The sequence below is a fragment of the Rheinheimera pacifica genome, assembly GCF_024809855.1.
Classification (GTDB): Bacteria; Pseudomonadota; Gammaproteobacteria; order Enterobacterales; family Alteromonadaceae; genus Alishewanella; species Alishewanella pacifica_A.
In genome coordinates this window covers 57,672-173,014 of the sequence record NZ_JANUEM010000006.1, presented here as the reverse complement: position 1 = coordinate 173,014, position 115,343 = coordinate 57,672, and the positions used below count along the sequence as shown (strand labels likewise).

Below are 115,343 nucleotides of genomic sequence, written 5' to 3'. Positions count from 1 at the left end.
TCTGCCTGTTTTGTTTGTTGCATCTGCGTACTTTTCAGGTGATTGACCGGCGCGAGCTGTGGTCCAAAATTGCACCCTATCCGATACCGGAGGTTGAAGCGCATGCCGGTAAAACCGGTTTACAGCAAAATTTAAAATTATGCCAGGTGTGTACCGCTTTAGTCCCGCTGGCACAAAGCCACTGCAGCCGGTGCAATACCAAAGTGCGGATACGTCAGCAGGCCAGTGTACAAAACACCATGGCGTTGTTGATTGCAGCAACATTGCTATACATACCAGCCAATTTGTTGCCTATTATGCGTACAGTCTCTTTTGGTGAGGTAACCGACTCAACCATTATCAGTGGCCTGATATTAATGTGGCAGGATGGCGCCTACCCGGTAGCCATTATTATACTGATTGCCAGTGTGATAGTGCCGGTAGCTAAAATATTGATTATGTTCTGGTTATGTTATTTAACCCGTTTGCCCTTTTCACGACGCCAGCGCCACTCCGGTACAATATATCGTTTGGTAGACTGGGTTGGCCGCTGGTCTATGGTGGATGTACTGGTGGTTGCTATTATGGCGGCATTGGTACGGTTTGATTTGTTTATGAGTGTATATCCCGGTGTAGGGGCCTTGGTATTCGCGGCAGTGGTGATCCTGACCATGCTGGCAGCACTGAGTTTTGACCCAAGATTACTCTGGGACCCATTGGCCGAACAAGAGGACGCCAGTTTTGACGCAACAACATAGTGCACAGGTAAGCCGGATAAAGCAGTGGTCGCCGATCTGGGTGGTGCCGATAGCGGCTGTTTTGATAGGTATCTGGATGCTGTACAACCATTACCAGCAACAGGGGGCTTTACTCACCTTACTAACGGCTGACGCCGGCGGTATTATTGCTGGAAAAACCCAGATCAAAAGCCGCAGTGTGGATGTAGGCCAGGTGGTGTCGGTTGAGCTGAGTGATGATTTAAAGCAAGTGATCATTAAAGCACGGATGAAACCGAATATTACCCCTCTGCTAAACACCGGCTCACAGTTTTGGGTGGTAAAGCCACAGGTTGGCCGCGGTGGTATTACCGGGCTTAATACCCTGTTGTCGGGCGTTTATATAGAACTGCAGCCGGGCGATGCGGAAAAACAGCAACTGGAGTACCCGCTGCTGGACGCGCCTCCTATTGCCCCCGCCGACGCGCCGGGCATACGGGTGTTATTAAGTACAGCTGATAGCGGTGGGCTGGTGGTTGGCGATCCGGTATTGTATCGCGGTTATGAGGTCGGCACGGTAGAACAAAGTGAATTTGATTTGACACTACGCCGTACCCAATACCAGTTGTATATCCGCGCGCCGTTTGATGTGTTGGTATCAGAGAATGTACGCTTCTGGCTTAGCAGTGGTTTTTCAGTCGATTTGTCGGCAGAAGGGTTGCAGGTTGATGTAGGCTCTGCCACTACCTTACTCAGCGGTGGTGTCAGCTTCGATTTAATGCAGGGTTGGCCGGCAGGTGAAGCAGTAAAAAACGGTGCTGAATTTCAGTTGTTTCCGAATAAACAGAGTATTCAGGAAGGTTTATACAGTGAATTTGTTGAATATCTGCTGTTTTTTGAAGAGTCAGTACGCGGTTTAAAAGCCGGTGCACCGGTAGAATACCGCGGTGTCCGGGTTGGTACAGTTACCAGCGTACCGTTCTTTTTTTCTATCGATAAACCGTTTGAGGTGTCACTGCAACAGGGCATACCGGTGCTTATCCGTATTGAAGCCGGGCGTTTGTATGAAAACCTGAGTTTAGCGCAACTGCGTCAGGAGCTGGAGAAAGCTGCACATTTAGGCATGTATGCGGCATTAAAAACCGGCAACCTGTTAACCGGCGCACTTTATATTGATTTGGATATCAACCAGGATGCGGCGCCAGACGTTGAGCAACAGGCCATGCAGGCACAGCAACTGGCGCTAAGCCAGAGCGCAGGTTACCCGATGTTACCCACTGCCCGTAGCGGTCTGAGTAATATTGAACAAAAAGTGCTGATGGCACTGGATAAAATTAATAACCTGCCGGTTGAGCAGTTGCTGGTGCAAAGTGAACAAACTATGCAAAGTACCGAGGTTTTATTGCAAAACGCCAGCAAAATGGTCACTCAGCTGGATGCTTTGGTATCCAGCCCACAGGTGCAACAGTTACCGGCACAGTTACAACAAAGCCTGCAGGATCTGCAGCAGATGCTGGCTGGTTTAAGCCCTGGGTCAGTAGCTTACGACAGACTTAATGGTAACCTGCAAACGCTGGATCAGGTGCTACGGGAGTTGCAACCTGTACTCCATACGCTAAATCAGCAAAGTAATGCGCTGGTGTTTGAAGCTGATATTCCTAAAGATCCTGAACCGAAGAGGGCAAAGCAATGAGATATATTACAGCGGCGCTGCTTTTGCTGCTAACGGGTTGTGCCAGCCAGCCTGCCAGTAATTATTACCAGTTACCGGCAGCGCCGGTAACGCCGGGCAGCTCAGTCTCTGAAGCGGGGTCTGTTTATATTGAGCCGGTACAGGTAGCCAGCTATCTCAATGGCCGCGGGTTAGTAATGCAGTTATCTGATGTTGAATTGGTTACGGCTCGCCAGCACTTGTGGGCAGAGGCACTGGCTCAGCAATTACAACGGCAGTTACGTGACAGAGTGCTGGCACAAACGCCAGGCTATGCAGCAGTGTTACAGGCCCGGCCCGACACTGTGCGTATTTCTGTGCAGTTGGAGCAGTTTCACGGCCTGGCTGACGGCCATGCTATTGTCAGTGGCCGCTTTGCGCTGAGTTCGCAGCAAGGTTCACAACCTTTCAATATTCGTATTGCCTTAACCGACGATGGTTACCCTGCACTGGTACAGGCGCTGGGACAGGCAGTGCAGCAGCTTAGCCAGCAAATCGCCCGGCAACTGACTGACGCGGCATAACTTGCAGCTGCTTATTGCTCTAATGCGATAAGCAGCTACTATCATTTATTCAGATGGCTAGACATTTGAATGTCTTTACGTGTAGTGTAGGCATGTTATGCAAATTGTTAGCATAAATAGCAGCTATCACTGAGTTTTATTTAGCGTACTAACGTTAACTGCGCATAATGCAGGGTCGGCCGGATAAAATCAGGCCGGGCCGGCAGTGTTCAACTATTCTGACTATACCTGTGTGTTGTCAGTAAAGTGCAGCCAACTGAAGGAGGAAACGGCTATGGTTACAGAGTTACTATGGGAAGCCGCAAGCCTGATGTTAATTGGCATGGTTGCGGTGTTTGCATTCTTATTACTGCTGGTGTTTGTCGTACAAATACTCAGTGCTGTAATGCAGCGCTATTTTCCGGCAAAAACCGCAGATAAAACTACCAGAGTAGAAAGTGTCAGCAGTGGCCCCAGCCCGGCAGTCATTGCCGCTATTTCAGGCGCTATACATCAGTATCGCCAACAACAATAAGAGGACTCAGGCATGAGCAAGCCATTATTACTTACTGAACTTGTGCTGCGCGATGCGCATCAGTCATTACTGGCAACCCGGTTGCGGCTGGAAGATATGCTGCCTATTGCGGCCAAGCTGGATAAAGTGGGCTATTGGTCGATGGAGTCCTGGGGTGGGGCTACCTTTGATGCCTGTATCCGTTATCTTGGCGAAGACCCCTGGCACCGCATCCGCGAACTGAAAAAAGCCATGCCAAATACCAAACAGCAAATGCTGCTGCGCGGACAAAATTTATTAGGCTACCGCCACTATGCCGATGATGTAGTAACCGCCTTTGTTGAACGTGCACATGAAAACGGCGTTGATGTGTTTCGTATTTTCGACGCCATGAACGACATCCGCAACCTGCAAACTGCGGTTCAGGCTGCCATTAAAGTTGGCGCTCATGCGCAGGGTACTATTTCTTATACAGTTAGCCCGGTACACACCATTGATATGTGGGTAGATATGGCACGCCAACTGGAAGATATGGGGTGCCATTCGGTTTGCATTAAAGATATGGCCGGTTTGCTCAAACCCTACGAGTGTGAAGAGCTGGTTACCCGTATTAAAGAAGCCACTAAAATTCCGCTGGCGATGCAGTGCCATGCTACTACAGGCTTAAGCACTGCCACTTATCAAAAAGCCATCGACGCCGGTATTGATATGCTGGACACCGCTATATCGTCAATGAGTATGACCTATGGTCATAGCGCCACTGAAACTATGGTGGCAATTGTTGAAGGCACCGAGCGCGACACCGGGCTGAATTTAGAACTGCTGGCTGAGATTGCCGCTTATTTTCGCGATGTGCGGAAGAAATATGCGCAGTTTGAAGGTTCATTAAAAGGTGTCGATGCCCGTATTTTGCTGGCACAGGTGCCAGGTGGCATGCTAACCAATATGGAAAGCCAGTTAAAAGAGCAGGGCGCACTGGATAAACTGGACGCTGTGTTACAAGAAATCCCTCATGTGCGCGAAGATCTCGGCTTTTTACCGCTGGTTACCCCAACATCACAAATAGTGGGCACTCAGGCGGTATTAAATGTGCTTACCGGTGAGCGCTATAAAAGTATTACCAAAGAAACCGCCGGTGTATTAAAAGGCGAGTACGGCGCTACCCCGGCACCAATGAATGCCGCGTTGCAGGCGAGGGTATTGGCGGGGGCAACCGCAATTACCTGCCGACCTGCCGATTTATTGCAGCCAGAGCTGGACAAATTGCAGGAAGAGCTTGGCAGCCTGGCTAAAAGCGAAAATATCCGTCTGGCAGAGCAGCAGATTGATGATGTACTGACCTATGCTTTATTTCCGCAGGTGGGGTTAAAATTCCTGAAGAATCGTGATAACCCGGCGGCGTTTGAGCTGGCACCGGAGCCGGAAAGTACAGATAACAAGAAAGTGCCAGCCAAAGCCAACACCGTTCAGAGTGGCCCTGCCAGCTACAGCGTGCGGGTTGATGGCAAAGTGTATGAAGTAGAGGTTGCACCAACGGGCGAACTCAGTTCAGTTAAGCCTGTGGTGTCAGAAAATATTCCCGGCAGCGCTTCAGTTACCGGCAGTGCAACGTTAAATGCGCCGCTGGCAGGTAATATCTGGAAAATTGCCACTAAAGTTGGCGCTAACGTTAAGCGTGGTGATGTGGTGATTATTATGGAAGCGATGAAAATGGAAACCGAAGTACGGGCAGTGTCTGACGGTACTGTGGTCAATATTCATGTTGCTGCCGGTGATGCTGTTAGCACCGGCGATGTACTGATCAGCTTTGACTAGACTGAACTGAGGAATTTTCATGGACGCTGTTGCAACCTTAATTGCTTCAACCGGTTTGGTGCATTTTACCGCCGGCCAGGTAGTGATGATGCTGGTCGGATTTATTTTGCTTTATCTGGCTATTGCCCGTGGTTTTGAGCCGCTGTTATTACTGCCGATTGGTTTTGGCGCTATATTAACCAACATTCCGCTGGCTGGTATGGGCGATCCTGGCGGCTTGTTATATATGATTTACGATGTTGGCATCAGCACCGGTATTTTTCCGTTGCTGATTTTTATGGGGGTTGGCGCATTAACGGATTTTGGTGCCTTAATTGCCAACCCCAGAATGCTGTTATTAGGTGCCGCAGCGCAGTTTGGTATTTTTGCTACCTTATTAGGCGCTATTGCATTAAATGCAGTTCCGGGTTTAAGTTTTACGCTTAAAGAAGCCTCAGCCATTGCCATTATTGGCGGGGCAGACGGCCCTACCGCAATTTTTCTTGCCTCCCGGCTGGCGCCTGATTTACTCGGTGCTATTGCCGTAGCGGCATATTCTTACATGGCGCTGGTGCCTATTATCCAGCCGCCGATTATGCGCGCTTTAACCACTAAAGTTGAGCGTAATATTCAGATGGTGCAACTGCGTACTGTTAGTAAGAAAGAAAAGATTATTTTCCCGCTGGCGGTATTACTGCTCACTATTTTATTACTGCCAAGTGCCGCGCCGCTGATTGGTATGTTTTGTCTGGGTAACCTGATGCGTGAATCAGGAGTGGTGGAGCGCTTAAGTAAAACTGCGCAAAACGAGCTGATTAATATTGTCACCATTTTCCTGGGGCTCGCTGTTGGGTCCAGGCTTAGTGCGGATAAGTTTTTAACGATGCAAACCCTCGGCATTTTGGTGCTGGGTGCGGTCGCCTTTGCCATAGGTACGGCCTCCGGGGTTATTATGGCTAAGTTTATGGCTAAGTTCTCCAAGCAGCCTATTAACCCGTTAATTGGTGCGGCCGGAGTGTCAGCCGTGCCAATGTCAGCGCGGGTGGTAAACAAAGTAGGGCTGGAAGCTAACCCACATAACTTCTTACTGATGCATGCCATGGGGCCTAATGTTGCCGGTGTAATAGGTTCTGCCGTTGCTGCCGGTATTTTACTGGCACTGGTTGGTTAAGGTTAAACAGATAAAAAAAGCCCGGTTCATTTGACCGGGCTTTTTAATGAGCTGTAAGTTGCTTAAGGAGCAGCGGTTGCTGCTGTAGCGGTTTTTGCCAGCAACACCCGCTCTTTAGTCGCCAGTTGCGCAATAATTTGCTGTGCATGTTGGCTGAATAACTGCTTTTCCTGGCCTTGTAGCGGTGTAGCTTGCGGTAACTTAACAGTTCTCGGGTTACGGTGTACGCCGTCAATCACAAACTCATAGTGTAAGTGTGCGCCGGTAACCCGGCCTGTTGCACCTAAACGGCCAATAGCCTGGCCCTGACGCACTCTGTCACCTTGTTTAACATCACGGCGCGACAGATGCAGGTACTTTGTCACAATATTGTTGGCATGCTGAATAAACACATAGTGGCCATTCAGGTTGTTGTAGGTAGACGCAATAACACGGCCATCACCTGCAGCCATAATCGGCGTACCAACCGGCGCAACATAATCTACGCCGTTGTGTGCGCGCACTGTGCCCAGCACCGGATGCAGGCGGCGTGGGTTAAAGTTTGAGCTGACATACTGAAAGCTGACCGGCGCGCGCAAAAATGCCTGACGCATACTGGCACCATCAGGTTTGTAGTAGTTGCCATCGGTATGACGTACAGCCTGATACACATGCCCCTGGTTCTGGAACTGAGCGGCAACAATATTACCATTGCTGATAAACTCACCATCAACATATTGGGTTTCGTACAGTACGCTGAAGCTGTCGCCACTACGGATATCTAAACCAAAGTCGATATCCCAGCCGAAAATACCGGCCAGGCTCATAATTTGTGCTTCACTTAAACCGGCTTCTATACCGGCACTCCAGAAATTACTGCGAATTTCTGCGCTGGCAAACTGGCTACGCAGCTCAACTTCTTTTTTCAGTTCTTCGGCAACAAAGTTACCTTCAGTATTGCGGCTTACACGTAACGTGGTTAAGTGGTTCAGCGCATAGCGTAGTTCCTGTAACTCACCCGTTTCGTTTACGCCAAATTCAAGTTGCTCGCCCGGAAACAGTCTGGTTAGCGTTTTAACACTATTACCTAATGCCAACACTTCCAGCATAACTTGTTGGCTGATATTGGCCTTTTTGAACAGGGCTGACAATGCATCACCTCTTTGTACCTGCAATATCGACCAGTTTAACGACAAGTCTTCTTCTGGCAGGGCAGGTAATTCAGAAATGGCTTGCTCAAGAGCTAAATCTTCTGCGCTTTGTGGAATATCCAGGCTGTAGCGCTTGCCTATTTCCAGACTGTCGCTTTTACTGCCTTTAGAGGCAGAGGCTTGTTCTGATGGTAATAATAAAACAATAGATAAGAACACCGAAGTGGCGACAATTAAGACGCGGTGTTGTTTGGGAATTTTGGTTACTAATTGGCGCATAATGCTAGTCTTGGCTCGGGAAATGCACAAAAACCGAGCATATACCGTTTTTTTGCCTGACACCAGACTTTTGTGCGTTTCCCCGAGCCTGAACATGCTATAGAATGCGGATTCTTTGCGCAATCAGGTTAAAAATCAGGAGACTAAAATGGCGGACTGGGAGCTGGCTTTAGCTGAATTAAAACGCGGCTGCGAAGAAATTCTGCTGGAAGAAGAGCTAATTGCCAAGTTAAAAGAAGGCAAGCCTTTAAAAATAAAGGCGGGTTTTGACCCAACAGCACCAGATTTACACCTTGGTCATACTGTTTTGATCAACAAATTGCGGGCTTTTCAGCAATTAGGCCACGAGGTGATTTTTCTGATCGGTGATTTCACCGGCATGATTGGCGATCCAAGCGGTAAAAATGTTACCCGCAAGCCACTAAGCCGTGAAGACGTGCTGGCCAATGCCGAAACCTATAAAGAACAGGTGTTTAAAATACTTGATTCGGCGAAAACCCGGGTGGCATTTAACTCAGAGTGGATGGGCGAGCTGGGCGCTGCCGGTATGATTAAACTGGCATCACGTCAAACCGTGGCACGTATGCTGGAACGCGACGATTTTAAAAAGCGCTTTGCTAATAATCAGTCAATCGCTATTCACGAGTTTTTATACCCGCTGGTACAAGGCTGGGATTCTGTGGCGTTACAAGCTGATGTTGAAATGGGCGGCACTGATCAGCGCTTTAACCTGCTGATGGGCCGTGAGCTACAAAAAGATGAAGGCCAGCGCCCGCAAACCGTGATGATGGTACCGCTGCTGGAAGGCCTGGACGGCGTGCAGAAAATGTCGAAGTCTTTGGGCAACTATGTGGGTATTACCGATGCCCCGAACGATATGTTCGGCAAAATTATGTCTGTTTCAGACGAGCTGATGTGGCGCTACTACGATTTACTCAGCTTTAAGCCTGTTGAACAAATTACTGCGCTAAAGCAGCAGGTTGTTGATGGCGCTAACCCGCGCGATATTAAAATTATGCTGGCAAAAGAAATTATTGCCCGTTTTCACGATGAGGCCGCTGCAGAAGCGGCACACCAGGACTTTACCCAGCGCTTTAGTAAAAACGCGTTGCCGGAGGATATTCCCGACGTGACGGTAAACTGTGACGGCGGTTTTATGCCGGTTGCCAACCTGCTTAAAGAAGCCGGTTTGGTTGACAGCACCTCCGAGGCCATTCGTATGATTAAGCAGGGGGCGGTAAAACTAAACGGTGAAACCCGCATTGAAGATGCCAAACTGGAAGTAGCAAAAGGCAGCACAGAAATTTATCAGGTGGGAAAACGCAAGTTCGCCCGTATTACATTAATATAGCTAGAAAATAAGCTCCGCTGGCGCAAATGTCAGCGGAGCTTGCTGTTATGCCTTGGCCTGTTGCTTGATCATTAATACAAACCTTATTGATAATCGTTGCTATTTAAAATAAAATGCAACTTCCTCATGCAGTCAAAGGTTTGTTTCCATGTCTACTATTCAATTCCGCTTGTTGCCGGTTGCCACGGCGGTATCGCTGGCAATCGTGACCATGTCATCTGCTGCTGTTATTGCTGAAGAGCAAAGCAGTAAAGCAGTAGAAAGGCTTGAAGTTAAAGGCTCTTACACCGTAAATGAAGTTGTTGACACGGCAACCGGCCTTGGCCTGACACTGCGTGAAACACCTCAGTCGGTTAGTATCATTACTGAACAGCGGATGCGTGACCAAAATATGAATACCATTTTGGATACGGTAAAGCATTCTGTAGGCGTGTCTTCAACCGAACTTGATAACGTGCGCAGTTCTTTTAAGTCACGCGGTTTTGAAGTCAGTAACTATCAAATTGACGGTGTACCTATTGCCTGGAGTTTAGCGGGTGATGCTGGTGAAACCGTAGCAGATGTGGCTATTTACGAGCGGGTAGAGTTTGTACGCGGCGCTACGGGGTTATTAACGGGTGCTGGTGATCCATCTGCTTCTATCAATCTGGTAAGAAAACATGCCAACAGCACAGATTTGGCCGGTTATGTTAATGTCTCTGCTGGCAGCTGGAATAAAAAGCAGGTTACGGCTGATGTGAGCAATGGGTTAAATGCTTCAGGCAGTATTCGTGGCCGGGTTGTAGGTAAATATGTAAAAGGTGATTCGTACTGGGATCAGTATGAAGAAGATACCAGCGTACTATACGGGGTATTAGAAGCCGATTTAACCAATTCAACACTATTACGGGTTGGTGCAAGCTATCAGAACCGTGATCCTAAAGCCGCAACCTGGGGCGCGTTACCGGCAGTATTTACAGACGGTACTTTTGCCGATTGGGACGTATCGAAAACGACCGGTTCCGACTGGACCCGGTGGGAAACGACCAATACCAACTACTTTGTTAACCTGAACCACGTTTTTAGCAATGGCTGGCAGTTAGTCGCCAACTATAACCGCATGGAGTACGAGAAAGACTCTAAGTTATTGTACGTAAGCGGTGCCTTAGACAAAGATACTGGCCAGGGGCTTAGTGCTCAGCGTTACTATGCCTATGGTGAAACGCAGCAGGACAGCGTTGATATCCAGCTTAAAGGCGACTATCAGTTATTTAACCAGCAACATGAATTTGTAATCGGTGCTATTACCAGTAAGCAGAGTATTGAAACGGATTCTTACACTCCGGTTGGTGGTAATTCATGCTTCGGTTATGACTGCATACCGGTAAGTAATTTCTACAACTGGAACAATCTGGCCGAGTTAGCTGAGCCAGCATGGGACGAAACTCCAGTACGCGCCGAAGATGTGACTATTAACCAAAAAGGCTTTTACGCTGCAACCCGTATTGCTGCAACCGATAGCTTAAAGTTTATTGTTGGTGGCCGTATCTCTAACTGGGACCGTGCAGGTGTATGGTACAGCGCTAATGAAGATTTTGGTAACACAGGCGTATTTTTGCCTTACTTAGGTGCGTTGTATGATCTGACTGAGCAACACCGGCTCTATGCGAGCTACACAGAAATTTTTAAAGTGCAAAATGCTTATGATGCCAATGATCGTATCCTCGACCCGCTGGAAGGAAAAAGCTATGAGCTAGGCTTAAAAAGTACCTTCTTAGGCGATCGTTTACACACAACCGTAGCTATCTTCCAAATCAATCAGGATAACCTGGCTGAAGCAACAGGTGGTATGGGCCCTGGTAATCGCCCGGTTTCGATAGCCATTGACGGGACCGAAAGTAAAGGTTTTGAGTTAGAAGTTGTTGGTAAACCAGTTGATGGTTGGAATATCAGCGCTGGTTATTCACAGTTTCAAGCTGAAGATGCTTACGGCGCTAAAGTCAGTACCGATAGCCCGCGTAAACAGTTTAAGTTGTTTACTACTTATCAGTTTGTCGATTTACTGCCAGAGCTGACCATTGGTGGTGGTATTAACTGGCAAAGTGAAACCTTTGCCGCAGGTGGTGGTGTGCAGCTAACTCAGCCGGCTTACTCGTTAACAAACCTGATGGCGCGTTATGATCTTGCCGACAATATGAGCCTGCAGCTTAATATTGCCAACCTGTTTGATAAAAAGTACTACAACTATATGACGGCCTGGGGCGATGCCTATACACAGTATCGTTACGGTACGCCGCGTAACGTTGCGGTAAGCTTTAATTACTCGTTTTAAAAAACAGTATACGGATTGCCCGTTCGGGCAATCCGTTACGCTTATTTAATGGTGCTTTGCTGTTGTTGCTACATCTGCCGGTAAATATTGCCGGTATTAACCTTGTCTTATCCTACTGCTGCAATCTTATTATTTTCTATAGTGGAAAAACGCTCACTTCACTTCTAAAGTTGTAATACTTGTCAACAAATCACAATTTAGATTAGTAGTTTGTTTGATTGGATTTTAACAACAAGGTTACGCCGGGTATGGATACTTTTCAGCTTAGTCAGCTGCAGGATGCCATAGTGCATTGTGCCGTTGATGCCATTATTGTTATTGATCAGAAAGGCTTAATTTGTTTTTTCTCGCCCTCGGCAGAAAAACTGTTTGGTTATACTTCTGCCGAATGTGTTGGCCAGAATGTCCGTATGTTAATGCCAGAACCATTTCATAGTGAGCATGACAGCTATCTGGCAAATTACGTTACGCGGGGTATGAAGGCCAAAATCATTGGTTCTGGCCGCAATGTAAAGGGTAAACGTAAAGACAATAGCGTGTTTCCTATGCATCTTTCTGTTGGCGAAGCCAAAGCCGGCGCTAAACATTACTTTGTTGGTATTTGCCATGATTTAACGGCGTATGAGGCCAGTGTTAAAGCGCACCTGAGTTTACGCTCTATGCAGGATGCTCTGCTTGAAGCTGCGGTAGATGGCATTATTTCTATTGATGAATGGGGCATAGTGCAAAGCTTTAACCGTGGTGCCGAGCTGTTATTTGGCTATAAGAAACATGAAGTGATTGGCCGCAATGTCAGTATGCTGATGACATCAGCGCACAGCAGCCAGCATGATAGCTATCTGCAGAACTATAAAGGCGGCGGTAAGGCCAAAATTATTGGCATTGGCCGTGATGTACAGGCGCAGCGTAAAGATGGTTCAGTCTTTCCTATGCATTTATCTGTGGGCGAGTCGCATACTGAGTATGGTCGGCTGTTTGTTGGCGTATGCCATGATTTATCTGAATTCAAAGCTGTATTGCAGCGGCTGACGTCTGCAGAGCAGCGCTATCGCGACATAGTCGAGAATCAAAAAGAGTTTATCTGCCGTTTAAGCAAAAATTCGCGGCTTACCTTTGTTAATAATGCCTTTGGGCGTCAGCTTAACCAGCCGGTTTTTCAAATGCTGGGGATCTCTATCTTTGAGTTTATTCATGCTGACGAGCGCTGCAATGTTGAATCATTACTGGAACAAATGCGCCATGCCGGTGAGCCGCAAACAATATCATTACTGGTACGGATGCTAGATGCGGATAACGGCATACATTGGGTTGACTGGACATTTAGTACTTTAGCCAGTAAAGCTGATTCGGTTGACGAAATTCAGGGCGTAGGTATTGATATTACCGAGCAGATAAAAGCGAAAAACCATGCGAAGTTTCTGACCAATTTTGATGCGTTAACCGGCTTATTAAATCGGGATGGCTTGCTGGAGCAATTCAACCGGCGGCCTGATACAACGCAGGCTTATGCGGTACTGTTTATTGACTGTCACCGTTTTCGGCTTATCAATGAGAAATACGGCCATGATTTTGGCGATCTGATGCTAATAGAGGCAGCGCACCGGCTACAAAATATGCTGCCTGAAGGCGCTTTTGCCTGCCGCCCTGGTGCCGACGATTATATCTTGTTGCTTCCGGTTACAGACAGCAGCAGCTTATTGTCTTTTGCCCAGTATCTGGTTGAACAATGTGCAGAGCCATACTGGCTGGCAAACCAGAAAATTTCCCCTTCGGTATGCGTTGGGATCAGTACTTATCCGGATGACGAGACTGATTTAAACGTGCTGATCCGTCAGGCTGAATCGGCAATGTTTGCTGCTAAACAGCAGGCGTTACCGTTACGTTTATACCATGAAGATATTCATAACGCGCTGACCCGGCAACTGGAAATAGAGCAAGGCTTACGTTTAGCACTGGAACAGGATTTACTTAGCGTAGTACTGCAACCCAAGTACCATATGATAAGCAAAGAGCTGGTGGGTTACGAGGCGTTAGTGCGCTGGCACGATGCTGAGCTGGGTTTTGTCGCGCCGGACATTTTTGTAGCCGTGGCAGAGGCAGTAAACCTGGGTAAAAAGCTTGATTGCTGGGTAATTAAAAGGGTGTTACAGCAAATAAAGTTATGGCGGCAAGCTGGCTTACCACTTAAGCCGGTGGCGGTAAATATTACGGCCAAGCACTTTTCTGATCCGGCGTTAAACCAGCATGTGCTTAATAAGCTACAGCTGATGGAGCTACCGGCTGAGTGCCTGCAACTTGAAATTACCGAAGGTGTAGCAATGGATAATTCACCGGCTACTCTGGAAAACCTGACAGCGTTTCGCGGCGCGGGTATTAAAGTGGCAATTGATGATTTCGGTACCGGCTATTCTTCATTGTCGTATCTTACCTCTTTACCTATCGATTTTATTAAAATTGATAAAACCTTTGTGCAAGCACTGGAAAATGGCAATAACCTGAGTCTGGTTAAAGCAATGCTGGCGATGGCACAGGCAATCGATGTTGCTGTAATAGCAGAGGGTATTGAAACAGTAAAGCAGCAGGATTTACTGGCAGAGCTGGGTTGCGAGTTTGGCCAGGGCTACCTTTATGCCAGGCCTGCCAGCTTTAGTGATATTGAGCAACAGCTTCGTGCGGCACAACAGTGCGCGCCGCAGCATTAAATTGATAGCTGCGGCTGCATAGCGGGTGTCAGGCACGTTTTTTCAGTAATAGCGCAATATCATCACTGCTGCTGATAGGCTCTGCTTGTTGCCTGGTTTGGCGTGGCTGTATTTTTTCACCCAACACCAGCATACAAGGGGTTAAAAACAAGGTTAGCACGGTGGCAAAGGTTAAACCGCCGGCAATGGCACTGGATAATTGCGTCCACCACTGGGTAGATGGCGCGCCAAACCCCAGGCTGGGTTCCAGCATGTTAACATTAACCGCCAGTACCATTGGCATTAGCCCCAGCACTGTCGTAATGGATGTCAGCAACACCGGGCGTAAACGCAGGCAGCCTGTTTCCAGTGCAGCTTCTAATGCCGATAAACCGCTGTCACGCAGCTGATTGTAGGTATCAATGAGTACGATATTATTATTTACCACTATACCTGCCAGGCCAATAATACCCATTCCCACCATAACAATACCAAAGCTTTGGCCGTTAACCAGCAAGCCCAGCAGTACACCGGCGGTAGAAAAGATAATGGCGGATAAAATCAGCAGGCTTTGGTACCAGCTGTTAAATTGCACCAGCAAAATCATTAGCATCAAAAAGATGGCAGTAGCAAAAGCGCCCATTAAAAAGGTCATGGCTTCTTGCTGATCGGCACTTTCACCGGCCGTTTTAATATGTACGTTGTCGGGCAGCTTAATATCGCTTTTTAGCAGTGCCTGTAAGCGCTCGCTTACCTGATTGCCCGGTGCTAAATCACTTTTTATTGTTACAGCCCGGTTGCCGTCAATGCGCTTGATAATACTGGTTTTAGGTGCCGGTACCAGTTTAATAAAATTACTCAGTGGTACCTGACCACGTTGTGTTTGAATAGTTAACCGGCCAAGCTGATCTAAAGAACGCCAGTTTTCCGGAAAGCGTACCCGGATATCAACTTCGTCGCTGGCATATTCCGGACGAAACTTTGCCAGTAGTAAGCCATTACTAATCATTTGCACGGCATTACCAACTGTCAGTACATCGGCACCAAAACGGGCAGCGGCGGCGCGATCTACTTCTATACGCCACTCTATGCCAGGTAAGCTTCTATCATCTTCAATATCAACAAAACCACCCATTTGCTGCATCTGGCTGATAATTTGTGTTACCGCCTGTTCAGTCGCTTCAGCTTCCATTGCGCTTATCTGTAGCTCTATGGGTTTACCTGCGGCCGGGCCTTCCTGCTGTTGACGAAACTCCAGAATAATACCGGGAATATCTTTGGTAAGCTCACGCATTTCATTAAGTATATCTGCCGCCCGGCGCCGCTCGTACCAGTCAATAAACTGAAACTGCAGGGTACCTACCACGTCGGGGGCCAGCTCACCGCTGCTGGCTGCCAGCGAGCGGGCATAAAGTGCTTTTACTTCTGATAACCCCAGCAGGCGCTGCTCTACTTTTTGCAGCAAAATATCTTTTTCATAAATAGACATATCTCCACGGGCGCGTACCCAAACCTGGGCTGATTCAGGTTCTACCGACGGGAAAAACTCCAGGCCGTGATTATATTTGCCGTAAGCAAAAAAGATCAGCACCATAGCACCAAGCATACCGGCAAAGGTCAGGCCCGGGCGGCGTAACAAGCGTGCCAGCAAGCCGCGATAGGCTTTACCTGCCCGGCTTTGTTCTACGTTGTGTACCGGCGGTTGAGCCTTACTCAGCCCACCCATTACCGGTAAGAAAATCAGTGCCATAAATAGCGATGCCAGCAAACACAAAATAACAGTAGCAGGCAGGTACTTCATAAACTGGCCTACCACACCAGGCCAGAATAGCAGCGGCATAAATACCACTACTGTAGTAGCGGTGGAGGCAATAATAGGCCAGGCCATACGCCCGGCAGCATTGGCCCAGGCTTGTTTCGGTTTTTGCCCTTCAGCCAGGTTACGATCGGCCAGTTCACTAACGACAATAGCGCCATCTACTAACATACCGGCTACTAAAATCAGCGCGAACAGTACGATAATGTTCATGGTATAGCCCAGCGCGTAAATCAGCAGAATACCGGCAAAAAACGCGCCCGGAATGGTAATACCCACCAATACTGCCGAGCGTACACCCATAGTGGCGACAATCAGGATCAGCACCAGCACCACTGCGGCTAACACGTTGTTCAGCAAATCTGACAGCATGTTTTTTACTTCGGTCGACTGATCCATTATATAGTTAATCTGCATGCCTTCAGGAAAGGCTGCACTGGCTTGTTCAATCAGTAGCTTGGTTTGCTCTATGGTAGAAATGATATTGGCGCCGCTACGTTTTTTAACTTCCAGTACTACTGCCGGCTGGCCATTAATACGGGCAAAACCGAGCGGATCTTTAAAGCTGCGGCTAATGGTTGCCACATCGCCGAAAGTGATTACGGTATCGCCGTCCACTTTAATCGGCATTGACAATACATCGTCTAAGTTTTCAATAACGCCCGGTACTTTCATCGCCATCCGGCCGGCACCGGTGTCCAGGCTACCGGCAGCCACCAGGCGGTTATTGTTTGAAACCAGGGTAAACAGCTGCTGATAATCCAGGCCGTAGCCTTCGAGTACCTGTGGATCTACCACTATTTCCAGTAAATCTTCGCGGTCGCCGCCGATATCAACTTCCAGCACCTCTGGAATAGCTTCAATATTTTCCTGTAACTGGCGGGCAATAAATACCAGCTGGTTTTCTGATACCGGGCCGGATAAACCTACTGACAATACCGGAAACAAGCCAACGTTAATTTCATTTACTGTAGGTTCGTCTGCTTCGCTTGGCAGTTTAGCCCGGGCAGCATCTACTTTAACCCGCACATCGGCCAGTGCTTTATCAGCATTAAAACCGGCGTCAAATTCCAGCATCACTGAGGCATGGCCTTCACTGGAGGTGGAAGTCATTTTTTTAATGCCTTCCAATGAGCGCAGTTCATGCTCCATTGGCCGTACCAGCAGGCGTTCACCATCTTCCGGGCTGATGCCGTCAAGCGACATTGACACGTACATCATCGGGATAGCAATATCCGGGTTGGCTTCTTTGGGAATAGACTGATAAGCAGTAATACCGGCAATAAACAGAAACAGCAGCAACATTAAGCTGGCGCGGCTGCGCTGAATAGCCGCCTGAATAATGCTGTTCATGGCTTGGCTCCGGCAACCACAACTTTATCGCCAGCACGCACAAAGCCGGCGCCCTGGGTAATAATTTGTGCCCGCTGTGGCAAACCACTCACCCAGGCGCCGTCGTTATCGGCACTTAATATTGCTACCGGGTAAAACACCACCTGTTGCTGTTCGTCTACCACTGACACTCCAAGATGGCCGCTGGTATCCAGGCTCAGCAGTGCAGGGGAGATCCGGTGTGCCTGCACAGGCTCAAGTTGTATTTCAACTGTAGCGCTGCCACCGGCGATACGCAGCAGGTCGGGGTTGGCTACCGTTACTTCAATATAAAAACTGCGGGTGGCTGTATCGGCAGCGTAGCTAATAAAGCTAAGCTCGCCGTTTAGCTCACGGCCTTCAAGTAAACGTAAGGTAACCTTCTGGCCAGGCTTCAGTGCCGAAATATGTTGCTGCGGAATTTGCGCTGTTACTTTAAGCTGGTCAATTTGCACCAGTTGCATCAGCTCGGTGCCGGTTTGAACTAAATCGCCTACTTCAATATGGCGGCGATCTACCACACCATTAAACGGCGCTACCGGTTCTGTTTGTGTCACTGCAAGCCGGGCGGTTTGCAACTCGGCTTCCGCTTTAGCCATTTCGCTTTCCAGCCTTGTTAGCTCAGTTGCTGACAAAAACTTTGATTTTCCCAGTGTGCGGGCGCTTTCCAGCTCACTTTTGCGCAGCTTCAGGTTTGCCTGTGCCTGTGCCAGTAAGGCGGTACGGCCTTCGTCTGACAGGCGCAGCAGTTTGTCACCTTGTTTAACTGTGTCGCCTTGTTGCTTTAGCAACGCGTCAACTGTGCCAGCCCGTTGCGACTTAATGCTTACTGCGCGCCAGGGTAATACCTGCCCCTGGGCAATTTGTTTTGCCTGATAGGGTTGTGCATCTGACCAGCGTGCTTCTACCTGTGCCAACTCAATAGCTGGAATTTGCTGTTCAGCAGGTGCATCTGTTTTAGTGCTGTAATTGTCGCCGCTAAGCAGCCAGAAAATAAGCGCCAGGCTTAAGGTCACAGCAATAACAACAGGGGAGAAAGAAAGCTTTTTAAACATGAAAAATCCTTGGCAGCAGCAATAAACTCAGAGCAGTATAACGTTACAGGGCAATATACTGGCAGCTATAACTACCAGCAACTATGTAACTGTAAGCAAATATAGCCAGCTTAACGTTTTTACTGCTGGTTGCGGGCAAAACGCCCAAGTTGCTGCTGAGTACGGGCGGTGCCGGATAACAGATCTTTAGCTGCCTGATCAATAGAGGCCATCTGGTTATAGGCATCACTGGTTACCTGTTCAATAGCCGATAAATGCTGGTGGGTTTGCTGGTAGCGTTGCTCCAGTTCCAGTACGGTACTATTAATGTTTTGAATACCGCTTTTCGCGTGTTGCAGTTCTTGTTGTAACTGGCTGAATTCAGCACTGGTACTGTCAATTTGCTGCTGCGCTTGTTGTGCCTGCTGGTTAAGGCTTTGTGATTCAGTGCGGGTTTCTCCAACCAGCTGTTCCATTTCATTTAAAAAGCCGGAAATTTGCTTGGTGGCATCATTTACTTTAGCGGCCAGCGTACGCACTTCATCAGCTACCACGGCAAAACCACGGCCGGCATCACCGGCACGGGCAGCTTCAATTGCAGCATTAAGCGCCAGCAGGTTGGTTTGATCGGAAAAATTTTCTACCATTACCAAAATTTGCCGCACATTTTCTGAGTTTTTATGCAAACCATTAATAGTACTGCCAAAGCTGTTAAGTAGTTTAACAATACCTGATAGCTGGCCGGTAAGCTGCTGCATCTGGTTACTGGCTACTTTGGCTTTATCTACGGCCACACCAGATACCTGGCCTACCTGATCGCCATGTTGCACAATATCGGACAGATATTGCAGTACTTCATCACTTTCACGGCGAATCTGGCCGCTACGTTTTTCGGTATCCTGCAGATGGCTGCGGGTGCTTTTTACTGCCCCGGATACTTGCTCGTTAACTAAATGGGTTTCACCGGCCTGCTGGTGAATGTCACCCAGCAATACCCCCAACTGGCTGACAAACTGGTTATATTCTTCCGACAGGGTACGAAATTCATCATAAGTAAAAGCGGGCAGGCGGTGGTTAAGGTCGGTGCCTTTACGGTTGGTATCGTGCAGTGCCGATACCAGCGCTTTAACCGGCCGTACAATCAGGTAATGCATATAGCCGATAGTAAATCCAAAGGCTGTTACGCCAAGCACCAGCAGTAGCCACCAGCGGCTGTCAGCACCGGAAGCCGGGTATGCCAGGTACAGTGCCAGCAGGAAGAACAGCGCTAAAAAGCTGATATTACCAACAATTTTACGGCTTAATGTGCCAAAGAAAGTGCGTTCAATAAACAGGTAAACAGAGGTAAAACCAGCCATAAGGTCGCAAGTCCTGCCAGAATATATTAATAGAAATTAGCATAACATAGCCTTTTACCAGCTGCGACTATTGCTGTGCTTTTGCTGTTGATCTGGCGCAAACTCCTGTTATATAGCCAGTTTGCGGCTGATAAACCAGCCTGCAACCATAGCGGCAATAAAAGCCAGAGTGCCATGGCTGCCAGAGCTGACAGCTGCTAATGCCGGGCCCGGGCAATAACCTGCTAAACCCCAGCCTGCACCAAACAATAAAGCACCAATAAGCAACGGTTTGTCCAGCGCTTTTTTACCGGGCAAGTTAAAGCTTTCAGCAAACACGGGTTTGCCTTGGCGGATAAACAGCCAGTAACCGCTGCTGTACACCACCAGTGCTGCGGCCATTACCAATATTAAACTTGGGTCCCAGTTGGCATTCAGCGTTAAAAAGCCCAGTACTTTGTTTGGATCTATCATCTGTGAATAAGCAATACCGGCTGACATCAGCAACCCGGCAATAAAAGCGATAATAACGGGCATGATAGTTTCCTTAATGCAACAGCGTGGCAACCAGCATGCCGCTTAACATAAACAGCACGGTAGCTGTAACTGAACGTGGCGATAAACGGCTGATGCCACAAATACCATGGCCAGAGGTGCAGCCGCTGCCCCAGCCGGTGCCAATACCTACTAATAAGCCAGCAACAATAACCTGCCAGCTAAGCTGGGGTGTGCCGTAGCTAAAATCTGTTAATATTGCAGCCACTAATATTGGGCCGGCAGCAATACCCGCCAAAAATGCCAGCCGCCAGCTGCGGCCGTCGCGGCTAAATAAAGCTGAACCGGCAATACCTGAAATACCGGCGATACGGCCGTAAAATACAAATAAGATCAGCGCGCCAAGGCCTATCAGGGCACCGCCAATTAATGCCTCAACCGGGGTGAAGTTTTCCATCAGGCTCTCCTGTTATTGCTTAACTGCCAGGCCGGCATCAAGCCAGGCTTGCATACCTCCGGCAACAGAATAAATTTGGCTAAAGCCCATTCGCTGCAGTGCTTCTGCCGCCAGCGCAGAACGGCCACCGGAGCGGCAGATCAAATACAGCGGATATTGTGCCAGCTGTTGCAGTGCATTTTGGGGTTCGCAACCAGTGGCGGCTACTTTAGGGTGGTTATGGATGTTCATTTCCAGCACGCCGCGCGGATAATTTATTGCGCCGCTGATATGCTGTTGCGCGAATTCGGCCGGTTCGCGCACATCTATCAGTATGGTTTCGTTATCGGCTTTAAGCGCATTGCTAAGATCAGCAATGCTGACTTCGTTAATACCCGCTTTGGCTTCAGCTATTAATTGCTGTGACGTTTTCATCTGATGCTCCTGTTTGCTGAAATTAAATAACAGATTGATAGATTACTATTACCGCCATAATGACTAAAAACACTGCAAAGGCGCGTTGCAGCTGTTGTTTTGGCAAACGTTTGCCTACGGCGGCACCCACGTAGCTACCGGCAATACCGGCAATAATCATCAGGCCGATAATGTTCCAGTCAAATATGACGCCGTCTGCAGCCATCACCCAATAGTATTTAGCAAAACCGACAAAGGATTTCATGGCAATAATAACCAGGCTGGTAGCAACACCAACCGGCATGGCTAAACCGCCCAACAGCACCAGTGCCGGTACGATTAAAAAGCCACCACCTACGCCAACAAAGCCGGTTATTGCCCCCACAATTAAGCCATCAATAACAATTTTTACCGGCTTAAACACTTTGCCATTGCCGGATTCGCCAGTGTTTGTACGCCACATCATTACCGCAGCCACCAGCATTAAAAGCGCGAATACCAGTAGTTGCCAGCGGGCATCAACTAAAGTACCCAGCCAGGCCCCGCCGTAAGTACCGGCCATACCCGGAATACCGAACCACATAACATGGCGCCAGCTAATAAGCCGTTGCAAACCATTACGCACTGAGCCAAATAAGCTGATCCCCGCTACAATTAACAGCGACGATGCTATAGCCAGTTGAGGCGGCATATGCAGCAGGTAAAGCAATACCGGTACCGTCAGGATAGAGCCGCCGGAGCCAAATAGTCCCAGGCTTAAACCAATTACTATTGCACCAAGTAAGGCCAGCATAATGTATTTGTCCTATATAACATATTGGAATATGCTTATAACATGAATTGCATTCTAGAATGGTTTTCGCTACGCTGCAATTAAATTTAGAGCTTTCTAATTTACGAGGTGTGTATGGCTGCTAATAACGTGCATATTGAAATGTTTTTTGATAAAGACAGTTCAACCTTTAGCTATGTAGTTACAGATATCAGCACTAAGGCTGCAGCCATTATTGACCCGGTGCTGAACTACGATGCCGCCGCAGGTGCCGTCAGCACGACAGACGCTGATAATATACTAGCCTATGTCACTGCCAAAAACCTGAAAGTGGAGTGGATTTTAGAAACGCACGCTCATGCCGATCATCTGTCGGCAGCGCATTATTTGCAGGTTAAAACCGGCGCACCGGTCGCAATAGGTGAAGGCATTCGTAAAGTACAACAAACCTTTAAACTGGTATTTAACCTAAATGATGACGAACTGCTGGCCAAAGGGGACTATTTTGACAAATTATTTGCTGATAATGAGCAATTTAGTATTGGCGGGGTAACGGCGCAGGTTATTAGCACCCCAGGCCATACCAACGACAGTGTCAGTTATCTGATTGCCGGTAATTTATTTGTGGGTGATTCGTTGTTTATGCCGGATTCCGGCACTGCCCGCTGTGATTTTCCCGGCGGTGACGCGCATCTTTTATATCGCTCTATCCAGCGTATTTATCAGCTGCCGGACGATACCACTATTTTTATATGCCACGACTATCAGCCAAATGGCCGCGAACTAAAATACCAAACCAGTGTGGCAGAGCAAAAAGCGCAGAATATTCATGTTAAAGCCGATACGCCAGAGCAGGAGTTTGTGCAAAAGCGCGAAGCCCGCGATAAAACGCTGGCAGTGCCAAGGCTGATTTATCCTTCGGTACAGGTAAATATCCGTGGCGGCCAGCTACCTAAAGCGGAACCCAACGGTGTGAGCTATATCAAAATTCCATTAAAGCAGTGATAAAACAATAGCGGCCGGGGTTTGTACTTTACTTGCTCCGGCTTACTGCTTTAGCGTAACCTTGCGTCAGACAAAACACACAAGGTTACGGTATGAGAATAGCGTTGCTGGGGCTTGGCGATATCGCGCAAAAAGCCTACTTACCTTTAATAGCGGCTATGCCGGGCATTACACCGCTGCTGTGCACCCGGCAGGCGGCAGTGTTGCATCAGCTTATGCAGCAATACCGTATTAAAGAAGGCTACACAGAGCTTACGCAGTTAATTGTTGCCAAACCTGACGCTGTTATGATCCACAGCAGCACCGACAGCCATTTTAGCATTGCAACAACCCTGCTTAACGCCGGTATTGCGGTATTTATTGATAAACCGCTCAGTTACAACCTGGCTGAATGTGAGCAATTACTGGCGCTGGCCGAGCGGCGTAAGCTGTTATTGTTTGTTGGTTTTAACCGCCGTTATGTGCCCTTGTATCAGCCACCTTTGGCTGCCGTGCCTGTGCAGTTGCATTACCAGAAACACCGCTACAATTTACCGGCAGATGCACGTACTTTTGTTTATGATGACTTTATTCATCTGCTCGATTTTGCCCACTATGCCACGGTATTACATAACAAAGGTAATTTTACCCCTGTGGTGTACGGCCAGTTTGACAACCAACAGGCTGACAACAAACTGCTTGGTGCGGTGCAGGTAAATTGGCAGTTGGGTAAAACTACGGTATCGGTGTCAATGAACCGGCTGGCTGGCATTAATATGGAACGGCTGGAATACTACAGCCACAATCAGCACTGGCAAATTGACAACCTGGCGCAGGGGCACAGTGCTGGAGCTAATCAGTTACAGCAACTGGTGCAGCATGACTGGCACAACACTTTATATAAGCGCGGCTTTGTTAGTATGTTGGAGGCATTTATACAGCAACTGCAAAAAGGCGGCACTAACAGTACAGAGAACAGGCGGGTATTTAGCAGCCACCAGCTATGTGAATACGTTGTGCAGCAACTGGCTGACTAAGCATAAAAAAGACCAGCCGGAAGGTTGGGGGTTCTGGCCGGTCGAATACAACTAAAGGTACCACGCAACCGGCATACTATATAACTGCTGCGTTGCGTACTTTGATACAGCGCAAGAATAACCTTGTTAGCAAGGTCTGCCCAGCGACAAAATGTAAGTGTTTATAACCGGTGTAACAACTGCCTCGCCATTAGCCAAAGCATGTATAGCCAGTGCTAAAGCTGGTAAACTATGGCGTTATTTTTTTGCTAAGGGGGCACTAGTGCGTTACCAGTGGATTTTATTTGATGCCGATGAAACCCTGTTTCATTTTGATGCCTTCAAAGGGTTACAGTTAATGTTTTCCCGCCAGCAGTATCAGTTTAATGCAGACGAATACCAGTATTACCAATCCATTAACCTGCCGCTGTGGCAGCAATACCAGCAGGGCGAAATTAGCGCGCGTGAGCTGCAGATAAACCGTTTTACGCCCTGGGCTGAAAAGCTCGGCCAAACTGCCGGTGCATTAAACACTGCCTTTATGCAGGCGATGGCAGATATTTGCACCCCGCTACCCGGCGCTGCCGAGCTTATTACTTCGCTTAAAGGCCGGGTAAACATGGGTATTATTACCAATGGCTTTACTGAGCTACAGCAGGTAAGGCTTGAGCGCACCGGTTTTGCTGATGTGTTTTCACCGCTGGTGATCTCAGAGCAGGTTGGTGTAGCCAAACCCCATATTGATATTTTTAACCATGCTTTTGCTTTAATGGGCCACCCGCCGAAGCAGCATATTTTAATGGTAGGTGATAACCCGCATGCCGATATACAAGGCGGTATTAACGCCGGTATCGACACCTGCTGGTTAAACCGCCATAGCGCTGAGCGGCCCGAAGGTGTAACGCCGCATAAAGAAGTAAGCTCGCTGGCGCAGTTGCAGCAATGGCTGCTGGGCTAAAGCTGCTAACGGCAAACACAAAACCGTTGTTTATCCGCTAAGGCCGCAACGGCGCGGCCTGGCCGGTTTAGCTTATTTAATCAGTTGGTATTGCTGTGCAGCAGTGTCGGTTTGCAGAGCAAAATGGCCCAGCAGGTAGTTATAGCTGGCATTTTCACCCCAGATACTGCTGCTGTGAATGCCGTATATCAGGCAACTGCCGGTGGCACATACCACCTGATCACTGTAACTTTTGATCGAATACACTTTCTGGCCAAAACGTGTGCCGTACAAGCCGTCCAAAAACGGGCTCGACACCGACAAACCCGCACTGCCGCAGGTTGAGTTCCATACATTGTACGGGTAAACACCACAACTTAATAAGCCGCGAAACGCCCCGGCAATACCAACAAAACTGTTTACCTGTGACGCTATCGCCAGTTTATCTATTTGCTGTGCCGCCAGTGTAGCACCCATCGAATGGCCGATAACATCTATCTTGCCGGTGCAGGAGCTGACTAAAGCTTGTTGCAATGCATTACGTACCGGTGTTTCTTCACTGCCGCTGTGATCATTGCAGGCGGCGCAACTTTTTGAACCCCAGTCTGGCCGGTAAATATCGCTGCTGCTGTAGCCTTTAGTCAGCAAGTAGTTATAGGTGTTATCCCAGCTTGCCGGTGTGGCGGTATTGCCATGCACCAGCACTACGGCATCAACACAAGCCGCCTGCGGCATCAGGCTACAACTAGCAAAAACGGCAAAAAGGCTGGTGAGTAGATAATTTTTATAGTGATACATGGTATTAGCTCCTGTTGGGTTGCAACCTAAGCTAAGCAGTTGGCGAAAAATGCACCATAGCACTTTAGTGCTGGCAAACATTAATGTGGAATTCAATCGACTCATCAATGGGCAGTGATGACTTACCAAGGAACGTTTTCAATCGCTAGGGCCAACAATTGAAGCCTCTGAAGAAGGACTTGGGCTTCCTAGAGGCTGGTCAGGTGTATCTGGCCTGAGTGAAGACATTCGCTGGAAGTATTTGCGTAAAGAGACTGACGGTTGCAATGTGCCGCAAAGTTTCATGTTAGGCCAGATTTGACTGTCAGCCCCGATGCAATATGATAGCTCTATACTTTTCGAGGGGTAGGTAAATGCCAGTTATTAGTCGCTTTTACGGAATTTTGATTGCAATGTATTTTAACGATCATAATCCACCGCATTTTCATGCAAAATATTCTGGTTACGAAGCACTATTTGCATTTGATGGAACCATATTGGAAGGGGAGCTGCCCAAACGAGCAGCTTCCTTTGTTCAGGAATGGATAGGTATACATAAAACAGAATTGGAAGAAAACTGGCGTCGAGCCAGAGCCGGTGAGCCTCTCAATTACATTGCACCGCTGGAGTAAATTATGTTGCATATTAAATCTGTAAAATACGTAGCTGATTACAAAATCTGGGTAGCATTTGATGATGGTACTTTTGGTGAAATTGATCTAGATGGGGTGCTAAACGGGCCTGTATTTGAACCGCTGAAGGAAATCACTGTTTTCAGAAAGGTATCGGTTGATCCAGAGCTTGAGACTGTTGTTTGGCCAAACGGAGCAGATCTAGCTCCAGAGTTTCTTAAAGGTTTGCATAACAAGCAAAACCAGCCGACGCGTACCGCACAGTTGCTTTGAGCATTATATGGTATTAATCATCGGAGTCTGTTTGAACAATGCTTACCTTCAAAGGTAAAACACTTATTGCTGAGGATGCGTTTTGGGTTATCCTCAAAGTACATTACGATTTATCCGGTGGAGCATTTGATGTAAGTGACATTCTTACTGCATTGGAACTGATTGGAAAACACGTCCTATGGCCGCCCGACTCGCAACAAGTTGCTAGCCTGTGTGACGATAGTTATGCCCATAACAATTAAACCAAAAACCCTGAAACCGGTAGCAGCTCTCTCTGTGCTGGCTCTGGCATATTTTTATATTGGCTTTTATGTAGACTCAGAGTTTTTTGACGTTCATCTATTCATAAAACACCGCCCCTACGCACAATTGCTTTTTGTATCTCCACTGGGAGAGGCTGATCGAAGTTATACCCCAGGAACAGAGGGTTACTTAACCCCTGAAATGGAACGTCAGCAAGCTCTTTTCGAAGAGTTTGTATATAAAAACCGCGGATACGCGCGAAGCATGAAAGTGTTCTAACCACTAGAAGCCAAGCTTAACAATGCACCGAATTTATTTGTTACCCGTCGCTGAAAGTTTTTGAGCTGGGCGCTTCCTATGTCATAGGTGAGAGCTTTAGTGCAGTGCTTGTATAACTCGTTTGAGGCTTCTCTGAGTCAATAGATAACGCTGCTCTTCTGGCCGCCTTAGCGGTCAGTTTGTTGTTTTTGTTGTAACTGCCACATACGGGCATATTCGCCGTTGGCGGCCAGCAGTTCGCTGTGGCTGCCTTGCTCTGCCAGTCTGCCGTGTTTTAATACGATAATATTATCCGCATCAGTAATGGTAGATAACCGGTGTGCTATTACCACACTGGTATGATTACGTGCTACTTCGCGCATGGCTTGTAATATGGCTTGCTCGGATGTTGAATCCAGCGCGGAGGTGGCTTCATCAAACACCAGAATTGGCGATTTCTTTAAAATGGCCCGTGCTATGGCTATGCGCTGCTTTTCGCCACCGGATACTTTTAACCCGCGCTCACCTACCAAAGTTGCATCGCCGTACGGCAGGCTGTTAATAAAACCGCGCAGGTGTGCTAAGTCTATTGCTTGTTCAACCTCCTGCTCACTGGCATCGGGGCGGCCGTAGTGGATATTGTCGCGTATGCTGCTGTTAAACAGCACAGTATCTTGCGGCACTATGGCAATAGCGCGGCGCAGGCTGTCCAGGGTAACGGTGCTGATATCCTGGCCGTCAATGCTGATCCTGCCGCCTGTGATACGGTAAAAGCGGTATAGCAGCCGGGCGATAGTGCTTTTACCGGCGCCACTGGCGCCAACAATGGCAACCTTGCTGCCGGGCGGTACTGTAAAACTTAACTGCTGCAAAATAGGCCGCCCGCACTGGTAGGCAAAATCGACCTGCTGAAAATGGATTTCACCGCTAGCAAGTTGCAGGGGGCTGGCATTTTCTGCATCGGTAATGTCGGCTTTGCGCTTAAGTAAGCCGAGCATATTTTCTAAATCTGTTAACGCCCGGCGGATTTCGCGGTAAACAAAACCTAAAAAGTTAAGCGGCAAAAACAACTGGATCATATAGGCATTAACCATAACCAGGTCGCCCAGCGTAAGTTTTTGGCTGACAACTTCGTCTGCTGCCAGCCACATTAATGCAGTAATTGCCGCGGCAATAATCAGTGCCTGGCCCGAGTTTAATGCCAGCAGGCTTAAGCGGTTTTTTAACCGGGCTTGTTCCCACCTGGCCAGAAAGCTGTCGTAGGTTTTTGCCTCGTACTGCTCGTTATTAAAATACTTTACCGTTTCATAGTTCAGCAGGCTGTCAACGGCGCGGCTGTTAGTGGTGTTGTCGGCCTGGTTGGCTTCGCGGGTGTATTTGTTGCGCCACTCGGTAATAACCACAGTAAAAAAGATATATACCGCAACCGCCAGCACGGTAACAACCGAGTAAAACGGCGAGAACAGCGTAGCGAATATCAGTGCTACGGCCAGAATTTCAAATAAGGTTGGCGCGATATTAAACATTAAAAAGCGCATTAAGAAACTCAGGCCGTTGGTACCGCGCTCAATATCACGGCTGATACCGCCGGTTTGCCGGTCGAGGTGAAACGCCAGCTCTAAACTATGCAGATGCTGAAACACCCGTAGCCCCAGCTTACGCATAGCATGCTCGGTTACCCGGCCAAACAGGGCGTCGCGTACTTCACCAAAAAACACACTGGCAAAGCGCAGGCCACCATACAGCAATAACATAGCCACGGGCACCACCAGCAAATTGTGCCGGCCCTGATCCAGCGCATCGACAATGTACTTTAATGCCAGCGGCATTAACAATGTGGCGGCTTTAGCCGCAACTAACGCCAGCAATGCCAGCAATACACGGTATTTAAATTGCCACAGATAAGGCCATAACATGGCCACTGTCTGTTTCAGGCTGGTTGCTTCAGGTCTTTTGGCGGGTTCAGGTTGTTTAGCTGCAGAGCGCATACCGCGCATGGTGGTTCCTTGTTTTGTTACCTGGGTTTATAACATCAGGCGTATGTGCAAAGGTACGCGGTATCTACAGCTACCTGCAACTGAAATTTACTATCCGCCGGTACCGAAAAATGCTGGCCCCGGCTAAAGGTTTGCCAGCCACTTGCTCCGGGCAGTAAAACGGTCAGTGCACCGCTTATTACTGTCATAACTTCATGCTGGCTGGTACCAAACTCATATTCACCCGGCGCCATAACGCCTACCGTTGCCGGTAACTGCTCGCCTTTAAAGGCGATAGAGGCAACTTTGCCATCAAAATACTGATTTACTTTAAACATATTAGGCTCCGTTATTGGTGGTCTGGCACAGTAAACCTGATCCTGAAGCCAGATGGAAGTACCGCTTTAAAATTAGATGGCTTTACGTCTATTTAATTTAGATGCTGAAGCAAAACAGCCGGTTAGCAAGGTGTAAATTATACTGACAGAAAAATGTAAGAAAATAAGCGAAATTCAACGAACAAAGTTAATGAATCTGCCATAAAAGCGCTTTATATTCAGATGTCCTTAATAACACCTCAAGGGAGAACACATGAAAATCAGGACGCTATCAGCAACTATCGCCATGTTACTGGCACCGGCAGTGAGTGCCGAGTTATTTATTTCTGAATATGTAGAAGGCACCGGTAATAACAAAGCACTTGAGCTTTACAATCCTACCGGTAATGACATTGTACTGTCAGGTTACACAATACAGGTATTTGCCAATGGTGCGGCAACAGCAACCAATACCACTACGCTTAACGGCACTGTGCCGGCAGGTGGTACTTTTGTCTATGCGCATACCAGTGCGGTAGCCGAGCTAAGAGCCCTGGCAAATCAGGTGTCAGGTAATGCGTCCTGGAATGGTAACGATGCCATAACCTTGCGTAAAGATGGTGTTGTTATTGATTCATTCGGCCAGGTTGGTTTTAACCCCGGTACGGCCTGGGGCAGTGGCGATACAGCGACCATTGACCGGACGTTACGCCGTAAAGCAGTAATGTACGACACCAATCAGTTCGACGTTTTTGAACCTGCTGATGAATGGAACGGATTTCCGGTTAACGATTTTTCTGATCTCGGTTTGTTTAATGGCGAAGGTGGCGGGCCTGAACCAGAGCCTGAACCGGAACCCGAGCCGGTTTTAAGCTGTGGTGAGCCAGCGACAGCAATTTCTGCAATACAAGGCAGTGGTATGGCAAGCCCGCTGGTTGGGCAGGTTGTGCAGGTAGAAGCTGTTGTCACTCAAACTTTACCGGGGCTGCAGGGTTATACCATTCAAGCCGTTGGGACAGAGCAGGATAATGATCCGGCAACATCGGAAGGGCTGTTTGTTTATGTCAATACCAGCAACCTTAGTGTTAATGTTGGCCAGCGTGTGCGTTTGCAGGGTACAGTGAATGAGTATTTTACCCAGACCCAGCTTAGCAGCATTACTGCAACACTTGATTGTGGCAGCAGTGCGTTACCACAACCGGTTGAGATGACTCTGCCTGTACTGAATTTAAGTGAGCTAGAAGCGGTAGAGGGCATGCTGGTGCGGTTTAGCCAGCCACTAACAGTAAATGATACTTACACCCTGGGCCGCTATGGTGAATTAACGCTGGCGAATGGCCGCCGTTATACGCCAACTCAGGTTGTCGCACCGGGGGCTGACGCCATTGCGCTGGCAGCACAGCATGCGCTGAATAAAATTGTGCTTGATGATGCCAGTACAGTACAAAACCCGGCCATAGTGCCATATCCTACAGGCGGTTTATCGGCTGCTAACACTGTGCGTAGCGGTGATACTGTGATCAATTTAACCGGTACCATGCATTACTCTTTTAATGAGTACCGCATCATGCCAACGACAAGTGTTAATTTTGTACATAGCAACCCCAGAACTGCTGCGCCGGAACTCTCTGACGATGGCAATGTTAAAGTAGCCAGTTTCAACGTGCTGAATTACTTTAACGGTAATGGTACCGGTGGTGGTTTCCCAACCGCACGGGGTGCTAATACGGCTGCAGAGTTTGAACGTCAGCGGGCGAAGATCCTGTCTGCTATGGTTGCGATGGATGTCAGCGTGATTGGCCTGATGGAAATTGAAAACGATGGCTATAGCAGTACCTCTGCTATTGCTGATCTGGTGCAGGGGTTGCGTGCGGCGTCAGGTAACAGCAGCTGGCAATATATCAGTGCAGCCGGCCCGGTTGGCACGGATGAAATAGCGGTTGGGTTAATTTACCGTGCTGATCAGGTAGTGCCGGCAGGCGAGCTGTTGATCCTTAATTCAGCAAACTCAGCTACAGACGGTCAGGGCGCAGCATTGTTTAACGACAGCAGTAACCGGCCTATGATGGCACAGCGTTTTAGCCTGACAGAAAACAACGCTGAATTTGCCGTGATGGTTAATCACTTAAAATCTAAAGGTTCTGCTTGCGGTGCTACAGATCCGGATACCGGCGATGGCCAGGGCAACTGTAACCTGACACGTACCCGCGCAGCCCAGGCAATTGGCATTTTTGCCGCAGAGCATTTTGCTGATATTCCGGCAGTGGTAATGGGTGACTTAAACGCTTATGCCAAAGAAGATCCTATTACTACACTGGCACAGGCCGGTTATATCAATGTGTTTGATGCGCTGGGTAAATCGGGGCATGGCTATGTGTTCTCTGGTTTATCGGGGTCATTGGATCATGCCTTGCTAAATGATGTGGCGCTGCAGTACCTGGCCGATGCCACTAAATGGAATATTAACGCCGACGAGCCAATAGCGCTGGATTATAACGTTGAGTTTAAATCCCCACAGCAGCAGCTTGATTTTTATGCGCCGGATGCATACCGCTCGTCAGATCATGATCCGGTAATTGTATCGTTTAATCTGGCAGGGGCTTTACCACCACTGGACGTAAGCCTGGAGCTGGTGCGTACGGTGCGAGCCCGTTTTGGTATGAGCCTGGTGCAACTGGACTGGAGTGGTGAGGCAACAGGGTTAACCTTGTACCGTGACAACGAAGCCGTGCGCGACTTAACAGCACCGGGGCGTATTAGCGACAACTTCCGCTCTGAAGCGCCAACGGTAACTTACAAAATTTGTCAGCAGGCAACAGCCAGTTGTTCAGCCGATTTAGTGGTGAACTTTAACTAAGGTTATTGTGCAAATAAAAACGCCGGTGTGAAAACCGGCGTTTTTTATCAGCTAAAAATGATTTATGCCGCCTGATCTTTTTCTACTGCACCGGCACCTTGCTGGCGCAGGGTTTTATCTGCTGCCAGGTATTCCGGGTCAAAATCATCAACATTAATGGCAAATAAACGGCCACGTTCAGCCACCCGTAGCTGCTCGGCTTCAGCTTCGCTGATGGCTTTTAGCTGTAAACCTAATTCCGCAACTTCATTCAGGCGGTAGAACGGCAGGCGTTTACCGGCAGCATGGGTAACCTTGTCAAACACCGGTTCAGCGGCCAGAACATCCAGTAATGCCTGCTCCAGCAAACCTAACTGGTTTAACGGTTCGTTTTTCAGGTATAAATGGTGGCCCAGACGTGAGCGCGCTTCGCCGGGTGTTTGCATAACGCGGGCAACTTTGTGTTCAGTAACATCTGACGCTTTACGTAAGGTGCGGCCCCACGGAAATACCACCCGTTTTAATACTACACCCACTACACGGTTCGGGAAATTATCAAACAGTTCGTTTAAGGCTAGTTGCGCTTTGGCAAGGTTGTCTTCACAGGCCCACTGCACCAGCGGTAAATCGTCAATTTTACGGCCTTCATCGTTGTAGCGCTTTAACACTGCTGATGTCAGGTACAACATACTTAAAATATCACCCAGACGGGCAGATATACGTTCGCGGCGTTTTAAATCACCGCCTAAGGTACCCATGGCAACATCAGACATCAGCGCTAACGCTGCACTGAAACGGTTCATTTGCTTATAGTATTTTGCCGTTGCATCGCCATAAGGCGCGCTGCTAAAAGCACCACCGGTTAATGATAACCAGAAGGTACGGAAGAAATTACTGATAGCAAAACCGATATGGCCGAACAGTGCTTTATCAAAGGCGGTTACTGCCGCGCCCTGATCATCTAACTGGGCCGCCTGCAATTCGGCCAGTACATACGGATGGCAGCGAATAGCGCCCTGACCGTAGATAATCATATTGCGGGTTAAAATATTGGCACCTTCTACCGTAATAGCCACCGGTGCGCCCTGATACCCGCGGGCAAGGTAGTTATTGGGGCCCATACAAATGCCCTTACCACCGTGAATATCCATTGCATCAATAATGGCCTGGCGCATCCGCTCGGTCATATGGTATTTGGTAATAGCTGAAATGACAGACGGTTTCTCGCCCAGGTCTATTGAGCCAACAGACATAGTGGTAGACGCATCCGCCATATAGGCATAACCACCAATACGTGCCATCGCTTCTTCCACGCCTTCCATTTTACCAATTGGCAATTTGAACTGACGGCGGATACGGGCATAAGCACCGGTTGCCATAGCAACAGCTTTAATGCCACCGGTACTGTTAGATGGCAGTGTAATAGCACGGCCAACAGACAAACACTCTACCAGCATGCGCCAGCCCTGGCCTGCCATTTTCGCGCCACCGATAATGTAGTCCAGTGGTACAAATATATCTTTACCCTGGGTAGGGCCATTTTGAAACGGCACATTTAGCGGAAAGTGACGGCGGCCAATTTTTACGCCCGGCGTACTAACAGGAATAAGTGCACAGGTAATGCCCAGCTCTTCTTTATCACCCAGCAGTTTTTCCGGGTCGTATAGTTTAAATGCTAAACCCAGCACCGTCGCAATAGGTGCCAGAGTGATATAGCGTTTATCCCAGGTCAGGCGCATACCAATAACTTCTTCGCCTTCCCACTGGCCTTTACAAATTATGCCGGTATCGGGAATAGCGCCTGCGTCTGAACCGGCCTCAGGGCTGGTTAGCGCAAAACAGGGTACTTCCAGGCCTTTGGCCAGGCGGGGTAAATAATGTTTTTTCTGCTCGTCAGTACCGTAGTGTTGCAGCAGTTCGCCCGGGCCTAACGAATTAGGTACACCGACGATGCTGGATAACACCATGCTCTTGCTGGTGAGCTTTTGCAGCACACAAGATTGCGCGTAAGCCGAGAACTCCAGGCCACCGTATTCTTTTTTGATGATCATGGCGAAGAAACCTTTGTCTTTTAAATACTGGTAGACTTCAGGTGTTAAATCGGCACGTTCGTGTGTGGTGTGCCAGTCATCCATTATTGCCAGCACGTCTTCTACCGGGCCGTCGAGAAATGCCTGCTCTTCGGCACTTAAGCGCGGTACCGGAAAGTTATGCATTTTGTGCCAGTCCGGGTTACCACGGAATAAGTCAGCTTCCCACCAGGTAGTGCCGGCATCAATGGCTTCCTTTTCTGTGCTGGACATTTCCGGCATAATTTTGCGGTACACTTTAAGCAGCGGTTTAGTCAGGTATTGCTGACGTACTGCGGCAATATTCAGCGGCAGTGCAAATAGTAAAAATATTATCCAGCTTATGGTGCCAACCACCTCTAATGCCGTGCCAACTGCCAGTATTACCGCAATAACAGCGGTAAACATTGTTAAGCTGGCGCGGTTGTACGCCAATATGCCAATTGCGGCGATAATTACTGCAAAAAAAACTAACCCTTCCATTATTTTCTCCCAATGAGAGGTCTGACCACTATGCGGTTAAGAGTAAAACGCTTTAACTAAAGTTGCAAGCCTAAAAGCGGCTGTTGCATAAAGTCATTGTCAACTTCAGCCACAACTCTTACGCTACTACGTTTAAGCATAGCCTTTTGGCTTGGTTTCGCTGCAGCACTTTTTCAGCTAAGGACGCATATGTGTGAATTACTGGGCATGTCGGCCAATGTGCCAACTGATATTTGCTTTAGCTTTAAAGGCTTAAAAGAGCGGGGGGGGCGTACCGGCCCGCATAAAGATGGCTGGGGTGTGGCCTTTTATGAAAATAAAGGGGTGTGTACTTTTAAAGATGCCTTGCCAAGTTATCAGTCAGAAATTGCCCGGCTGGTGTCGGATTATCCGATCAAGAGCAAGGCGGTTATTGCGCATGTACGCCAGGCAAACCGTGGCCGGGTGGCGCTGGAAAATACCCATCCGTTTACGCGCGAGTTATGGGGCCGCTATTGGACTTATGCCCACAATGGCCAGCTAAGTGGCTACCAGCAATTGCCGGTAGCACGCTTTGTGCCGGTGGGAACCACAGACAGCGAGCGGGCGTTTTGTTATTTACTCAGCGAACTGGACAAAAAATATCCGCAGAAGCCGCCAGGCCGTAAAGCGGCATTTAAGTTTATCCAGCGTAAATGTAAAGAGCTGCAAAAGCTGGGCGTATTTAATATGTTGCTGACCGATGGTGAGTACTTATTAACCTATTGCACCACCAAACTGCACTGGATCACCCGGCGGGCGCCTTTTGGCATTGCCCGGTTGTCGGATGTTGATGTGGATATTGATTTTAGCCGTGAAACCACACCGGATGATGTGGTAACGATTATTGCCACTGAACCGCTAACTAATAATGAACAATGGCATAAGATGGCTGCAGGGGAGAGCCAGCTGTTTCGCTATGGTGAACCGCTGGCCTGAACAGAGGGCGTCAGGTCAAGTTTGTGCAACTGCACGTCGAATTGCTCGACGTTGTCTTCACCACGCCATAAACGCACCAGCATGTAATCAAGCTCTGGTGCTACCCAGGCGTAGATCTGTTTATCGCTGTTTTCTTCAATCCGGGCGATACGTAAGGTTTTAATATTACCGTAAGGCAGCGGCAGCATTTCTTCAGCTACCACTTTATAGTGATAAGGCTTGCTGTCACCATGGCGGTTTAACACATTGTAAGTAAATTCAGTTTTACCGGCACGCAAGTCCAGCACCAGCTGTAGCTGATAGCTTATCTGATCCAGCCAGTCGTTTTGCCACTCAGTGGCTTTAGGTTTACGCGCTTTGCCTTCGCTTAGTACTTTGGTAGCAGGATCGAGGTTTAGCTCGTAGTAGCGGTTGGGTCCGGTGCCAGAGCGTGTCATCACATAACGCAGCGGCTGAATAGCACCATCGGTTACGGTAAAGTCAGATATTTCCTGGCGTTTATCAGAGAATATCATCCAACTGATATCACTGCTGTAACCCAGCTGATAGCCTTGTTCTGTGGTTTTTAAATAGCGGTTGGCTTCGCCATGTTTTTTACCCGCCCGATAGACAATGTAGTCGGCGTTAAAACTGCTTAACGGTACGGTTTCAGCGCTCGCTGCGCTGCAAAAGAGTGTAGCTATTACAACAAAAGGCGCCCATAAGCGCCAGTTAGTCTTCGTCTTCATCATTGGCATAACCGTTGGCTGCTAATACATTGCCATCTAACCATGCCTGATCTGAATGCTGTTGTAAACGGTTTTGGCAAAACCAGCGAACCACCAGCGGATAAATACGGTGTTCCTGTTCATGTACCCGCTCTGCGAGGCTTTGGGCGTCGTCATCGGCAAATACCGGCACTTTAGCTTGTAAAATAACCGGGCCGCCATCAAGCTGTTCGGTAACAAAATGCACGCTGCAACCATGCTCGCTATCTCCGGCATCAATAGCACGCTGGTGTGTTGTCAGCCCCTGATATTTAGGTAACAGCGAAGGGTGGATATTAAGTAACCGGCCACTGAAATGTTGTACAAAAGCCGGTGTAAGAATGCGCATAAAGCCGGCTAATATGACCAAATCGGGTTTATGCTGATCTATCGCATCAGCTAACGCCAGATCGTACTTGTCGCGGCTGGCATAACTTTTGTGGCTAAGTACCTGCGTACTGATGCCAGCTTCGCCCGCCCGCACCAGTCCGTAGGCATTAGCTTTATTTGATATCACAGCACTGACTTTACCAGGGATAAAACCACTGCTGCAGGCGTCAATAATGGCCTGCAGGTTTGACCCGCTGCCGGAAATCAGTACTACGATAGATTTCATCGGTTGCCTTATTCGTTAATAATAACCAGCTCATCGCCTGCCGTAGCAGACTGAATTTCACCCAGATGCCATACTGTTTCACCGGCATCACGCAGTATGCTGATGGCCTGTTGCAGTTTGTCCTGTGGCACAACCACCAACATACCTACACCACAGTTAAAGGTGCGGTACATTTCATGGCGGCTGATATTGCCCTGCTGTTGCAGCCAGTTGAAAATGGCTGGCCACTGCCAGCTTTTGCCATCGATAACGGCTTTGGTATTTTCCGGTAATACCCGTGGAATATTTTCCCAGAAGCCACCACCGGTAATATGACACAGCGCATGTACCGGTACCTGTTTAAACAGGTTAAGCAGGTTTTTCACATAAATACGGGTGGGCTCCAGCAGATGATCGGCAAGGGATTTTCCTTCAAGCGGGGTGTCCGGGCTTTGGCCGCTAACTTCCAGCACTTTACGGATTAACGAAAAACCATTGGAGTGTGGGCCGGAAGATGCCATGGCAATTAACTGATCGCCCGGTTTTACTTTACTGCCGTCGATAATGTCTGCTTTTTCCACCACACCAACACAGAAACCGGCAATATCATAATCTTCGCCGTGATACATGCCCGGCATTTCGGCGGTTTCGCCACCAACCAGTGAACAACCCGACTGATAACAACCCTCAGCAATACCGTTTACTACAGCCGATGCGGTGTCGACATCCAGTTTGCCGGTGGCGTAATAATCGAGGAAAAACAGCGGTTCAGCACCTTGTACTACCAGATCGTTAACACACATGGCGACTAAATCAATACCCACGCCGTCATGACGTTTTAAGTCCATGGCCAGCCGCAGTTTGGTGCCTACACCGTCAGTACCGGATACCAGTACCGGTTCTTTATAACCGGCCGGAATTTGGCACAGTGCGCCAAAACCACCTAAACCACCCATAACTTCAGGGCGACGTGTGCGTTTGACTGCGCCTTTAATCCGCTCAACTAACGCATTACCTGCGTCAATATCAACTCCGGCGTCTTTGTAGCTTAACGATGTTTTCTGCTCGCTCACGGCAATCCTCGAATGACTGAAAGTGGAAAGGCTAAAAATTGGCGGCATTTTACCTGCTTAACGCCGCCGACAAAAGCCTTACTGCATAGCATTTGCCATAGCTTGCTTTACATAATCATATAAACTGATGCTGTTATCGCGGGTGATTTTGTGATAACACACTGACGCAAATGGAAATTCTTTGTCATTCAGCCGTATATAAACAAAAGGGGCGTCACTATCGGTCTGATCATGCTGCCAGTGCCCTCCAACATTGGCGATAAATAACTCACCAATATAAGCACCGATTATATTACATAATGTAAACACCAGTTCCGCTGAATGACGTTGCTTTTGCTCCCGGCTGTTTAATTCGCTTAGCAATATATCAATGTGCTGCAGGCTGTCTATGCTGTGATCCAGCGCCAGATTGTGTTCTTCTCTGGCATAGTTTACCGCGTCTGCGGCCGCGCCCTGCATTAAGTTATTCAGTTCTTGTTGTTGCATAAAATTGCCTCAGGATTTTTGATGGGCAGCCAGAATTAACTGGCGTAATTGTTTACTGCCGGGGCCCAGGGTTTCTTCTTTGGGGGCTACCAGCGATATGGTTGCCATACGCTCGCTGCTTTGGTTCAGGCTAAGTTGCACCAGAGTGCCACGGGTAATGTAGTCTGTCACCATAAAATCCGGCAGCCAGCAAAAGCCTAAGCCCAGTTGCAAAATTTCTATTGCTTCAAAAAAGTTATCTACCGTCCAGCGTTGTTCTGCCCGCAGCCAACCGATATTTTCCTGCGGTTTTTGTGCGGTATCACGGATCACCAGTTGCAAATGCTGGCTCAGTTCGTTCTGGTCGATCTGGTTTGCTGTGGCCAGCGGATTATGGCTGCCGGTGACCGGAATAAAGCGGATATGACATAAATGCTCACCTAAATAGCCTTTGGGAATAACGGCCGAGGCTGCTATGACCAGATCGGCCCGCTTTTGCAGGATCATTTCTGCGGTACCGGTAATAACGCAATCGATAAGCTGAATACGGCTACCACGGCTAAGCGGATAAAAAGCAGCGAGGGCTTCATTTAAAAAACGGCGCGGGTAGGCCAGTTCTACCGCAATACGGATTTCCGGCTCCCAGCCCTGGTCGATATTGGCGGCCAGCAATTCTAAATCTTCTACTTGCTGTGTCAGTAACCTTGAGCGGCGCAGCATCACTTCACCGGCTTCTGTCAGATAAGCTTTGCGGCCGCGAACTTCCAGTAGCTCAACACCAAGTTGGTTTTGCAATTTCGCGACGGCATGGTTGAGTGATGACTGGCTTTTATTTAACAGTTCAGCGGCCTGAGCGTAGCCGCCGGCATCGACCACTGCCTGCAGTATACGCCATTGCTCCAGAGTTGAACGTGGACGGTAGGGCATGACGGGCGTGTGCTCCTGTGGCGTTAAACGTTGGCGACAATCACTGCCCTTAGCGGTGCCGGATAGCCTTCTATGGTTTTACTATGATCAGTTGCATCAAGAAAATCAATTAAACTTTCGTTTTCCATCCAGTCGGTTTTGCGCTGCTCGTCCAGCGTAGTGCGGTTTAAATCGGCCAGCCTTACATTGTCAAAACCCAGCCGTTGCAGCCAGTGCGTTAGGGCAGCTACGCTGGGAATAAACCAGACATTGCGCATTTTGGCATACCGCTCACCAGGTACCAGTACCGTATGTTCATCGCCTTCTACTACCAGGGTCTCCAACACTAACTCGCCACCAGGGCGCAGCTGGTTTTTCAGCTGTTGCAGAAAATCCAGCGGTGAACGGCGGTGGTACAATACCCCCATTGAGAAGACGGTATCAAACTGCTTAAGTGCCGGCATCTCGTCTATCCCGATCGGGATAAGATTGACCGCAGGGTCGGCGTTAAAATGTTTAATTGCCTGAAACTGGGCATAAAACAGCTGCGACGGGTCAATGCCCACAACAAATTTTGCGCCTTCGCCGCGCATACGCCACAGGTGATAACCACTGCCACAGCCCACATCCAGCACAGTGCGTTTTGCCAGCGGTGCAATATGCGGCAGCACCCGGTCCCATTTAAAATCAGAGCGCCACTCGGTATCAATATCAATACCATGAATACTAAACGGGCCTTTACGCCAGGGTTTTAACTGCTGCAGCAAGTAACGGATTTGCTGCGCTTCACCGCTGCTAATATCGTCTGCGTTGCCAAACTGCACCGAAGTTTTTAGCTCAATCGTGCCGGGTGTGGTGGTTGGCAGATTGCTGATTACCTTTTGCCACTGCTTAAAATCGCCATGGAGGGCGTCTTTACTCCAGCTTGCCAGCTGCGCCGGTAACGTCTGCAGCCAGCTGTGCAGTTTATTGGTTGCCAATTGGGCATAAAAGGGCGTGAAATCGAGCATAGCTAACCTTATATAAGAGTAACGATTATTTAATCGCAACCATTGAGCAGAAATTAAAACACTGAAACCATAGTGTCTGGCTGGTAAAACCGGCTTGTTGCAAGCGTTGCTGGTGCTCCGCCAGAGTGTCGGGTTTCATTACGTTTTCCAGCGCACTGCGTTTTTGGCTGATTTCCAGCTCGCTGTAGCCGTTAGCGCGTTTAAAGTCGTGATGTAGCTCTACCAGCAAGTCGTTTGTAACGGGCTCGTGGTTGATAAACTTTTCCGACAAAATCAGTAAACCGCCGGGTTTTAAACCCTGATAAACGCGGTTAATCAGAGTATTACGATCTTCTTTTGGTAAAAACTGCAGGGTAAAGTTAATTACCACTATGGCGGCTTGTTCAATGGGTTGCTGGCGGATATCTGCCAGTTTTACCTCAACTGGTATATCAGAGCGAAACGCCTGCAAATGTCGCTCGCAGCGCTCTACCATGGCGCTGCTGTTATCTACCGCAATAATACGGCTGTTAGCTGCAGTGATATTACGCCGCATGGCCAGAGTTGCAGCGCCTAAAGAACAACCGAGATCATAGTAATTGCTGTCAGCCTGTTGAAAACGGCCGCTTAGTTTGCCAATGGTTTGGATAATAGTTTGATAGCCGGGCACAGAGCGCTGGATCATGTCGGGGAATACATCAGCAACCTGATCGTCAAAACGAAAATCCTGAATATGAGCCAGTGGCTCGGCGAAAATGGCATCTTTTTGCATAAAAACGTGTCGGTAGGAAGCAGTATAAGTGGCGCTATTTTACCTTAAATACTGCAAAACTACAGCAAGCTGAATTGTTGCTCGCCGGGCCAGGGTTCCAGACAGCTGTGAGGATAAGCTAAATCCTGTGCAAACTGGCGACACAGTTGCGGCGCTAAATGGTTATCCGGCGTATGGAAAAAGCAAAACGGGCTTTTGCCTTCATCGAGCCATTGCTGCACTTTAGTAAGCCATGGCTGATAAAACTGCCGGTTTACGGCCATATCATCGGTGCCGATAAACCTTAGCACCGGCGTTTGGCTGAAACTTATCGCATGTACCGGCACCCGTGGTTTTTTGGCCTGTGCATCAATTAATGCCTGATTGGTTGCCGGCACTGAAAATAAGGCTCTGCTGTCAATTACTACGCGCTCGGCTTGATAGTGCTGCAACATTTTGTGCAGTTGAATTTCATATTGGCCTTTGTCAAAAAAGGCCGGATGCCGTACTTCCAGTGCACAGCGACACTGTTGGCCAATCTGTTCAACCAGTGTACTGATATGAGCAAAATCGGCCGGGCCTGTACGGGCAGGCAGTTGCAAATGCACCAGTGCCAGCTTCTGACCAAGTATTGCCATACGTTTAAGCCAGTCAGCCAACTGCAGCAGGCTGTCTGCAGCACCGTGATGGCTGATGCGCTGCGGCACTTTCAGGACAAAACGGTAGTGTTCTGGCGTGTCTTGCTGCCAGCGTTTTAAGGTATCATCTGATGGATCAGCATAAAAGGTGGTGTTGCCTTCGGCACTGTTAAAATAACGGGCATATTGCGGCAAAAAGTCGGTTGCTTTGGCGTCCACAGTGTAGATAGTATTTTTCCATTTTGGGTTAGCCCATACCGGGCAGCCGAGATATAACATAGCTAACTTGACCTTATTACCGTGGCGGCGTACAACTAACAGACTAAGGCTGGGAAGCATAACATAATGATTGGTAAATCTATCTTTGCTTTGTTACTGATGTTTGCGCTGGCACAGACTTATGCGTCTGAAACCGGCTTGCCGGCAAGGTTGCAGGTGGCATTAAGTGCAGACACTTATCCTTATATGTTTACCAATGCTGAAGGTGAGGTGGCCGGGCTGGCAGTTGATTACTGGCGCGAAGTAGGGCGCCGGGAAAACATTCAGATAGACTTTATTGCTGCTGATTGGCCTGACACATTAAAACTGTTACGACAAGGCGATGTACAGTTACACGGGGCTATGGCCAGTACGCCGGAACGTAAAGCGATGTTTAAGCTAACAGAGCTTAATGTAGATGCATTTAGCAATATCTATGTAATGCGTGATTTAACCGGTGTTAATTCCTTAACAGATCTGCAGCCCTTTGTGATCGGTGTGGTAGAAAATACCGGCCATCTGGCGGCGTTAAAACAACAGTTGCCGCAGGGTAACTTTATGTATTTTCCCAATATTACGGCGTTGTATCAGGCTGCTCTGGATGGAAAAGTTGCTGCTTTCACCAGCCTGGACAGGCTTCCTACTTATGATCCCCGCTATGAAGAACTTAATCGTAAGTTTCCTTTGTTCCGCCGTATTGCTTTGCGCAAGATGGAGCTGGTATATGCTGTGATGCCAGCCAATCAACAACTGGCGCAGCAATTGGCTGCTGCTACTGCGCGGCTTAACCGTAGCTTTATTGATGAGTTGGAAAGACGCTGGCTGGGCACGCCTGCTGAGCAGGATACCTTATTGCTTGGTGTGTCTATTGATAACCAGCCGTATATGCATGTCTCGCTGCAGGGCGAGGCGCAAGGGCTGTTTGTTGATATGTGGCAACAGTGGTCTGAACAAACCGGTACAAAAATCGCTTTTGTACCAGACACTTCATTCAATAATCTGAGTAACCTGCAAAAAGGCCGCATTGACGTAGTAGTCGCTTTTCCTGATAACAAAGGGCTACCCGACAATCTGCTGGATGCGCATCAGTTGTATAGTTTTAATTCAGAACTTTTCAGCCCGGCAAAATTGCAGCTAAAACAGTTAGATGATACCAGCATAGGTAAAGTGGGGGTGTTTGAAAATGCGCCTTATGTGGCGGAATTACAACTGCGCTACCCGCAACTGGAATTTGCCAGATATCGCACCCTGAACGAGATGCTGGATGCCTCCTTAAACGGAGAGTTACTGGGTTTTTTTGGTGCCTCAGCTACTATGCCAATGCGCTTGCAGCAATTAAATGTTTGGGACAGCTTTAACCGGCTGGAATCAAGCAGCGTTAATTCGCCGTTGTATAGCCTGGTCAGAGCGGATAAACCTGAATTGGCAGAGCATATCCGTCAGGGGTTTGCTGCATTGAAGCTGGATACGCTGATACAGGCAGAACAACGCTGGATCAGGGATCGGGCACAATATTATTTTGCGGCTTTTCGCGACAAAGTACCGCTATCGCTTAAAGAAGCCGACTGGCTGAGTAAGCATAATAAGCTACGTGTTGGTATGCTAAGTGACTGGGCTCCAATGGAATTTATAGACACAGATGGCAATCCGGCCGGTGTTACTGTTGATATGTTTAATTTGCTCAGCCAGCGGATGAACATTGATTTTGATATCAGTATGTATAGCCAGTTCGACGTTATGCTGGCTGATTTACAGCAGAAAAAACTCGATCTTATTGCTAACGTTTCACAGCTGGAAGACCGTAAAAGTTATGCGGTCTTCAGCGACGAGTTCTGGTCAATACAATGGGTGGCTATCAGCCGGGGAGATGTTGCAACAGTGCTCAGTACCTCTGATCTGAATGGCAAGCGGGTGGCAATATATAAAGACTATCAATTAGCTAAACATCTTAATGACGTTTATCCACAAATTGATGTAAAGCCAGTGGTTGATCTGCGTCGGGCACTGGATCTTTTACTGCAACATGAAGTTGATTTTGTTATCGATTCTGTTGAGGCCGCCAGCGAAATGTTGCGCCAAACAGGTTATATGTATCTGCGCGTGCAGGTGCTGGATGATCTGCCGTCTTACCCGTCGTTAATTGCCGTACGCAATGACTACCAGCCATTAATAGAGATCCTCAACAAGGGGCTGCGCAGCATTGGCCAGGCAGAGCGGCAGCATTTGTATCAAAAGTGGTTTAGCTTTCAGATAACGCAGGGTATTAACAAAGCGCAATTTAACCGCATGATGTGGCAAATTGGTGGTGTGGCATTGGCGTTGCTGACATTTTTTGTGATTTGGAATTTGTCGTTGCGCAAAGAAGTGCGGTTGCGCCGGCAAGCTGAACAAAAAATGCGTTTTATGGCCACACATGATGATTTAACGCAGCTTCCTAATCGCGGGCTGATTAAAGAGCGGATAGAGCAGGCATTGTTACAACATGCCCGGCACAATGAAATTCTGGCATTGTTATTTATCGATCTGGATGGTTTTAAAGAAGTAAACGATCTGTATGGCCATGATGTCGGCGATGAACTGCTGCTGAAACTTGCTTTGGTGCTCAAAGATGCAGTCAGAAAAAGCGATACGGTTGCCCGTTTTGGCGGCGATGAGTTTGTGGTGTTACTGACCGGCCTGCTTAGCCGTGAAGACGCCGCCATAGTGGCAGAAAAAATGCTGCATCGGCTAAGCCAGCCGGTAACCCTTTCGGTAGGTGAAGTTAGAGTTGGCGCCAGCATTGGTATTGCCATTTATCCCGATGATGGTACCGATAGTGCCAAATTGCTGAAAGTAGCCGACAGCCTGATGTACCGGGTTAAGCAGCAGGGTAAAAACCAGTACTGTTTTTCCAGAGCGGTGTTTTCGTAAGCGGGCAGTGACATTAGGCGTCATTTCTATATAATTAGCCGTCATTTTAGTACCGCTGATTAGTAAGGTAGAAGGAAGGTTTAATGCGTAGCCATTATTGCGGTTTATTAACCGCACAACATGTTGGGCAACAAGTGTCTTTATGCGGCTGGGTTAACCGGCGCCGCGATCTGGGTGGTTTGATTTTCTTAGACCTGCGCGACCGTGAAGGCATGGTGCAGGTTGTTTGCGACCCGGATTTAAAAGACCTGTTTGACGTTGCCTACACACTGCGCAATGAATTCTGTATTCAGATTAAAGGCCAGGTACGGGCCCGGCCTGATTCGCAAATTAACAAAGATATGGCCACCGGCGAAGTGGAAGTGTATGCCAGTGAGTTGGTTATTCTTAATAAAGCTGCACCATTACCGCTGGACTCCAACCAGAACAACAGTGAAGAGCAGCGCTTAAAGTACCGTTACCTTGACCTGCGCCGGCCGCTGATGAGCGATCGGTTAAAGTTTCGCGCTAAAGTCACCAGCTTTGTGCGTAACTTTATGGACAGCAACGGTTTTATGGATGTTGAAACCCCTATTTTAACCAAAGCCACGCCGGAAGGCGCACGCGACTATTTAGTGCCCAGCCGCACACACAAAGGCCAGTTTTTTGCGTTGCCACAATCACCGCAGTTGTTTAAACAATTACTGATGATGTCAGGCTTGGATCGTTACTACCAGATCGTAAAATGTTTCCGCGATGAAGATTTACGTGCTGATCGCCAGCCGGAATTTACGCAGATCGATATTGAAACCTCGTTTATGAGCGCCGAGCAGGTCATGGAAGTGACTGAGCAGATGGTGCAACAGATGTTTAACCAGTTGCTGGGCATTGATTTAGGCAAGATGCCACGTATGCCATACTGGGAAGCCATGCGTCTGTATGGTTCAGACAAGCCGGATCTGCGTAACCCAATGCAGTTTGTCGATGTGGCCGACTTGCTCAAAGATGTTGAATTTAAAGTGTTCTCCGGCCCGGCCAACGACGCCAAAGGTCGTGTAGTGGCGCTAAAAGTGCCGGGCGCTGCCGAAAAAGTATCGCGTAAAGATATTGATAACTACACCAGTTTTGTTGGTATTTATGGTGCCAAAGGCTTAGCCTGGATGAAGGTTAATGATGTCACCGCAGGCGCGGAGGGCGTGCAATCACCGGTGGCCAAGTTTTTAACGCCAGATATTATCAGCACTATTATTGCGCGTACTGGTGCCAGCAACGGCGATTTAATTTTCTTCGGTGCCGACAGCTACAAAGTGGTCTGTGAAGCCATGGGCGCGCTGCGCTTAAAACTGGGTGAAGATTTAGGCATTACCCAGCCTGGCTGGAAGCCTCTGTGGGTAGTGGACTTCCCGATGTTTGAAGAAAACGACGATGGCAGCTTCTCTGCTGTGCATCACCCCTTTACGTCACCGCTGGACACGGCGGCGTTTTTAGATACCGCCAATAGTGAACTTGAGCTGGGTAAGTTGTTATCTAATGCCTACGACATGGTATTAAACGGTACCGAGCTGGGTGGCGGTTCGGTGCGTATTCATACTGCTGAAGTACAGGCGAAAGTGTTCACCTTGTTGGGGATCAGCGATGAAGAAGCGGCAGAGAAATTCGGCTTCCTGCTTGAAGCATTAAAATACGGTGCACCACCGCATGCCGGTTTGGCTTTTGGCCTGGACCGCCTGGTGATGTTAATGACTGGCGCTACGTCAATTCGTGATGTAATGGCATTCCCTAAAACCGCCACTGCGGCATGCCCGTTAACCGACGCCCCCGGCGCCGCTAACCCGGCGCAACTGGCAGAGCTGGGCATAGCTGTGGTTGCGAAAGCACAATAAGTTTTACCATTTTACCTGCAATACCGTGGCAGCAATTTTGCTGCCACAACTAAGGAGTAACTGATGGCCGGCCATAGTAAATGGGCGAACATGAAGCATCGCAAAGCCCGTCAGGATGCGAAAAAGAATAAAATTTTCACCAAAATTATCCGCGAGCTAACCGTAGCTGCCCGCTTAAACCCTGATATCAGCGCTAACCCGCGGCTACGTTTGGCGGTAGATAAAGCCCTGTCAGAAAATATGACCCGCGATACCATAGATCGCGCTATAAAGCGCGGTGCCGGTGCCAGCGAGGGTGAAAACTACGAAGAGTTAGTTTACGAAGGCTATGGCCCGAACGGCGTGGCGGTAATTGTTGAAACCATGACTGACAACCATAAACGTACCGTAGCTGATGTACGCCATGCGTTTACTAAAGCTGGCGGCAGCCTGGGCACCAGCGGCTCAGTAGCCTATTTATTCAGCCGCCGTGGCGTGCTGGTGTTTGCTCCCGGCATGGATGAAGACAGCTTGATGGAAGCGGCACTGAATGCTGGTGCCGAAGATATCCTAAGCCATGAAGATGGCAGCTTTGAAGTGCTGACAGCTGCTGAGCAGTTTAATGATGTGAAAGACGCGCTGGTAGCTGGCGGTTTTATGCCTGATAGCAGCGAAGTGACCTTAATACCTGCCACCCGCGCTGAGGTAGATGCTGATCATGTGGCGGCGTTTTTTAAACTGCTTGATCAGTTGGAAGACTCAGACGACGTGCAAAATGTGTATCACAATGCCGATATCAGTGACGAACTGATGGCCGAGCACGGTTAAGCGTGGCGCAATAGTGAATATTATTCTGGGTATTGACCCTGGCAGCCGCTTAACCGGTTATGGTGTAGTGCGCCAGGTAGGCATGAAATTCGAGTATGTCGCCAGCGGTTGTATCCGGCTTACCACTACTGATTTACTACCTGAGCGCTTGCTGGATATTTTCAATGGTGTCAGCGAAATTATCAGCCAAACCCGGCCAACTATTTTTGCTATTGAACAGGTGTTTATGGCGCGTAATGCCGACTCCGCGTTAAAACTGGGGCAGGCACGCGGTGCTGCCATTGTTGCTGCCAAACATGCCGGGCTTGAGGTGTACGAATACTCAGCGCGTCAGGTTAAGCAATCAGTGGTTGGCACCGGCGCTGCTGACAAAGCCCAGGTGCAGCATATGGTACGTACCTTACTCAAATTACCGGCTAACCCGCAGGCCGACGCCGCCGATGCGCTTGCAGTAGCCCTGTGTCATGGGCATACTCAGCAGAGTTTAATCAGTTTGGCTGGGCAGGCGCGTAAAACCGTGCGTGGCCGGTTACGCTAAGCAGATTTATCACCTTATTCTATAAGCAGACCTTATGATTGGACGTTTACGCGGTATTTTGCTGGAAAAGCAGGCGCCGGACTTATTAATAGAAGTGGCCGGTGTCGGCTATGAAGTACAGCTACCGCTGACCAGCTTTTATCAGCTACCGGCTATAGGTGTTGAAGCTACTATTTATACCCATTTTGTTGTACGTGAAGATGCGCAGTTGCTATACGGCTTTATTAATCAGGCTGAGCGCGCACTGTTTCGTCAACTTATTAAAGCCAACGGCGTCGGCCCCAAATTAGCGCTGACGATATTATCCGGTATGACCGCGCAGCAATTTGTGCGCTGTGTCCAACTTGACGATGTCAGCACCCTGGTGAAGTTACCGGGAGTGGGCAAAAAAACGGCAGAGCGTTTAGTGGTAGAAATGCGTGACCGGTTAAAAGACTGGGGCATAGCGCCCAACACGCCGGTTACCGATGGCTTAGTGTTGCAAGATGATGAAGCGGTTTTCAGCCCTGAGCAAAGTGCAGAGCAAGATGCAGCCAGCGCCTTGGTGTCGCTGGGTTACAGCCAGTTGCAAGCTGATAAAGCTGTACAAAAGACTAAACAAAGCGGAATGAGCAGTGAACAGCTTATTAAAGCAGCGCTGCGGAGCATGATGTAAGCCATGATAGAAGCTGATCGTTTAATTCAAACCAGTGCCACCCGCGAAGACGAGGTAATTGACCGCGCGATAAGGCCCAAAACCCTGGCCGACTACACCGGGCAAGAGCATGTTTGTCAGCAGATGGCCATTTTTATTGAGGCAGCCCGTGGCCGGGGGGACCCGTTGGACCACCTGCTGATATTTGGCCCGCCGGGTTTGGGTAAAACGACACTGGCAATGATTGTAGCCAATGAGATGGGTGTAAATATTAAAACTACTTCCGGCCCGGTATTGGAAAAAGCCGGTGATCTGGCGGCACTGCTAACCAACCTTGAGCCCAATGATGTGCTGTTTATTGATGAGATCCATCGTTTAAGCCCAGCAGTGGAAGAAATTCTTTATCCGGCAATGGAAGATTATCAGCTGGATATTATGATAGGCGAGGGCCCGGCGGCTCGCTCTATTAAGCTGGACTTACCGCCTTTTACCCTGGTTGGTGCCACTACTCGGGCGGGTGCGTTAACCTCACCGCTGCGTGACCGTTTTGGCATAGTGCAGCGGCTGGAGTTTTATAAAGTAGCAGAGTTAACTCAAATTATTCTGCGGTCAGCACATTTTCTCAACTTAGTGTTAGACGAAGCCGGTGCGACAGAAATTGCCCGGCGCTCGCGTGGTACGCCCCGTATCGCTAACCGTTTGCTACGCCGTGTGCGCGATTATGCTCAGGTTAAAGCCAATGGTGAGGTAACGGTAGACATAGCGGCACAGGCGCTGTTAATGGTAGATGTTGATTCTGAAGGCTTCGACTATATGGACCGTAAGCTTATGCTGGCGATTATTGAAAAGTTTATGGGTGGCCCGGTTGGCCTAGATAACTTAGCTGCCGCTATTGGCGAAGAAAAAGATACTATTGAAGATGTAATAGAGCCATTTTTAATACAGCAGGGCTTTATTCAGCGTACCCCGCGCGGCCGTATTGTCTCACTACGGGCGTATCAGCACTTTGGCTTTGACTTACCGCAAACAGATTAGTAAATAGACATTCCCTAACCAGTTTAAGCTGCAGTTAGGCAGCAAATGAGCGAGCTGGAACGCCAGCGCGACCCCATGAACATAGTTTCCTGTGTGATTGGAATGATCGAATGCAGCCAACAACACTGCGGGTTAAAATGGGGCGGGAATAAAAAAAAGCCCGCTCAGGGAGCGGGCAATACAACAAGTTGAAGGAGTGCTTCAAAAAATCCAGGGAACATGCTTAAGCAGCAACAAAATTTGGTAATAACACAAATCTCGCTGCCAAATGATCTTCACTAAAGTGCGGTAACTTCTTGCCTCACTTTTGCGCTAGCTCAGAACACAGGTGTAATAATAAGGATTTCGAGTAATTACTTCAAACGAGAAAATTTAGCGTCGCGACATTAAAAAAACTAATGCGTTGATGTGGTGGGCTCGCGTTAAATTTAGCCAATATGTGGGCTAGTCTCCTCGCAAGGGTGCTGTTCATCTAGGGTTAATCTTTAGCATGGAAGATACGGCACATTACTTTTTATCGGGTTTCCATAAGTAGGTGTTGGGCTAAGTGTGTCTGGCATATAAGATTAAATGAGGCATAAAAAATGTATTTTTTACGGAACCTCACAAAGTGATATGGGTCAACAGAAACAAATGAAAATTACAAGTAGCCGATGAAGAAAAATATAGTTGCCGTTCTGCTTGTCAGGCAATTGAGTTAGTGCTCCGGCTTACTTATCATATGCAGCAATTAAAGTGAATGCTCATGTCAGAAACAGTCTTTACATTCCCTGTGCGTGTGTACTATGAAGATACCGATGCAGGGGGGATAGTATATTATGCTAATTATTTAAAATTTTTTGAACGAGCGCGCACCGAATGGTTGCGCGCCCTGGGTATTGAACAGGATTTATTATTGTCAAATAATGTCGCTTTTGTTGTTACGCAAGTTTTAATGGATAACAAAAAGCCAGCGAGGTTTAATGAATTATTGACGGTGTATAGCCAAATCAGTACCTTAAAGCAAGCTAGTATGGTTTTTGAGCAAAATATTCATAATGGTGCTGCAGAGTTAATTTGTTCAGCACGTATTAAAGTAGCCTGTATTTCACTACAGGAGATGAAGGCAAGGGCTTTTCCGGCCGAAGTGTCAGAGGTGTTAGCGCGTGGCAGGTGAAATTTCTATTTTAAGTTTGTTGATCGAGGCCAGTTTTGTTGTGCAACTGGTTATGTTGATTTTACTGGCAATGTCAGTAATGTCATGGACTATGATTTTCCGCCGCCGTAAAGCCTTAAGTGAAGCTGTGGTTGAGGCAAAGAAGTTTGAAGATAAATTTTGGTCGGGTGTTGATTTAGCTAAGTTATACAACGAAGTCAGTGCCAGAGCATCCAACAATGGTTTAGAAGCCCTGTTTAAAGCCGGTTTTAAAGAGTTTGCCCGCCTGCATAAAACCAACAGCCGGCAACCTGCCGCTGTAATGGAAGGTACGCAACGTGCAATGCGGGTTGGCTTATCGCGCGAGGTAGAGCGGCTGGAAATGCATTTACCGTTTTTAGCGACGGTTGGTTCTATCAGCCCCTATATCGGCCTGTTTGGCACAGTATGGGGTATTATGAACTCATTTATTGCTTTAGGTGCCGTAGAACAAGCTACGCTTGCAATGGTAGCACCGGGTATTGCCGAAGCACTTATTGCCACGGCAATTGGTTTATTTGCTGCAATTCCTGCGGTAATTGCTTACAACAAATTTTCACATCAGGTAGAAGTGCTGGAAAGCAGCTATGCCAACTTTGTTGAAGAGTTTGCCAATATTCTGCACCGGCAGGCTGTATCTAACGGCGGAGAAGCTGCCTGATGTATGTACGTAAAAAACGTCGTTTAAAGGCTGAAATAAACGTAGTGCCCTATATCGATGTTATGTTAGTGCTGTTGGTTATTTTTATGGTAACCACGCCGCTGATTACTCAGGGCGTGAAGGTAGAATTACCTAAATCAGCAGCAGAGCCTATAAAGCAAATGCAAGACGGTAAAACACCGCTTGTCGCCACAGTAGATCAGGACGGTTTGTACTATTTTGAGAAAGATGGCAAACAGCAGGGGCCATTTACTGCGGCTGAGTTAACGGTGGAAGTAGCCAGCTGGCTGAAAATAGAGCCGGGTACGCAAGTGATAGTAAAGGGTGATCGTAAGGTTAGTTATGATGCTGTTATCCGCCTGATCAATGTGCTTAAAGGTGCCGGTGCACCTTCTGTAGGCCTGATGACAGATAACGTGGATTCAAATTAAAATGGCTGTTGCAATAGATCCACAACTGGCAAAATCGCTTGGTCTGCATTTGGCTATAGTGATAGTGCTGGTTTTTGGTGCAGATTTTTCCAGTACGCCTGAAATGGTGAGTGTTAGCCAGGAATCTGAAGGCAAAGCACCAATTGAAGCCGTAGCGGTAGATCAGCAGCAGTTAAACAGCCGGGTACAGCAAATGCAGCAGGAGCGTGACAACGCCCGTGCTGCTGAAGAAAAGCGTATTCGTGATTTAGAACGCCGGGCGCAGCAGGCAGAAAGAAATCGTGCCGAAGAAGAAGCACGTTTGAAGCGGGTAGCTGCTGAGAAACGCCAGGCAGATGAAGAAGCGCAGCGTGCCAGAGCTGCTGCAGCAGATGCGAAAAAGCAGCAGGAGCAGGAAGCGGCTAAAGCGCGTGAAGCAGAGCAAGCCAGAATAGCAAAAGAACAAGAGCGGAAAAAAGCGGAAGACGCAGCCAAAGCAGCAGAGCAAAAACGTAAAGCTGAGCAGGAAGCAGCAGAAAAAGCGGCTGCGGAGCGCGCCCGTCAGGCTGCAGAAGCGAAAGAGCGTGCTGAGCAGGAAAGAGCTATGCAAGAGCAGATGGCTAAAGAAGCTCAGGCCCGTTCAGCTGCCAGAGCAAGGCAGGCTGCAACCGAAGTGCAGCGTTATACAGCGCTGATACGCGATGCAGTGCAGCGAAATTTGTTGGTTGATGAAAGTATGCGTGGCCGGTCGTGCCGGATAAATATTCGCCTAGCGAGTAATGGTTTTGTTACTAATGTTGGTGTTATCAGCGGTGACAAAACAGTATGTGACGCCGCTGTACGGGCTGTAAACCGCGCAGGTACTTTGCCTGTGTCGCCAGACCCGGATGTGTATAACCAGTTGAAAGACATTAACTTAACGGTGAGTCCAGAATTTTGATTATGTTTAAATTGTTCAGAAATGCAGTTGTTATTATATTGCTGATGTTAAGTTCAGTTGCTCAGGCATCTTTAGAAATTGTGATTACCGAGGGTATCGACTCTGCCCGGCCAATCGCAATACTACCATTTACTTTTAAAGGCGCTAATTTACCTAAAGAGCGTATAGATGAAGTGATTGCGGCGGATCTGATGCGCAGCGGCAAATTTAGCCCGCTGGCCAGTATAAAAATGCCACAGCGGCCACCAACGTCAGCACAAATTGATTACGCAGCCTGGGCACGTGAAGGTGTTGAGGCTATTGTTATTGGCCAGATAACAGAAATCGGTATTGATCGTTATACTGTTAGCTTTGAATTAATTGATGTTTTAAAGGGTAGTAACAGCGCAGACAGGCAATCATTAAATGCTGGCCGTTTAACCGGCAGTAATGCTCATATTCTTGATAGCCGGGAAACCATCATTAATGGCAGCCAATTCCGTCAGTATGCCCACCGTATCAGCGATATAGTATATGAAAAGCTGACCGGTGAGCGCGGAGCATTTTTAACCAAAATTGCCTATGTTTTGGTAAATCGTAATCAACAGTTCCCTTATCAATTGGTTGTTGCTGATTATGATGGTGCAAATGAGCAAGTGTTATTGCGCTCGAGAGAGCCATTAATGTCGCCAAGCTGGTCGCCTGATGGCACCAAATTGGCTTATGTAACATTTGAGAAACGCCAGTCACAGATTTATATTCAGGATATTTATAGCGGACGTCGTACTATGTTAAGCAGTTCACCGGGTATTAACGGTGCGCCAGCATGGTCGCCGGACGGGAAGCGTTTAGCCATGGTGCTGTCGAAAGACGGAAATGCAGAAATCTATGTGATGGAAGTTGCTACCAAGGCATTGACGCGGATAACAAATCATCGCGCTATCGACACTGAACCGTCGTGGTCGCCTGATGGTAAGGAGCTGCTATTTAGTTCGGAGCGAGGTGGCAATCCGCAACTTTATAGCGTAAATTTGTTAACGGGTGCGACCAGACGTTTAACCTTTGAAGGTGAAATGAATCTGGCGGGCTCTTACACTCCGGATGGACATTCGGTTGTAATGGTGAATCGCACCAGAGGTCAGTATCACATTGCAAAAATGGATCGTCAGACCCGTTTTATGCAAGTGTTAACAAAAACAAATCTGGACGAGTCACCCAGCGTGGCGCCAAATGGTTCTATGATTATTTATAGTACCACTCATGGTTCTTCGCAGGTGTTAGCACTGGTTTCTATGGACGGTCGTTTTAAAGCGCGTCTGCCGGCGGTAGAAGGGCAAGTTAAATCTCCGTCGTGGTCGCCGTTTTTATAAAAGAAAAGCGTTATTACATTTAAATACTAAGGACAACATCATGAAATTAAATAAAGTGTTAAAAGGTTTATTGATTGCATTACCAGTGCTGACCATGGCTGCTTGTAGCTCAACTTCTTCAACTGACGCATCTGATGCTGATACCTCTGGTGTTGGCCGCGAGACTGTGCAAGTGGATACCGCCAGCCAAACGGTAAGCCCAGCTGAGCAGTTACGCCAGAAGCTGGAAGCTCTGCGTCAGGAAAATACAGTTTACTTCGATTTTGACAAAGCGACTGTACGTCCTGAGTTTATTGAAGTACTGCAAGCTCACGGTGCGTTTTTAACTGCTAACCCAAGTGTTCGCGTTACTATTGAAGGCCACACTGACGAGCGCGGCACACCAGAGTACAACATCGCTCTGGGCGAGCGTCGTGCTATTTCTGTAGTACAGTATCTGCAAAACCTGGGTGTTTCTGCTGGCCAAATCTCAACTGTAAGCTACGGTGAAGAAAAGCCAGCTGATACATCACGTGGCGAAGCAGGCTTTGCTAAAAACCGTCGTGCAGTGTTAGTCTACTAATCCAGACTCATTACTATATTGATACGCATGACAGTGAAATATACTCTGCTTACAGCGATAACACTGGCTCACGCCAGTGCTATCGCAAATCCGGCACCGGTTACTGATATTAACCGCAACCGAACGGCTATTAGCACTACTCAACAGGCTCAGCCTGCGGGTTCTATAGAACAACGCTTAACTGCGCTTGAACGTATTGTTGAAGCAAGGTCAGAAGCACAGCTTCGTATGGCACAACAGCTACAATTGTTGCTGGATGAAGTTAGCGAGCTGCGCGGAGTAACTGAAACACATACGTATCAGCTTGACGAAATCCTGCAGCGTCAGCGCGATATTTATCAGGAAATAGACCGGCGTGTCAGTGCTATACAGACAACGCCGTCTGCCAATATACCGACCATACCTGTTAATACCCCGGCACCAGCTACGGGCACTGCAGTGTATTCATCTGATGTTTCAGAAAATGAAGCCTATGATAAAGCGGTAAATATGGTGCTGAAAGATCGCCGCTATGATGCAGCAATTCCTGAGTTCGAAAGCTTTATCAAGAGTTACCCTGATTCAGGCTATGCGCCTAACGCACACTATTGGCTGGGACAGTTGTTATTTAACAATAATGAACTGGCTAAAGCGAAGACGCATTTTGAGCGGGTAGTGAAGAACTTCCCGGATTCCGGTAAAGTGGCCGATGCCTTATTAAAATTAGGGCAGGTGGCAGAGCGCGAGAACGACAAAAATACAGCACTGCGATATTATCGCCAGCTGCTGGAAAAACAGCCCAACGCTACTTCAGCGAAGCTGGCGCAGGATAGAATCAACGCACTTAAATAATATGAACCCAGCTTAGGCTGGGTTTTTTCTGCAAGCTTTAACACCTCTAAACGCTGGCATTTTGAGCAGTCAGACCACATAGGCGTGGTTTTTAACACTTTTTGGTTGCACAAAAGCCGTAAATCAGTAAGATATGCGTCCGCGGTTAGGGTCATTAGCTCAGCTGGTAGAGCAGCGGACTTTTAATCCGTTGGTCGATGATTCGAATTCATCATGACCCACCAACCGCGCAAACTTTGATATCGAAATGGGTCATTAGCTCAGCTGGTAGAGCAGCGGACTTTTAATCCGTTGGTCGATGATTCGAATTCATCATGACCCACCACTTCGATATCCCTGTTTGGGTCATTAGCTCAGCTGGTAGAGCAGCGGACTTTTAATCCGTTGGTCGATGGTTCGAATCCATCATGACCCACCAATTTTCTTCGTTTTTCCTGCATGGGTCATTAGCTCAGCTGGTAGAGCAGCGGACTTTTAATCCGTTGGTCGATGGTTCGAATCCATCATGACCCACCATGCCACCATACTGTATTTTCTTAATTCGCAGCGCTATAATAGCCGCCCTTTAAAGTCAGCAGGTAAGCCCTATGGAACAGACGTTGTATTTCACAGAGCAAGACTTTGCCTTTCCGAAAAAGCCACTGCCTTTGAGCGGTGACGAAAAGCAAGCCTATAAAGACCGTATCAAAACCCTGTTACAGCAAAAAGACGCTGTACTGGTAGCCCACTATTATACTGATCCGGAAATACAGGCGTTGGCTGAAGAAACCGGCGGCTGCGTATCCGACTCATTGGAAATGGCCCGTTTTGGTAATGAATATCCGGCGAAAACGCTGATTGTCGCCGGCGTAAAGTTTATGGGCGAAACAGCAAAAATTCTTACGCCCAACAAAACGGTGTTAATGCCCACGCTGGATGCTACCTGTTCACTGGACTTAGGCTGCCCGGCAGAACCCTTCTCAGCCTTTTGCGATGCGCACCCTGATCGTGTCGTAGTAGTGTATGCCAATACCTCTGCTGCGGTAAAAGCCCGCGCCGACTGGGTGGTAACATCATCAATTGCTCTGGACGTAGTAGATTATTTAGACAGCCAGGGTAAAAAAATCCTCTGGGGGCCGGATAAGCACCTGGGTGCCTGGGTACAAAAGCAAACCGGCGCCGATATGTTGCTGTGGAATGCGGCCTGTATCGTCCACGACGAATTTAAAGCCAACGCGCTTATTGAACTGAAAAAGCAATACCCCGATGCCGCAGTATTAGTGCACCCGGAATCGCCTGACAGCGTAGTACAGTTAGCAGACGCTGTAGGTTCTACCAGCCAATTGATTCAAGCCAGCCAAACGCTGCCTAATGACACCTTTATTGTCGCCACTGATAAGGGCATCTTTTATAAGATGCAGCAGCAGATGCCCGGCAAGACCTTTATTGAGGCACCAACCGGCGGTAACGGCGCTACTTGCCGCAGCTGTGCTCATTGCCCCTGGATGGCAATGAACGGCTTAAAAGCGATTGAGGCGGCCCTGACAGACACTAACGGCCATGAAATCTTTGTTGATGCCGCACAGCGTGAAAAAGCCCTGATACCGTTAAACCGTATGCTGGGCTTTGCTGCTGATTTGAAAAAGCAGGTAAAAGGCAACGCCTGATAGACTTTTGGCCTGATATGTATAAAAAGCAGGCATAAACAAAGTACTACTGCATATAACAGTTGCAGCGCGCGGTGAATTTCCCTAGTATAGCCGCGCTTGCAACGCAAGTTCCGGAGAGATGGCTGAGTGGCTGAAGGCGCACGCCTGGAAAGTGTGTTTAGGTTAACCCCTAACGAGGGTTCGAATCCCTCTCTCTCCGCCAGATAAATGACAAAGGCCCACGCCAAAAGCGTGGGCCTTTGTCATCACTCAGACCAATACCAACTGGTGACGTTATAACGATATTGCTGTGTATTTTCGGTTGTCAGTGCTTTTACCCAGTGCTCAGAGCCAGGTGAGGCCGGGTTGAACAATACGCAGCGGTTATACAACGGCGCTATACTGACGGGGTTGGCATCTGCTCCCAGAAAAACCAGTTCACCACCGTTATTGTGTTGCCAGCCTTTATTTAAATACAACAACATACATACTTCTCTGCCGGGGGAGTCATCAGCGTGCTGATTAACAAAGTCAGTTGCACCTAAGCGAAAGCAATTGCTGTTAATAGCGGGATTAGCCACATTGATATCGGTTAAAGCCACTTTAAAGATACGCGATAACCAAGACATAAATTCATCACTACGTAAAAACGCTAAAAACTGCTCTGCAACATTATCTGGTGCGCCTACAGCACTAAGAGCTGGGCGTTGCCATAGATCCCGTTGTACAAAACGCTGCTTTTTCTGGGTTTTTTGCCACTTTGCGTTATCGACATATAAAGCCGAGTAGGTGTGTTTCTGTGTTTGCCAGCCACTCTCTTGCTGTAAAATACTGACAACCTCATCGAGTTTGTTGCTATCAAATAAATTATCTATAACGATATGCTGCGGAGTAGATTGCAGCAGCGTTTTTCTATAGGTGCGTATCGCAGCATCGAGCTTTTGCTCTTCATTCAGCCACATTTAAACGGCTCACTGGTTGGGGGCGGATAGGGGCAGAGGTTTGATGATACAGTATTTTGCACAGTGTTAACTAACGCAGTATTGCAGCAGTGCTGTATTCGGTTAAAATAGCTGCACTTCCAAAAGCCGCTATCCGGTGGCTTTATGCTTGCTTCCAGTTTCGGAGTTTCCATGCGTAATTTGATTGCGTTCTTGCTTGCTGCCTGGTTGCCTGGTGTGTCGGGGCAGGCCGCTGTGGTTTTTAGTGATGGCTTTGAAAGTGGCGATGCTGAGCGTTGGCGCCAACTTGGCGATTGCCGGGCCTTGCTTGGTGTGCCGCGTTCCGGTGAGTTGTCACTGCGTTGTAAGCCAGGCAATAGCGTGCTATTTAGCAAGGATGCTATTAGTGAAATGGGTGTGCTGGAGTTATGGGTTCGGCCTGATACCAATATCACCGCATATCGTATTCATGTGCTGGTGTCGGATATGCCATCGCTAAATGCGCTGTGGCAGCCGGTTGCCTTGATAGAGCATAGCGCTGGCGATGTCAGCTATAAAGCACACCGCGTTTCTATTGATGAGCCCGCCAGGCGTTACCTGCGGCTGGATATTGAAGTCGTAAATGGCGTTGTGGACGTTGACGATATACTGGTAGAGCGTATTTTACTGGCAACCGCTTTACAGAAGAATGAGCAGCGTATTGTCAGTGGTATTCTGGACAAATTGCGCCAGGATCAGAATATTGCCTTGCAGGCCGAATCTTTCCGCACTTTGGGCGTTAACTACGCTGCTCAACTGGATTTGCAGCGTCAGTATCTGGAATACGCCAACGCACTACATTCAGGTATTGCGCTGGCTCTGGCAAGTTCTGAGCGTAATAGAATGTCTAACCCGATGGCTTATGCCAGTTTTCGCAGTATTGTAAATGATGCTAAACGCGTAACAACACCGCTGCAGCAAGCCCGGCTGAACTCTATGTTAAAGCCATTTGGCGATCTGGCTACTGCCACATTGAATGTAGTAAGCGCGGGGGCTTATTCGGCTTTTGCTGAGCCGTTTAAATCTTTTCTGGCATCCAGTTTTGATAAATCGAACTATAGCGATGCAGGGTTAAGCCGCTCTGATCGTAAATTTGCCGAACAAAACGGTTTGAAAATTTATCAGGATGCTGAGCGTTTTCTGGCTGAACTGGAAAAAGAGTTACAACAGGTTGCAGCGCTGGAAGCCGAGTTACTGGGTATTCAAAAGACTATTGACAGCTTTCGGCGTAACTTAGACAAACAACTGCGCGACACGTTACAACATGCCAGCATGGTGCGCTCGCAGGAGACAATTAGCAGGGCACTTAGCAAAGATGAACTGGTGCGGCAGAAACTCATGGACGAAGTGGCGGGTAATATCACGCTAAAAGCAAAGAGTTATCTGGATGAGGGCAATAATACCGAGCTTATCCGTTTTGTGCTGAAAACCTCAGAGCAGTTGGATCATACCCAAAGCTACAAAGACCAGTTTAATCAGATCACGTCGGCCATGCTAACACATTATGACCGGTTTGAACGCTCAGTCAGCAGTAGCCAAAACCCGTTTACCGATGCCGCTGATAAACAAATCTGGGAAAATCATGCGCAAAAGGCGCGTAGTTATCTGCAGCAATCGAAAGAGTCATTTAATCGCGCGTATCTGTAGCAGATAAAGCTTACTGTTCAGCCTGTGCTCAGGCTAAGGCTTATAAAGTTAGTGAGTACTCTCTTTTTATACCCACTACAGGAGTCTGCTATGAGTGCAGTGAAACAAAGCCATGAGCAAGAGCCTCGTTTTTATTTTAATCAGCAAAAAACGGTGGATTTAACTCAGCAAGAACGTCAGGCACTGAGTTTAGTGTGGACTGACAACAGCGACACGGCAGAAGTTAAAAGCAACCGCCGTGATACTGACACTGCACATTGTGCAGTATTAGGTTACAACTGAGTTTTACAGTTAAGTATTAAATAGTTGCGGCTGAATAAACGGGATCATTGCCAAGATAATCGCCTGCTGATACACACTGGAGCGTGTCAGCAGATGGTTGGTTAACATGGCAATGGCTCCACCTTGTTGTTTAACATTATGTTGCTCAAACATCAGGTCCATTACATCGCCCAGCTCTTTGCCCTGTTGCAATGCCATGAGTGCAGCAGGTGGAATGGGTAAACTGGCCGAGCGGGTTTTACTGATACGCCCCTGGTGGGCAATAACAACCCAGGCAAAGCTGTAATCGCCGTCTAAACCTGCTTCAATGGCAACATAATAGTCTGCTCCCGGCGCGGCAGCTGCAACTGCCCGCAGCCGGTTGAGCGCCCCTTGTAAGGTTTCTTCACTGCTCATAGGCTGTGCTGGCACGCCAGAAGCAGTACTTTGCCCGCTACATAGCAGTGTTTTGCCGTTAAATACCTGTGTTAATGCATCCTTTACCGCACTGATTTTTGCCGGATTTGCCGAGGCAACGACTATTTTCATCTGTATTTCTTATTTTATCTGTAAATTCTTACTTTCACTTATACCTGCCAGCATAACCTGATTTTGCCCACGGCTAAAGCGGGCGCTTGCTCCGTTGCGCTTAGCTGATTAGAATCTGCGCCACATAAGCTTATGTTTTATCAGTGGGAGGCAGGCATGAATAAAAATGTAGTTACGAATGGGGTTGCCGCAGCAATTACGCTGGCAGGCTGGTATTTACAGCAACCACTTTTACTTAGTGTAGGCTTATTTGCGTTATCCGGTGCTCTGACAAACTGGCTGGCAGTGCATATGCTGTTTGAGAAAGTACCACTGTTGTATGGCTCTGGCGTCATTCCGGCCCGGTTTGAGCAGTTTAAAGCGGGAATTTACCAACTGGTGATGACACAGTTTTTCAGCGGCAACAATATTGAGCGTTTTTTGGCAGACCACCAGCAAAGCCATAGTAAAGCATTTGATTTTGAGCCGGTTATAGCACAGACCGATTTGTCGCCAGCGTTTGACTCATTGTTAAAAGTAGTCGAGCAGTCATCATTTGGCGGTATGCTGGGTATGTTTGGCGGTAGTGCTGCCTTATTACCGTTAAAAGAACCGTTTATCAGCAAGCTGAAAAGCGCATTGGCAGAGATATCGCAAACCGATGAATTTAACCAACTGCTGTTGGCACAGCTGGACCAGCCCGAACAGCTGGAAAGTATGCGGGTTAAGGTAGACACTATAGTGCAGCAGCGCTTAAACGAGCTGACCCCTGAATTGGTAAAAGACATTATTCAGCAGATGATCCGCCAGCATTTAGGTTGGCTGGTAGTATGGGGAGGCGTATTTGGTGGGGCTATCGGCTTGCTTGCAGGCCTTATTTAGTGATGTGCCTGCCATAAACGGGTTTAAGGCAGGCAGGTAAAGCGCGGCTTGTACCGCGCATTACCAGTATTTATCAGGCTTGTTGTTGCGCGGCGTATTGCTCTACTTCGCGCCAGACACGCAGAAAATTACCCGACAGAATTTTTTCGATATCAGCCGTGCTATAGCCACGCTGCAGCAGGCCGTTGATTAAATTCGGATAGCTGGCTACATCCTTTAGCCCTACCGGTAGTGAATCACCTACGCCGTCGTAGTCAGAACCAATGCCAACATAATCAATACCTACCAGCTTTACCACATGATCAATATGGTCCAGTACTGTATCTAAGGTTGCAAACGGGTAGGGGTGTTTTTTGCGAAACTCCAGCTCAAAAGCGTCATCGTCGGCTACGCCTGCCTGTTTTGCTGCGGCTTTACGCAGAGCGCCGTATTGGTTAGCCATCATGGTCACAAAAGACGAACCAAAGTTAATTTGCACTACACCGCCGTTTTTCGCCAGCGCTTTAATCATGTTGTCATCCATGTTGCGTTCAAACCCCGGGGTGTAACTGCGCAGTGACGAGTGTGAGGCGATAACCGGCACTTTGCTGATCTCAACGGCCTGGTAAAAGGCGTCATCTGATACATGCGAAATATCAATCATCATGCCGATATTGTTCATCGCCACCACCAACTCTTTACCAAACGGGCTTAAGCCATTCCAGCGGCGGCGCAAATCATAGCTGGAGTCAGCAATATGATTACTCTCAGAATGCGATAGCGTAATATAACGGATGCCGCGTTGATAAAAATGCTGCAGGTTTTCCAGCTTGCCGTTTATCGGCGTGCCATTTTCCATGCCAAGTGCCAGTGATACTTTGCCACTGCCAAACTGTTCAAGTACGTCTGTTGTGTTGTATGCCATGGCGAATTTATCCGGCGCACGGCCTGCCAGCGCTTCCATGCTATCTATCAGTTGGTTTGCCAACTGATAACCGCCGCCACTACGCTCGTAAGACGCCGGGATGTAAATAGACATAAAGGGCGCATTCAAGCCACCTGCCTGCGCTCGCGGGTAATCAAATTCACCGCGTTGGGTGGCTACAGTAACGTCTTCCCAGTCTTTATGTAGCCGGTAAGGCACGTCGATGTGGGTGTCAATAATAATGTACTGCTGTGCCAGTTGCTGCGCAGTGCTAGCCTGCGAAACCGTGTTGTTAGTGGCAGTGGCTGCACAACCGCTTAACAGGGCAACACCAAAAAACATGGCTAAAGGGGGGAGAGCTTGCTTCATTATTGTTATCTCTTATTTATTTCAGGTAATCGTTGTTATCTCAGCAGGTTTAACAGCTAACGACAAGCACTGTCAGGCAAAGCGGGTTATTTTTGCGCCTGGCACGCGTTTTGCGCGCTCTCTACAGCGGACCGGTACCATATGCCTGCCTGGCACTTTACGTTACAATAGCCGCCTTATTGTTTTTTGAGATATTGTGATGCGCGTTTTGTGTTTTAGCTTGTTTTGGTTGTTTTACTCTGTGCCGGCTATCGCGTCAGTTGATCTGGAAAAAACCATGAAAAATATGGCTTTTCAGTATAAACAGGCTTATGACGCACAAAGCGCTAGCCAGCTATTACTGCCGCTGGATGAGTTGATCAGCCTGACACAGCAGTCAGCCCTGGCGGATTTTGAAGCGGAAAAAGCAGAACAGTTTAAACATGGGTTACAACTGGTGCTGACAGAGCTTCAGTTAGCCCGACAAGCAGCTACAGAGGATGATATTACCCAGGCAAAGTTGCATTTGCAGAAGGTAGACGCCCTGCGCAAAGAATACCATCAGCAGCGCAAAGTCAGTATCTGGCGTTTATTGTTTGGTTAAGCCGGTAGTAAAAACAATACAGCCACCTGACAGGATGGCTGTGTTAGTGCGCAGATAATACAGAAAGATTAGCCGGCTAAGCCAACATAAACGTTTTGTACGTCATCATCAGCATCAATAGCATCTAAAAAGGCTTCTACTTCAGCGCGCTGCGCATCGTCTAAGGTTACCGGGTTATTCGCGCGGTATACCAGTTTAGCGGTCAGTACATTAAAGCCAAACTCCGGCAGAGCCTTGGCTACCAGATCTAAATCGGTGGCTTCCGTTAAAAATACCACTTCGTTATCGTCACCGGCTTCAAAATCCTGCGCACCGGCTTCTATCGCAGCCAGTTCAGCATCGGCATCTGCACTGACAGGCTCCGCTTCAATCTGGCCTAAATGCTTAAAATCCCAGGATATTGCGCCGGAAGTTGCCAGTTGGCCTTTGCGGAACAACTGCCGGATACTCATCGCGCTGCGGTTTTTATTGTCAGTTAAACACTCAACAATAACCGGCACCTGATGCGGCGCAAAGCCTTCGTAAACTACAGTTTCATAGTTTGCCGGACCATCAAGCAGGCCTGCGCCCTTTTTGATTGCACGTTCCAGTGTATCTTTTGGCATTGATGCTTTTTTTGCAGCTTCAATGGCAGAACGTAATTTGGCGTTCATATCCGGATCGGCACCATTACGTGCAGCAACAGCAATCTCTTTTGCCAGTTTGGTAAAAATGCGGCCTTTGGCGTTGGCTGCATCCATTTTATGTTTGGCTTTCCATTGTGCGCCCATTATTGCGCTCCTGTATTCAATGCTATCAAAACGAACAGGGCGCTAGTCTAGCCAATAGCAGGCTTTTAACGCAACTAATGCCGGGATAAATCTGCTGCAATAACGTCGGAGCCCGCTGTGTCAGAGCGTTATTGCTCAGGTTTCAAGCGACAGTTGCTTTATATGTTGCTGCAATTGCGGATAAAACCTTAAAAAGCCTTGTTCCAGCACCGCATATTGCGGCTGAATTTCATCAATTATGCCAGCAAATTGATGTGTAAACTTTATCCGGCTGGCAATACGGTCTAAAGCCTTACCTAACTGTGGCAATTGCTGGTAGCTACTGAACCAGTCATGTGTGCGGACACTGCGCATAGTGTTTGCCATAGCTACCGGCATCAGAGGTTCTGCTGTAGCTAAGTCTGCATATAGCTGCTGTTTGTAATCAGCAAAACTGGTGCTGTAAAACTGCTGCCAGTGTTTGATAAGAAAGTGATCAAATAATACATCCAGTGCTATACCGGCAAACCGGCGGCGGCTGGCGGAGAATAATGCTTTTAGCTGCCTGACTTCGGTGTGCTGATCTGTATAGCTGTCTGTCGCCCGATGATTAAGTAAACCTGCCAGAATATCGGGGGGCAAAGTGTTCAATGGAATACCTTTACAAAAATCGCCAAGCAAATTGCCGGTAAGTGAATAAATATTGGGTTTTGCTAATGCAGCATGGGCAAGGTAATTCACTTTTATCCTTATATAAGCCGGATAGTTACTCAAGGTTACATCTTTGGCGTAAATATCACTTTTTTGTCAAATAAATGGCTGTAAATTTGCTGGAGTTATTTTGCTATGAACCTTAGTATGGGGTTGAGATAGAACTCAATACAAGAGGTAAGCATGTCAGTAAATAATATCAGCAATAATAACACCGCCCAATTGCAGTTATATACTCAGGAAAAAGCAGCTGCAGCTGCGTTAAAACAACAAAATACTCAGGCCGCAGCGTCTCCGGCTGTAAAAACAACCGATTCAGTACAAATCAGTGAGCAAGCAAAAGCATTGCTGGCAAAAGATTCAGCAACAACATTGGGTAATGGAGCAGGTATTGAGCCGCCTAAGACGACATCAGCAATTCCAGGTAACGGTGCCGGTATTGAGCCACCCAAAACGACAGTAATCGACAGCAGCTATTCGGCTTTGGGCAACGGCGCTGGAATTGAACCGCCAAAACTTTAGCAGCAAGGGGCTTGCATGAGTTGGTCTTACATTGACAGTTTATTGTTTTCTTTGGATAAAGTGATTTTTGTCTCGTACTTCTTTGTTTTAGTTTTAGCAATGGCAGTTGAGCGGAAGGTTTCATCTTTTGTTATTACTTTAATTGTACTTACCGTTGCTAACGGTGCCATGACTTCTTTGTCTCCGATGTTATACCAATACGCGAGCCAGCCGGATTTAAGTGCCAAGTTTGCTTGGTATGCAAGCTTTGCTTTGATTGATATGTTAGCTGTTTTTTTGCTATTTAAGTTCCACAAGCTGCTTGCGCAAAACGTAGGCTTTATAGCTAAGCTGGTAGGTATGTTGTTTGTTGTATTTGCTACTTTGCAAACAGGCCGCTTTATTGATCGATTCGTGTTTAATACAGAGTTTCTTCAGTACATTTATCAGTATGCAATTCCTTTGCTTAATATTGCACTAGTGCCTGTTATTATCACAGCTTGGTTAGCTGAGCTTAAATTACAGCGGCGAAACACGAGATATGAGGCGGTTTTATGACTGTAATTTACGCCGCCATAATAATTATTATTAACTTGTTGGCTTTATTTGCGTATCGAAAACTTGGGCTGCTGCGCTCAATCAGCCAGATCCAGGCTGAGGTTGAACTGGAAATGCATAGCCGGGCACATAAGCTGCTGGTGCAACGTGATCAGCTTGAAGTGGGTTTGGTTAAAGACGCAGTAGATGAAGCGGATGAAAAATGGAAAGGCGATTTAGCTGAGTATATGGAAGAGTTTGAGCAGGAAGCTTTGCTACGTTCAAAGAAACGGCTAAACCGGGTTTAGTACTGTAGGTTAAATAGCAACTCTGCCAGCTCTGGCTGCCATATATCTTTCTTGTTTACCCGATTTTGTTTGATCAGCACACCCTCTGCCAGCAAATGCTGGCGTTGCTCCTCAGCGGTTGCTGAGCCTTGCGGAAAAGCCAGGCTGCGATCACTACGCAGTACTCTGTACCAGGGTACTGCGAGTTCGGCAGGGGCATATCCCAGAGCTTTGCCTACTAACCTGGCGCGGCCGGGCAGGCCTGCCAGATCGGCTATCTGACCATAGCTGGCTACTTTTCCGGCTGGAATTTGCTTTACCGTTTGCCAGATACGCTGATAATGCTGCTTTGTCATAAGTTATGCCCATTTGTTGCTGCAGGTACCAGCGTTTAGCATCAGATAGCGTGGCGTGCTACCACCGTTTTACCAATAGGCGCCAACGACAACATTGCCAGTTTAAGATGCTGCAAGCCAAAAGGTATACCGATAATACTGATAAAGCATACCAGTGCGTGACCAAGATGGCCAATAGCCAGCCAGATACCAAAAAACAAAAACCAGATAATATTGCCCAGCGTGCCCATGGCTCCGGTGCCGATATCGTCATAACGGTTAATATAGCGCCGGTTTACGGCATCCTGCCCAAAGGGCCAGAAGGCCATTTCGCCAATAACAAAGCAACTGCGGCCAAAGGGTATACCAATAATACTGATAAAACACAGTAAGCCTGCCAGCCACCATAATAGCCCCATGACAAAACCACCCAGTACAAACCACAGTATATTAAACAGCAATCTCAGAATACTCATTTTTTCTTCCTTATAATGTAGTGATATGATAATTCAGGCAGAAAGCATGCCAGATTTAATTTGTTTAAAAACAAATAGATAAATTTATTTTCTGCTAATTTAAATACGAATTTCACTAACTTTTGACCAAAATGACTAATAAAGGGTAAGGAACTTTGACGTGCAGCTACAGCATATAAAAGCAGTGGTGTTTGACCTTGACGGCACACTTGTCGATTCTGCGTTAGATTTTGCCGCTATGTGTGACGATATCGGCTGGCCGCATGGTACACCTTTGCTGGAAACTCTGGCCGGGGTGACAGACTTGGCTGAACGCGCCAGAATCGAGCAGATTATTTGCCAGCATGAATTACACGGTGCCAGGCAAGCTTGCTGGATGCCGGGAGCTGAAGAGTGCTTACAGGCTCTGCTCAAGGCTGATATACCGCTGGCACTGCTGACACGTAATATGCGTGCAGCAACACAATTAACAATAGAGCGGTTGCAGATCCCTATTCAACGCGTGCTCACACGGGAAGACTGTGCAGCAAAACCGGATCCGGCCGGGTTATTGCAGTTTGCTGCACAGCTGCAGCTGCCTGTACATCAAATGATTTATGTTGGCGATTATATTTTCGATATTCAAACTGCCGCTAATGCTGGTATGGCTTCTTGCTTGTATCTGAATCAACATAACCAGCATTTTGCCATTCAGGCTAACTGGAGTTTTAATCACTTTAATCAGTTAAGCGCAGCACTGCTTAGCCAGCCCAATAGTAGTCCCGTTATGTGATTTTGCTTTCTGGTTAGTGAATAAGCTACGATGCTTCTATATTAATAAGAAATAATTTAGCTCGGGCGGGGATACAAGCGGTGTTGGAGCGTTTAAAAAACGATTTTTATCTGGCTATGTTAACGCTGGTCGGGGCTATGATAGTGCTATGTGTCACCCCTTATGGCCTGTATCGTTTGTATACCGGTAATATTGTTGTCGGTATTGCAGATTTAATCATGGTTAGCTGCTCTATTATTGCCACCCGCATGGCCTGGCGCAGCGGTGATACGGTAAAGCCAGGTCTGTTTATGGCAGTGGTATTTTGTATTGGTGCTGTGCTGGTATGTATTAATTTAGGCGTAGATGGTCTGTTTTGGGTATATCCGTTTTTAGTGTTTATCTTCTTTCTTGTGTCTCCGCGTAAGGCCTTTGTGTTATTGGTTACTATGTTACTGGTACTGCTGGGTTATGCTTTTTGGCGGCCGGGCAGTGTTTTTGACAGCCAGTTTCAGATGACATCTTTTATGGTAACAACAACTATTTCCAGTGTGTTTGCTTTTATTTTTGCTTATCGGGCCCAGGTACAGCGCCAGGAATTAAAGCGGCTGGCAACAACAGACAGTTTAACGGGGGCGTCAAACCGGCGTACGTTAAATGATCAATTGGCGGTTGCCATTTATGAATTTACTAAAGGTGCCCGGCAGTACGGGCTTATATTGCTCGACTTAGATCATTTCAAACAAATTAATGATAACCACGGCCATAAAGTAGGCGATCAAAAGCTGATTGAACTGATCCCTGTATTGAAGTCGATGTTGCGTTCACATGATCAGGTATTCCGGTTCGGTGGTGAAGAATTTGTTGTACTGGTGGCTGATACCAGGCCGGCAGATCTGAATAAATTAGCCGAGAAACTGCGGGCAGGTGTTGAGCAGCGCATGATGCTGCCAGATGGCTCGCATCTGACGACGTCTATAGGTGTGGCCCAGTTACAACCGGGCGAAGATTGGGAAGCCTGGTTACACCGTGCAGATATGGCGCTGTACCAGGCTAAACATCTTGGCCGTAATCAGGTTGTTACCGGCTAATTGCACCAGCCACCTTCTGTCAGATAAGGCACCAGTACAGGTGCCATGCTGTTCATTACCTGTAGAGGTAGGGCTGAAGTAAAGCGAAACTGTTCAGCGTCAGCATCAGGCACATAAGCAGTTAATACACCAAAATGCTGATATCCCAGATAAAACGCAAAAGTGGCAGTGCGGTTTAACGCTTTTGAGCTGACATGCTGACCTCTGGCATTTAGCTGTACCAGCCGGTTATCACCGGTGCCGGTTTTCCCGCCTATTGCCAGCTGAGAACCGGCATAAGCAGGTTGCAAGCGCCGGGCGGTGCCATCGGTTGCAACTTGTTGCAATACGGTTCTTACGGCTGCAGCAACTTCTGGCTCCATTACTTGCTGGGCCTGGGGCAGTGGGCGCTCGAAATGAGTTTGATACGGCGTGTCGGTGGCAAATGCCAGCTTGTCTATCCGGATAGTGGGTACCCGTTTGCCGTTGTTAATAATAATACCTATAAGTTCCGCCAGTGCCGCTGGCCTGTCACCGGAACTGCCCAGCGCTGTTGCCAGTGACGGCACCAGATAGTCAAACGGGTAACCCAAGCGTTGCCAGCGCTGATGTAAATCCCAAAAGGCTTCAATTTCCAGCATATTACGGATGCGATTATCCCGGGCACTGCGAAAACGGGTTTTAAACAGCCACTGATAAACTTCCTGGCGTTTGGTGCTGCTGTCAGCGATGGCACTTTGCAAACTGGCGTCGGGTGTCTGTTGCAGATAAGCCAGCAGCCATAACTCCAGCGGGTGGCTTCTGGATAAATATGCCCGGTCCGGTAAATTAAAGGCATCAGGCTGATATTTGTCATACAGTTTTGGCCAACTGTCTTTGCCACTGGCGCCAAATTGCTGCTGCATTAACTCGTTAAACTGTGCCTGCGTGCTGTTCGGGTTAATATATAAGTAAGCCACTGCCAGCCGTTCCGGAGTTTGCCTGCTACTGGCAATATATAGCTGTAAACGTTGTTCGGCATTAGTGTCTTTATATTTTTGCCAGAACCGGCGCAAAAATGTGGTGCCTTCACGGTCGGCAAACCGGCGCAGATACTGCTCACGGCGCGGATTATCATCGTCGGCCAGTAACTGGTAACTACTGTTTTCGCCATGATAAATACTGTAGTTCACCATATCTTGCAGCAGACGCACAAAAGGCAGGTTAATTGATTGCTGCAGCGATTCTGCGATAGTAGGAGTTAACCGGTCTTCTTCTTTACGAAAATTACTAAAAGTATGCAGGCCACCACCGGTATAAAAACTTTCTTTCGGGTTAGCGCTGTATTGGCGTTGCAAAGCTGCCTGCAACATTGTATCCAGGCTGACACCGGGATATTCACTTAAATAATTTACTGCCCAACTGGTGAGGTTGTCTTGCGGCGCTAACTCAAGAAAGCGCAATGTTTCGGCGCTTTCTTCGGCATAAAGCCGGTGCAGTTCTGCCACGATCTGTAAATAGCTTACCAGTACACGAAGTTTGGCGGTGGACCCCAGCTCAAGTTTACTCGAGTCATTCATATCAAAGGGTTGGTCGGTGTTGTCGGTTTGCACCCGCACTTTATTACCGTTATCAGTGCTTTGGTACAGCGTAAAGCTGTAACGTACTTTGCTTTGCTGTCCGGGCGATAGCAGGCGGTCTGCAAACAATCCTGCCTGTTCGGCGCCGCTGTAGTTATTCAGCTTATGCAGATGTTGGCTGATATCACGCTGTAACTGATTATGGATCGTGGTTTGGCTGCTTAAGTCCAGCCGGTCGAGTTGATACAGGCTTTGATTTAATAACTGGCTCAGGCGGCTGCGAACCATAGTGGTGGCTTTAAAATCTGTGCCGGGTAGTGCAGCCGGTGCGGCCTTGCCATTAAAGCTTAGTTTTTGCTGTATGGCTTTGGCGGCAAGCTCAGTCGGTACTATGTCCTGTTGTTGCATCAAGTTAAGGTAGCGGCTGCTAAGCTGCTCTAAATCGGCACGACCTTGTAATAAATAGTAAGACGGCCGCCGCTGGGCAATAATTAACGCCATAACCTGTTTAAGTGCCAAGCCTTGCGCATCAGTATAAGGACCGCCCTGGCGCAGCAGTTGGTTCACCTGAACCGGATTAGCACCAAACCAGGCATAGAGCCCTTCGCCCATACCGTGAGCTTCGCCATAGCCAGCGGTTGCTGCCAGCGGTACGGTATTGATGTAGTCGAGCACTATACGTTGCCGTGCCTGTTGGGTATCGACCCCGGCCTGATAAGCTCTGATACTGCCGGACACCAGCTGACGGAATTTATCGGCAACATCAGAGGTTAAACCGTGCGGGCTATGGCGGTATTTTTCCAGTTGGGTCGCAAGTGTACTACCACCGGCTGCGGCGGCGGGAATACCGGCAGCACGTTGCAACTGCGACCATACTGCAGCACCCAGCCTGGGTAAATTCAGTACCGGGTTAGCGCGTGAGTGTTCCGGTGTAAGCAGGGTTCTGTCTTCAACAAACAATAAACTTTTTACCAGTATTGGCGCCATTTCCTGCAAAGTAGCAAACTGCATGGCAGGTGCCTGAGCCTGATACATCAGTTCCTGTTTACAGCCATTAATAGTAAGCCCGGCCTGGCTTTTCTCGTTATAGGGCGGATAGAAACCATAGTCGGTGTAGCGTAGCAGGCTGTCAGAAAACTGGCTTTGCTGGCTGATATGAAAGCCGGTATTTTGCAGCCTTTCGATCCATTCCGGCAATTTACTGTAGCCAAAGCGCTGATCAAATGGCCCTGCCTGAGCATAGCGGACTTGTTCTGTCGGGCCGGGGACCACCTCATAGCTCAGGTGGCCAGCCAGCCAGTGCCATAATGCAGACTGATAAAAATGATTACGGCTTTCCTGATAAATAGCTACGCCAAGCAGTATAACGGCCAGTAGTAATAACCACGGAGTTAAACGCAACGGGGGCTGCTGCGGCGAGACGTAGGGAGCTTCCCGAACATTGTCGAACTTTATTCTGTTTAGCAGCGGTGGTGCATTTAATGTTGGCTCAGTCCGCGTTTTATTACCGTTGCTGGTGCTCATACAAGCTGTTTAGTCTCCGTGTTTTTCTAAGTTAAGGGTAGCTGCACGTATTGCACGCTGTGGCTCTGAGTTAACCTGCCAGCCTTGCAGGTTGTCTTTAATCAACTGACACAGCGCATTAATATGTTGCGGATCGGCATTTAGCGCTGAGATATATTCATAACGCTCGCCACCGGCATGTAAAAAGTACTCTTTGTTTTCTTCGCCAATTTCTTCAATGGTTTCCAGACAATCAGCTGAAAAGCCCGGGCAAAAAATTTGTACACTTTTTACGCCCTGGGCTGGCAGGGCTTTTAATGTTTCGTCGGTGTAAGGTTTTAGCCATTCTTCACGGCCAAAGCGTGACTGAAAGGTGGTGAGATACTGATCTTTGTTAAGGCCGAGCTGTTCAGCAATTAAGCGCGACGTTTTATAACACTCACAGTGATAGGGATCGCCGTTCACTAAGTAACGCTTGGGAATGCCATGATAAGACAAAATCAGTTTATCGGCCTGACCATGTTGTTGCCAGTGGTGGCGGATTTTATCTGCCGCAGCAGCAATAAAAGGCGAATAGTCTGGATAATGTGACACAAAGCGCAAATCCGGCAGCCAGCGGCGGCGCATAAAGTTGCGAGCCAGCTCATCAAAGCTGGAGGCAGAGGTAGAGGCTGAGTATTGCGGATACAGCGGTAGCACGATGAGTTTGCGCACGCCCTGGGCAAACATTTTATCTAATACCGAATCAAAACCCGGGTTGCCATAACGCATGGCAAACTCAACGACGACATCATTCAGGCCATCTTGTTTAAGTTGAGCTGCAACCGCATCGCGTTGGGCTTGTGTATGAAATAACAATGGCGAGCCTTGTTCGGTAAACACTGTGGCATAAGATTTGGCCGAGCGGCGTGGCCGGAATTGTAAGATCACGCCATTTAATATCAGCCACCACAGCAAACGCGGTACTTCTACCACCCGTGGATCAGATAAAAACTGCTTAAGATAGCGTTTCAGCGCTTTTGGCGTGGGTTCATCCGGGGTGCCAAGGTTGGTTAACAGAATACCTATTTTATCACTTTGCTGATGGTCGAAATTGGGAGTATTGATATAACGCATAACAGGATAGCTGCTCTTTTGGCTGAAGGAACTGACATTACGCCAATTCGATGTTAACAGTTTACCTGATTAAAGGCATAAGCCGATTTTAGCAGTTTCTGTGCCTGATAAGTAAGCGGCAGGTAAAATTAATCTTGTTACATTGGTGTTGACAAGGTAGCCTGAAACTGTTCTTAAAAAGGGGGAATATAATGATATCTGTGCACTGGTTTCTGCTGTGGTATCTGTTATTGGCAGTGTTGCTAACGACAGTACTGGCTTGTATTACCCAAAGTGGTTTTAATCTGGCCGCAATAGCAGCGTTAACCGGCGGTGTGGCAGCTGGCGATATTGCCGCCACTGTCTGGTTTGATTTAACCCATTTTAGTTTAACTTATGCACCTATAGCCTTGGTTAACCTGCTGGTTGCCGCTGTCTTGCTGCACTATTTGCCGTTACTGCGGCAGTTCTGGCTGGCCGCCGTGCTTGGCGCAGTGGTGTTGTACCTTATGCTACTGATCATTAACACCATAGCACCTATGCCTACACTAATTGCCGCTACCCGCAGTAACGGGGGCATTATCAGTATGTTGTTATGTAGCAGTGCTGGTATGCTGGGCTATATATGGCTATTAAAACGGAGGAAGTACTATGCCTAGGTTTGCTATTTTACTGGCATTACTTTTTGCCGTACCTGCAGTCAATGCCGCTGCATCTTATCAGTTAAAAGTTCTGGCAGATAACCTGAGTTATCCCTGGGCGCTTGAGTTTTTGCCGGATGGCGATATGTTACTTACCGAGCGCGGCGGTATCTTAAAACGCCTGGCAGCGGATGGCAGTGAGCGCTTTAGTATTCAACCGGCCTTACCTGATCTGCTGCAGGCTGCACAGGCCGGTTTGCAAGATGTAATACTGACGCCGGGTTTTACCGATAATAATCAAATCTTGCTCAGCTACGCCTGTGGCACACTAAAAGCCAATAATACCTGTCTTGCCAGTGCCGAGCTAACTGCCAGTGGCCTTGGCAATATCAAACGTATTTTTCAGGCCCAACCACTAAAAAGTGGCGCCGCCCACTTTGGAGGCCGTATTGCTTTTTTGCCTGATAACAGCCTGGTGCTAACACTGGGAGATGGTTTTGACTACCGTGAGCAGGCACAAAACCCGGCTAATCATTTGGGTAAAATAGTACGGTTAAATGTTGATGGTTCGGTACCACCAGACAACCCTTTTGCTGACAGGCCGGGTTATGCCGCTGAGATATACAGCCTGGGGCATCGTAATGTACAGGGTATTTTTTATGACGCTGCCACTCAAACGCTGTATAGCCACGAACATGGCCCGCGTGGTGGCGATGAGTTAAATATTATTAATGACGGTGCAAATTATGGCTGGCCGGTAGCCACTAAAGGTATAGATTACACGGGTGCCAGGGTATCCCCTTATATTCATTTTACCGGTATGCAGGCACCTGTCTGGGGCTGGACACCATCTATTGCCCCGGCGGGAATGACGCTATACCGTGGTGAGTTATTCCCACAGTGGCAGGGTAATATTTTTGTGGCTGCACTGGCAGCAAAAAGTGTGTACCGGCTGGATATAGAAAATCACCAGGTGGTGCATGAGCAGGTGCTGTTTAGTGAGCTGAAGCAGCGTATCCGTGATGTGCGCAGCGGGCCGGATGGAGCTTTGTATTTACTGACCGACAGTGACAAAGGCCAGCTGATTAAGGTGACACCGGCAAACTAAGCGATAAAAGCTTAGCTGCCGGTGTAGCAGTGTAATGCTTTAGTGATGGTGATGGCCGCCTTCACCGTGGGCATGGCCATGGGCAATTTCTTCACCGGTGGCTTCGCGTACTGCCACTATCTCCACAGCGAATTTCAGCGTTTTGCCGGCCAGAGGGTGGTTGGTGTCTACCTCGGCTTTAAACATACCTACTTTAACAATAGTAACCTGGCGCTGGCCATGTTCGGTTTGCACTACAGCCGTCATACCCGGTTGCCATTTTTTCGCGCCCAGCAGGTGTTTTACCTGAATGCTTTGAATGGCGCTTTCGTCGCGTTCACCATAGGCTTCGCCTGGTGTTAAGGTAATATCCAGTTTGTCACCGGCGGTTTTGCCGCTTAATGCCTGTTCCAGTGCCGGCAGCATTTGCTCATGGCCGTGCAGGTACAGCAGCGGATGGCTGCCGTTTGATGTCTCCAGTTCAACACTTGCGCCGTTGCTAACGTCTGTCAGAGTGTAATGAAACTGTACTACGCTGTTGTCGCTGATTTGCATAAATATGGGTCCGTTTGGCGTAAAGCCGCTATTATCCTGCGTGACGGCAGAAAAATCGACAGCTTTGAGAAAAAACACGCCACAGCAAGCTGTAGCGTGAGTTGTGTTGCTTATGTCAGGTGGCGGCTTTCATATTGCTGACAAACTGCTTTAACTGCGCCAGTAAGATTGCCGGTTCGCTTTGATGTTGCTCTATCAGCTTAACAATAGCCGAACCACTGATAGCACCGGCAGCACCGCTGTGAATAGCGTCTTTCACATGCGCCGGGGTTGAGATGCCAAAACCCAGCAGCGGCGGGGCCGGGTTATAGCTGCGAATACGGGCAATAAGTTCGCTGGTGGGCATAGCAGCCACGGTTTCAGCACCGGTAACCCCGGCACGGCTAAGCAAATAAGTATAGCCACGGCCATAGGAAGCAATTTCGCGCAGGTCATCATCCTCCACATTAGGCGGCACTATAAAAATAGGGGCTATATCATGCTTAACGGCGCTTTGGCGAAACAGCTTGCTTTCATGCAGTGGCACATCGGCAATTAACACAGAATCGACCCCGGCCGCTGCGGCTTTAGCATAAAAATCATCAATGCCGCGTGCCATTACCAGGTTGGAATACAGCAACAAACCAATCGGGATAGTGGCGTGGTACTGGCGGATTTTCGCAATGATGTCAAAACTGATAGCCGGGGTGGCACCTGCGGCCAGGGCGCGGATATTGGCGCCCTGAATCGTTGGGCCATCGGCTATCGGGTCTGAAAACGCTATACCCAGCTCCAGTGCATCGGCACCGGCGTCAATCAGGGTTTTGATAATTTCAAACGACAGCGCCGGAGTTGGGTCGCCAATGGTAACAAAGGGTACAAAAGCGCCACGGCCTTCGCTGTTTAAGCGGTTAAACATTTGCTGATAGCGCTTCATAGCGTGCCTCCTGCTAATACGCTGTGCACATGGGCTAAGTCTTTATCGCCACGGCCGGATAAGTTAACTAACAATACTGTTGGTACAGTTGCCTGCGTTGCCAGTTTTAACGCATAGGCCAGCGCGTGCGAGCTTTCCAGCGCAGGTATAATACCTTCACTCTTGGCCAGTTGCTGAAATGCTGCTAAGGCTTCATCGTCGTTTATTGCCACGTATTCAGCGCGGCCGGTTTGTTGTAAATAGGTATGCTGTGGGCCCACGGCCGGGTAGTCGAGGCCGGCAGAAATAGAATACGATTCTTCTATCTGGCCATCGCTGGTTTGCATAATAGCCGTGTAAGCTCCGTGCAAAATGCCGTAGCTGCCGGTAGACAGCGCTGCACCGTGCTGATGGGTATCAATGCCTTTACCGCCGGGCTCCACGCCAATCAGTTTTACGCCTTCTTCGGTAATAAAATCGGCGAACATGCCAATGGCATTAGAGCCACCGCCAACACAGGCGATCACCGCATCGGGCAGTTTGCCTTCGGCTGTTAAGATCTGCTGTTTGGCTTCTTCGCCAATCATCTTCTGAAAATCGCGCACTATGGTAGGAAACGGGTGCGGGCCTGCTGCAGTGCCCAGCATATAGTGGGTGTTGTCATAAGTAGCCGACCAGTCGCGCATCGCTTCGTTAACCGCATCTTTTAAAGTGCCGCTGCCGCTGGTTACCGGTATTACCGTAGCGCCCATCAGCTTCATACGAAACACATTAGGTTGCTGGCGCTCAATATCTTTAGCGCCCATATAAATGCGGCATTTTAAGCCCAGTAAGGCACAGGCTAAGGCCGTGGCGACACCATGCTGGCCTGCACCTGTTTCTGCGATCACTTCTTTTTTACCCATGCGCTTGGTCAGCAGCGCCTGGCCCAGTACCTGGTTAGTTTTATGTGCGCCGCCGTGCAGTAAGTCTTCACGTTTTAAGTAAATTTTCACTAACGGGTTGGGTGAAATATTGCGACACAGCGTTAATGGTGTTGGCCGGCCAGCATATTCAGTTAACAGCTGCTGGAACTCGGTATGAAAAGCAGGATCTTCTAACGCATCTACATAAGCCTGTTCCAGCTGTTTTAAGGCCGGTACCAGCAGTTGCGGCACAAACATGCCGCCGTACTGGCCAAAATAAGGATTAAGTTTTAGTTCACTCATGGTGAAACTCCCGTAATTGTGTGAAGGCTGAGCGGATCCTGGCTGCATCTTTGATGCCCGGCGCAGTTTCCAGCCCTGAATTAAAATCGAGCCCGGCCACCGGTAATCCGGCGGCGGCAAAGCAGTTATCACTGTTTAAGCCACCGGCCAGCATAACGGGCTGGTTGGCTGTTTGTTCTGTTAGCAAGGCCCAGTTAAAGCTGATGCTGCTGCCGCCATGTTGAGTGGGATGATAGGCATCCAGCAAAATGCGATCGGCAAGTGGTGTAAATGCCGGTAATGCATCTTTTACCCGGTAAGCTTTCCAGATCTGACATCGTGGCGGTAGCAGCGGTTTTAGCGTGTTGATATAGCTATCATCTTCTTCACCATGCAACTGCACGGCGCTAAGCGTTAAGCTATATGCTAACGCCGCCACTTGAGCAGGTTCTGCATTAACAAAGACACCAACATACTGTAGTGGCGCACCTTGTTGTACTAAAGCGGCTTGCTCTGGCGTAACGGCCCGCGGGGAGGGCGGATAAAAAATTAAGCCGCCATAGCAGGCACCAGCAGCATAAACGGCGGCAGCATCTTCCGGCCGTGTAAGGCCACAGACTTTATGCTCGCCCAGCACCAGCGTGCGCGTGGCTGCGGCTAAATCCGCTTGCGCCATTAACGAGCTGCCCACCAAAAACGCATCTGCTACCTTTGCTAAATGCCGCACTTGCTGGTTAGTGTAAATGCCGGACTCAGATACTATTGTTCTGCCAGCGGGGATCAGTTTCGCCAGCGTAAAGCTGGTATCCAGATTAGTACTTAAATCACGTAAGTCTCGGTTATTAATACCAATAAGCCCGGCGTTCAGTGCCACAGCACGTAGGGTTTCGGTTTCGTTGCTGACTTCGGTCAGCACGGTCATATTTAATTCTTTGGCAGTGGCGGCAAGCGCCCGATACTCTTCGTCACTTAGCACTGACAGCATCAACAGCACCGCATCGGCACCGCAGTGGCGGCCTAAGTAAATCTGGTAGCTGTCAATAATAAAGTCTTTATGCAGCAGCGGTTTATCTACCAGGCCACGCATGGTGCGTAAATACTCATACTTACCCTGAAAGAATTTCTCATCGGTAAGTACCGAAATGCAGTCGGCGTACTGGCCATATACCTGTGCTAATTCGGTCAGGTTAAAATCACTGCGGATCAGCCCTTTTGATGGTGAGGCTTTTTTACACTCCAGAATAAAGCGCGGGCCGGGTTGTTTCAGCGCGGCAAGAAAATTACGCCCGGTGGGTGTTACAGCGCTGATAAAAGCCGACAGCGGTTGCTGCTGTTTCAGCTGTGCCACTTCGTTGCGCTTATGCGCCACAATGTTTGCCAGTACGTTTGGCATTTGCTCAGCCATGTGCCGGCTCCTTGATTTGACTAAGTTGTTTAAACTGCGACAGGGTTGCAAACGCTTTGTTGCTGCTTAGCAGCTCCAGCACGGCACGGGTATTTAGTTTTAAATCATCGCCCATACCGGCAATTTTCAGCATGGCGGCCACATTTATCGCTACCGCCGCTTTATGCGCGCTTTGGCCTTCGCCCTGTAAAATCGCCAGTGTGGCAGCAGCGTTATCGGCCGGTTCGCCGCCTGCTAACGCCGAAAGTGGGGTCAGATCCACACCAAAGTCGTCCGGTGTCAGGCTAAACTCGGTCAGTTCACCGTCTTTAAGCTCGCAGACATAGGTGGTGCCATGTAGTGCTACTTCATCACAGCCACTGCCATGTACTACCCAGGCGCGTTTTACGCCCAGTTGTTGCAGTGCCTGCGCCATAACGCGGCACAGTTTCGGGTCGTACACGCCAAGCAACTGATAATCCGGCGCGGCCGGGTTTACCAGCGGGCCTAACAGGTTAAACAGGGTACGGCTTTTCAGTGCATTGCGCACCGGCATCGCGTGCTTAATACCGGCATGGTACAGCGGGGCGAATAAAAAGCTGCAGTTAGTGTGTGCCAGGGTATCAGCTGCCTGCTTTGGTGCTATGTGAATATTTACGCCGAGTTGCTCTAATAAATCAGCAGAGCCGGAGCGTGATGACACGCTGCGGTTGCCGTGTTTTACTACCTTTAAACCCATGGCAGCGCCAACAATAGCTGCGGTGGTAGAAATATTAATGGTATTGCTGCCATCGCCACCCGTACCGCAACAGTCGATACTGCCGGCAGTGCGTTGTGGAAATTCTGTAGCGGCAGCACGCAAGGCGCTGGCGGCGCCGGCTATTTCATCGGCAGTTTCGCCGCGCATTTTCAGCGCCACTAACAGCGCTGTAAGATGCACGGGCTCTACTTCGCCTTTTACTACGGCAGTAAAAAACTGTTCAGCCTGGGCAAAGCTCAGTGGCTGGCCGCTGAGGCTGTGTTGTACTGTTGAAAGTACTGTCGCTAATATTGGATCTGTCATCTTCAGCCTCGTAATAAATAATCAATGCTGTTTTTCAGCAGCGGTTTACCTAAGGTGGTTAAGATAGACTCCGGGTGAAACTGATAACCCAGCATGCGTTTATCCTCGTTAATCACTGCCATCGGAATATGCCTGTCGTTAGCCAGCAAGGTAAGGGCGTTGGGCATTTCAGTAGCCATTAACGAGTGATAACGCGCTACTAAAAACGGGTTAGGTAAACCGGCAAATAGTGGATGATTCTGCAGTGTTATTGAGGCTGTTTTGCCATGTACGGTTTCACCGGCGCGGCCAACCACACCGCCAAAGTGTTCCACTATGGCCTGATGGCCGAGGCATATGCCCAGTACTGCAAATTGCGCTTCACACAGTTTCAGCAGTGCCGGCATTGAACCGGCATCTGCCGGGCTGCCGGGGCCGGGGGATAATACCAGTAGCACTGGCGCGGTTTCGGCCCGCATTTGCTGGTAGATATAATCTGCCGGTACGGTATTGCGATACAACTTTATTTCGTAACCCAGCTGGGCAAACTCATCGACCAGGTTGTAAGTAAAAGAGTCGATATTGTCGAGTAAATAGATAACGGCCATCAGTTATTCCTCGCTGTGCTGGCATGGGCTGCATCATGCGCAGAGATAATGGCGCTGATAACCGCTTGGGCTTTACTGCGGGTTTCATCGGCTTCGGCCTGAGCGACAGAGTCGAACACCACCCCTGCACCGGCCTGAATATAGGCAGTGTTATTGGCGACATAGGCCGAGCGGATCACAATGCAGCTATCAAAGTCACCATTGCCGGACAGATAACCGACAGCACCACCGTAGCTGCCACGGCGTTTGCCTTCTACGCCACGGATAAGCTCGGCCGCTTTTACTTTGGGCGCGCCCACTAAAGTGCCCATATTCATACAGGCCTGGTAGGCGTGTAGTGCATCCAGCTGAGGCTTAAGCGTACCGACCACGCGGGAGACCAGATGCATAACATAAGAGTAGCGGTCTACCTTTAGCAGCTCTTTGACATAACGGCTGCCCGGTACACTAATGCGCGCCACGTCGTTACGGGCTAAATCAACCAGCATTAAGTGTTCGGCTTTTTCTTTTTCATCCTGGCGCAGTTCCAGCTCAATGCGGCTGTCCAGGTCGCGGTCTATACTGCCATCGCTTTTAAAGCCGCGACGGCGGGTACCGGCTATCGGGTAAATTTCTACCTGACGGCTTTTCGCATCAAACTTTAGTGCTGATTCCGGCGAGGCGCCAAACAGGGTAAAAGCGGTATCCTGCAAATAAAACATATAAGGGCTGGGGTTTTGCTGCTTTAACCGGGCGTAGGCGGCCAGTGGCTCAGGGCAGGGCAGGCGGAAACAGCGTGAGGGTACTACCTGAAAAATATCCCCGGCGACAATATGTTGTTTTAGTTTCTCTACCTGTGTCATAAAGTCGGTATCGCTGATATCGACCTGCACTTCAGCTTGTATTGCTGTTGTTGCAGTAGTAGTAACCGCGGGTGCTTGCAGCAACTGCTTTAATTGCTCCAGCCGTTTACCAATAACAAAACAGTTGGCCGCTGCCTGCTCACCACAAAATACATTACCTACCAGCCGGCTGTGGCCGCTTTGGTGGTCCAGCACTAGCAGCGTTTCGGCCAGATAAAATACATAGTCCGGGCATTGGTTTTCGGCTGTGGCTACGTTTGGCAACTGCTCAACTGTGGCTACCATGTCATAACCAATTACGCCGCCTAAAAATACCGCGAAGGGCTCATCACTCTGGCACTTAAGTTCACGCTGCAAGGTGCGCAGTACACTAAACGGGTTGGCGCTAAGCAACCGCTCGCTTTCTTCGAGCAATAACGCCGGACGCTGATAGGTAAGGCGCAGTTGGTTTGTAGTTTGCTCAACCGTTGTATTAGCACTAAGTTTATCTGCCAGATACGGTAATAAAACCGCGCCATTGCTGCTAACGGCGTTAATTACCACGGTTTGGTCGTTGCATTCTATCCGCAGCGCCGCATCAATCAACAGCAGGCTTTTTAAGTTATCTTTGCTGTCTATTTCGGCCGATTCTAACAGCAGCGAATACGGGCTTTGAGCCGTAAGCTGCTTGTAGCATGCCAGCGCATCGCTGTGATACGGCAACTGCATAGCTATACTGGCAATGTCGCCCGGCGTATCCGTGATATGGCTAAAAATCATGTTTCACTTTTTCCTTATGCTGCATAAATACAGCTCCACAGTTTTTATTCAGCCGGTTCGCACAGTTTTGCAGGCGCATAAAAAAAGCCCGCTTCTTGTGGAAACGGGCTTCGGTAATTAAAGCTAATACAACGCCTACACACGCCCGTTGGGAATGTGCCACCACCAGTTAGTCAGGTTAAGGGTTGTGATAAATTGCATTAGCTTTAGTAACCTCGTTTATTGTGCCTACATAAAACCGCAAAACGGTAGCGTGCGTCAAGTGCTTATTTGTTATAACACAGAAATAAAAGCGTATAAGTGGCCAGATGGCTAATGCCTTGCTTTGCGATAAGCCGGTGCTGTGCGACAATAGCCGGCTTATATTGAGGTGCCGATGAAAATTGATTTACACAGCCATACCCACTGCTCTGACGGCGTACTTTCGCCTGCTGATCTGGTAGCACGCGCGGCAGAGAAGGGCGTGGATGTGCTGGCCATTACTGATCATGATACCGTGGCCGGTTTAGCTGCAGCGCAGCACACTATTACTGAGCAGCAAATACCGCTGCAACTGATTAACGGTGTGGAAATTTCTACCAGTTGGCAACAACTGGAAATTCATATCGTTGGCTTAAATATTAATCCGCACTGCCCACAGTTTTTACAGCGCTTAGGCACACAGCAGCAAGCAAGATTAGTGCGCGCAGAAGAAATGGCACGCCGGCTGGAAAAAAGCCAGATCCCGGATGTATTGCCCGCCGTGCTTAAGTTAGCGAATGGTGCCGCCTTAACCCGCGCCCATTTTGCCCGCCATCTGGTGAGTATCGGCAAGGCGAGTACTATGGATGGCGTATTTAAAAAGTATTTAGGCCGCGGCAAAATTGGTTATGTGCCGAATAACTGGGTTGAGATGGCAGAAGCCATTAAATGGATCCATGATGCCGGTGGAGTGGCTGTGTTGGCGCATCCGCTGAAATATAAGCTGACAACCAAATGGGTAAAGCGGTTGGCAGAGCAGTTTGCCGCTGCCGGTGGTGATGCGATAGAAGTGATTTCGCCACAGCAAACGCCGGTGCAAAAACGTGAGCTGTGGGCTCTGTGCCAGTTACATGCTTTAACGGCGTCGGTCGGTTCAGATTTTCATCAGGTTACAACTTGGAATGATATCGGAAAAAACCTATATTTAACCGACGATGTAATACCGGTGTGGGCCAACTGGCCACTGGCCGGGATCACAGCCACAAGCTGTGGAAGCCGCATACTGTAATAAAGAAAATACTATTTAAAGAAGAATAACAATGAGCCAATTTTTTCATATTCACCCGGAAACACCGCAACAGCGCCTGTTAAAACAGGCTGTGCAAATTATTCAGCAGGGCGGTGTGGTTATTTATCCCACCGACAGCGGTTATGCGCTGGGATGCCATGTGGGTGATAAGAACGCTATGGAGCGTATTTTACAAATCCGCCAGGTAAGCGTTGATCATAACTTTACGCTGTTATGCCGTGATCTTTCCGAGTTGTCGGTGTATGCCAAAGTAGAAAACAGCGCCTTTCGCTTAATTAAAAATAATACCCCCGGCGCTTATACCTTTATTTTGCGTGGCACCAAAGAAGTACCGAAGCGTTTATTAAACGAGAAAAAGAAAACCATCGGCCTGCGTATTCCTGAGCATAAAATTGCGCTGGCGCTACTGGCTGAGCTGGGCGAGCCATTACTGAGTACCAGTTTAATTTTACCCGGCGAAGAATTTGCAGAAAGCGACCCGGAAGAAATGCGTGCCAGGCTGGAAAAGCAGGTTGATTTAATCCTGCATGGCGGCATTATCGGTGAAGCACCGACGACTGTGATTGACTTGTCTGATGATGAACCGGTGATCCTGCGCGAAGGCCGTGGCGACCCTGCGCCGTTTCGTTAAGCCAGGGATCCTACCTTGAGCGACATTCTCAGTGACAGCTTAACGATACAGCAACCGCTGCCACTGGCTTTTGTGCGCGGTGAAGCGGTGCTGTACCGGCCGGAAGACTTATATATTCCGCCTGATGCACTGGAAATTTTGCTCGATGCCTTTGAAGGCCCGCTGGATTTTCTGTTGTATTTAATCCGCAAGCATAAGTTTGATATTGTCGATTTACCGGTAAATGAAATTACTCTGCAATATATGGAATATATCGACCTGATGCAGGGGCTGAATTTTGAACTGGCGGCAGAATATTTAGTGATGGCCGCGATGTTGGCTGAAATTAAATCGCGCTTATTGCTACCGCGGCACAGCGAAGTGGAAGACGAAGAAGCCGACCCACGCGCCGAGCTTATCCGCCGCTTACAGGAATACGAAGTATTTAAACAGGCCGCCACTGAGCTTGACAGCCTGCCGCGTGACGAGCGCGACCATTTTAATGCCAACGCAGTATTGGCTGATAACTTTGCGCCCCTGCTGATTTTACCGGATGTTGATTTAGCCGAGCTGACACTGGCCTTAAAAGACATTGTAAAACGGGCAAAAGATTTTCAGCACCATCATATTAAACGCGAGCATTTATCTACCCGCGAACGGATGAGCCGTATTCTCGACTTGCTCAGCCAACATAATGGCTATCTGGCGTTTTCAGGCTGTTTTGACGTAACAGAAGGCCGTGAAGGCGTGGTGGTGACCTTTTTAGCGATACTCGAGCTGACCAAAGAAAAGCTGGTAGACATTATTCAGGTAGAAGCTTATGGCCAAATTCATGTCAAACTTAAAGCAGGTGAGGCATAATGGCCGATAAAATTAATGATGTGCAGCTGATGCAACTGGTAGAGGCCGCCATTTTTGCCGCTGATAAGCCGCTAAGCAGTGATGATTTACAAAGCACCGTGCTGGATGGTTTTAATGTCAGTAAAAAACGCCTGAGCGAAACCTTAGCCCGGCTAATGCAGGATTACGCTGGTCGGGGTGTTACGCTGGTGGAAATCGCATCGGGCTACCGTTTTATTACCAAACCGGAGCTGAGTGACTATTTAGCCAGGCTGTGGCCGGAGCGTTCGCCACGTTATTCGCGTGCCGTGCTGGAAACCCTGGCATTGATAGCCTACCGCCAACCGATAACCCGTGGCGAGATTGAAGATATTCGCGGCGTGTCGGTAAGCAGCCAGATTATGCGCACCTTGCTGGATCGTAGCTGGGTTAAGGTGGTCGGCCATAAAGAAGTGCCAGGCCGGCCAGGCTTATACGCCACTACAAAAGAATTTTTAGATTACTTTGGTTTAAAACATTTAAACCAATTACCCCCCTTGCCGGAATTTCAGGCCATTAGCCTGGATCTGGCAGACACCGTCGTGACGACAGGAGAATTGCACTAATGAGTGAGAAAGCAGCTAGCGAAAAGCTACAAAAAGTATTAGCCCGCGCCGGATTAGGCTCACGCCGAGAAATGGAAGACTGGATCAGCGGTGGCCGTGTAACAGTAGATGGTAAACCCGCAACCTTAGGTGATCGCATCAGCCCAACCCAACAGGTACGGGTAGATGGTCACCCGGTACAAATTGCCAGCGAAGAGCAGCAAATTTGCCGCGTGCTGGCGTACCACAAGCCGGAAGGTGAAATTTGTTCGCGTACCGATCCGGAAGGCCGCCCTACGGTATTTTCCCGCTTGCCGAATATTAAAGGCGCGCGCTGGATAGCCATTGGCCGCCTTGATATTAATACCTCAGGTTTATTGCTGTTTACTACCGATGGTGAACTGGCCAACCGCCTGATGCACCCCAAATTTGAAGTTGAGCGTGAATACGCCGTAAGGGTATTTGGTGAGATAAATGACGCGATGATCCAGCGCCTGCGCACTGGCGTTGAGCTGGAAGACGGCAAAGCCAACTTCAAAAAGATAAAAGCGCTGCCGGGCGAAGGGATTAACCGCTGGTTCCATGTAGTGCTTACAGAAGGCCGTAACCGTGAAGTGCGCCGGATGTGGGAATCACAGGGGGCGGTAGTCAGCCGGCTTATTCGTGTACGCTACGGTGATTTACTGCTGCCAAAACACTTACCGGCCGGCGGCTATGCCGAGTATCCGCTGGAAGATGTAAACTACCTGCGTAAGTTAGTCAGCTTAGTGCCGGAAGTGGCAACACTGGTTAAACCGGAAGACCGCGACGAGCGCCGCCGCCGTATGGCCAGCATGAAACGTGCTGTGCGTAAACACGATATCGCTGCTAAAACACCGGAGCGCACACCAAAAGAGCGTAAGCCAGGCGAAGCACGGCCAGCAAAACCAAATGATAATAAACCAGCAGGGCGCCGCAGCCCGGCAGCCCCGAAAGGCAAGCCACAACGCCAGCCCACCGGCAAAAAGCCCAGCCGCGAAGGCCGAGGTTAATTGAGCATATACAACAAAGGCGCGTAACGCGCCTTTGTTGTTTTAGTTGATTACCGCACTTTACTTTTGCGCACCATTTTATACAGCAGTTCTGGCGATAGGCGTGATACCAGGGCGCCTAAGCGTTCTTTTAAGCCGCCTATCACAATATAGTTTTTACCTTTTAGCAGTGCTTTTACTGCTTTTTCAGCAAACTGCTCCGCGCTCATAGCATTGGCCTGGGCGTCATCCATCGTGCCCAGCGTACTGCCATCGCCGGTTAGGGCATTACGAGACACATCAGTTTTAACAAAGCCAGGGAAAATGGTCGCTACAGTTAAGCCTTGTTCAAACAGTTCAGCGCGCAGGCTGTTTGCCCATAAATGCAAGGCTGCTTTGGCGGCGGAATAGCTGCCGCGATACTGGGTACCCACTAAACCTGCGACAGAGGACACAAATACCACCTTGCCACCGCCGTCGGCCAGTAACAGCGGTAGTGCCTGACGGGTTAAATTAATCTGAGCAAAATAATCGATTTCAAATAATCTGCGATCAGTGTCTGCTGTAGTATCAACAATCAGCGCCCGCTGGCTGATACCTGCATTATTAATTAACCAGTCCAGGCCGCCAATTTGCTGCTGTATATTACCAATAGCACTGGTAACTGCCGCACTGTCAGTGATATCTAAAGGTAATAATAAGTGTTGTGTGCTATTAGCTAAACTGGCGCATACCCGCTGCAGCTCGGCTTCCCGGCGGGCGCTGAGGATCAGGCGGGCACCATCAGCGGCCAGCTCACGAGCCAGCGCCTCGCCAATCCCACCTGAGGCGCCGGTGATCCAAATTACTTTATTTTGCATTGCGGCGTTTTGTATTGTCATATCTTGTGCTATTGGCTGTTGAGCTATACCAGCACATTAAGCCCGCCTCAACGCTGTTGTAAAGCCTTGTTGGGCAGCGTACGCAGCAATAAAACCAGCTTTACAATGCCGGTACAGCTAGAGCCGCTAAGTGATAAAGAGTTAGATATTTTGCAATTAATGGCGGCGGGCTACAGTAATAAAGAAATTGCTGCCGCGCTGTATAAATCGGAAGGTACGGTAAAAAACCAGTGCTCAGCTATTCTTGCCAAATTAGGGGTGCGGGATCACACCCGGGCAGTATTGCTGGCACTGGAGTTGGGGCTCATCAGCTAGTTTTTATAGCCATTCGGGTTAGCCGACTGCCAGCGCCAGCTGTCACCAACCATGTCATCCAGTGTTTTTTCTGCCTGCCAGCCCAGCAGCATCTTGGCTTTCGTTGGCTCGGCGTAGCATACCGCTATATCACCAGCGCGCCTTGGGGCCATCTGATAGGGCACAGCAATATTATTTACCTGGCTAAAGGCGTTTACCATATCCAGTACACTGTAACCGGTGCCGGTGCCAAGGTTTATCGCTTCAATACCGTTATGCTGCTCAAGATATTGCAGGGCTTTAACATGGCCCCGTGCTAAATCAACCACATGGATATAATCGCGCACGCCGGTACCGTCATGGGTGGCATAATCGTTACCAAATACGCTGAGCTTGTCGCGCTTACCCACGGCCACCTGGGAAATAAATGGCATCAGGTTATTAGGAATACCGTTAGGGTCTTCCCCGATACGGCCGCTGTCGTGCGCCCCTACAGGGTTGAAGTAACGTAACAGTGTAATACCCCAGTCTGGTTCGGCGCGTACTAGATCTTCCAGAATATGTTCGATCATCAACTTGCTCTGACCATAAGGATTCGTGGCTGAACGCGGTGCAGTTTCCGGGATAGGCACTTGCCTGGCATCGCCATATACGGTAGCAGATGAGCTAAATACCAGTTTTTTTACACCAAATTCCCGCATTACCCGGCACAGGGTTACGGTGCCGGCAACATTGTTGTCGTAGTAGTGCAATGGTATCTGGGTGGATTCACCCACCGCTTTTAGTCCGGCAAAGTGGATAACTGCGCTGATAGTGTAATCAGTAAACAGCTGGCGCAGTGCCTGCTCGTCACGGATATCGCCGTTAATACTAACAATACTTTTACCGCTAAGCTGCTCTACCCGTTGCAAAGCGGCGTCTGAGCTATTGCTAAAGTTATCAAAGCTCAGCACTTTGTAGCCCGCGTTCAGCAGTTCCAGCGCAGTATGGCTGCCAATGTAGCCGGCCCCGCCGGTGAGTAAAATATAGCTCATGCGTATCTCCTGATTTTTCGGGCCTTACGGCAATACTTTTTTAAACGGTTTCACCGTTGAGCGGGCGTAAATACCTGCAGCCAGATAAGGATCAGCATCTGCCCAGTGCTGTGCTTCAACTAACGAAGTGAACTCAGCAACTACCAATGAGCCGCTAAAGCCTGCGCTGCCTGGATCCAGGCTGTCGATGGCAGGTAAAGGCCCGGCCAATAGCAGGCGGCCTTCAGCTTTTAGCTGCTCTAAACGGGCCAGATGTGCCGGGCGGGTAGCCAGGCGCTTATCTAGGCTGCCTGTAACATCTTCAGAGTAAATCATATAAAACATGGGGAAGTCCTTCTGCAGCACGGATTTTAACTGGCGCACCTTAGCAGATCCTGAACGTTGTTCCAACGACATTAAACGCATCGGAGCAGTGCAACACTAGGATTTGCCGCAGCAGCCTGTTAGCATGCAAAGCGCTATAACAATAACCGGGCAAAGCCCCGGCATTCTAATAAGAAAAATTCAGGGAGTCCGCGTAGCAATGAAACGTGAGCAATTCAGTTCAAGCCTGGGCTTTGTACTGGCAGCCGCCGGTTCAGCTGTAGGTATTGGTAATCTGGTCGCCTTTCCGGTAATGGCCAGTAAAAATGGCGGCGCCGCCTTTTTAATCATGTATGCCTTTTTCGTATTCTTTATCTGTTTGCCGGTAATGCTGGCAGAGATGAGCTTAGGCCGCCATACCCGGCAAAACCCATTGGGTGCCTACACTGAAATTGGCCAAAACCGTGCATGGCGCACAGTTGGCTGGATGTCAGTTATTACGCCTTTTATGATTGGTGTGTTTTATCTGGTGATCACAGTATGGATTTTTGGTTATCTGGCTAAATCGGTGATGGGGCAGTTAAACGAGCTTGCCGCGCCAGACAGCTTTGGTGTGTTTATTAATAGCAACGAGCTGTTTATCTATATGGCGGTTGTAATTGGCCTGACGTTCTTAATTCTGCAAGGCGGCGTAAAGCAAGGTATAGAAAAAGCATCACGTATATTAATGCCAATGCTGTTTATAATGCTGATTGCGCTGGTGATTTACGTAATGACACTGGACAACGCCATGTTGGGCGTTAAGTTCTTTCTGATCCCTGAGTTCGACAAACTGACCGGCAAAGTGTTAAACGGCGCATTGGCGCAGGCGTTTTTCTCGCTATCGCTGGCCATGGGTATTTTAATTACCTATGGCTCTTATATTCAGAAAAACAACAATATTGTGCATGCCGGTAAAATGGTGGCGGGTTTGTCGGTGTTGGTGGCGTGCTGTTCGGGTTTACTGATTTTGCCTGCGGTATTTTCGTTTAACCCGGATATCCAGTTAAGCGAATTGTCCGAGTCCAGCATTGGTATGATTTTTATGTTTCTGCCAAAAATCTTTCTGGCCTTGCAGGCTGATATTGGTTATTTCGGGGCGTCTTTTATTGCCAGCTTCTTTTTTCTGCTGGTATTTTTTGCGGCGTTAACGTCGTTGGTTTCGATTATTGAAGTGCCGGTATGCAGCTTAATGGATGGTAAAGGTGTCAGCCGCCGTGCTGCTTTGTATACTCTGGGTGGTGCTATGATTGTACTATCAGTGATTTCTGCGCTGTCGTTTGGACGGGTAGAGCTGTTTAGCAACCTGCTAAGTTACGGTGGCCTAGATAAGTCGTTTTTTGATGTAGTATATGACATCTTCTATGAAACCATTCTGCCGCTTAATGGTTTTCTGTTATGCCTGTTCGTCATTTATCGCTGGAAGAAACATAATCTGGACGCGGAGATCAGCCAGGGTAACAGTACTTTTGCTGGTTCGGTTTTGCAAAAATACGTTAATTTTTCGCTGGGTACCTTTATCCCACTAATTTTGGCGGTGATTTTTGTTAACACGGTATCCACCATCTTTTTTGGTAAAAACCTGTTGTTTTAACAGAACTATAATAACGAGCTGAGTCAGTACCGTTAAATTACTATCAACTTAAAAAAAACGCCGGCAATCTGTACCGGCGTTTTTTATATAGCGACATTTAGCAGGTTATTTTGCCAGTTTCTGTTGCATGGCAGCAACCACCGCCGGAATGTCGAGCATTTCTTTCTCACCGCTACGGCGGTTTTTGTATTCCACCTGCTGATTGTCGAGGTTGCGTTCACCAATGACAATACTGTGTGGAATCCCCATTAGCTCCATATCGGCAAACATTACACCGGGGCGCTCTTTACGGTCGTCGAACAGCACTTCAAAGCCTGCTGCTGTCAGCTCGTTATATAAACGCACTGTAGCTTCTTCAATACGCACTGATTTGTGCATATTCATTGGTATTAAGGCAATCTGAAATGGCGCTATTGCATCAGGCCAGATAATGCCGTATTCATCGTTGTTCTGCTCAATAGCGGCAGCGATAATACGCGACACACCCACACCATAACAGCCCATGGTCATGATCTGGTGTTTGCCTTCTTCGTTCAGTACACCGGCTTTTAACGCTTGTGAATAACGATCGCCTAACTGGAAAATATGGCCAACTTCAATACCGCGTTTAACTACCAGGTTGCCTTTACCGCACGGGCTGGCATCACCTTCAACGATATTGCGTAAATCTGCCACGCTATAATCTTTAATATCACGGCCCCAGTTAACACCGGTTAAATGATAACCGTCTTTATTGGCGCCACAGATAAAATCGCTAAGATGTGCCGCGCTGCGATCAACAATAACCGGAATGGGCATAGCAACCGGCCCCAGTGAGCCGGGGCCTGCATTAATGGCTGCACGGATTTCTTCTTCGCTGGCAAATACCAGCGGGCTTTGCACTTGCGGCAGTTTCTCAGCTTTAATTTCGTTTAGCTCGTGATCGCCCCGCAGTACCAGGGCTAGCAGTGTTTGTGGCGCTTTATCATCGGTTTTAGCAGCGTAAACAATCAGAGTTTTGCTTACCTGTGCCATATCCTGCTGTAATAAGGCTGCAACATCGGCCACAGTTTTTGCATTGGGGGTGGCTACTTCGGCTAATTGTTGCGTGGCTGCTGCGCGCTCTCCTTGTGGTGCTACGGCTTCGGCCATTTCTATATTAGCGGCGTAATCGCTTTCATCTGAAAAGGCGATAGCGTCTTCTCCGGATGCTGCCAGCACATGGAACTCATGCGACATACTGCCGCCGATAGCGCCGGTGTCGGCCAGTACCGGGCGGAAGTCTAACCCTAAACGGGTGAAAATATTACAATATGCCTGATACATGACATCGTAGGTTTGCTGCAGGCTGTCCTGGCTTAAGTGAAAGGAGTAAGCATCTTTCATTAAAAACTCACGCGCGCGCATAACACCAAAACGTGGGCGGCGCTCGTCACGGAATTTGGTCTGAATTTGATACAGGTTCAAAGGTAACTGCTTGTAGCTGGTAATCTCGCGGCGAACCAGATCGGTAATTACTTCTTCATGTGTTGGCCCCAGCACAAAATCACGGGTGTGGCGGTCTTTAAAACGCAGTAGCTCAGCGTCCATTTTGTCCCAGCGGCCAGATTCCTGCCATAACTCTGCCGGTTGTACCATTGGCATTAATACTTCAATGGCACCGGCCTTATTCATTTCTTCGCGGACAATCTGCTCTACCTTACGCAGCACCCGTACGCCAGTGGGTAAGTAGGTGTACATGCCTGAGGCTACACGGCGGATCATGCCGGCGCGCAACATTAACTTGTGGCTGATCACTTCGGCATCGGCTGGTGTTTCTTTGATGGTGGATAGTAAGTACTGACTGCTGCGCATCGTAATTCCGTATTGGTGCTAAAAAATTGCCGCCATTCTAGCAAGGCGGCAGGGGCAATTCTATTGGAGTTTTATCGGGTGTTTAATCAGTTTGCTACTGACCTGCTGGCCGCTTGTCATACCGCCTACTGAATAAATCTCACCATCTATCTCTACCAGGCTTCTTAAATCCATTACTGCTGTGGTATCCGCTGCTTTAAACCAGCGTTTTTCTGCGGGTGAAAATAGCCACACTTTACTATCAGGTTCTGAGGCTGCGCCATTATAGCCAATGCCATTGTAGTTATAGGGGTTAGTGCTGCCACCAATAAATACCAGCATATCTTTACCGTCTACCCTGCTATTAATACCAGCCATGCGATACTTTGCCGTACCGGTAGGATGATCAATAAGGCGCCAGTCAATCTGATTAGCATTGCTACCCACAGTGCCTAAATAGCAGGCCGGTTCACTTTTGTACTCGCGTTTTTTATCAGCAAAATACTCAAGTGTTACCCCGTCGCAGATCAGCATTTGATTACCGGCCATCGCGCCGGCTAAACCAAATACCGGTTTGCCGGGAAACGGAGTAGCCTGTGACCAGCGCTGGGTAAAGTTATCAAAAACCTGTACCAGATTTACATTGCCATGGTCACTCCAGCCGCTAACCAGATAGATATAGCGGTTTTGATAGGTTAACGCCACGGCATCGTCTACCGGTACCGGCATGTCATTTAATTTCGTGTAACGGCGGGTAACCGGATCCAGCCGGTAGCTGTCATTGGCAGTTTGTTCACTGCCATCTGCATTTGCAGTAAAACCACCAAAAACAAAAAAGTTGTTATTAAGTGCCACTGCACTGGCAGCAACCCGGCCACTTAACTTTTGTGTGCTTGGCACTGCAGGCAAATTTTGCCAGCCGAACTCACCGACAGTATGCATCCAAACTTTGTTATGCATATCGTTGTGTTGTTTGCCCGGCCCCAGGCCCATAAAGCTGGCAATATAGGTTTTACCCCGCACAGTGGTGCTGGCAACGGCGTTATTGCTTACCGGCTCGGGTAAGTCGGGCAGGGTGGTTGCGGATACGGCAACACAGGTTGCTGCAGCTGCCACACTACTCAGGTAGCTGATTGATTTCAGTAACATGGTTATGTTCTCCGTTCACGGTCCATTTAATATTGTAGTTATACAGTGTCATACCATAATGTTGTTCACCGTCGCGCTGCTTTTTATAAGACGGCCTTGGATCTTGCTTTAACACTTTGTCGATAAATACTTGTAAATCAGGGTATTGGCTTTGCTTTTGGCAAAATGCGCTGGCGGCTTCACTAAAACTGACGGTCATAGCTGTTTGCGGTGCTGCATCGGCGAAACCTCCTGCGGCTTCAGGTAATGCGTCTGAGTATGGCAAATAGGGTTTAATATCCACCACCGGGGTGCCATCAAGCAGGTCTATGCCACTTAGTTTCAGCATCAGTTTGCCGTTTTTGCGCTCAATGCCTTCCAGCTTTACTACTGATAACCCTATCGGGTTGGGCCTGAAAGTCGCACGGGTAGCAAATACGCCTTTGCGGGTATTACCACCCAAGCGTGGCGGGCGTACCATTGGCGACCAGCCTTTATCTGCAGTTTCGTGAAATACAAACAGCAGCCATAAGTGGCTAAAGCTGTCTATACCGCGCAAAATGGCCTCGTCGCTGTAATCGCTTTCCAGCACCAGATAGCCGGTGGCTTCCGGGATCAGGCCGGGCTGGCGTGGAATAGCAAATTTTTGCTTGTAGGGTGATTGAACATAACCCACCACATTAAACTGATAAGACGCCATAGACTCCAAAGCTATACTGATTAAAACCCGACTGCGGGTATTATGCGGTTTTTTGTCGAAACAACAAGTTAAGCAGAAGACGTCTAAATGTCTTTGACGCTACGTGCCAAGATGCGGTAAAACAACAGCAGGATTAAAAGACAACAGATATGAGATATGGAACGCAAAATTTTATTAACGGAATGCCCCGACTCTAAAGGCCTTATCGCGCAAATCACCAATATTTGTTACAAGCACCAGCTGAATATTATCCGCAATACCGAGTATGTTGATCCGGTAAGCGGCCGGTTTTATATGCGCACGGAACTCGAAGGCGTATTTAACGACGCAACCTTATTGTTTGATTTAGACAGAGCCTTACCCCCTGGATCTGAACGCAGCCTTGTTAGCCAGCGGGCGAAACGGGTGGTTGTGCTGGTAACAAAAGAAGCGCACTGCCTGGGAGATATTTTAATTAAGGTATTTGATGGCTCGCTGGCGTTGGATATTGCTGCCGTAGTAGGAAATTATCCAAGGCTGGAGCAATTAGCAGCACGCTTTGGCTTACCTTATCATCATGTTTGCCATAAAGGCTTAAGCCGCACCGAACATGAAGCCGCCTTACTGGAAGTTATAAAACCCTACCAGCCGGAATATCTGGTGCTGGCTAAATTTATGCGTATTTTAACGCCGGCATTTGTTGCACAGTTTCCGGAAAAAATTATTAATATTCACCACAGCTTTTTACCGGCGTTTATTGGTGCTAACCCTTACCAGCAGGCATTTGAGCGCGGGGTGAAAATTATTGGTGCTACAGCACACTTTGTAAATGATCATCTGGATGAAGGCCCTATTATTCAACAAATGGTGGCGCCGGTGGACCATAACTTCAGTGCTGCTGATATGGCCAGGGCCGGGCGTGATGTAGAAAAAGCAGCACTGAGTAAAGCATTACAGCTGGTGGTGGAAGACAGAGTATTTGTGCATGGCAACAAAACCGTGATCCTGTAAACGGCGGGTTTTACATTGGTTGGTTTTTCTCTGATACTTGGCTGACAGTTATTTCTGAGTAATACAATATGAGCCGTATCTTTTTAAGTATGCTGTTGCTGTGTGTTTGTGCATTGTGTGCGGCTGAAGAAGCCACGCTTCATCCAAAGCTTGAACCATTAAGGCCATACCTTAAGTACTGGCAAGGCGATTTAAGCCAGCCAGGAGCCGATACCAAGGTAATTGATCGCTCATTGTGGAGCCGGGCGTTAAATGGCCAGGCAATAAAAACGGTGCATTCCATTAATGATGGCCAATATGGCGGTGAGTCTTTTATTTTCTGGGATGAAAATCAGCAAAGCCTGGCGTATTACTACTTTACCACTGCTGGTTTTTATACTCATGGCACCATGACCTTTGATGCACAGGTAGGAGAAATTATTGCGCAGGAAAAAGTGCAAAATAACCAGAATGGCATTACGGAAGTAAAATCATTCAGCCGGATAATGCCTGACGGCACTTTGGATGTGAAATCAAACTATTTGCAAAATGGCAACTGGGTAGAGGGCCACCGCGCCACCTATAAGCCAGTGGCGCAGCAACAAATTATTTTTAAATAGCTATTTTTCGCTGATATGGCAGTCAGCCAGATCCAGCGTATAAATATCGTCAATTTTGTCCGCGCAGGAATGGCTTACACGTAAATCTTTTACCCGGCCGTTACGCAAGCTGTAAACCCAACCGTGAATAGTTAATGGCTGGCCACGCTCCCAGGCTTCCTGCACAAAGCTGGTGTGGCACAGGTTGCGTACCTGTTCCATCACGTTTAGCTCAATCAGCCGGTTTAACCGCTCACTGTCGTCGGCAACCTGGTCCAACTCGTCACGGTGCATAGAGTAAACATCTTTAACGTTACGCAGCCAGTTGTCGACAAAGCCAACCCGTTGCTTGGTCATCGCAGCTTTAACGCCACCACAGCCATAATGCCCCACTACTAAAATATGTTTTACTTTAAGGATATCAATAGCATACTGCAGAACTGATAAACAATTCATATCGGAATGCAGCACCAAATTTGCGACATTACGGTGTACAAATAGTTCGCCTGGCAACAAGCCTACAATTTCGTTGGCTGGTACCCGGCTGTCAGAGCAACCAATCCACAGATATTCCGGTGCCTGTTGCTCAGATAGCTGTCGAAAAAATCCCGGTTGTTCTTTTTCAATCCGATCTGCCCAATTCCTATTGTTGACAAACAGTTGTTTAAAATCTGGCATAACTCACCCTGATCAGAAAAATCGCGACAAGATAGCCGATCTTACCTGCTTTTAGAGCACCGACCAGCTGAAATTAAACAGTATTGTATAAAAACTTATCACGCAGATTAAGTTAATACCAGTGGCTGACGAAAGCAAAGCAATATCGCTATACTGTGGCAAAGGTTGTTTTATCACGCTAAGTTCAATAAAAGGAAGCAAAAATGATCCCCGTAATACTGTCAGGTGGTTCAGGCACAAGGTTGTGGCCCTTATCCCGGGCAAAAAAGCCAAAACAATTTCTGCCACTGCTCAATGATAAAAGTATGCTGCAAAATACCATTTTGCGGTTAAAAGGCCTGGCTGGTTTACAGCCGCCAATGGTGATTTGTAATGAAGATCATCGCTTTATGGTAGCAGAGCAACTGCGTGAACTGAGCGCCGGCCAGCCAACAATTATGCTGGAGCCCGTGGGGCGCAATACGGCGCCGGCAATAGCGGTTGCTGCTATGCAGGCTATGGCAGATGGCGATGACCCGCTTCTGCTGGTGCTGGCTGCTGACCACGCTATTAAAGATATTCCTGCGTTTCACCATGCGGTAGAGCTGGCTGCACCGGCTGCAAAGCTAGGCAAGCTGGTAACCTTTGGCATAGTGCCCACCTGTGCGCATACCGGTTATGGTTATATCCGCCGTGCCGATACTGCTGATAGTAGCTTACTGGCCGAAGTGGCTGCCGTGGCCAAATTCTGTGAAAAGCCTGACTTGGCGACAGCACAGCAATTTGTCGACTCAGGCGAGTACTTCTGGAACAGTGGTATGTTTTTGTTTAAAGCCAGCAGTTTGCTTGCTGCAATAAAGCAATTTGCTCCGGCTATTATCAGTGCTGCTGAGCAAGCACTGGCCAATGCTGCCAGAGATCTGGATTTTATCCGGCTGGACAAAGCGGCATTTTCTGCCTGCCCGTCTGATTCGATTGACTATGCCGTGATGGAAAAATCAGCCAATACCGCTATGGTCGCACTGGATGCCGGCTGGAGTGACGTTGGCAGCTGGGATGCACTGTGGGAGGTGATGGCTAAAGATGAGCAGGGGAATGCCTGTCGTGGCGATGTTTTGCTGGAACAATGTAAAAACAGCTACGTTAATGCTGAAGAACGTCTGGTAGCCGTTATTGGCCTGGATGATGTTGTGGTTGTTGAAACTAAAGATGCTGTGCTGGTTGCCAGCAAAACGCATATTCAGGGTGTGAAAAACGTGGTGGCTAAATTGCAAAGTTATGGCCGCACTGAAGTTGATTTGCACCGTGAAGTGTTCCGTCCATGGGGTAAATATGATTCTGTCGATAATGGCAGCCGGTATCAGGTGAAACATATTACAGTAAAACCCGGCGCTAAACTGTCAGTACAAATGCATCATCACCGCGCAGAACATTGGGTTGTTGTCAGCGGATCGGCGTTAGTACGTAATGGCGACAATGAGTTTCTGGTTACTGAAAATGAATCTACCTATATCCCGGTAGGTGTGATCCACTCGCTGGAAAATCCCGGTAAAATTCCGTTAGAGCTGATTGAAGTGCAATCCGGCAGTTATCTGGGCGAAGATGATATTGTGCGGTTTGAAGACAAATATGGCCGCAGCTGAGATTACACGTAGTTAGCTGATGCGGCTTATCCGCTTTTGCTATAACAAGTACCGCAGCACTGTTATCAGTTAAGTGCTGCTGTATTTACCTTTTACCCGCACCTTCTTTGCACTGGCCTCACAGCGTGCAGCTTTAATCCTCATAGTACTAATACAGGAAATATGTTTAAATTAAATGTATAATCAAAACGTCAAACCCTGTTAATGGAACAAAAATCAGGCAGTATTGCTTTAATCTTAACTGAAGCTGAATGAATGATATTGTTTTTGATGTTTAAGTGTTTTTTATATCTTTATTTTATTTGATAAATTGATTATCCTCTGGCGATGAATTATTAAAGGAGATGGCAATGTCAATTTTATTAGATAAACGTGAACTAAAGAAAGCAGCAAAAGAACTAACATTGGTTAAACTGACAGACGTTATTGAAACTCTGAACGCAGTGTTAGCAGAACGTCAGGTAGAAGTTGAATTGATTACCCAGTTAGAGCAGTTTGCTAAAGCTCAGGGTTTTACAATGGAACAGCTGGGCTACAAATTAAATAATGATGTAATCAGCACCGATGCTCAGGATGGCCCGGCTAAAGCAGACAAGCGCCCTACCAAACCTAAGTTTAAAACGATCAATAAAGACAGCCAGTACTTTTACGTTGAGAACGGCCAGCTGCAGCTGCTGCGTACTCATACCATGAAGAAAGGCTTGCAGGAGCGCGGTATTGACGTAGTTCCGGTAACTAAAGTTGATAAAAAATATGCTAAGCAAATTGATGGTTTAATTGCTGATGCCACAGCGCAAGCAGTAGAAAACTTTAATGCTAAAGTAGATGCCTGGAATGAATGGGCAGCTGCCAATGCTGAAGAAATTCTTACCAAAAAATAAGCAAACTTTTTAAAGCATAAAGCCCGGGTTCGCCGGGCTTGCTATTTAATTACTTCACCAGTGTTTGTGCTGCTTTAATATAAGCATCACCGCGATCTTTTGCTGTTGCTGTATCCATATGCTCAGAAGCAACATGCACCTCTTCCAGCACGTCTTTTAATTTGCCGGTTTCAGTATGAATTTTTTCCAGCGCCACCTCAATGGTGTAGGTTAGTTCGTGAATTTCTACCATTGCCAGTGGTGTTAGCTCGCCTGCCAACACAGCTTTTAGCTTTTGATTATACTCACTGAAGTTGGCTACTGCCTGCTCCAGTGTTTCTGAAGGTTTACCTTTATAATGATCCGGCCGCTCATCGGCCTGAACCAGCGCAGAACTTAATAAAGCCGCTGTAACCAATGTTGCAGAGAAGATTTTTTTCATACTAAACTCCAAATGTAAATGAGAACCTTTCGCAACTAATTTAGCATATAACCAAGCCGTAGCCTACCAGAAACACTAAAAAGCTGCATTTTTGCATCTGACAACTTTTTAGCAAGATTTTTTGATTAGAATAACTAACCAAAATTATGTCGGGTATATTCAGGTAAACGCCTTGCGGCTTCTGTGTGTTTTGGATAGAAGATGCAGGTTTTTCGCATAATTTACTATTTTAAATGCATAAAAATTATTTTACGTTGGTTTGTGCTGTTATGTTTAGCATTCATATTGTTGAATGCCCTATGAATTCCATCTTTAGTTTGCATTAGATTTTTTAATGTATTGATTGCAATTTATCTCGTTCGTGAGTTGTGCAAAAAGTCGGCATAATGCACAGCATACAGGCAATGGTGAAACACAGAGGTGAAGCATGACAACATTAAATACTGCAGCAGATAAACATAATGTTACTGGCAAGCGCAGCAATGCTATTGGCCGTGCTTTGCTGATACGCCGTATTAACCACTTGTTGGCTCAGATGGGCCGGGCTCTAAACACCGGTTCTATGGTAAGAAGTAAATAAATCAGAGTGTTCTGCTACAGAAAAGCCACGCGCCCTCCAACCCGCGTGGCTTTTCTGTTTCTGCTATCTTGTTAGCGCTGGTGGCTTGCATTACATTAGTAGATAAATGGGTAGAACTGGGAGCTTAAGTAATGAGTGGGCATGAAAAAATCAATTATGTAGAGCTTCCGGCAAGTAATTTAGCGGCAGCAAAGCAGTTTTACGGGCAGGTCTTTGGCTGGGTATTTGCAGACTACGGCCCTGATTATGTGGCTTTTGCCAACTCAGGTCTGGATGGAGGCTTTTACCGGGCGGCAAAACAATCCAGCGTTGCAGCAGGTGCGGCCCTGATAGTGTTATACAGTAAAGATTTGCAGCAAACAGAAGCTAAGATCCTTGCTGCTGGCGGCACTATTGTTAAACCTGTTTTTACCTTTCCCGGTGGGCGCCGGTTTCATTTTGCTGATCCGAACGGCAATGAACTGGCTGTGTGGTCAGAGCAGTAAAAGCATGCCGCTTACGCAGTATTGCTGTCGTAAGCGGATTGTCTGGTGCCGGCATAACTGCAGCCCTTATTTTTTGCTGTCAGATGTTTGTCCGGCAGTTTTTGTTACGTGTTGTACAGCCTGCTCAGAACCGTTTGAGAAAAACAATTCCGTTGCCGTTTTTTCCAATGCAGTTTTGGCTTGTTGCTTGATATTGTTACCCAACTCTGCCAGTTGATTGCTTACCACCTCAGTTAAATTGTCAGTAATGGTGTTTGCCTGTGCAGGTGCTGTAAAGCCGATTGCGATAACAGTTGCCAGAGTAAGTGCAGTTAGGGTTTTCATATTTTTTGTCCTTTGGTTTTGGGTTAGTGTTATTTACACACCTACCTATTACAAGCTGCGTGCCAGAATGAAAGAAATATTTATCCACATGATTTAAAACAATTTTATTCCATTCCCGCTATTTCTATTTTTTTACTCTGTTTGATATTGCCAACTCGGGTTAGCCAATTTGACTAAAAATTAGCTTATTTTTATTTGTACACTGGCTATGAAAGCAGAACTGCAATAGTCTATGTTACAGAGTAAAAAAAGCCGGGCAGGCAAAGTGACTAAATTAAAATTACTATTGGGTTTACTGTATTGTGTGAGTTTTACTGTAACGGCTGTTGCGCCTTTGCGGGTGGTAACGGAGCTCTCTCCGCCACATCAGACATTACAGCAGGGCGAAGTAGCCGGGCTTAGCACGGCATTGGTAAAAGCTGTACTGGCAGAAGCTAAGCTGGATGCCAAAATTGAAATATACCCGTGGGCCCGCTCATTCCGTATCGCCCGTAGCCAGCCGAATGTCCTTATTTACAATATGGCCCGCACGGCTGAACGTGAAAACGAGTTTCACTGGATAGGCACTGTTGCCGCTTATCAGTTGGGTTTTGTTGCATTAAGTCATCGCAACGATATTAAAATTGAAAAACTGCAGGATGCTAAAGCATTTACTATTGCAGTTCAGCGGGATGATTTATCTGCTAATTTTTTAATAAATAACGGTTTTACGCCTGGGCAGCAATTGGTGTTGTCTGCCGATATTACTGAATCCTGGCAATTATTACTCCATGGCAAGGTCGATTTAGTTATTGACGATCCGGTAGCTTTGGCTGATATGGCTGCTAACCTGAAATTGCCGGAGAAATACATCCGTTTTGTATATGCAGTGCCGGAGTTAGCACAACAAACCTGGCTTGCTGCCAATATACAGACATCACCAGAGCTGGTGGCAAGATTAAAGCAAGCTCATCAGAAAGTGGCCACGACAGAGCTTTATCAACAGATTATGTTATCCAGTTATCATCCGCAGCAATAAAAAAACGCCCGCAGTGTAGCGGGCGTTATAACGCATCAGATTTTTTTGTACTTAATACGGTGTGGCTCTAAAGCATCCGCACCATAAGTGGCCTTTAACCAGGTTTCATAGTCTGAGTAGTTACCTTCAAAGAAATTCACTTTGCCTTCATCACGGTAATCCAGAATATGCGTAGCGATACGGTCAAGGAACCAACGGTCATGCGAAATCACCATAGCGCAGCCCGGGAAGTCGAGCAGGGCGTTTTCAAGGGCGCGCAGTGTTTCTACGTCCAAATCGTTGGTCGGCTCATCCAGTAGCAACATATTGCCGCCGGCTTTTAGCAGTGCAGCTAAATGTACACGGTTACGCTCGCCGCCCGATAGCTCACCGATAAATTTTTGCTGATCGTTACCTTTAAAGTTAAAGCGGCCCACGTAAGCCCGGCTGGGGATCTGAAAGTTGCCTATTTGCAGCATATCCTGACCGTTAGAAATTTCCTGCCATACGGTGTTTTTCGGGTTCATATTGTCGCGGAACTGATCAACACTGGCTAATTGCACGGTGTCGCCGACACTGATATCACCGGAGTCAGCTTGCTCTGCGCCGCTGATCATTTTAAATAATGTCGATTTACCGGCACCGTTCGGGCCGATAATACCAACGATAGCGCCTTTGGGAATACTGAAGCTTAAATCATCGATCAATAAGCGATCGCCAAAAGACTTACGCAGGTGGTTAACTTCCAGCACTTTATCGCCCAGGCGCGGCCCTGGTGGAATAAACAGCTCGTTGGTTTCGTTGCGCTTTTGAAACTCCTGGCTTTGCAGTTCTTCAAAGCGTGCCATCCGCGCTTTACTCTTGGCATGCCGGCCTTTCGGGTTAGTACGCACCCATTCAAGCTCCTGCTTAATTGAGCGCTGGCGGGCATTTTCGGTTTTTTCTTCCTGTTGTAAACGGGCATCTTTTTGCTCCAGCCAGGAAGAGTAATTACCTTCCCAAGGAATGCCATAGCCACGGTCCAGCTCTAAAATCCAGCCAGCAACGTTATCAAGGAAATAACGGTCGTGGGTAATGGCTACGACAGTGCCGGGGTAATCGTGCAGGAAGCGCTCCAGCCAGGCAACAGATTCGGCGTCCAGGTGGTTGGTTGGTTCGTCCAGCAACAGCATGTCTGGCCGTTCTAGCAATAAGCGGCAAATAGCCACGCGGCGGCGTTCACCACCGGATAAATGCTCAATCTTGGCATCCCACGGTGGCAGGCGCAGTGCATCGGCGGCGCGCTCCAGCGTATTATCCAGGTTATGGCCTTCTTTAGCCTGGATCAGGGCTTCCAGTTCGCCTTGCTCGCGGGCTAAGGCATCAAAGTCAGCATTTTCATCAGCATAGGCAGCGTAAACTTCATCTAAGCGGGTCAGGGCATTTTTAACGTCACTGACGGCCTCTTCAACGATTTCACGTACTGTTTTGCTTGGATCCAATTGAGGCTCTTGCGGCAGATAGCCTATTTTAGTGCCTGCCAGTGGCCGGGCTTCGCCTTCAAACTCTTTATCGACACCTGCCATAATGCGCAGCAGGGTCGATTTACCGGAGCCGTTTAAGCCCAGCACACCAATTTTGGCGCCGGGGAAGAAAGATAATGAAATGTCTTTTAAAATAGTGCGCTTAGGTGGCACCACCTTCGACACACGATGCATTGAGTAGATATATTGAGCCATGTTTTATCTGCTTATCATTGCGGGTAATAGTGTCGGCAATTGTACGTTATTTTCACCGGGCAGGGAAAGGCGCGGCGAGGGCAGATAAGATAAAACTCGCTTTTACGCCGTGCTTTCTGGTCTAATAGCAAATGGTACTTTACCCCGGGTGGAAATGAATATGAGTCAATTTGCGCAAGATCCCAGTTTTCAGCGTTTCGTTGAAGAAGCTAAAACCCATGGTGTGGTTTATGTATTAGCAGACGGTGAAGATCTGCTGGTAGTTGAATCGGTAGAATTTGAAGACACTGACGTAATGCCATTCTGGTCAGATGAAGCATCTGCTACAGCGCATTGCTCAGAAGAGTGGGCAGTGTATAAAGCAGAAGCCATTCCGCTGGATGTATTTTGTGATGGCTGGTTAAAAGAAATGTACGATGATGGCGTGTTAATTGGCACTAACTGGGACGAAAGTTTAAACGGCCCTGAGGTTGAACCGCGCGAGTTACTGGAAGCCCTGTCGCTGGTGCAATAAGCCTTTCTGCTGTTTAAAGCCTTGCGGTTTTCCCGGCTGCAGGGCTTTGCTGATCATAAAAATGGCAAAAAAATGACTTTACTCTTAAACTATCGGCCTTGGCGGCACGTATTGTTGGTCTAACAGCCGGTTTGGATATAGTTATGTTATCAGAAGAAGCAGTATTGGTACGAAGCGCATTAGAAGCACTGGGGTTAGAAACTCCGATGCTGGACAATGGTTTGTCGCGCGATCAGAAGTACGACAAGATAAACAGCCTGATGGCGGAAGTTGTCAGCACGCTGGGCCTGGATTTACGGGATGACAGCTTAAGCGAAACACCGCACCGGATTGCCAAAATGTATGTTGATGAGATTTTTGGCGGCCTTAATTATGCTAACTTCCCGAAAATGGCATTGATTGAAAACAAAATGCAGGTAAAGGAAATGGTGAAGGTGAAGGATATCAGCTTTACCAGCACCTGCGAGCATCATTTTGTTACGATTGATGGTTATGCAACGGTGGCCTATATTCCGGAAAAACGCATTATCGGTTTATCAAAAATTAACCGTATAGTACGCTTTTTTGCTCAGCGCCCGCAGGTGCAGGAACGTTTAACGCAACAGGTTCTGGTGGCAATGCAAACCTTGCTGCAAACCCAAAATGTGGCGGTAACAATGGAAGCGGTGCATTACTGCGTAAAATCGCGTGGCGTAATGGATGTTAACTCCAAAACCCAAACTACAGCGCTTGGCGGTATCTTTAAAGATGATGGCCGTACCCGCGCCGAGTTTCTTGCCCGCTACTAAAGCTTTGTTTTGTATAGTTTACTGATATTAAGGCGCTTAAATGCGCCTTTTTTATACCTTGTTTTTTTGTTGCAAATGCGAATTGTTATCAGTATTATGCCGATAACTTTTTTACCGGTAGTGTTGTAATGATAGAACGAGGTCGTGGCCCTGTGCTGGCAAAATTTATGCGGTTGCTGCACAGCTACAGCTCAATGCTGGTGTTGGTACTGCTGCTGTTTTTTGCTATTACCGGCATAACCCTGAACCACCCTGATCTGTTGTACAGCACGGCTGGTAAAAGCAGCCGTCAGCAAGTGCTGACATTACCTGAGGCCTTGCAATATTCCGATTTACCTCAGTCAGACAGCGAGCAAGCTGCCATTGCTTTGCAGTTTCGTGATTGGCTGAGCCGCGAGCATCAGGTTAAAGCATCGGTATTCAGTTATCAGTTTGATACTGACGATAGCTTGCTGGAACTGGATTTTAAACGCCCGGCCGGGTATGCCTCAGTAGTGGTTGATTTTGCCGCCAACACTGCCGAGCTGGAGCTGGAGTTTAATGGCTATCTGGCACTGCTAAACGATTTACACAAAGGCCGCAATGCCGGGCTTAGCTGGCTGTTGTTAATTGATCTTACTGCAGTTGCCTGCATTATTTTTGCTCTGACCGGGTTTTATCTGATGCTTAAGCAAGCCACGCGGCGCAGTGTCGGTAACAGCCTGGCCATGCTGGGTATTTTTATCAGTTTGTTTGCATATATCTTGTCGTTACATTAACGCCGCTGTTGGCGTATTGCAGAGGGAACATTATGAAGTTAACCGGTGCTTGTTTATGTGTATGTGCAGCGGCCTTATTTGGCCACACAACGGCACAGGCTGCACAAAGCGATATTAAGCTGGAATTACCGGCAATAGAAACCAGCCAGTACCACCGGCCTTATGTTGCCGTGTGGATTGAAGATGCACAGCAGCAACCGGTAAAACTGATTGCGCTGTGGGTAGAAAAACCAGACTGGTTAAAAGATTTACGCCGCTTTTGGCGCAAAATCGGCCGCAGCAACACCGCCCTGGTGGATGCCGTAAGCGGTGCCACGCAAAAGCCAGGTAGCTACACCCTGCACTGGGACGGAAGCAACGATGACGGCAGTGCACTGCCGGCTGGCAAGTATACGCTTTTTGTTGAAGCAGCACGTGAGCAGGGAGGCCGTAGCCTGGCTAAGCATGATTTTACCCTGCCAGCGACAAATGCAGTAATCGAAATAGCCGCCGATGGTGAGCTTGGCGACATCAGCGCAATATTGCGCTGAGTAATACCTGAATTGACAGACTATTAAGGAATATTGAAATGTTAAAAAAAGCAGCATTAGTAATGTCGGCATTGTGTATCAGTGCCAGTGTCAGTGCTCATACATTATGGCTGATACCCAGCCACTACGTGTTATCTAAGCAAGACAGCTGGATAGCCGTGGATGCCTCAGCTGCCAACATGACATTCGTACCGGATAAAGGCATTGGTTTAACCAGCCTTAAACTGTATACCCCTGATGGCAAAGCACAGGATGTGACGACTGTATATCAGGGTAAGCGTAAATCTATGGCCGATGTACAGCTATCCGGCGATGGGACTTACCGGCTGGAAATGGCTAACCCGCTGCGTTATTTCACCAGCTATGAGCTAAACGGTGAGCGCAAACGGCTAATGGCAAATAAACAGGAGCGTGCGGCACAGCTACCCGCCGGAGCCTCAAAAGTAGAAACAGTGCAAATGCGCAGCCGCAATTTTGCTTATGTTACAGTAAACAGCCCGACACAAACGGTGCTGAAACTACAAAACGCCGGGCTGGAAATCAGTAGCAATACACACCCGGCCGATGCGGTAGCAGAAGAAACACTGCAATTTGTATTTCATCTGGATGGTAAACCGCAGGCGGGAGTAAAAGGCATCCTTTCTTATGAAGGTGAGTTGTATCGTAACGATGCTGGCCGGGTTGAATTTGAAACCGACAGCAAAGGCCAGTTTAGTTTTACGCCACAACACGCCGGGCGCTATTTAATTGAAGCATCGTACTCTGCTGATACTGCTACCGCTCTGGCAGATAAAGTACGTGAATCGGTGACCTTTACCTTTGAAGTGGCTCTGCCATAACCAAGCAATTTATTGTTTTATCCTGTAAAGCCAGCCTGTTTCGATAGGCTGGCTTTATGCTATTTGCTACACTCTGGCGCAAAATATTTGCAGGGAAACCTTATGCGCATTTTTGCTGATGAGAACATGCCGCTGGTGCAGCCATTTTTTGCTCAGTTTGGTAATGTCAGCTTATTTAATGGCCGTACTGTAACGGCTGAGCAACTGGCCGGGGCTGATATTCTGCTGGTGCGCTCAGTAACACCGGTAAATGCTGCTTTGTTAAGCCAGTGCCCGCAACTGCGCTTTGTTGGTACTGCCACCATTGGTATGGATCATATTGATCAGCCTTACCTGGCACAGCGTAATATCAGTTTTTCCAGTGCGCCGGGTTGTAATGCGCAATCTGTGGTCGAATATGTGCTTAGCAGCCTGTGGTGTCTGGCCGATAAATATCAGTGGCAGTTAACTGAAAAAATCGTCGGTGTAGTTGGCGTGGGCAATATTGGCCAGCGGCTGGTAAATGCCTTACGGGCACTTAATATTACCGTATTACAATGCGATCCGCTGCGGGCACAGCAGGAGGCTGATTTTGCCCATACTGATTTTGCAGATGTATGCCGGCAAGCCGATATTATTAGCTTTCATACTCCGCTTATTAGCAACGGCCCTTTTGCAACCCGACATTTACTGAATGACACAACATTAGCGCAGCTCAAACCCGATTGTGCAATTATTAACGCCTCACGTGGCGCAGTGGTGGATAATCAGGCCTTACTTGGCGATCTGAGCCGTACCAGTCACAGGAGAGCGGTGGTGCTGGATGTGTGGGAGCAAGAGCCGGATATTCTTACGGCATTACTACCTTATATTGATATTGCCACAGCACATATTGCCGGCCATAGCGTTGAAGGCAAAGCCCGTGGTACCGAAATGTTATACCAGCGCTGCTGTGAATTGTTTGGCCAACCGGTAAAACAACAGTTAAGCCAGTTGCTTGCAGTGCCAGCAATGGAAAAATTGCAAATTAGTGCAGATTTTGGGCTTCCAGATGTCCAAAATTTGGCAAGACTGTTATATGATGTGCGGCGTGATGATGCAATACTGCGCCATTACCTGCAGCGTAACGGCTTTGACTGGCTTCGAAAGTCATATCCACCGCGGCGTGAATTCAGCTCATTACAACTGTGTGGCAAAGTGATACCCGCTTATCTGCCGCAGTTAGGTTTTAGCCTCGCACAATAACTAGAGGAACTGTCATGGCTTCGCAATATAATGTTGCCGTTTTAGGAGCAACAGGATTAGTAGGACAACATTTAATTGAAATTCTGGAGCAGCGCGACTTCCCGGTTGCTGAACTGTTCCCTTTAGCCAGCAGCCGCTCTGCTGGTGGTACCGTGACGTTCAAAGGCAAGAAGATTAAGGTTATTGACGCAGAAACCTTCGACTGGTCAAAAGCACAGATTGGTTTGTTTTCTGCCGGTGGCAGTGTCTCAGCCATTTATGCGCCAAAGGCTGCTGATGCGGGTTGTGTGGTGATCGACAATACCTCACACTACCGTTACGAGCCGGATATCCCTCTGGTGGTACCGGAAGTTAACCCTCATGCGATTGCTGATTACCGCAACCGCAATATTATTGCCAACCCAAATTGCTCTACTATTCAGATGTTGGTGGCACTAAAGCCTATCCATGATGCAGTGGGCATTAGCCGTATTAATGTTGCAACCTATCAGTCGGTAAGTGGTGCAGGCCAGGACGCTGTAGAGGCATTAGCGCATGAAGCCGCCCAACTGATGAATGGCCGCCCGATTGAGAAAGAGGGCCAGTTTGCCCGCCAGATCGCCTTTAATGTGATCCCGCAAATTGATGTATTTATGGATAACGGCTACACCAAAGAAGAAATGAAAATGCACTGGGAAACGCAGAAGATCTTCGGTGACGACAGCATTGCTGTTAACGCCACAGCGGTACGGGTGCCGGTATTTTTCGGCCATGCCGAAGCGGTGCATATTGAAACCCGGATGCCAATCAGTGTCGAGCAGGTAAAAGCCTTGCTGGCCGAAGCGCCAGGTGTGGTGTTACTGGAAAACAATGCCGATTTCCCTACTCAGGTATGCAGTGCTGCGGGTAAGGATGAAGTATTTGTTGGCCGCATCCGGCAGGATTTATCACACGAAAATGGCATAAACCTGTGGGTTGTAGCAGATAACATCCGTAAAGGCGCTGCCACCAACAGTATTCAGATTGCAGAGCATCTGATCCGCGATTATCTCTAGTTGTATTAAACCCAGGCATAGAATGCCCGGTATGGCAGGCCCCGCATGGGGCCTTGTTGTTTTTATGCCCGGTTAATTTCACTACGTTTTTTTAACACTGGTCAGAATGGCTGCCTTGCTTTATATTTTCAGCATTTAGTTACCACATATAGTTGGAACAGTGTTTGCAGGTCGTTTGCAGTTAACGCTAAAGATTACTGCAGTTGCTGCCGATTTCTTCTGTAAATGCGCCTGATTTTGGGGTAGGGGACATTAATGCCTTGGTTATTTGTTTTACTGATTACTGTGCTTGTCAATTTTTCGTCGTCCTTGCAGGCACAGGAAAGTACCACCCAGATCCGTGGGCCGCGTGGTTCTGATGCGGTTACGCCTTCGCAAATCCGCGGACCGCGCGCTACAGATACCGTTGCACCAGCTGAACAAATTGGCCCGTTAAGCCCCGCTGACACACTATGGCGTGTAGCTGAGCGTGTTAAACCGGCCGGTAATATCAGCCTGTATCAGGTGATGTATGCGTTATACCTGAAAAACCCCGATGCATTTCTTGAAGATAATCTTAATCACTTAAAACCCGGTGCCATACTGATGGTGCCATCGTTGCAGGAAATCCAGCAGGTTGACGTTGGCATTGCCAGACAAAAAGCTGAGCAGGATGACAAAATCTGGGCACAGCGGCAAAAAGCTGCCGCGCCAAAACCCGTTGCTACAGCAAGCAACAGCGGTGCTGCAGCCAGTATAACGCCACCGCAATGGCAGGCAGAGTTAAAACGGCTGGACGAACAGCAACGCCAGCAGCTTGACGGTTTACGCAGCCAGTTTGCTGACTCAATGCAACTGGTTGAAACCATGGCGCAGGAAAATTTGCAGTTAAAAACCAGTTTAACCAAGTTGCAGCAAGAGCTGGAATTACTGAAGGTTCAGTTAGGTGAGGACAGTGACATTCAGCAGCAAATTGAGCTGTTAGTACAACAGCAGGCTCAGTTACTGCAAGCTAAAGCGGATGAAGACGCTGCAGCAAAACTGGCCGCAGAACAGAGTTTTGACTGGCAAAGCCTGCTGCAAAACCCGTTAAGCTGGATCCTCGCCGCCTGTATACCGGCATTGCTGGTACTGTTCAGCGTGTTGTTGTGGGTAAAAAAACGCGGCCAGAAAACAGAAGAAGTAATTAATGCAGCCCGTACAGAACCCCTGGCAGATCCAACCTATCATTCACCGCTGCCGCCGCTGGAAGAAAATGATGAGCTGGATGAAAGCCTGTTCGAAATTGATGATGCATTACTCGAAGATGCCTTCGTTGATGACACTATCTTAGCAGACAGCAGTGCTGACAGTGACCTGCTGCAGTTTGACGATGCCCTCACTTTTGAAGATGACAGTTTATTGCCTGCGGCAGATAGCAAAGCAGAGCAGCCAGCAAAACAGGATACGCTATTTGATACTGATAATATATTGTCTGACAGTGACTTATCAGCCCTTTTTGCAGCAGCCGATGATGATGATGCCATTGTAGAGCTTGCCGATAACGATCATAGTCAGGACGATATATTAAACGAGGCTGACATCCGGCCAGAGGCAAGCACTGACACGCTGGCGGATGAGGAAGTGTTTGACGAATTTGATATAGATGATCTGATTGAAGAAGTTGCACTGGATGAAGACGACGATGAACTGGCTGAGCTGACCGGCCAGGAGCAGGATATGCTGGCAGCGTTGGCACGCCAGGCCCCTGCGCCCGTTGCTCCTGAAACTGAAACCGCCAGTATTGAAACTGAGCCGGACATTACTCTGGACGACACTTTACTGACAGAGCCGGAGCAAAGCTTTGACAGCTCAGAGCTGGAGGAGTTTGCTGAAAGCCTGGTCGCTGAAAGCGAAGCTGCGCAGCCTGACGTTATACCTGAATATGAACTGACAGAAGATGAAGCACTGCTAAATGCAGAGTTAAATGAACTGTTGGATCAGGTAGATGCGCTTGACGATGTGGCAAGCGAAGAAGCCGCTATTCATACTGTTACGCCGCAGGATATCGGGCTGGAACAGCTTTCGGCAGAGCCGGACAGCGAGGCAGCAGACGAGCCTGACACCACACTTGTTGAGACGGCACCACTTGATACTGCAGCAATTGATACCAGCCCGGATGAACCGGATGATGCGCTGATTGATGACGCTGAAGAATTAAAAGCCGAAAATACAACGCTGCAAAACCTTGACCTGACGGCACTGGACGACATTTCTGTCAGCCGGCCAACTGAAGCGGCATTGTCGGTAGAAAACCCCAGCAAGATACTTGAGCAATACCCTGAGCTGGAACTGGCTGATGATGTTTTGGCAGATGAGTTTGATCCGGCGTTTGAATTGTCTGAGACCAGTGAAGCGTTGGCTGACGAAGCGGTTGACATTGAGCTGGATCCCATGCCGGAAGCACAGTTTGATACGCTGATGACCGAACTAGAGGCCATGGCTGATAATCTGGAGCTGACAGACGCCACTGCAGACGATGAGGTTGATTTTAATTTCACAGATGCCACTGACTCAATAGCAGCACCTGTGGCTGAAGATTTTGATTTTGCCGATGACGATTTTGTAGAAATTGACAAGTTGCTGGCCAGTGCCGATCAACAGGAATTGGATCCAGAGCGGTTCAATAAATTAAATGTTGATGTCGGGCTGGAAGAGTTTGCTGATATTATCGGCGAACACGAGCAACGTGATGTTGACAGAGAAGATAATGGCTACGCAGCCAAACTCGACTTAGTGCGGGCTTATATCGAAATTGACGATAAAGAAAGCGCCACTATGTTGCTGGATGACATTCTTAGCTCTGACGCGCCGCAAAATGTGAAAACCGAAGCTGCGAAACTAAAGCAAACCGAATAAGTGCCAACACTGCATATTAATGGCGGTTGCGGTATAATCGCCGCCGTTTAACAGGGGGATGGCATGCGCATTGCGTTAGGTATTGAGTACGATGGGGCCGGCTTTTATGGCTGGCAGCGTCAGCGTGAAGTAAACAGCGTACAGCAGGAACTGGAAATTGCACTGTCTAAAGTTGCAAACCAGCCGGTAGAATTGTTTTGTGCTGGCCGCACTGATGCGGGGGTTCATGCCACCGGGCAGGTCGTGCATTTTGATACCACTGCTGTGCGTGATGATAAAGCCTGGGTAATGGGTACTAATGCCCAGTTGCCTGATGCAATCGCCGTGCGTTGGGCTAAAGCCGTGCCTGACGATTTTCACGCCCGTTTTAGCGCCACAGCCCGCCGTTACCGCTATATTATTTATAACCATAAATTCCGACCGGCCATTTTACGCGCTGGTTTAAGCCACTATCATCAAAACCTGGATACAGATTTGATGCAGCAGGCTGGCGAATATTTGCTGGGTGAGCAGGATTTCAGCTCGTTCAGAGCTGTACAATGTCAGTCGCATAGCCCGTTTCGTAATGTGCATCACTTACGTATTAGCAGGCAGGGCGACTATATTATTCTGGATATTAAAGCCAATGCGTTTTTGCATCATATGGTACGTAATATTACCGGTAGTTTGCTGGAAGTCGGCATGAAAAACCGCCCGCCAGAATGGATTGCTGAGCTTTTAGCGGCCAAAGATCGTAATCTTGCCGCCGCAACAGCCAAACCCGGTGGGCTTTATCTGGTAGAGGTAGATTATCCTGCGCACTTTGCCTTACCTAAGGCGGTAACCGGTCCGCTGTTTTTACCAGACTAAAAGCTGTTTGACTGCCTTACGGCTTGTACTACTAAGACCAGTTTTTTATATTATGTAGCGTCAGTTTTGTGCTTTAATAGCGCCGGTTTACTGAATTTCGGCGTTTTTTAACGTATTTACGGCATGGCGGGTACGCGGTGCTGTTACCTATAGGAAACATTTATGAGTTGGTTAGAAAAAATCCTGCCCAGAACATCCTCTTCTTCCGCGCGTCGAAATATCCCGGAAGGTGTCTGGACCAAATGCACATCCTGTGAAGCGGTATTATATAAAGCAGATTTAGATCGTAATCTTGGCGTATGCCCCAAGTGTGATCATCATATGCGGGTATCGGCCCGTTCACGCTTAACCAGCTTTTTCGATGCAAACAGCACTAAAGAGCTGGCAGCAGAGCTTGAACCACAGGATTTACTGAAGTTTAAAGACAGCAAGCGCTACAAAGATCGTATTGCGGCAGCACAAAAAGACACCAATGAAAAAGATGCCATGGTTGTAATGCACGGCACCTTACAAGGTATGCCAATTGTAGCCGCCTCATTTGAGTTTGAGTTTATGGGCGGTTCTATGGCGTCAGTAGTCGGCGCCAAGTTTGTTGCCGGTGTTGAACACGCCTTAAAGCACAAAGTACCTTTTGTTTGTTTTTCTGCCAGCGGCGGTGCCCGTATGCAGGAAGCGTTGTTTTCTCTGATGCAGATGGCAAAAACCAGCGCCGCACTGGCGAAAATGAGCGAAGCCGGCCTGCCATATATTTCAGTGTTAACCGACCCGACGATGGGCGGTGTATCAGCCAGCCTTGCTATGCTGGGTGATGTAAACATTGGCGAGCCCAAAGCATTAATTGGTTTTGCCGGCCCGCGGGTTATTGAACAAACCGTGCGTGAAAAGCTGCCGGAAGGTTTCCAGCGCAGTGAATTCCTGCTGGAACACGGTGCTATTGATATGATTGTTGACCGGCGCAAAATGCGCGATACAATTGCGCGATTAGTCGCGAAGTTTATGCAGCTGCCTGCCCCGGTATCGGAGCACAACGCCGCTTAAGGTGTTATGTCAACTACAACAGTACTGAACAGCCAATCGTGCCACAGCCTGGCCGATTGGCTTTGTTATATAGAGCAAAGCCATCCCGTGCACCAGATAGAGCTGGGGCTGGAGCGGGTATACGCCGTAGCTGCCAGAGCTGGCTTGCAACATCTGCCGGGTAAAAAAGTGCTTATTGCCGGTACTAACGGCAAAGGCACTACAGCGTGTTGTATTGAACAACTGCTGCTGGCGCAGGGTAAAACGGTTGGTGTGTATAGTTCGCCGCACCTGTTGCAATTTAACGAGCGTTTACGCCTTAATGGCCAGGACGTACCTGACGCAGATTGGGTAGCCGCTTTTGCTTTTGTTGAAGCACTGCGCCAGGACATTGCCCTGACATACTTTGAATTTACCACGCTGGTGGCATTTCGTTTGTTACAGCAACAGCAGCCAGATTACTGCCTGATTGAAGTCGGGTTAGGTGGGCGGTTGGATGCCACCAATATTATTTCGCCCGACATCAGTGTTATTACCACCGTAGATTTAGACCATCAGGATTGGCTGGGTAATGACCGTGAAAGCATTGGCCGTGAAAAAGCCGGGGTATTCAGAGCCGCAGGTATTGCCATTATCGGTGAGCTTAATCCGCCACAGTCGGTATTGCAAAAAGCGACAGAGCTGGGATGCAAAACAATACTGGTACAGCGGGATTATCATTATCAGAACCAGTACGGGCAGCAGGAGCAAAGCTGGCAATGGCAAGGGGTAAGCCAGCAATTTTCTAAGCTGCCGCTACCGGCACTGCCTGTACAAAATGCAGCCTGTAGCCTAGCGGTACTGGAGCAGTTTAATATGCAGCCTTCGCCGCAGCAGTTGAACCGTGTTTTGGCTGGGCTGACACTGGCTGGCAGGATGCAATGGCTGCAAAAACAGCCTGCTATTATTGTCGATGTAGCGCACAATCCGCAGTCGGCCAGCTACCTGGCGGAGCAGCTGCTGCTGCTTAAACCGCGTTTCAGGCGTATACTCGCATTCGTTGGTATGCTAAAAGATAAAGATATTCAGCAAACATTGCTGCCCTTGACGCCATTGTTTGAACAATGGCATCTTGTCAGCCTCAAAGGGGTTAGGGGCGCAACTGCAGAGCAACTTAATCAGGTTTTGGCACCTCAGGGGGTGCTGACTCAACTGCATGACGAGACGCAAAGCGCTTATCAGCAGTTGCAGCAAAGTCTGCAAAGTGATGAGTTACTGGTTGTGTTTGGTTCGTTTATTACAGTGTCAGCAGTGCTGTCATGCCATCAGGAGGCAAAGTGACACCCGCATTTAAACATCGTTTACTCGGTACAGTGATCCTGGTACTGGCCGGTATTATTTTTCTGCCTGATTTACTCGATGGTGAAAAACAGGTTGTGAAAGACGATTTTAAAGTCATTCCAAATCGTCCTGAGTTTCAAGGCGTGCCACAGCAGCA

114 protein-coding genes and 5 tRNA genes (2 of these 119 cut by a window edge) are annotated in these 115,343 nt (G+C 48.2%); 73 read left to right on the top strand and 46 right to left on the bottom strand.

Annotated elements, in window-relative coordinates; translation table 11 throughout:
* From M2404_RS10585 to M2404_RS10560, 6 genes are all read left to right on the top strand, one after another.
* On the top strand, positions 1-737 hold the 3' portion of the coding sequence (locus tag M2404_RS10585) for a PqiA/YebS family transporter subunit (RefSeq protein WP_259239722.1). It extends 568 nt beyond the left edge of the window; only the last 737 of its 1,305 coding nucleotides appear in the window; its start codon lies off the left edge, out of view; the stop codon is at positions 735-737.
* Positions 721-2,388, top strand: a complete 1,668-nt coding sequence (pqiB, locus tag M2404_RS10580; protein ID WP_259239696.1) for an intermembrane transport protein PqiB — start codon at positions 721-723, stop codon at positions 2,386-2,388. The genes M2404_RS10585 and pqiB overlap by 17 nt, the downstream gene beginning before the upstream one ends.
* A complete protein-coding gene (locus M2404_RS10575) occupies positions 2,385-2,930 on the top strand; it encodes a PqiC family protein (RefSeq protein WP_259239695.1) in 546 nt (181 codons plus the stop codon). Before pqiB ends, M2404_RS10575 begins: the two co-directional genes overlap by 4 nt.
* Before the next feature lie 274 nt (positions 2,931-3,204).
* On the top strand, positions 3,205-3,444 hold the full coding sequence (locus M2404_RS10570; protein ID WP_259239694.1) for an oxaloacetate decarboxylase subunit gamma: 240 nt from the start codon (positions 3,205-3,207) through the stop codon (positions 3,442-3,444).
* Positions 3,445-3,456: 12 nt separating this feature from the next.
* On the top strand, positions 3,457-5,238 hold the full coding sequence (gene oadA / locus M2404_RS10565) for a sodium-extruding oxaloacetate decarboxylase subunit alpha (RefSeq protein ID WP_259239693.1): 1,782 nt from the start codon (positions 3,457-3,459) through the stop codon (positions 5,236-5,238).
* A gap of 19 nt (positions 5,239-5,257) precedes the next feature.
* Entirely contained in the window at positions 5,258-6,388 is a 1,131-nt protein-coding gene (locus M2404_RS10560; RefSeq protein ID WP_259239692.1) for a sodium ion-translocating decarboxylase subunit beta, read from the top strand.
* Positions 6,389-6,450: 62 nt separating this feature from the next.
* On the opposite strand, the gene M2404_RS10555 is transcribed toward M2404_RS10560, so the two are convergent.
* Complete coding sequence (locus M2404_RS10555; RefSeq protein ID WP_259239691.1) at positions 6,451-7,797, bottom strand: peptidoglycan DD-metalloendopeptidase family protein; 1,347 nt, start codon at positions 7,795-7,797, stop codon at positions 6,451-6,453.
* A gap of 148 nt (positions 7,798-7,945) precedes the next feature.
* Here M2404_RS10555 and tyrS point away from each other — a divergent pair, with 148 nt between their 5' ends.
* The 3 genes from tyrS to M2404_RS10540 all read left to right on the top strand — a co-directional run bounded on the left by tyrS (position 7,946) and on the right by M2404_RS10540 (position 14,161).
* A complete protein-coding gene (gene tyrS, locus M2404_RS10550; RefSeq protein WP_259239690.1) occupies positions 7,946-9,148 on the top strand; it encodes a tyrosine--tRNA ligase in 1,203 nt (400 codons plus the stop codon).
* 148 nt (positions 9,149-9,296) lie between these two features.
* Positions 9,297-11,459: a TonB-dependent siderophore receptor gene (locus tag M2404_RS10545; protein WP_259239689.1), complete on the top strand. Its 2,163-nt coding sequence runs from the start codon at positions 9,297-9,299 to the stop codon at positions 11,457-11,459.
* 248 nt (positions 11,460-11,707) lie between these two features.
* Positions 11,708-14,161 carry a sensor domain-containing protein gene (locus tag M2404_RS10540; RefSeq protein WP_259239688.1) on the top strand — a complete coding sequence of 818 codons (2,454 nt, stop codon included), beginning with the start codon at positions 11,708-11,710 and terminating at the stop codon, positions 14,159-14,161.
* A gap of 28 nt (positions 14,162-14,189) precedes the next feature.
* Here the strand turns inward: M2404_RS10540 and M2404_RS10535 are convergent, their stop codons facing one another.
* The 7 genes from M2404_RS10535 to M2404_RS10505 form a co-directional block, all read right to left on the bottom strand.
* A complete protein-coding gene (locus M2404_RS10535; protein ID WP_259239687.1) occupies positions 14,190-17,309 on the bottom strand; it encodes an efflux RND transporter permease subunit in 3,120 nt (1,039 codons plus the stop codon).
* Positions 17,306-18,382 (bottom strand): efflux RND transporter periplasmic adaptor subunit, encoded by a 1,077-nt coding sequence (locus M2404_RS10530; RefSeq protein ID WP_259239686.1) that lies wholly within the window; start codon positions 18,380-18,382, stop codon positions 17,306-17,308. The genes M2404_RS10535 and M2404_RS10530 overlap by 4 nt, the downstream gene beginning before the upstream one ends.
* A gap of 119 nt (positions 18,383-18,501) precedes the next feature.
* Positions 18,502-19,719, bottom strand: coding sequence for a methyl-accepting chemotaxis protein (locus M2404_RS10525; RefSeq protein WP_259239685.1), 1,218 nt, complete (start codon positions 19,717-19,719; stop codon positions 18,502-18,504).
* A gap of 108 nt (positions 19,720-19,827) precedes the next feature.
* Positions 19,828-20,235 carry a DUF6691 family protein gene (locus M2404_RS10520; protein ID WP_259239684.1) on the bottom strand — a complete coding sequence of 136 codons (408 nt, stop codon included), beginning with the start codon at positions 20,233-20,235 and terminating at the stop codon, positions 19,828-19,830.
* A gap of 10 nt (positions 20,236-20,245) precedes the next feature.
* A complete protein-coding gene (locus M2404_RS10515) occupies positions 20,246-20,650 on the bottom strand; it encodes a YeeE/YedE family protein (protein ID WP_259239682.1) in 405 nt (134 codons plus the stop codon).
* Positions 20,651-20,662: 12 nt separating this feature from the next.
* Positions 20,663-21,064 (bottom strand): rhodanese-like domain-containing protein, encoded by a 402-nt coding sequence (locus M2404_RS10510; RefSeq protein WP_259239681.1) that lies wholly within the window; start codon positions 21,062-21,064, stop codon positions 20,663-20,665.
* Positions 21,065-21,086: 22 nt separating this feature from the next.
* Positions 21,087-21,836 carry a sulfite exporter TauE/SafE family protein gene (locus M2404_RS10505; RefSeq protein WP_259239680.1) on the bottom strand — a complete coding sequence of 250 codons (750 nt, stop codon included), beginning with the start codon at positions 21,834-21,836 and terminating at the stop codon, positions 21,087-21,089.
* A 114-nt stretch (positions 21,837-21,950) separates the two neighbouring features.
* Here M2404_RS10505 and M2404_RS10500 point away from each other — a divergent pair, with 114 nt between their 5' ends.
* The 3 genes from M2404_RS10500 to yjjG all read left to right on the top strand — a co-directional run bounded on the left by M2404_RS10500 (position 21,951) and on the right by yjjG (position 24,773).
* Positions 21,951-22,820, top strand: coding sequence for an MBL fold metallo-hydrolase (locus M2404_RS10500; protein ID WP_259239679.1), 870 nt, complete (start codon positions 21,951-21,953; stop codon positions 22,818-22,820).
* A 92-nt stretch (positions 22,821-22,912) separates the two neighbouring features.
* Complete coding sequence (locus M2404_RS10495) at positions 22,913-23,836, top strand: Gfo/Idh/MocA family protein (RefSeq protein ID WP_259239678.1); 924 nt, start codon at positions 22,913-22,915, stop codon at positions 23,834-23,836.
* Between the two features lie 262 nt (positions 23,837-24,098).
* Entirely contained in the window at positions 24,099-24,773 is a 675-nt protein-coding gene (yjjG, locus tag M2404_RS10490; RefSeq protein ID WP_259239677.1) for a pyrimidine 5'-nucleotidase, read from the top strand.
* Between the two features lie 72 nt (positions 24,774-24,845).
* On the opposite strand, the gene M2404_RS10485 is transcribed toward yjjG, so the two are convergent.
* A complete protein-coding gene (locus tag M2404_RS10485) occupies positions 24,846-25,550 on the bottom strand; it encodes an alpha/beta fold hydrolase (RefSeq protein ID WP_259239676.1) in 705 nt (234 codons plus the stop codon).
* A gap of 353 nt (positions 25,551-25,903) precedes the next feature.
* Here M2404_RS10485 and M2404_RS10480 point away from each other — a divergent pair, with 353 nt between their 5' ends.
* From M2404_RS10480 to M2404_RS10470, 3 genes are all read left to right on the top strand, one after another.
* A complete protein-coding gene (locus tag M2404_RS10480) occupies positions 25,904-26,161 on the top strand; it encodes a DUF4160 domain-containing protein (protein ID WP_215397372.1) in 258 nt (85 codons plus the stop codon).
* A gap of 3 nt (positions 26,162-26,164) precedes the next feature.
* The gene (locus M2404_RS10475) at positions 26,165-26,434 is read left to right on the top strand and encodes a DUF2442 domain-containing protein (RefSeq protein ID WP_259239675.1); all 270 of its coding nucleotides are present in this window, start codon (positions 26,165-26,167) and stop codon (positions 26,432-26,434) included.
* A 162-nt stretch (positions 26,435-26,596) separates the two neighbouring features.
* Positions 26,597-26,956 carry a hypothetical protein gene (locus tag M2404_RS10470; RefSeq protein WP_259239674.1) on the top strand — a complete coding sequence of 120 codons (360 nt, stop codon included), beginning with the start codon at positions 26,597-26,599 and terminating at the stop codon, positions 26,954-26,956.
* Between the two features lie 167 nt (positions 26,957-27,123).
* Here M2404_RS10470 and M2404_RS10465 read toward each other — a convergent pair whose 3' ends face one another.
* Together M2404_RS10465 and ppnP are read right to left on the bottom strand one after the other, a co-directional pair.
* Positions 27,124-28,932, bottom strand: a complete 1,809-nt coding sequence (locus M2404_RS10465; protein WP_259239673.1) for an ABCB family ABC transporter ATP-binding protein/permease — start codon at positions 28,930-28,932, stop codon at positions 27,124-27,126.
* A 35-nt stretch (positions 28,933-28,967) separates the two neighbouring features.
* A complete protein-coding gene (gene ppnP, locus M2404_RS10460) occupies positions 28,968-29,249 on the bottom strand; it encodes a pyrimidine/purine nucleoside phosphorylase (RefSeq protein WP_215397046.1) in 282 nt (93 codons plus the stop codon).
* A gap of 253 nt (positions 29,250-29,502) precedes the next feature.
* Here ppnP and M2404_RS10455 point away from each other — a divergent pair, with 253 nt between their 5' ends.
* Positions 29,503-32,085, top strand: coding sequence for an ExeM/NucH family extracellular endonuclease (locus M2404_RS10455; protein WP_259239672.1), 2,583 nt, complete (start codon positions 29,503-29,505; stop codon positions 32,083-32,085).
* 62 nt (positions 32,086-32,147) lie between these two features.
* On the opposite strand, the gene fadE is transcribed toward M2404_RS10455, so the two are convergent.
* Positions 32,148-34,616 (bottom strand): acyl-CoA dehydrogenase FadE, encoded by a 2,469-nt coding sequence (gene fadE / locus M2404_RS10450; protein WP_259239671.1) that lies wholly within the window; start codon positions 34,614-34,616, stop codon positions 32,148-32,150.
* Positions 34,617-34,805: 189 nt separating this feature from the next.
* Here fadE and M2404_RS10445 point away from each other — a divergent pair, with 189 nt between their 5' ends.
* Positions 34,806-35,573, top strand: coding sequence for a class II glutamine amidotransferase (locus M2404_RS10445; protein ID WP_215397049.1), 768 nt, complete (start codon positions 34,806-34,808; stop codon positions 35,571-35,573).
* On the opposite strand, the gene M2404_RS10440 is transcribed toward M2404_RS10445, so the two are convergent.
* From M2404_RS10440 to M2404_RS10405, 8 genes are all read right to left on the bottom strand, one after another.
* Entirely contained in the window at positions 35,552-36,304 is a 753-nt protein-coding gene (locus tag M2404_RS10440) for a DUF3108 domain-containing protein (protein WP_259239670.1), read from the bottom strand. The two genes, M2404_RS10445 and M2404_RS10440, sit on opposite strands and share 22 nt — an antisense overlap.
* Positions 36,285-36,935 (bottom strand): phosphoribosylglycinamide formyltransferase, encoded by a 651-nt coding sequence (purN, locus tag M2404_RS10435; protein ID WP_259239669.1) that lies wholly within the window; start codon positions 36,933-36,935, stop codon positions 36,285-36,287. Before purN ends, M2404_RS10440 begins: the two co-directional genes overlap by 20 nt.
* Positions 36,936-36,943: 8 nt before the next feature.
* Positions 36,944-37,987, bottom strand: coding sequence for a phosphoribosylformylglycinamidine cyclo-ligase (gene purM / locus M2404_RS10430; protein WP_259239668.1), 1,044 nt, complete (start codon positions 37,985-37,987; stop codon positions 36,944-36,946).
* Between the two features lie 78 nt (positions 37,988-38,065).
* Positions 38,066-38,473 carry a hypothetical protein gene (locus M2404_RS10425; RefSeq protein WP_259239667.1) on the bottom strand — a complete coding sequence of 136 codons (408 nt, stop codon included), beginning with the start codon at positions 38,471-38,473 and terminating at the stop codon, positions 38,066-38,068.
* Positions 38,474-38,482: 9 nt separating this feature from the next.
* Complete coding sequence (locus M2404_RS10420) at positions 38,483-39,379, bottom strand: LysR family transcriptional regulator (RefSeq protein WP_259239666.1); 897 nt, start codon at positions 39,377-39,379, stop codon at positions 38,483-38,485.
* A 23-nt stretch (positions 39,380-39,402) separates the two neighbouring features.
* Entirely contained in the window at positions 39,403-40,368 is a 966-nt protein-coding gene (cmoB, locus tag M2404_RS10415; protein WP_259239665.1) for a tRNA 5-methoxyuridine(34)/uridine 5-oxyacetic acid(34) synthase CmoB, read from the bottom strand.
* 25 nt (positions 40,369-40,393) lie between these two features.
* Positions 40,394-41,119: a carboxy-S-adenosyl-L-methionine synthase CmoA gene (gene cmoA, locus M2404_RS10410; protein WP_259239664.1), complete on the bottom strand. Its 726-nt coding sequence runs from the start codon at positions 41,117-41,119 to the stop codon at positions 40,394-40,396.
* 59 nt (positions 41,120-41,178) lie between these two features.
* Complete coding sequence (locus tag M2404_RS10405; protein ID WP_259239663.1) at positions 41,179-42,015, bottom strand: DUF72 domain-containing protein; 837 nt, start codon at positions 42,013-42,015, stop codon at positions 41,179-41,181.
* Positions 42,016-42,081: 66 nt separating this feature from the next.
* Here M2404_RS10405 and M2404_RS10400 point away from each other — a divergent pair, with 66 nt between their 5' ends.
* The 19 genes from M2404_RS10400 (at position 42,082) to M2404_RS10310 (ending at position 57,558) form a co-directional block, all read left to right on the top strand.
* Positions 42,082-44,904: a transporter substrate-binding domain-containing protein gene (locus M2404_RS10400; RefSeq protein ID WP_259239662.1), complete on the top strand. Its 2,823-nt coding sequence runs from the start codon at positions 42,082-42,084 to the stop codon at positions 44,902-44,904.
* 83 nt (positions 44,905-44,987) lie between these two features.
* On the top strand, positions 44,988-46,766 hold the full coding sequence (aspS, locus tag M2404_RS10395) for an aspartate--tRNA ligase (RefSeq protein ID WP_259239661.1): 1,779 nt from the start codon (positions 44,988-44,990) through the stop codon (positions 46,764-46,766).
* 63 nt (positions 46,767-46,829) lie between these two features.
* A complete protein-coding gene (locus tag M2404_RS10390; protein WP_259239660.1) occupies positions 46,830-47,573 on the top strand; it encodes a YebC/PmpR family DNA-binding transcriptional regulator in 744 nt (247 codons plus the stop codon).
* A 13-nt stretch (positions 47,574-47,586) separates the two neighbouring features.
* Positions 47,587-48,111: a crossover junction endodeoxyribonuclease RuvC gene (gene ruvC / locus M2404_RS10385; RefSeq protein ID WP_215397060.1), complete on the top strand. Its 525-nt coding sequence runs from the start codon at positions 47,587-47,589 to the stop codon at positions 48,109-48,111.
* A gap of 34 nt (positions 48,112-48,145) precedes the next feature.
* On the top strand, positions 48,146-48,766 hold the full coding sequence (ruvA, locus tag M2404_RS10380) for a Holliday junction branch migration protein RuvA (RefSeq protein ID WP_259239659.1): 621 nt from the start codon (positions 48,146-48,148) through the stop codon (positions 48,764-48,766).
* 3 nt (positions 48,767-48,769) lie between these two features.
* Positions 48,770-49,780: a Holliday junction branch migration DNA helicase RuvB gene (gene ruvB / locus M2404_RS10375; RefSeq protein ID WP_259239658.1), complete on the top strand. Its 1,011-nt coding sequence runs from the start codon at positions 48,770-48,772 to the stop codon at positions 49,778-49,780.
* 745 nt (positions 49,781-50,525) lie between these two features.
* Positions 50,526-50,936 carry a tol-pal system-associated acyl-CoA thioesterase gene (gene ybgC, locus M2404_RS10370; protein ID WP_259239657.1) on the top strand — a complete coding sequence of 137 codons (411 nt, stop codon included), beginning with the start codon at positions 50,526-50,528 and terminating at the stop codon, positions 50,934-50,936.
* Complete coding sequence (tolQ, locus tag M2404_RS10365) at positions 50,926-51,615, top strand: protein TolQ (RefSeq protein ID WP_259239656.1); 690 nt, start codon at positions 50,926-50,928, stop codon at positions 51,613-51,615. Before ybgC ends, tolQ begins: the two co-directional genes overlap by 11 nt.
* Entirely contained in the window at positions 51,615-52,046 is a 432-nt protein-coding gene (tolR, locus tag M2404_RS10360) for a protein TolR (RefSeq protein ID WP_068229639.1), read from the top strand. Before tolQ ends, tolR begins: the two co-directional genes overlap by 1 nt.
* A gap of 1 nt (position 52,047) precedes the next feature.
* A complete protein-coding gene (gene tolA / locus M2404_RS10355) occupies positions 52,048-52,965 on the top strand; it encodes a cell envelope integrity protein TolA (protein WP_259239655.1) in 918 nt (305 codons plus the stop codon).
* Positions 52,966-52,967: 2 nt separating this feature from the next.
* A complete protein-coding gene (tolB, locus tag M2404_RS10350) occupies positions 52,968-54,314 on the top strand; it encodes a Tol-Pal system beta propeller repeat protein TolB (RefSeq protein ID WP_259239654.1) in 1,347 nt (448 codons plus the stop codon).
* A 40-nt stretch (positions 54,315-54,354) separates the two neighbouring features.
* Positions 54,355-54,876: a peptidoglycan-associated lipoprotein Pal gene (gene pal / locus M2404_RS10345; RefSeq protein WP_259239653.1), complete on the top strand. Its 522-nt coding sequence runs from the start codon at positions 54,355-54,357 to the stop codon at positions 54,874-54,876.
* 27 nt (positions 54,877-54,903) lie between these two features.
* Complete coding sequence (gene ybgF, locus M2404_RS10340) at positions 54,904-55,707, top strand: tol-pal system protein YbgF (RefSeq protein WP_259239652.1); 804 nt, start codon at positions 54,904-54,906, stop codon at positions 55,705-55,707.
* A gap of 148 nt (positions 55,708-55,855) precedes the next feature.
* Positions 55,856-55,931 (top strand) — tRNA-Lys (locus M2404_RS10335).
* 25 nt (positions 55,932-55,956) lie between these two features.
* A tRNA-Lys gene (locus tag M2404_RS10330) sits at positions 55,957-56,032 on the top strand.
* Positions 56,033-56,049: 17 nt separating this feature from the next.
* Positions 56,050-56,125: transfer RNA gene (locus M2404_RS10325), tRNA-Lys, on the top strand.
* A gap of 22 nt (positions 56,126-56,147) precedes the next feature.
* Positions 56,148-56,223 (top strand) — tRNA-Lys (locus tag M2404_RS10320).
* A 71-nt stretch (positions 56,224-56,294) separates the two neighbouring features.
* On the top strand, positions 56,295-57,353 hold the full coding sequence (gene nadA, locus M2404_RS10315; protein ID WP_259239651.1) for a quinolinate synthase NadA: 1,059 nt from the start codon (positions 56,295-56,297) through the stop codon (positions 57,351-57,353).
* A 115-nt stretch (positions 57,354-57,468) separates the two neighbouring features.
* Positions 57,469-57,558, top strand: a tRNA-Ser gene (locus M2404_RS10310).
* A gap of 43 nt (positions 57,559-57,601) precedes the next feature.
* Here M2404_RS10310 and M2404_RS10305 read toward each other — a convergent pair.
* Positions 57,602-58,297 (bottom strand): 2OG-Fe(II) oxygenase, encoded by a 696-nt coding sequence (locus M2404_RS10305; protein ID WP_259239650.1) that lies wholly within the window; start codon positions 58,295-58,297, stop codon positions 57,602-57,604.
* 171 nt (positions 58,298-58,468) lie between these two features.
* On the opposite strand from M2404_RS10305, the gene bdpA reads away from it, so the two are divergent.
* Together bdpA and M2404_RS10295 are read left to right on the top strand one after the other, a co-directional pair.
* Complete coding sequence (gene bdpA / locus M2404_RS10300; protein ID WP_259239649.1) at positions 58,469-59,962, top strand: BAR domain-like protein A BdpA; 1,494 nt, start codon at positions 58,469-58,471, stop codon at positions 59,960-59,962.
* A gap of 90 nt (positions 59,963-60,052) precedes the next feature.
* Positions 60,053-60,244 (top strand): hypothetical protein, encoded by a 192-nt coding sequence (locus M2404_RS10295; protein WP_259239648.1) that lies wholly within the window; start codon positions 60,053-60,055, stop codon positions 60,242-60,244.
* A 9-nt stretch (positions 60,245-60,253) separates the two neighbouring features.
* On the opposite strand, the gene yjjX is transcribed toward M2404_RS10295, so the two are convergent.
* A complete protein-coding gene (gene yjjX / locus M2404_RS10290; RefSeq protein ID WP_259239646.1) occupies positions 60,254-60,772 on the bottom strand; it encodes an inosine/xanthosine triphosphatase in 519 nt (172 codons plus the stop codon).
* Positions 60,773-60,928: 156 nt separating this feature from the next.
* Here yjjX and M2404_RS10285 point away from each other — a divergent pair, with 156 nt between their 5' ends.
* A complete protein-coding gene (locus tag M2404_RS10285; RefSeq protein ID WP_259239645.1) occupies positions 60,929-61,633 on the top strand; it encodes a DUF445 domain-containing protein in 705 nt (234 codons plus the stop codon).
* A gap of 73 nt (positions 61,634-61,706) precedes the next feature.
* Here M2404_RS10285 and M2404_RS10280 read toward each other — a convergent pair whose 3' ends face one another.
* Positions 61,707-62,906 (bottom strand): dipeptidase, encoded by a 1,200-nt coding sequence (locus M2404_RS10280; protein WP_259239644.1) that lies wholly within the window; start codon positions 62,904-62,906, stop codon positions 61,707-61,709.
* 199 nt (positions 62,907-63,105) lie between these two features.
* Between M2404_RS10280 and M2404_RS10275 the strand changes: the two genes are divergently transcribed.
* A complete protein-coding gene (locus M2404_RS10275) occupies positions 63,106-63,489 on the top strand; it encodes a cytochrome b562 (RefSeq protein ID WP_259239643.1) in 384 nt (127 codons plus the stop codon).
* Between the two features lie 68 nt (positions 63,490-63,557).
* Here M2404_RS10275 and M2404_RS10270 read toward each other — a convergent pair whose 3' ends face one another.
* The gene (locus M2404_RS10270; protein ID WP_259239642.1) at positions 63,558-64,259 is read right to left on the bottom strand and encodes a YebC/PmpR family DNA-binding transcriptional regulator; all 702 of its coding nucleotides are present in this window, start codon (positions 64,257-64,259) and stop codon (positions 63,558-63,560) included.
* 135 nt (positions 64,260-64,394) lie between these two features.
* Positions 64,395-64,979 (bottom strand): acyl carrier protein phosphodiesterase, encoded by a 585-nt coding sequence (locus tag M2404_RS10265; RefSeq protein WP_259239641.1) that lies wholly within the window; start codon positions 64,977-64,979, stop codon positions 64,395-64,397.
* A gap of 153 nt (positions 64,980-65,132) precedes the next feature.
* Here M2404_RS10265 and M2404_RS10260 point away from each other — a divergent pair, with 153 nt between their 5' ends.
* Genes M2404_RS10260 through M2404_RS10250 form a run of 3 tightly spaced genes read left to right on the top strand, consistent with a single transcriptional unit; the run spans position 65,133 to position 66,295 of the window.
* A complete protein-coding gene (locus tag M2404_RS10260; protein ID WP_259239640.1) occupies positions 65,133-65,471 on the top strand; it encodes a hypothetical protein in 339 nt (112 codons plus the stop codon).
* 15 nt (positions 65,472-65,486) lie between these two features.
* Entirely contained in the window at positions 65,487-66,008 is a 522-nt protein-coding gene (locus M2404_RS10255; RefSeq protein ID WP_259239639.1) for a hypothetical protein, read from the top strand.
* On the top strand, positions 66,005-66,295 hold the full coding sequence (locus M2404_RS10250; RefSeq protein ID WP_259239638.1) for a hypothetical protein: 291 nt from the start codon (positions 66,005-66,007) through the stop codon (positions 66,293-66,295). The genes M2404_RS10255 and M2404_RS10250 overlap by 4 nt, the downstream gene beginning before the upstream one ends.
* On the opposite strand, the gene M2404_RS10245 is transcribed toward M2404_RS10250, so the two are convergent.
* Together M2404_RS10245 and M2404_RS10240 are read right to left on the bottom strand one after the other, a co-directional pair.
* Complete coding sequence (locus M2404_RS10245; protein ID WP_259239637.1) at positions 66,292-66,630, bottom strand: MGMT family protein; 339 nt, start codon at positions 66,628-66,630, stop codon at positions 66,292-66,294. The two genes, M2404_RS10250 and M2404_RS10245, sit on opposite strands and share 4 nt — an antisense overlap.
* A gap of 41 nt (positions 66,631-66,671) precedes the next feature.
* Complete coding sequence (locus M2404_RS10240; protein ID WP_259239636.1) at positions 66,672-67,085, bottom strand: YccF domain-containing protein; 414 nt, start codon at positions 67,083-67,085, stop codon at positions 66,672-66,674.
* A gap of 160 nt (positions 67,086-67,245) precedes the next feature.
* On the opposite strand from M2404_RS10240, the gene M2404_RS10235 reads away from it, so the two are divergent.
* On the top strand, positions 67,246-67,857 hold the full coding sequence (locus M2404_RS10235; protein WP_259239635.1) for an HAD family hydrolase: 612 nt from the start codon (positions 67,246-67,248) through the stop codon (positions 67,855-67,857).
* Between the two features lie 80 nt (positions 67,858-67,937).
* On the top strand, positions 67,938-68,927 hold the full coding sequence (locus M2404_RS10230; protein ID WP_259239634.1) for a GGDEF domain-containing protein: 990 nt from the start codon (positions 67,938-67,940) through the stop codon (positions 68,925-68,927).
* Here M2404_RS10230 and M2404_RS10225 read toward each other — a convergent pair.
* Positions 68,924-71,866, bottom strand: a complete 2,943-nt coding sequence (locus tag M2404_RS10225; protein WP_259239633.1) for a transglycosylase domain-containing protein — start codon at positions 71,864-71,866, stop codon at positions 68,924-68,926. The genes M2404_RS10230 and M2404_RS10225 overlap by 4 nt on opposite strands.
* Positions 71,867-71,998: 132 nt before the next feature.
* Entirely contained in the window at positions 71,999-73,084 is a 1,086-nt protein-coding gene (gene hemH / locus M2404_RS10220; RefSeq protein WP_259239632.1) for a ferrochelatase, read from the bottom strand.
* 191 nt (positions 73,085-73,275) lie between these two features.
* On the opposite strand from hemH, the gene M2404_RS10215 reads away from it, so the two are divergent.
* Complete coding sequence (locus M2404_RS10215) at positions 73,276-73,722, top strand: hypothetical protein (RefSeq protein ID WP_259239631.1); 447 nt, start codon at positions 73,276-73,278, stop codon at positions 73,720-73,722.
* On the top strand, positions 73,715-74,812 hold the full coding sequence (locus M2404_RS10210; protein WP_259239630.1) for a PQQ-dependent sugar dehydrogenase: 1,098 nt from the start codon (positions 73,715-73,717) through the stop codon (positions 74,810-74,812). The genes M2404_RS10215 and M2404_RS10210 overlap by 8 nt, the downstream gene beginning before the upstream one ends.
* A gap of 39 nt (positions 74,813-74,851) precedes the next feature.
* On the opposite strand, the gene M2404_RS10205 is transcribed toward M2404_RS10210, so the two are convergent.
* From M2404_RS10205 to M2404_RS10175, 7 genes are all read right to left on the bottom strand, one after another.
* Complete coding sequence (locus M2404_RS10205) at positions 74,852-75,346, bottom strand: FKBP-type peptidyl-prolyl cis-trans isomerase (protein WP_259239629.1); 495 nt, start codon at positions 75,344-75,346, stop codon at positions 74,852-74,854.
* A 115-nt stretch (positions 75,347-75,461) separates the two neighbouring features.
* Entirely contained in the window at positions 75,462-76,262 is an 801-nt protein-coding gene (gene trpA, locus M2404_RS10200; RefSeq protein WP_259239628.1) for a tryptophan synthase subunit alpha, read from the bottom strand.
* Complete coding sequence (gene trpB / locus M2404_RS10195) at positions 76,259-77,449, bottom strand: tryptophan synthase subunit beta (protein ID WP_259239627.1); 1,191 nt, start codon at positions 77,447-77,449, stop codon at positions 76,259-76,261. The genes trpA and trpB overlap by 4 nt, the downstream gene beginning before the upstream one ends.
* Complete coding sequence (gene trpCF, locus M2404_RS10190; protein ID WP_310503080.1) at positions 77,442-78,833, bottom strand: bifunctional indole-3-glycerol-phosphate synthase TrpC/phosphoribosylanthranilate isomerase TrpF; 1,392 nt, start codon at positions 78,831-78,833, stop codon at positions 77,442-77,444. The genes trpB and trpCF overlap by 8 nt, the downstream gene beginning before the upstream one ends.
* The gene (trpD, locus tag M2404_RS10185; protein ID WP_259239626.1) at positions 78,826-79,875 is read right to left on the bottom strand and encodes an anthranilate phosphoribosyltransferase; all 1,050 of its coding nucleotides are present in this window, start codon (positions 79,873-79,875) and stop codon (positions 78,826-78,828) included. Before trpD ends, trpCF begins: the two co-directional genes overlap by 8 nt.
* A gap of 2 nt (positions 79,876-79,877) precedes the next feature.
* On the bottom strand, positions 79,878-80,462 hold the full coding sequence (locus M2404_RS10180) for an aminodeoxychorismate/anthranilate synthase component II (protein ID WP_259239625.1): 585 nt from the start codon (positions 80,460-80,462) through the stop codon (positions 79,878-79,880).
* On the bottom strand, positions 80,462-82,063 hold the full coding sequence (locus tag M2404_RS10175; RefSeq protein WP_259239624.1) for an anthranilate synthase component 1: 1,602 nt from the start codon (positions 82,061-82,063) through the stop codon (positions 80,462-80,464). Before M2404_RS10175 ends, M2404_RS10180 begins: the two co-directional genes overlap by 1 nt.
* Before the next feature lie 376 nt (positions 82,064-82,439).
* Between M2404_RS10175 and rnm the strand changes: the two genes are divergently transcribed.
* From rnm to rluB, 5 genes are read left to right on the top strand one after another with little or no spacing between them, the layout of a single operon-like run.
* Positions 82,440-83,312, top strand: a complete 873-nt coding sequence (gene rnm / locus M2404_RS10170; protein WP_259239623.1) for an RNase RNM — start codon at positions 82,440-82,442, stop codon at positions 83,310-83,312.
* A gap of 31 nt (positions 83,313-83,343) precedes the next feature.
* Positions 83,344-83,964: an L-threonylcarbamoyladenylate synthase gene (locus M2404_RS10165; RefSeq protein WP_215397103.1), complete on the top strand. Its 621-nt coding sequence runs from the start codon at positions 83,344-83,346 to the stop codon at positions 83,962-83,964.
* 15 nt (positions 83,965-83,979) lie between these two features.
* On the top strand, positions 83,980-84,804 hold the full coding sequence (locus M2404_RS10160) for a segregation and condensation protein A (RefSeq protein WP_259239622.1): 825 nt from the start codon (positions 83,980-83,982) through the stop codon (positions 84,802-84,804).
* Entirely contained in the window at positions 84,804-85,388 is a 585-nt protein-coding gene (gene scpB, locus M2404_RS10155; RefSeq protein WP_259239621.1) for an SMC-Scp complex subunit ScpB, read from the top strand. The genes M2404_RS10160 and scpB overlap by 1 nt, the downstream gene beginning before the upstream one ends.
* A complete protein-coding gene (gene rluB / locus M2404_RS10150) occupies positions 85,388-86,398 on the top strand; it encodes a 23S rRNA pseudouridine(2605) synthase RluB (protein WP_259239620.1) in 1,011 nt (336 codons plus the stop codon). The genes scpB and rluB overlap by 1 nt, the downstream gene beginning before the upstream one ends.
* A 50-nt stretch (positions 86,399-86,448) precedes the next feature.
* Here the strand turns inward: rluB and M2404_RS10145 are convergent, their stop codons facing one another.
* The gene (locus M2404_RS10145) at positions 86,449-87,258 is read right to left on the bottom strand and encodes an SDR family oxidoreductase (protein WP_259239619.1); all 810 of its coding nucleotides are present in this window, start codon (positions 87,256-87,258) and stop codon (positions 86,449-86,451) included.
* Positions 87,259-87,363: 105 nt separating this feature from the next.
* Here M2404_RS10145 and M2404_RS10140 point away from each other — a divergent pair, with 105 nt between their 5' ends.
* On the top strand, positions 87,364-87,573 hold the full coding sequence (locus tag M2404_RS10140) for a helix-turn-helix domain-containing protein (protein ID WP_259239617.1): 210 nt from the start codon (positions 87,364-87,366) through the stop codon (positions 87,571-87,573).
* On the opposite strand, the gene galE is transcribed toward M2404_RS10140, so the two are convergent.
* Positions 87,570-88,586, bottom strand: coding sequence for a UDP-glucose 4-epimerase GalE (gene galE / locus M2404_RS10135; protein ID WP_259239615.1), 1,017 nt, complete (start codon positions 88,584-88,586; stop codon positions 87,570-87,572). The two genes, M2404_RS10140 and galE, sit on opposite strands and share 4 nt — an antisense overlap.
* 24 nt (positions 88,587-88,610) lie before the next feature.
* Complete coding sequence (locus M2404_RS10130) at positions 88,611-88,910, bottom strand: YciI family protein (RefSeq protein WP_259239614.1); 300 nt, start codon at positions 88,908-88,910, stop codon at positions 88,611-88,613.
* A gap of 199 nt (positions 88,911-89,109) precedes the next feature.
* On the opposite strand from M2404_RS10130, the gene M2404_RS10125 reads away from it, so the two are divergent.
* The gene (locus M2404_RS10125; protein ID WP_259239613.1) at positions 89,110-90,522 is read left to right on the top strand and encodes a sodium-dependent transporter; all 1,413 of its coding nucleotides are present in this window, start codon (positions 89,110-89,112) and stop codon (positions 90,520-90,522) included.
* Between the two features lie 105 nt (positions 90,523-90,627).
* Here M2404_RS10125 and M2404_RS10120 read toward each other — a convergent pair whose 3' ends face one another.
* The 3 genes from M2404_RS10120 to tsaA are packed head-to-tail and all read right to left on the bottom strand — an operon-like array spanning position 90,628 to position 94,162.
* On the bottom strand, positions 90,628-92,355 hold the full coding sequence (locus M2404_RS10120; RefSeq protein WP_259239612.1) for a proline--tRNA ligase: 1,728 nt from the start codon (positions 92,353-92,355) through the stop codon (positions 90,628-90,630).
* A 60-nt stretch (positions 92,356-92,415) separates the two neighbouring features.
* Positions 92,416-93,483 carry a Kelch repeat-containing protein gene (locus tag M2404_RS10115; protein WP_259239611.1) on the bottom strand — a complete coding sequence of 356 codons (1,068 nt, stop codon included), beginning with the start codon at positions 93,481-93,483 and terminating at the stop codon, positions 92,416-92,418.
* A complete protein-coding gene (tsaA, locus tag M2404_RS10110) occupies positions 93,452-94,162 on the bottom strand; it encodes a tRNA (N6-threonylcarbamoyladenosine(37)-N6)-methyltransferase TrmO (protein ID WP_259239610.1) in 711 nt (236 codons plus the stop codon). Before tsaA ends, M2404_RS10115 begins: the two co-directional genes overlap by 32 nt.
* A 156-nt stretch (positions 94,163-94,318) precedes the next feature.
* Here tsaA and purU point away from each other — a divergent pair, with 156 nt between their 5' ends.
* Entirely contained in the window at positions 94,319-95,152 is an 834-nt protein-coding gene (gene purU / locus M2404_RS10105) for a formyltetrahydrofolate deformylase (protein WP_259239609.1), read from the top strand.
* Positions 95,153-95,220: 68 nt separating this feature from the next.
* Positions 95,221-95,751 carry a hypothetical protein gene (locus M2404_RS10100; protein ID WP_259239608.1) on the top strand — a complete coding sequence of 177 codons (531 nt, stop codon included), beginning with the start codon at positions 95,221-95,223 and terminating at the stop codon, positions 95,749-95,751.
* Here M2404_RS10100 and can read toward each other — a convergent pair whose 3' ends face one another.
* Positions 95,752-96,408 carry a carbonate dehydratase gene (gene can, locus M2404_RS10095; protein ID WP_259239607.1) on the bottom strand — a complete coding sequence of 219 codons (657 nt, stop codon included), beginning with the start codon at positions 96,406-96,408 and terminating at the stop codon, positions 95,752-95,754.
* A gap of 203 nt (positions 96,409-96,611) precedes the next feature.
* Between can and M2404_RS10090 the strand changes: the two genes are divergently transcribed.
* The gene (locus M2404_RS10090; protein WP_259239606.1) at positions 96,612-98,030 is read left to right on the top strand and encodes a mannose-1-phosphate guanylyltransferase/mannose-6-phosphate isomerase; all 1,419 of its coding nucleotides are present in this window, start codon (positions 96,612-96,614) and stop codon (positions 98,028-98,030) included.
* Between the two features lie 350 nt (positions 98,031-98,380).
* Complete coding sequence (locus tag M2404_RS10085; protein WP_259239605.1) at positions 98,381-98,911, top strand: H-NS family histone-like protein; 531 nt, start codon at positions 98,381-98,383, stop codon at positions 98,909-98,911.
* 49 nt (positions 98,912-98,960) lie between these two features.
* Here M2404_RS10085 and M2404_RS10080 read toward each other — a convergent pair whose 3' ends face one another.
* The gene (locus M2404_RS10080) at positions 98,961-99,332 is read right to left on the bottom strand and encodes a DUF6746 family protein (protein ID WP_259239604.1); all 372 of its coding nucleotides are present in this window, start codon (positions 99,330-99,332) and stop codon (positions 98,961-98,963) included.
* Positions 99,333-99,759: 427 nt separating this feature from the next.
* Between M2404_RS10080 and M2404_RS10075 the strand changes: the two genes are divergently transcribed.
* Complete coding sequence (locus M2404_RS10075; RefSeq protein WP_259239603.1) at positions 99,760-99,912, top strand: hypothetical protein; 153 nt, start codon at positions 99,760-99,762, stop codon at positions 99,910-99,912.
* A gap of 131 nt (positions 99,913-100,043) precedes the next feature.
* Positions 100,044-100,397: a VOC family protein gene (locus M2404_RS10070; RefSeq protein ID WP_259239602.1), complete on the top strand. Its 354-nt coding sequence runs from the start codon at positions 100,044-100,046 to the stop codon at positions 100,395-100,397.
* 66 nt (positions 100,398-100,463) lie between these two features.
* Here the strand turns inward: M2404_RS10070 and M2404_RS10065 are convergent, their stop codons facing one another.
* Positions 100,464-100,721, bottom strand: a complete 258-nt coding sequence (locus M2404_RS10065) for a hypothetical protein (RefSeq protein ID WP_259239601.1) — start codon at positions 100,719-100,721, stop codon at positions 100,464-100,466.
* Between the two features lie 265 nt (positions 100,722-100,986).
* On the opposite strand from M2404_RS10065, the gene M2404_RS10060 reads away from it, so the two are divergent.
* A complete protein-coding gene (locus tag M2404_RS10060; protein WP_259239600.1) occupies positions 100,987-101,739 on the top strand; it encodes a substrate-binding periplasmic protein in 753 nt (250 codons plus the stop codon).
* Positions 101,740-101,774: 35 nt separating this feature from the next.
* On the opposite strand, the gene ettA is transcribed toward M2404_RS10060, so the two are convergent.
* Complete coding sequence (gene ettA / locus M2404_RS10055; protein ID WP_259239599.1) at positions 101,775-103,436, bottom strand: energy-dependent translational throttle protein EttA; 1,662 nt, start codon at positions 103,434-103,436, stop codon at positions 101,775-101,777.
* A 160-nt stretch (positions 103,437-103,596) separates the two neighbouring features.
* Here ettA and M2404_RS10050 point away from each other — a divergent pair, with 160 nt between their 5' ends.
* The 12 genes from M2404_RS10050 to M2404_RS09995 all read left to right on the top strand — a co-directional run.
* The gene (locus tag M2404_RS10050) at positions 103,597-103,950 is read left to right on the top strand and encodes a DUF2750 domain-containing protein (protein WP_259239598.1); all 354 of its coding nucleotides are present in this window, start codon (positions 103,597-103,599) and stop codon (positions 103,948-103,950) included.
* Positions 103,951-104,093: 143 nt separating this feature from the next.
* Positions 104,094-104,738, top strand: a complete 645-nt coding sequence (folE, locus tag M2404_RS10045; RefSeq protein WP_092794893.1) for a GTP cyclohydrolase I FolE — start codon at positions 104,094-104,096, stop codon at positions 104,736-104,738.
* Positions 104,739-104,866: 128 nt separating this feature from the next.
* Positions 104,867-105,496, top strand: a complete 630-nt coding sequence (locus tag M2404_RS10040) for a PepSY-associated TM helix domain-containing protein (RefSeq protein WP_259239596.1) — start codon at positions 104,867-104,869, stop codon at positions 105,494-105,496.
* A gap of 32 nt (positions 105,497-105,528) precedes the next feature.
* Positions 105,529-106,026: a DUF2271 domain-containing protein gene (locus tag M2404_RS10035; protein ID WP_259239595.1), complete on the top strand. Its 498-nt coding sequence runs from the start codon at positions 105,529-105,531 to the stop codon at positions 106,024-106,026.
* Positions 106,027-106,064: 38 nt separating this feature from the next.
* The gene (locus M2404_RS10030) at positions 106,065-106,865 is read left to right on the top strand and encodes a DUF4198 domain-containing protein (RefSeq protein ID WP_259239594.1); all 801 of its coding nucleotides are present in this window, start codon (positions 106,065-106,067) and stop codon (positions 106,863-106,865) included.
* 102 nt (positions 106,866-106,967) lie between these two features.
* Complete coding sequence (locus M2404_RS10025; protein WP_259239592.1) at positions 106,968-108,089, top strand: 4-phosphoerythronate dehydrogenase; 1,122 nt, start codon at positions 106,968-106,970, stop codon at positions 108,087-108,089.
* Between the two features lie 14 nt (positions 108,090-108,103).
* Complete coding sequence (locus tag M2404_RS10020) at positions 108,104-109,123, top strand: aspartate-semialdehyde dehydrogenase (protein ID WP_259239590.1); 1,020 nt, start codon at positions 108,104-108,106, stop codon at positions 109,121-109,123.
* Positions 109,124-109,378: 255 nt separating this feature from the next.
* Positions 109,379-112,000 carry a FimV/HubP family polar landmark protein gene (locus tag M2404_RS10015; protein WP_259239588.1) on the top strand — a complete coding sequence of 874 codons (2,622 nt, stop codon included), beginning with the start codon at positions 109,379-109,381 and terminating at the stop codon, positions 111,998-112,000.
* A gap of 63 nt (positions 112,001-112,063) precedes the next feature.
* Complete coding sequence (gene truA / locus M2404_RS10010; protein ID WP_259239587.1) at positions 112,064-112,849, top strand: tRNA pseudouridine(38-40) synthase TruA; 786 nt, start codon at positions 112,064-112,066, stop codon at positions 112,847-112,849.
* A 162-nt stretch (positions 112,850-113,011) separates the two neighbouring features.
* The gene (gene accD, locus M2404_RS10005; RefSeq protein ID WP_259239586.1) at positions 113,012-113,887 is read left to right on the top strand and encodes an acetyl-CoA carboxylase, carboxyltransferase subunit beta; all 876 of its coding nucleotides are present in this window, start codon (positions 113,012-113,014) and stop codon (positions 113,885-113,887) included.
* Between the two features lie 6 nt (positions 113,888-113,893).
* Complete coding sequence (gene folC, locus M2404_RS10000) at positions 113,894-115,186, top strand: bifunctional tetrahydrofolate synthase/dihydrofolate synthase (protein WP_259239585.1); 1,293 nt, start codon at positions 113,894-113,896, stop codon at positions 115,184-115,186.
* Positions 115,183-115,343: the 5' end (the start) of an SPOR domain-containing protein gene (locus tag M2404_RS09995; RefSeq protein WP_259239584.1), read on the top strand. Its footprint extends 451 nt past the window's final position; only the first 161 of its 612 coding nucleotides appear in the window; it begins with the start codon at positions 115,183-115,185; its stop codon lies beyond the right edge, outside the window. Before folC ends, M2404_RS09995 begins: the two co-directional genes overlap by 4 nt.

Coding starts and splice junctions, on each gene's coding strand:
- M2404_RS10140 (WP_259239617.1), top strand. CDS start 87,364: ATGCCGGTACAGCTAGAGCCGCTAAGTGATAAAGAGTTAGATATTTTG.
- M2404_RS10255 (WP_259239639.1), top strand. CDS start 65,487: ATGAGTTGGTCTTACATTGACAGTTTATTGTTTTCTTTGGATAAAGTG.
- M2404_RS10425 (WP_259239667.1), bottom strand. CDS start 38,473: ATGCAACAACAAGAACTGAATAACTTAATGCAGGGCGCGGCCGCAGAC.
- M2404_RS10505 (WP_259239680.1), bottom strand. CDS start 21,836: ATGCTGGCCTTACTTGGTGCAATAGTAATTGGTTTAAGCCTGGGACTA.
- accD (WP_259239586.1), top strand. CDS start 113,012: ATGAGTTGGTTAGAAAAAATCCTGCCCAGAACATCCTCTTCTTCCGCG.
- nadA (WP_259239651.1), top strand. CDS start 56,295: ATGGAACAGACGTTGTATTTCACAGAGCAAGACTTTGCCTTTCCGAAA.
- M2404_RS10015 (WP_259239588.1), top strand. CDS start 109,379: ATGCCTTGGTTATTTGTTTTACTGATTACTGTGCTTGTCAATTTTTCG.
- M2404_RS10215 (WP_259239631.1), top strand. CDS start 73,276: ATGATATCTGTGCACTGGTTTCTGCTGTGGTATCTGTTATTGGCAGTG.
- oadA (WP_259239693.1), top strand. CDS start 3,457: ATGAGCAAGCCATTATTACTTACTGAACTTGTGCTGCGCGATGCGCAT.
- M2404_RS10210 (WP_259239630.1), top strand. CDS start 73,715: ATGCCTAGGTTTGCTATTTTACTGGCATTACTTTTTGCCGTACCTGCA.
- M2404_RS10455 (WP_259239672.1), top strand. CDS start 29,503: ATGAAAATCAGGACGCTATCAGCAACTATCGCCATGTTACTGGCACCG.
- truA (WP_259239587.1), top strand. CDS start 112,064: ATGCGCATTGCGTTAGGTATTGAGTACGATGGGGCCGGCTTTTATGGC.
- M2404_RS10555 (WP_259239691.1), bottom strand. CDS start 7,797: ATGCGCCAATTAGTAACCAAAATTCCCAAACAACACCGCGTCTTAATT.
- M2404_RS10420 (WP_259239666.1), bottom strand. CDS start 39,379: ATGCCCTACCGTCCACGTTCAACTCTGGAGCAATGGCGTATACTGCAG.
- can (WP_259239607.1), bottom strand. CDS start 96,408: ATGCCAGATTTTAAACAACTGTTTGTCAACAATAGGAATTGGGCAGAT.
- M2404_RS10480 (WP_215397372.1), top strand. CDS start 25,904: ATGCCAGTTATTAGTCGCTTTTACGGAATTTTGATTGCAATGTATTTT.
- ruvB (WP_259239658.1), top strand. CDS start 48,770: ATGATAGAAGCTGATCGTTTAATTCAAACCAGTGCCACCCGCGAAGAC.
- M2404_RS10270 (WP_259239642.1), bottom strand. CDS start 64,259: ATGGGCGCACAATGGAAAGCCAAACATAAAATGGATGCAGCCAACGCC.
- M2404_RS10535 (WP_259239687.1), bottom strand. CDS start 17,309: ATGAACAGCATTATTCAGGCGGCTATTCAGCGCAGCCGCGCCAGCTTA.
- scpB (WP_259239621.1), top strand. CDS start 84,804: ATGGCCGATAAAATTAATGATGTGCAGCTGATGCAACTGGTAGAGGCC.
- M2404_RS10400 (WP_259239662.1), top strand. CDS start 42,082: ATGATTGGTAAATCTATCTTTGCTTTGTTACTGATGTTTGCGCTGGCA.
- cmoA (WP_259239664.1), bottom strand. CDS start 41,119: ATGCAAAAAGATGCCATTTTCGCCGAGCCACTGGCTCATATTCAGGAT.
- pal (WP_259239653.1), top strand. CDS start 54,355: ATGAAATTAAATAAAGTGTTAAAAGGTTTATTGATTGCATTACCAGTG.
- trpD (WP_259239626.1), bottom strand. CDS start 79,875: ATGACAGATCCAATATTAGCGACAGTACTTTCAACAGTACAACACAGC.
- M2404_RS10030 (WP_259239594.1), top strand. CDS start 106,065: ATGTTAAAAAAAGCAGCATTAGTAATGTCGGCATTGTGTATCAGTGCC.
- yjjX (WP_259239646.1), bottom strand. CDS start 60,772: ATGAAAATAGTCGTTGCCTCGGCAAATCCGGCAAAAATCAGTGCGGTA.
- M2404_RS10020 (WP_259239590.1), top strand. CDS start 108,104: ATGGCTTCGCAATATAATGTTGCCGTTTTAGGAGCAACAGGATTAGTA.
- M2404_RS10145 (WP_259239619.1), bottom strand. CDS start 87,258: ATGACAATACAAAACGCCGCAATGCAAAATAAAGTAATTTGGATCACC.
- rluB (WP_259239620.1), top strand. CDS start 85,388: ATGAGTGAGAAAGCAGCTAGCGAAAAGCTACAAAAAGTATTAGCCCGC.
- M2404_RS10570 (WP_259239694.1), top strand. CDS start 3,205: ATGGTTACAGAGTTACTATGGGAAGCCGCAAGCCTGATGTTAATTGGC.
- M2404_RS10205 (WP_259239629.1), bottom strand. CDS start 75,346: ATGCAAATCAGCGACAACAGCGTAGTACAGTTTCATTACACTCTGACA.
- M2404_RS10175 (WP_259239624.1), bottom strand. CDS start 82,063: ATGATTTTTAGCCATATCACGGATACGCCGGGCGACATTGCCAGTATA.
- M2404_RS10530 (WP_259239686.1), bottom strand. CDS start 18,382: ATGTTTAAAAAGCTTTCTTTCTCCCCTGTTGTTATTGCTGTGACCTTA.
- M2404_RS10120 (WP_259239612.1), bottom strand. CDS start 92,355: ATGCGCAGCAGTCAGTACTTACTATCCACCATCAAAGAAACACCAGCC.
- M2404_RS10295 (WP_259239648.1), top strand. CDS start 60,053: ATGAGTGCAGTGAAACAAAGCCATGAGCAAGAGCCTCGTTTTTATTTT.
- folC (WP_259239585.1), top strand. CDS start 113,894: ATGTCAACTACAACAGTACTGAACAGCCAATCGTGCCACAGCCTGGCC.
- M2404_RS10510 (WP_259239681.1), bottom strand. CDS start 21,064: ATGAAAACGTCACAGCAATTAATAGCTGAAGCCAAAGCGGGTATTAAC.
- M2404_RS10520 (WP_259239684.1), bottom strand. CDS start 20,235: ATGCCCGTTATTATCGCTTTTATTGCCGGGTTGCTGATGTCAGCCGGT.
- M2404_RS10575 (WP_259239695.1), top strand. CDS start 2,385: ATGAGATATATTACAGCGGCGCTGCTTTTGCTGCTAACGGGTTGTGCC.
- M2404_RS10165 (WP_215397103.1), top strand. CDS start 83,344: ATGAGCCAATTTTTTCATATTCACCCGGAAACACCGCAACAGCGCCTG.
- M2404_RS10285 (WP_259239645.1), top strand. CDS start 60,929: ATGAATAAAAATGTAGTTACGAATGGGGTTGCCGCAGCAATTACGCTG.
- M2404_RS10025 (WP_259239592.1), top strand. CDS start 106,968: ATGCGCATTTTTGCTGATGAGAACATGCCGCTGGTGCAGCCATTTTTT.
- M2404_RS10475 (WP_259239675.1), top strand. CDS start 26,165: ATGTTGCATATTAAATCTGTAAAATACGTAGCTGATTACAAAATCTGG.
- M2404_RS10085 (WP_259239605.1), top strand. CDS start 98,381: ATGTCAATTTTATTAGATAAACGTGAACTAAAGAAAGCAGCAAAAGAA.
- fadE (WP_259239671.1), bottom strand. CDS start 34,616: ATGGAAGGGTTAGTTTTTTTTGCAGTAATTATCGCCGCAATTGGCATA.
- ruvA (WP_259239659.1), top strand. CDS start 48,146: ATGATTGGACGTTTACGCGGTATTTTGCTGGAAAAGCAGGCGCCGGAC.
- ybgF (WP_259239652.1), top strand. CDS start 54,904: ATGACAGTGAAATATACTCTGCTTACAGCGATAACACTGGCTCACGCC.
- M2404_RS10050 (WP_259239598.1), top strand. CDS start 103,597: ATGAGTCAATTTGCGCAAGATCCCAGTTTTCAGCGTTTCGTTGAAGAA.
- M2404_RS10090 (WP_259239606.1), top strand. CDS start 96,612: ATGATCCCCGTAATACTGTCAGGTGGTTCAGGCACAAGGTTGTGGCCC.
- M2404_RS10240 (WP_259239636.1), bottom strand. CDS start 67,085: ATGAGTATTCTGAGATTGCTGTTTAATATACTGTGGTTTGTACTGGGT.
- M2404_RS10070 (WP_259239602.1), top strand. CDS start 100,044: ATGAGTGGGCATGAAAAAATCAATTATGTAGAGCTTCCGGCAAGTAAT.
- bdpA (WP_259239649.1), top strand. CDS start 58,469: ATGCGTAATTTGATTGCGTTCTTGCTTGCTGCCTGGTTGCCTGGTGTG.
- galE (WP_259239615.1), bottom strand. CDS start 88,586: ATGAGCTATATTTTACTCACCGGCGGGGCCGGCTACATTGGCAGCCAT.
- M2404_RS10515 (WP_259239682.1), bottom strand. CDS start 20,650: ATGGAAAACTTCACCCCGGTTGAGGCATTAATTGGCGGTGCCCTGATA.
- M2404_RS10545 (WP_259239689.1), top strand. CDS start 9,297: ATGTCTACTATTCAATTCCGCTTGTTGCCGGTTGCCACGGCGGTATCG.
- purN (WP_259239669.1), bottom strand. CDS start 36,935: ATGAAATCTATCGTAGTACTGATTTCCGGCAGCGGGTCAAACCTGCAG.
- M2404_RS10275 (WP_259239643.1), top strand. CDS start 63,106: ATGCGCGTTTTGTGTTTTAGCTTGTTTTGGTTGTTTTACTCTGTGCCG.
- M2404_RS10495 (WP_259239678.1), top strand. CDS start 22,913: ATGAGAATAGCGTTGCTGGGGCTTGGCGATATCGCGCAAAAAGCCTAC.
- M2404_RS10440 (WP_259239670.1), bottom strand. CDS start 36,304: ATGATGAAGACGAAGACTAACTGGCGCTTATGGGCGCCTTTTGTTGTA.
- M2404_RS10245 (WP_259239637.1), bottom strand. CDS start 66,630: ATGACAAAGCAGCATTATCAGCGTATCTGGCAAACGGTAAAGCAAATT.
- M2404_RS10130 (WP_259239614.1), bottom strand. CDS start 88,910: ATGTTTTATATGATTTACTCTGAAGATGTTACAGGCAGCCTAGATAAG.
- aspS (WP_259239661.1), top strand. CDS start 44,988: ATGCGTAGCCATTATTGCGGTTTATTAACCGCACAACATGTTGGGCAA.
- tolB (WP_259239654.1), top strand. CDS start 52,968: ATGTTTAAATTGTTCAGAAATGCAGTTGTTATTATATTGCTGATGTTA.
- rnm (WP_259239623.1), top strand. CDS start 82,440: ATGAAAATTGATTTACACAGCCATACCCACTGCTCTGACGGCGTACTT.
- M2404_RS10115 (WP_259239611.1), bottom strand. CDS start 93,483: ATGTTACTGAAATCAATCAGCTACCTGAGTAGTGTGGCAGCTGCAGCA.
- M2404_RS10465 (WP_259239673.1), bottom strand. CDS start 28,932: ATGCGCGGTATGCGCTCTGCAGCTAAACAACCTGAACCCGCCAAAAGA.
- trpB (WP_259239627.1), bottom strand. CDS start 77,449: ATGAGTGAACTAAAACTTAATCCTTATTTTGGCCAGTACGGCGGCATG.
- M2404_RS10485 (WP_259239676.1), bottom strand. CDS start 25,550: ATGTATCACTATAAAAATTATCTACTCACCAGCCTTTTTGCCGTTTTT.
- M2404_RS10405 (WP_259239663.1), bottom strand. CDS start 42,015: ATGTTATATCTCGGCTGCCCGGTATGGGCTAACCCAAAATGGAAAAAT.
- purU (WP_259239609.1), top strand. CDS start 94,319: ATGGAACGCAAAATTTTATTAACGGAATGCCCCGACTCTAAAGGCCTT.
- M2404_RS10065 (WP_259239601.1), bottom strand. CDS start 100,721: ATGAAAACCCTAACTGCACTTACTCTGGCAACTGTTATCGCAATCGGC.
- cmoB (WP_259239665.1), bottom strand. CDS start 40,368: ATGCTCGATTTCACGCCCTTTTATGCCCAATTGGCAACCAATAAACTG.
- M2404_RS10260 (WP_259239640.1), top strand. CDS start 65,133: ATGTCAGTAAATAATATCAGCAATAATAACACCGCCCAATTGCAGTTA.
- tolR (WP_068229639.1), top strand. CDS start 51,615: ATGTATGTACGTAAAAAACGTCGTTTAAAGGCTGAAATAAACGTAGTG.
- M2404_RS10035 (WP_259239595.1), top strand. CDS start 105,529: ATGAAGTTAACCGGTGCTTGTTTATGTGTATGTGCAGCGGCCTTATTT.
- M2404_RS10075 (WP_259239603.1), top strand. CDS start 99,760: ATGACAACATTAAATACTGCAGCAGATAAACATAATGTTACTGGCAAG.
- M2404_RS10250 (WP_259239638.1), top strand. CDS start 66,005: ATGACTGTAATTTACGCCGCCATAATAATTATTATTAACTTGTTGGCT.
- M2404_RS10305 (WP_259239650.1), bottom strand. CDS start 58,297: ATGTGGCTGAATGAAGAGCAAAAGCTCGATGCTGCGATACGCACCTAT.
- tsaA (WP_259239610.1), bottom strand. CDS start 94,162: ATGGCGTCTTATCAGTTTAATGTGGTGGGTTATGTTCAATCACCCTAC.
- M2404_RS10080 (WP_259239604.1), bottom strand. CDS start 99,332: ATGAAAAAAATCTTCTCTGCAACATTGGTTACAGCGGCTTTATTAAGT.
- trpA (WP_259239628.1), bottom strand. CDS start 76,262: ATGAAGCGCTATCAGCAAATGTTTAACCGCTTAAACAGCGAAGGCCGT.
- M2404_RS10125 (WP_259239613.1), top strand. CDS start 89,110: ATGAAACGTGAGCAATTCAGTTCAAGCCTGGGCTTTGTACTGGCAGCC.
- M2404_RS10560 (WP_259239692.1), top strand. CDS start 5,258: ATGGACGCTGTTGCAACCTTAATTGCTTCAACCGGTTTGGTGCATTTT.
- folE (WP_092794893.1), top strand. CDS start 104,094: ATGTTATCAGAAGAAGCAGTATTGGTACGAAGCGCATTAGAAGCACTG.
- M2404_RS10500 (WP_259239679.1), top strand. CDS start 21,951: ATGGCTGCTAATAACGTGCATATTGAAATGTTTTTTGATAAAGACAGT.
- M2404_RS10180 (WP_259239625.1), bottom strand. CDS start 80,462: ATGGCCGTTATCTATTTACTCGACAATATCGACTCTTTTACTTACAAC.
- ppnP (WP_215397046.1), bottom strand. CDS start 29,249: ATGTTTAAAGTAAATCAGTATTTTGATGGCAAAGTTGCCTCTATCGCC.
- tyrS (WP_259239690.1), top strand. CDS start 7,946: ATGGCGGACTGGGAGCTGGCTTTAGCTGAATTAAAACGCGGCTGCGAA.
- ybgC (WP_259239657.1), top strand. CDS start 50,526: ATGTCAGAAACAGTCTTTACATTCCCTGTGCGTGTGTACTATGAAGAT.
- trpCF (WP_310503080.1), bottom strand. CDS start 78,833: ATGGCTGAGCAAATGCCAAACGTACTGGCAAACATTGTGGCGCATAAG.
- M2404_RS10040 (WP_259239596.1), top strand. CDS start 104,867: ATGATAGAACGAGGTCGTGGCCCTGTGCTGGCAAAATTTATGCGGTTG.
- M2404_RS10445 (WP_215397049.1), top strand. CDS start 34,806: ATGTGTGAATTACTGGGCATGTCGGCCAATGTGCCAACTGATATTTGC.
- hemH (WP_259239632.1), bottom strand. CDS start 73,084: ATGCGTTATATCAATACTCCCAATTTCGACCATCAGCAAAGTGATAAA.
- M2404_RS10100 (WP_259239608.1), top strand. CDS start 95,221: ATGAGCCGTATCTTTTTAAGTATGCTGTTGCTGTGTGTTTGTGCATTG.
- M2404_RS10540 (WP_259239688.1), top strand. CDS start 11,708: ATGGATACTTTTCAGCTTAGTCAGCTGCAGGATGCCATAGTGCATTGT.
- M2404_RS10525 (WP_259239685.1), bottom strand. CDS start 19,719: ATGGCTGGTTTTACCTCTGTTTACCTGTTTATTGAACGCACTTTCTTT.
- M2404_RS10280 (WP_259239644.1), bottom strand. CDS start 62,906: ATGAAGCAAGCTCTCCCCCCTTTAGCCATGTTTTTTGGTGTTGCCCTG.
- tolA (WP_259239655.1), top strand. CDS start 52,048: ATGGCTGTTGCAATAGATCCACAACTGGCAAAATCGCTTGGTCTGCAT.
- ettA (WP_259239599.1), bottom strand. CDS start 103,436: ATGGCTCAATATATCTACTCAATGCATCGTGTGTCGAAGGTGGTGCCA.
- M2404_RS10390 (WP_259239660.1), top strand. CDS start 46,830: ATGGCCGGCCATAGTAAATGGGCGAACATGAAGCATCGCAAAGCCCGT.